This is a genomic window from Curtobacterium sp. YC1 (assembly GCF_016267665.1).
Lineage (GTDB): Bacteria > Actinomycetota > Actinomycetes > Actinomycetales > Microbacteriaceae > Curtobacterium.
Genome location: NZ_CP066341.1, coordinates 1,083,424 through 1,198,766 on the forward strand (window position 1 = coordinate 1,083,424; position 115,343 = coordinate 1,198,766).

Sequence of the window (115,343 nt, forward strand, 5' to 3'; positions counted from 1 at the left end):
GACGAGGGCGCCGCGGCCGTCGGCACCGCGATCGCGAGCGGGTACCGCCTGCTCGACACCGCGCTCAACTACGGCAACGAGGACGCCGTCGGCCGGGCCGTGCGGGAGTCCGAGGTGGCACGCGAGGACCTCGTCGTCACGTCGAAGCTGCCCGGTCGGCACCACGGCTACGACGAGGCGCACCGGTCGATCGACGAGACCCTGGGCAACCTGGGCCTCGACTCCGTCGACCTGTACCTCATCCACTGGCCGAACCCGTCGGTGGACAAGTTCGTCGACACCTGGAAGGCCTTCGTCGACCTGCGCGACAGCGGCAAGGTCCGCTCGATCGGCGTCTCGAACTTCACGCCCGAGCACCTGCGCCGCATCGTCGACGCCACCGGGGTCGCACCGGCCGTGAACCAGGTCGAGCTGCACCCGTACTTCCCCCAGGCGGAACTGCGGAAGGTGCACCAGGAGCTCGGCATCGTGACCGAGAGCTGGAGTCCGCTCGCGAAGCGGTCGGAACTGCTCACCGAACAGCCGATCGTCGACGCCGCTGCCGCGCACGGTGTGGCGCCCGGCCAGGTCGTGCTGCGCTGGCACGTCCAGCTCGGTGCCGTGCCGGTGCCGAAGTCGGGCGACGCCGCCCGCCAGAAGGAGAACCTCGACGTCTTCGGCTTCGAGCTGACCGACGACGAGGTGCAGGCGATCTCCGCGCTGGAGCGCGGTCGTCTGTGGGACGGCGACCCGGACACGCACGAAGAGATGTAGACGCTGACGCGTCTGACGGACGGGAGGCGCGGTGCCAGCTGGCACCGCGCCTCCCGTCGCGTGTCGGCGGACGTCGCCCGCGGTCGACCCGGTCCGATCTGTCCGCCCTGCGGGACTACACTGGACACCCCTCTTTCCCGAAGGGTTGTGTGTGTCCGAACCGACCGAGATCGACCGTGAACGCGGCTACGTCGACGGCCTGTTCCGTCGTCTCGACGAGCTGACCGCCGAAGCCGGACAGCGCCTCGCCGAGACCCGTCGCCAGACGGTCGGTGGCAACCACCAGAGCCGCAGCGAGCGCGACGCCTACGCGCGGCTCTACGAGGACACCGTCGCCACACTCGAGCGCGTCGGTGACCGTCTGGTGTTCGGTCGACTCGAGGTGGCCGAGCCCGAGACCCCGGACGACGCCTTCCGCTACATCGGCCGCGTGGGGCTGCGCGACGCGGAGCACCGGCCGCTGCTGCTCGACTGGCGAGTGCCCGGTGCCAGCGCGTTCTACCAGGCCACCGCCGCCCACCCGATGGGCATGCGGGCTCGTCGGCACCTGTCGCTGCAGGGCCGCACGGTCGTCGGCGTCGAGGACGAGGTGTTCGACGCCTCGCTGTACGACGACGAACGCACCCACCTGCAGGGCGAGGGAGCGCTGCTCGCCGCCGTGACCGCCGAGCGCACCGGTCGGATGACCGACATCGTCGCGACGATCCAGGGCGAGCAGGACCGCATCATCCGGTCCCCGCTCGAGGGCGTGCTCATCGTGCAGGGCGGCCCCGGCACCGGCAAGACCGCCGTCGCACTGCACCGCGCCGCCTACCTGCTGTACTCGTACCGCGAGCGGCTCCGGGGCTCCGGCGTGCTCATGGTCGGCCCGTCGTCGGCGTTCCTGACGTACATCGAGCAGGTGCTGCCGTCGCTCGGCGAGACCGGTGTCGTGATGGCCTCGCTCGGGTCGCTGTACCCGGGCGTGCACGCCACGACCCACGACTCTCGTGACGTCGCCGCCGTGAAGGGCGCGGCGCAGACCGCGTCGCTCCTGCGCCGGGCCGTGCGCTCGCGGCAGGTCGTGCCCACCGAGTCCGTGACGCTCGACGTCGAGGGCGAGCGGCTCGTGGTCCCGCCGCAGCTCGTCGCCGACGCCATGAAGCGGGCGCAGGACCGCGGCAAGCCGCACAACGTCGCCCGCGTCACGTTCAACAAGATCGCCCTCGACGCGATGACCCGCCTGCTCGCCGACCAGCTGCGGGAGCGCGGCACCACGGTGGACGAGGCCGACGAGAAGGTCCTGCGCGAGGACATCCGCAGCTCGTACGACGCCCGGGTCCTGCTCAACACGGCCTGGCTGCCGTTGCCGCCGGAGAAGTTCCTCGAGGACCTCTACGCCCGGCCGAACTGGCTCGCATCGCTGACCCCCGACTGGACCCCGGAGCGCCGCGCACTGCTGCACCGTGCGCGCGGTGCCGGGTGGACCGTCGAGGACGTCCCGCTGCTCGACGAGGCCGCCGAACTGCTCGGCCCGTTCGACCCGACCGGCGGTGCCGCCAAGCGCGCGGCCAAGGCCAGCCGCAACCGCGACATCGAGAACGCCCGCCAGGCCATCGAGAACATGGGCGTCGAGGGCATCGTCAGTGCCGAACAGGTCGCCGGCTCGTTCGCCGAGGGCGGCGACCCCCGCTCGACCGCGGAGCGTGCCGCCGACGACCGCGAGTGGACCTACGGCCACATCGTGGTGGACGAGGCCCAGGAGCTCTCGCCGATGCAGTGGCGCGTGCTCGCGCGACGGAACCCGCTGCGGTCCTTCACGATCGTCGGCGACATGGCGCAGGGCTCCTCGCCCGGTGCCGCCCGCACCTGGGACGACGTGCTCGGGGCACTGGCCCGTCGCCGGCGGGGTCGCGCACCCCAGGTCCCGCTCGACCACCGCATCGAGCAGCTCACCGTCAACTACCGCACGCCGCGCTCCATCGTGCTCGCCGCGGGGGAGTACGCCGACGCCGCCGGACTGACGGTCACCCGCAACGAGGCCGTTCGTGACGGCGACCCCGTCGAACGCGTCCGGGTGTCCCGCGCCGACCTGCTCGACACCGTCGCGCGCGTGGCCGACGCCGAACGCGCACGGATCGGCGCCGGGACGATCGGTGTGATCGTCCCCGAGTCGGACGTCGACGCCGTGCGCCGGCGGCTCGCCCGCACCGAGGCCGACGTCCGCGGGCTGGCGTCGCCGCAGGCCGGGTCGCTCACGGTGCTCACCGGTGCGGACGCCAAGGGGCTCGAGTTCGACGGCGTGCTGCTCGTCGACCCCGACGGCGTCGGTGCGGATGCCGCCCGACCTGCCGCCGCGGTCTACGTCGCGATGACCCGTCCGACGCGCCGCCTGACGGTCATCGACGTGGCCTGAGCGGGGTCGCGCCCGGCGCCGCTCGTCACGTCCGCACGGGGCGGACGGGAGGCGCGGTGCGGGCCCGCCCCGCGCCTCCCGTCCGGTGTCAGTCGCGCGCGCGACGCTCGACCAGGGCCAGGGCGTAGGACTCCCACCACTGGCCGGCGGCCGGACCGCCGTTGCACGTGCCGTCGCTCAGCCCGGGTGTCTTGACCCAGAGCAGGGCGTCCATCCGGGTCGTCCCGCCCGTGACGCGCGGGTCCTGCCCGAGCCCGGCACCCTCGGGGTTGCACCAGGTGCCGCGCCAGCCCTGCCCGTTGCGGGACACGTCGATCACGAAGTGCGGGTCGCCGCCGATGGCGTCCGCGAGCTCGTCGGCGTACGCGCGCTCCTGGTCGACGCGGTAGAAGTTCGAGACGTTCGTGAAGAAGCCCTGCACCTCGTCGACGCCCGCCTGGCGCAACCGGTCGGCCATGGTCGCCACCGGCACCCGGTTCTCGTTCCCACCGTCCAGGTACACCGTCAGTCCGTGGCCCGTCAGCGCGTCGACGGCCTTCCGCAGCAGGGGCAGCCGACCGTCCCGCAGCCGGTCGCAGCGCTCGATCTGGGCGATCGCGTCGGGCTCGACGAGCACCACGGCGTGCGACCCCGCCATCGCCCGGACGGCGGAGCGGACCCACGGCAGGTAGGCGTCGTCCTCGGTGCCGCCCCGCGAGTAGTTGCCGCAGTCGCGGTCCGGCACGTTGTAGAGCACGAACACCGGGGTCGCGTCGTCCCGCTCGGCCGCGGCGACGACGGAGCGGATCGTGTCGCGGGTCTCGGCGTGCGAGGTGTCCGTCAGCCAGGTGGCGATCGGCTGGTCGGCGATGCGGGCGATCTGCTCCGCGGTGTCCCGGCGTCCGTCCGCCCGTGCGGCCCGCTCGCGGATGCCCGGCTGGTTCTGGGCGGAGGGCTGACGGGCGAGCCCGCCGGGGAACGCTTCGGCGGCGGTCTTGCGTTCCGCGACCGTCCGACCACTCGGGGTCCCGGAGCCGTCGGGCCGGTCCGCACCCCACGGGCCGACGACCACGAGCGTGGTGACGACCGCGGCCACGACGACGGCCGTCGCGCCGATCCACGCCCACTGCCGCAGCCCGCTCGTGCGGTCGGGGCGTGGTCTGCGGGGTCCCGCGTGCTCCGGCATCCGGCGGTCCCTCCTGGTCCGACCCGCTGGTGGGCGGTGCGGGCACCGGTGGTGTGCCCGGGTCCATGCTGGCAGGTGCGGGGGAGTCCTGACCAGGGGTGACCGCCGTCGGTGTCGGCCGCCGGCACCTGCCAGCAGTGCTCCAGCGGTCGTGCAGGACCGTGCCCCAGACTGTCGGGATGTTCCGTCGACTCCTCCTCCTCGCCGTGACCGCGGCGTACGCCTGGGTGATCTGGCGGATGACGCTGACCCCGCAGGTGTTCACCTCGGCCCAGAACTCCCTCGTGCTGCACGCGATCGCCTGGGTGCAGCAGCTGCCGCACGGCACCTGGTTCACGTACGAGCGCACCGAGTTCCTCGCCAACATCGCGATGTTCGTGCCGGTCGGCATGCTCGCCGCGCTGTGGCTGCCCCGCCGCTGGTGGATCCTCGGCGCCCTGGTCGCCGTCGCCCTGTCGACGGGGATCGAGGTCGCCCAGGCCGTCTACCTGCCCTACCGGGTCGCGGACCCGCGTGACGTGCTGTCGAACGGCCTCGGCGGCCTGCTCGGCGCGACGCTCGTCGGGCTCGTGCGGAGCCTGTTGCCGGCCCCGCGTCGGCGCCGCCTGCGCCCCAGGACCGCCTAGGAGTCTGGTAGTCTTGCGCGGTTGCCGTCGAACGGCCGCGGACAAAGAGCGCTCGTGCATCAGGTACGGGCACCGCGCAACGGACTGAAAGGGGATCGACGCATGGCACTTGATGCGAAGGTCAAGCAGGAGATCATCGAAGAGTACGCGACCCACCCGGGCGACACCGGTTCCCCCGAGGTCCAGGTCGCCGTTCTGACGCGTCGTATCAACGACCTGAACGAGCACCTCAAGGAGCACAAGCACGACCACCACTCGCGTCGTGGTCTGCTGCTCATGGTCGGTCAGCGTCGCCGTCTCCTCGGTTACCTCTCCGACGTCGACATCGCCCGCTACCGTGCGCTCATCGAGCGCCTCGGCCTGCGTCGCTAGTCGACCGGACACCCGCTTGACCGAACGCCCCGGTCCTCCTCGTGAGGACCGGGGCGTTCCTCGTCCCCGGCGCGGGAATGCTCGCGGCGCCCGGCCAGTTGCATGCTATGTTCATGCAAACGCATCGAAAGTCGGGACCTATCATGACCACCATCGCCGTCGTCTCCGCCGGACTCTCCGAGCCCAGCTCCACCCGCCTGCTCGCCGACCGCCTGGGTGAGGCGGCCGTGGCAGCGCTCGTCGCCGAGGGGACCGCCGCACACGTCGAGCACGTCGAGCTCCGACCGATCGCGCACGAGATCACCGACGCGATGCTCACCGGCTTCGCGGCCCCGGCGCTGTCCGCCGCGATGGCCACCGTGGTCGAGGCCGACGCCGTCGTGTTCGTCACGCCGATCTTCACCGCCGGCGTCAGCGGCCTGGCGAAGTCGTTCCTGGACGTGCTCGACAAGGACTCGATGAGCGACGTGCCCGTGCTGCTCGGTGCGACGGGCGGCACGTCGCGGCACTCGCTGGCGATCGACCACGCACTGCGTCCGGTCTTCGCCTACCTGCGCGCGGCCGTCGTGCCGACCGGGGTGTTCGCCGCGACCGACGACTGGGGGAGCGACGGTGACTCGGCCGCCCTGGACGGTCGCATCCGCCGGGCCGGAGCCGACCTGGCCTGGGCGGTCCGGGCCTCCCGGCGGACGCCGCAGCAGGCCGACGCGCTCCCCGCGACCCCGGACTTCGCGAGCCTGCTCGGCGGCCTCGGCCACTGAGCCCGGGGGTCGCCGACCCGCTCGCCGGAAGACGCCGTCGTCATCGTGGGACGCCGCCGGACGTGGCGGCGTCCCACGAGCTCCGAGGTGCCTCGGCGAGACGACGGCGTCTGCGCGCGCCGACCCGGGGTCAGTACCAGTGCGGGTCGACGCTCATCTCGTGACCCCACGCCCCGCAGGGTGACCCGTAGGCGCTCTTGATGTACGCGAGGCCCCAGTCGATCTGCGTGGCCGCGTTCGTCCGCCAGTCGGCCCCGGCGGCGGACATCTTCTCCGCCGGCAGTGACTGCGGGATGCCGTAGGCGCCGCTCGAGGCGTTCAGCGCGTTCGCCCGCCACCCCGACTCCTGCGTCCACAGCGACACGAGGCACGAGAACTGGTCGGCGCCCCAGCCGTACGCACCGATCGCGCTCCGGGCGTAGGCCTGCGCGGCCGCCGGGTCGACCACCACGCCGCCGGTGCTCGGGTGGGTCGTCCCGGAGCCACCGCTGGTCGGGGTGCTGCCGCCCCCGGACGCCGGTGTCGCCGCCGCTGCCTCGGCGGCGGCCGCCGCGGCCCGTTTGCGCTGCTGCTCGGCCTTCTGCGCGGCGACCCGCTGGCCGAGCTCGTACCCGGCCTGCTGCTCCGCCGTGCTGTCCTTCAGCGACGCGAGTTGGGCGTACAGCTCGTCGCTGTGCCGCTCGGTCGACTCGACCGCGGCGTCGGCGACCTGTTCCGCGGCCTTCGCCGCCGCCGAGCGCTCCTCGGCGGCCTGCGCGCGACGCGCCCGCTCCGTCTCGGCGCGCTCGGCCTGCTCGTGCAGGGACGACGCCGTCCCGGCCGCGACGGATGCCTCGTCCATCACGCCGGACCAGGTACCGGACAGCTGGTCGAGCGCACCGAGCTGGTAGAGCAGCTCGTCGGGGTCGGTCGCGGTCGCGATCCGCGTGGTCATCTGGTTCGTGCTGCCGTCGCGGTACAGGTCCGCGGCCAGCTGACCGGCCCGCTGCTGGGCACGGTCCGCCGTCTCGCTCGCGTGCCGCGCCTGGGCCTGGAGGCTCGTGGTGGCCTGGGCGGCCGACGCCAGCTCCGCCTCGGCCGCGTCCGCCTTCGCCGAGGCCACCAGGGCGGCCTGCGACGACGCGGCGGCTTGGTCCTGCACGGTCTGCAGCGCGGCCTGCACCTTCCGCACCTCGGCCCGCTTCGCGGTCTCGTCGCCCTTCGCCCGCTGGACGTCCTGCCACGTCGGGTACTCGGTCGCGTTCGCCGGGACGGCGGTGAGGGCCGGGGCGACGAGCGCGCCGACGACCACGGCGGCCGCGACGAGCAGGCCCCGCGAGGGGGTGCAACGCATGGCCGCAGGCTACCGATGTTCACCAGGAGTCCAGCGAGCCGCGCCGCCGACAGCCTGTGGACTGGTAAAGTCCACCGTGTCCGAGGACTCATTCCCCGGACGTCACACACAACACTGCGCAGGCCGGGCACGGAGCTGGTCATCGGTGGTGGCTCGCGGGCCGGAACGGTTTCCCGAGTGCTTCTACTGCTGGCCAGACATGCGTCCGGAACGATCGGCGCGCACGCACCATCGAGTGCCGTCGCCACGGCCTGCCGAACACACATCAAGGAGGCACCCTTTTGGAGGGTCCCGAGATCAAGTTCGCCGAAGCCGTCATCGACAACGGCAAGTACGGCAAGCGCGTCGTCCGGTTCGAGACCGGCCGGCTCGCACAGCAGGCCCAGGGCGCGGTCGCCGCGTACCTGGACGAGGAAACGATGCTCCTCTCGGCCACCAGCGCCGGCAAGCACCCGCGTGAAGGCTTCGACTTCTTCCCGCTGACCGTCGACGTCGAGGAGCGCTCGTACGCCGCCGGCAAGATCCCCGGTTCGTTCTTCCGCCGCGAAGGCCGCCCGTCGACCGAGGCCATCCTGGTCTGCCGTCTGATCGACCGGCCGCTGCGCCCGTCGTTCGTCGACGGTCTCCGCAACGAGGTCCAGATCGTCATCACCGTCATGAGCATCGCTCCGGACGAGTTCTACGACGCCCTGGCCATCAACGCCGCGTCGGCGTCGACGCAGATCTCCGGTCTGCCGTTCTCCGGCCCGATCGCCGGTGTGCGCCTCGCCCTGATCGGCGACCAGTGGGTCGCGTTCCCGAAGGCGTCGCAGCTGGCCGAGGCCGTGTTCGACCTCACCGTCGCCGGCCGTGTCGTCACGGACGAGGCGGGCAACGAGGACGTCGCGATCATGATGGTCGAGGCCGAGGCCACCGAGCACAGCTGGGACCTCATCCAGGGCGGTGCGACGAAGCCCGACGAGGCCGTCGTCGCCCAGGGCCTCGAGGCGGCGAAGCCGTTCCTCAAGGTCCTCGTCGAGGCACAGGCGAAGATGGCCGCGCAGTCGGCCAAGGAGATCCAGGACTACCCGGTCTTCCCGCCGTACGCGCCCGAGGTCTACTCGGCCGTGGAGTCCCTCGCACTCTCCGAGCTCGGCGACGTCTACAAGATCGCCGGCAAGGTCGAGCGTCAGGACGCCGACGACGCACTGAAGTCGCGCGTCAAGGCCGCCATCGCCGAGCAGGTCTCCGCGGGCACGCTGCCCGAGGTCGCCAACGCGCAGGTCGGCGCCGCGTACAAGTCGGTCACGAAGAAGGTCGTCCGCGGCCGCATCCTGACCGAGCAGGTCCGCATGGACGGTCGCGGCCTCGCCGACATCCGTCCGCTCGACGCCGAGGTCGCCGTGATCCCGCGCGTCCATGGTTCCGCGATCTTCCAGCGCGGCGAGACGCAGATCCTCGGCGTCACCACGCTGAACATGCTCAAGATGGAGCAGCAGATCGACTCGCTGTCGCCCGTCACGAAGAAGCGCTACCTGCACCACTACAACTTCCCGCCCTACTCGACCGGTGAGACCGGCCGCGTGGGTTCGCCGAAGCGTCGCGAGATCGGGCACGGCTTCCTGGCCGAGCGCGCCCTCGTGCCGGTGCTGCCGTCGCGCGATGAGTTCCCCTACGCGATCCGTCAGGTGTCCGAGGCCCTCGGCTCCAACGGCTCGACGTCGATGGGTTCCGTCTGCGCCTCGACCCTGTCGCTCCTCAACGCCGGTGTGCCGCTCAAGGCCCCGGTCGCGGGCATCGCGATGGGCCTGGTCTCCGACACCGTCGACGGCCAGACCCGCTACGCGGCGCTGACCGACATCCTCGGTGCCGAGGACGCCCTCGGCGACATGGACTTCAAGGTCGCCGGTACCTCGGAGTTCGTCACCGCGATCCAGCTCGACACCAAGCTCGACGGCATCCCGTCGTCGGTGCTCGACGCCGCGCTGAAGCAGGCCAAGGAGGCCCGCTCGGCCATCCTCGGCGTGCTGACCGAGGCGATCGACGCCCCCGACGAGATGGCGGACACCGCTCCCCGTGTCATCTCGGTGCAGATCCCCGTCGACAAGATCGGCGAGCTGATCGGCCCGAAGGGCAAGACGATCAACGGCATCCAGGACGAGACCGGTGCCGACATCTCGATCGAGGACAACGGCACCGTGTACATCGGCGCCGTGGACGGTCCGTCGGCCGAGGCCGCTCGTGCCCAGGTCAACGCGATCGCGAACCCGACCAACCCGGAGATCGGGGACCAGTTCCTCGGCACCGTCGTGAAGATCGCCACCTTCGGCGCCTTCGTGTCGCTGCTCCCGGGCCGCGACGGTCTGCTCCACGTCTCCGAGGTCCGCAAGCTCGCCGGTGGCAAGCGTGTGGAGAACGTCGAGGACGTCCTGGGCGTCGGCCAGAAGGTCCTGGTCGAGGTCACCAAGGTGGACGACCGCGGCAAGCTGTCGCTCGCGCCGGTCGTGTCCGACGAGGCCGAGGGTGACTCCACCACGGCCGAGACGGTCCGTGCGCACGCCGAGGACCCGGCCGAGGGCTGATCCTCCCCGCGTCCTGACGCACGAACGGCCGCCGTCCCTTCCGGGGCGGCGGCCGTTCGCCGTTGCGGGGCCGTCGGACTTCTCGCGGTCAGCGACACGTCACGGGCTCGGTGCCGCGTGGACTGTCGCTGAGCGCGAAGGACCGCGGCGCGCCGCCGGGTGTGCGCCCGGTCAGGCCGCCGGGGTCTCCTGTGTGCCCGTGAGCTGCGCGCGGCCGAGCAGGTGCTCGCGCAGCACGAACCCGACGACGGCCGGGGTGGCGTCCGCCGGGGCCTCGAGCACGGGGACGTCGAGCGCGCTCAGGGTGAAGACGTAGCGGTGCACACCGTGCCCGGCGGGCGGGGCGGCACCGAGGTACGTGTCCGTGCCGAACTCGTTGCGGCGGCGCAGGGCCTCGGCGGGCAGCAGGGCGTCGTCCGTGCCGGCACCGGCGGGCAGCGAGGTGGCCGAGGCCGGGACGTCCGTCAGGCTCCAGTGCCAGAAGCCCGAGCCGGTCGGTGCGTCGGGGTCGTACACGGTCAGGACGAAGCTCTGCGTGCCCTCGGGCGCGCCGGACCACTCGAGCGCGGGGGAGCGGTCCTCGCCACCGGCGTCGGTGCCGCGCGCGGACGTGGGCAGCTCGCCGCCGTCGGTGAAGTCGGGGCTCGTCAGGGTGAACGAGGGGACGTCGGGCAGGTTCCAGTTGGGGTCGTTTGCCATGCCCCCAGCCAACACCCGCCTGCTCGGGTGGCGCTCGGTGCGTGCGCGTGCCGTGGACGCCCCCACGCGGCGGACGGGAGGCGCGGTGCCGGGCCGCCCCGGGCCTCCCGACCGATGGCGGTCACTCGCGGGAGCGCGCACCAGCCAGGCCGATCAGCCGGGCGCACACCCGGACCGCTCGGGGTCAGACGGCGAGGACGCGGTCCACGACGCGGTGCAACGCGGCCGTGGCGGCGATCGCGTCACCGGCGTAGGCACCGGCCATGGCACCGTCGCGCGCGAGCATGAGCTCGTCGGCGCCGTCGCCGGGCAGCGGGTGTCCGGCTTCCTGCAGCAGGGTCGCGAGCCGCTCGGTGTACCAGTCGCGGTGCGTCGCGACCACCTGGCGGACCGGGTCGCGGGGGTCGTGGTACTCGGCCGCGGCGTGCAGGAACGCACAGCCGCGGAACGCGGGGTCGTTGACGTCGTCGGCGAGGGCACCGACCCAGGCGCGGACCGCACGGTCCGGGCCGCCGGCCGCGGCGATGAGCTGCTCCATCCGCGCCTGCACGCGTTCGTGCTGCGTGCGGATGTAGGCCAGGATCAGGTTGTCCTTCGACCCGTAGTGCTTGTAGAACGTCGCCTTCGTGACGCTCGCCTCGGAGATCAGGCGGTCGACGCCGACGCTGTGGATGCCCTCCTCGTAGAAGAGCCGCGTCGCGGTCTCGAGGACACGGACCTTCGCGCCGCCGGAGCGGGGAGTCGGGGGGACGCTCGACCCGTCCGGCGACGCGAGGTTCGTGCTCGGGCCGGGGAGACGCTGGACGGCCGGTTGGGGGGAATCGACCGTCACAGCGCTGCTCCTCGGACTCATCGGCTCCGCGGCCGGAGTGGGGGGACTCGAGTGGCCGCGCAGGACTGATGTCCCGAGCCGCCGGATCGGGATCTAGGGGGGCTTCCGATCCGGCAAGACCGACAGTACCACAAGGAGGACAGACAGACGAGTCGGTCTGTCCACAATTCCTGTACCCCATTTCGAGTGTCAACCGCGGGTGCTGGGGAAACTGGGCGACGCGCTCCGAGGGGTCAGTAGGCTCGTCTGCGATGAACCAGCCAGTGCCGTTGCCGCTCGGTGACCCGGACACGTCGTTCCTGACCTCCGGCGGAGCCTTCGTCCGTCGCACCGTGTTGCCGTCCGGCGTCCGTGTCCTGACCGAGGCGGTGCCCGGAGCCGCGTCGACGAGCATCGGGTTCTGGGTCGGCGTCGGTTCGCGGGACGAGCGGGACGGCCAGTACGGCTCGACGCACTTCCTCGAACACCTGCTCTTCAAGGGCACGGCGACCCGGTCGGCGCTCGACATCGCCATCGCGTTCGACTCGGTGGGCGGCGAGCACAACGCCGCGACCGCCAAGGAGTACACGTGCTACTACGCACGGGTCCGGGACACCGACGTCCCGATGGCCGTGACCGTCATCGGTGACATGGTCACCGGGTCGGTGCTCGAACCCGACGCCTTCGCCGTGGAGCGCGGGGTCATCCTCGAGGAACTCGCGATGGCCGCCGACGACCCGGCCGACGTCGCCGGCGAGGCCTTCTTCGCCGCGACCTTCGGCGGACACCCGCTCGGCCGCCCCATCGGTGGGACGCCGGAGAGCATCCGCGCGGTCCAGCGTGACGAGGTGCTCGCGCACTACCGCGAGCACTACGCCCCGAACGCCATCGTCGTCACCGCCGCCGGCGCGGTGGACCACGACCGGTTCTGCGAGCTCGTGGACGGCGTCTTCGCCGACGCGCCCGCGGCCGAGCCGCTGGCCCGTCGCGAGCCGCTGCCCGTCGCCGACCCGGTCCAGCCGAAGCTGACCGTCGTGCACCGCCCGACCGAGCAGGTCAGCATGCTGCGCGGCTCGCAGGGCCTCGACCTCCGCGACGACCGTCGTCCCTCGCTCAGCGTGCTCAACGCCGTGCTCGGCGGCGGGATGAGCTCCCGGCTCTTCCAGGAGGTCCGCGAACGGCGCGGCCTGGCGTACGCGGTGTCGTCCTTCGCGCCCGCCTACCTGGACAACGGTGCGTTCGGCGTCTACGCCGGGTGCGCCCCGGACAACGTCGCCGGTGTCGTGGACATCATCGACGCCGAGTTCCGCCGGATGGTCGACGACGGCATCACCGAGGACGAACTGCGGCGCGCCAAGGGCCAGATCGAGGGGGCGCTGACCCTGTCGCTCGAGGACTCCGACGCGCGCATGACCCGACTGGGTCGCTCCGAGCTGGGCACCGGCGAGTACACCGACCTCTCCACCGCGCTCGAACGGGTCGACCGGGTCACGACCGACGGCGTCCTGGACCTCGCGCGCGACCTGCTCACCCGTCCCGCGATCACCTCGGTGGTCGGCGCCGTGCGCCAGGACGACCTCGCCGCGTCGCTCGGGATCGGCGGGTGAGCTCCGACGTGTCGCACTACCTCTACCTCGTCCGCCACGGCGAACACCAGGACGCCGAACACGGCCTGCGGGACGGCAAGCTCTCCGAGCGCGGCAAGCGCCAGGCGACCTTGATCGCCGACCGTCTGGGCGGCGTGCCGTTCGACGGCGTCCACCACTCGCCGCTCGACGCGCCGAGCGAGACGGCCGAGTTCCTCGCGCAGCGGCTGCCCTCGATCAAGCCGGAGCCGTCCACGCTGCTCTTCGACTGCATCCCCTCGGGCCCCACTCCGGACATGCCGCACGCGTACCAGGGCTGGTACGGCGGGATCACCGAAGAGGAGATCCTCGCCGGACAGGCGCAGATGGGCGATGCCGTCTCCGAGTGGTTCACCCCGGCTCGTGAGGACCGCCACGACCTGCTCATCACCCACAACGCGGTGATCGGCTGGTTCGTCCGCGAGGCGTTCCAGGCGCCCGAGTGGCGCTGGATGGGCACGAACGTCGCGCACACGGCCCTGACGATCATCCGCATCCGGTCGGCGAAGCCGGCCGAGGTCGTCACGCTGAACGACCTCGCCCACCTGCCGGTCGAGCTGCGCACCGGACTGCCGGTGGACCAGCCCGTCTGATCCGGGAGCGGACGGGCGGGGCGCTGCGCGTCCGCCCCTGCTCCGGTGCCCGCCCTGCGTCGGCTGCGCGGCGGCGACCGCCTGGAGGCGCGGGTCGCGTCAGCGGACCGCCTTGCGGTACCAGGCGGTCGCGTTCGGGTTCGCGTTGAACGGTTCCACCCGCTGGTACCCGCGGCTGCGGTACATCGCGCCGGCTGCGACGAGCGAGTCGTTCGTGTCGAGCACGATGCCCGTCGCGCCGAGGTCGGCGCCGGCACGCTCGAGGTGGTCCATGACCGCGGTCGCGACGCCCGCTCCGCGCCCGGTCGGGGTGACGAAGACGTGCTTGACCTCGAACCGCACGTCCGTCGACCCGGACTCGTCGACGCCGTCCGCGATGCGCCGGAGGCCGCCGCACCCGACCGCGACCCCGTCGGCGTAGGCCACGGCGAACACGCCCGTCGGCGGGGTGAACTCCGCCGCCGGGGTGCGCTTGCGCGAGTAGGCGCCCTGTGCGGCGGGGAACGTCGCCTCGCGCTCGTCCAGGTACGCGTCGAGCAGGGCGTCGACCTCGGGCAGATCGGCCGGCACGGTCCTGACCTCGACTGACATGCGTCGATCCTAGGATGGACGGCATGGTCACTCCCGTCGCCGTCGTCGGCGCCACCGGTCGTCTCGGGGGCCTCGTGGCCGCCGTCGTCGAGGAACTGCCGGACCTCGAGCTCGTCGCCCGCCTGTCGTCGAAGGACGGCGCGCACGAGGCCCCGCCGTCGGTGTTCCGCGACGCGGCCGTGGTCGTCGACGTCACCGTGCCGGCCCTGAGTCCCGCGATCGTCACGAACGCGCTGTCGAGCGGCGCGAACGTGCTCGTCGGCACCTCCGGCTGGTCGTCGGACCGGCTGGCGAAGCTCCGGACCGCGCTGCAGGAACGGCCGGACCAGGGCGTGCTCGTGGTGCCGAACTTCTCGATCGGCTCCGTGCTCGGCACGCACCTCGCGACGATCGCCGCGCCGTGGTTCCCGGCGGCCGAGATCGTCGAGACCCACCACGCCGGCAAGATCGACTCGCCTTCGGGCACCGCGGTGCGCACCGCCGAGCTGATGGCCGACGCCCGGCGCGAGGTCGGTCCCGTCGACGCCCCGCACGTCGACCAGCGGGCCCGCGGGCAGCAGGTCGCCAGTGTGCCGATCCACTCGCTCCGCCTGCCCGGGGTGAAGGCCGTGCAGGACGTCGTGCTGAGCGGCCCCGGTGAGACGCTGACCATCCGGCACGACACGAACGACGACGTCGCGTACGTGGCGGGCATCCGTGCGGCGCTGTCCGCGGTCGTCTCGGCGCGCGGCCTCGCCGTGGGCCTGGGCACCGTCCTCGGCATCGGCTGACCCGGTGGACCGCAGGGCTCGGGCCGGACGCGCGATCCGCTCACCGTTCTGGGGTGCGGCGCTGATGACGGCGCTGCTGGCGCTCTACATCGTGCTCGTCGGGCAGCGCGCCGTCGCCTTCATCGCCACCGGGGTCCCGGTCGGCATCGGCATCGGGGTCGCACTGTTCGTCGTCGCGGCGATCGGCGCGCTGCTGCTCGTCCTCGAGTTCCGCTTCGGCATCCGGATCACCCGGCTGGGCTCGCGCCTGGAGGCCGAGGGCGGTGCGCCGTCGGACGTCGTGTCGGTCCGGGCGTCTGGTCGACCGACCCGGGACGCGGCCGACGAGCTGTTCCCGCGGTACCGCGAGGCCGTCGAGCAGGACCCGGCCGACTGGCGTGCCTGGTACCGGCTCGGCGTGGTCTACGACGCGGCCGGCGACCGCAAGCGTGCGCGCGCAGCGATGCGCACCGCGCTGGCCCGGGCCGCCGACCGCTGAGCGCAGATCAGAAGACGGCGTCGACCGCGTCGACCGCCCGCTCGTACCGGAAGGTGTAGCCGGACTCGAGCAGCTTGGTGGGGACCATGTGCTGGCTCGACAGGAGCAGCTCGTCGGCCGCGTCACGGAGCGCCAGGCGCAGGGCGAACTCGGGCACCGAGAACAGGTACGGGCGGTGCAGGTCCTCGGCCACGCGCTTCGTGATGCGGTCGGCGACCACGGCCTCGGGCCCGGCGAGGTTGACCGGCCCGGAGACCTCGGGCGCGGCGGTGGCCAGGTGCACGATGGCGCCGACCTCGTCGTCGAGTGCGATCCACGGCCAGTGCTGCCCACCGGTGCCGAGTCGCCCGCCGAGCCCGGCCCGGGTGAGCGGCACGAGGGGAGCGAGCGCGCCGCCGCCCTTGCCGATCACCACGCCGGTGCGCAGTGTGACGACCCGGACGCCGTCGGGTGCGGCCTGGGCGGCGGCCTCCCACGCGGTGCACACGTCGGCGAGGAACCCCGAGCCGGGGGCGGCGTCGTCCTGCAGCACGTCGGCCGGGCGGTCGCCGTAGACGCCCGAGGCCGAGCCGGACAGGAACAGCGCCGGGGGAGTGGTGGCCTGCCGCATCGCCTCGACCAGGGTGTCGGTGGCGTCGATCCGGGAGCTCCGGATCTCCCTGCGGTAGGCGTCCGTCCACGGCAGCTTGCTGATGGTCGCACCGGCGAGGTTGATCACCACGTCGGCCCCGTCGACGATCGCGGGGTCGAGCGGTCGTCGTCCCGGCGCCCAGCGGAACTCGCCCGCGCTCCGGGCCTCGCGGCGGACGAGCGTGGTGACGTCGTGTCCCGCCGTGCGCAGGGCACGGACGAGGGGGGTCCCGATGAAGCCGGAGGCTCCGGCGACGAGGATCGAGCGAGGACGTGGGGTCGTGTCGGCCATGCTCCCGACGGTACTCATGCCGACGTAGTCTTCTGTGTGTGAGCGACAGCGAGACCGTGCAGCCCGACCCCACCGTGCCGACGCCGTACGAGGACCTGCTCCGTCGGGTCCTGACCGAGGGTGCGCCGAAGGGCGACCGCACCGGTACCGGGACGCGAAGTCTGTTCGGCGCGCAGCTGCGGTACGACCTGTCCGAGGGCTTCCCGCTGGTCACGACCAAGCGCGTGCACTTCAAGTCGGTCGCCTACGAGCTGCTCTGGTTCCTGCGCGGCGAGGGCAACGCGACCTGGCTGCAGGAGCACGGCGTGCGCATCTGGAACGAGTGGGCGGACGAGGACGGCGACCTCGGCCCGGTGTACGGCGTGCAGTGGCGCTCGTGGCCGACTCCCTCGGGCGAGCACGTCGACCAGATCGCCCAGGTGATCGAGCAGATCAGGACGAACCCCGACAGCCGCCGGCTCATCGTCTCGGCGTGGAACGTCGCCGACGTGCCGGACATGGCGCTCGCCCCGTGCCACGCGTTCTTCCAGTTCTACGTCAACGACGGCAAGCTCTCGTGCCAGCTGTACCAACGCAGCGCCGACATGTTCCTCGGCGTGCCGTTCAACATCGCGTCGTACGCCCTGCTCACCCACATGATCGCCGCGCAGACCGGGCTCGAGGTCGGTGACTTCGTCTGGACCGGTGGCGACTGCCACATCTACGACAACCACGTCGAGCAGGTCGAGGAGCAGCTGTCCCGTACGGCGTACCGGTTGCCGACGCTCGAGCTCGCCCCCCGCGACTCGATCGACGACTACGAGTACGAGGACTTCACCGTCGTCGGGTACGAGCACCACCCGGCGATCAAGGGCGCGGTCGCCGTCTGATGATCGGGCTGGTCTGGGCCCGGTCGACGAACGGCGTCATCGGTGCCGACGGTGGGATGCCCTGGCACGTGCCGGAGGACCTCGCGCACTTCAAGCAGGTCACCGGCGACGCCACCGTGCTCATGGGGCGCCGGACGTGGGAGTCGCTGCCCGAGCGGTTCCGCCCGCTGCCCGGTCGCCGCAACGTCGTGCTGACCCGTGACACCGCGTGGACGGCCGACGGCGCCGAGGTCGTGCACGACCTGGCCGCAGCCCTCGACGGCACGGACGAGACGGTCTGGGTCATCGGCGGCGGGCAGGTCTACGCGGCCGCGCTCGAGCGTGCCGACCACGTCTCCGAGACCGTGATCGACGTCGACGTGCCGGGCGACACCGTCGCACCGACGCTCGACGGGGCGGCCGGGTGGTCCCTCGTCGACGACGGGCCGTGGCAGGAGTCCCGCAACGGCGGGACCCGCTACCGCTTCCTGGAGTGGAGCCGGACCTCCTGAGCAACTGCAGCTCGCGGCTCCCGCGCCGGGTCCGCATCCGTGTCGCGCCCCGGTGCGGGCATCGCGCCCCGGTGCGCCGGGGCGCGACGACCGTGGCGGGGCGCGAACCGGGCCACACCCGCGCGGACCCGAGCGCCAGCGCCTGACGTGACCCGGCCACCCGCTCGTCCGGAGGCGCGTGACGGACGCGATCCGGGCCTCCCGGCCGCGCCGCAGGCGGACCACCGTCCACCCGGACGGCCGCTCCCGCGCGCATCCCCGGTACGCTGGTGCCCGTGTCCACGCGTGAGAATCCCTTCGGCCAGGTCCTCGTCGCCCTCGTGACCCCGCTCACGGCCGACGGCGAGGTCGACTGGCCCGGCGTCGAGCAGCACATCGACGACTGCATCACCGCCGGAGCCGACGGCATCGTCGTGACCGGCACCACCGGCGAGACGAGCACGCTGACCGACCCGGAGAAGCTCCGCCTGGTCGAGGTCGGCAAGTCCGTCGCCGCCGGCCGCGCGAAGATCATCACGGGTGGCGGCTCGAACGAGACCGCGCACGCGATCCACCTGTACAAGCAGAGCGAGCGCGCCGGGGCCGACGGCGTCATGATCGTCACCCCGTACTACAACAAGCCGACGCAGTCGGGTGTGCTCACCCACTTCCGGATGATCGCGGACGCCACCGACCTGCCGGTGATCCTGTACGACATCCCCGGTCGCACGGGCATCCCGATCACCTACGACACGATCCTGCGTGCGTCGAAGCACCCGAACATCCTCGCCGTGAAGGACGCGAAGGGCGACTTCGCCGAGGTGTCGCGGGTGCTCAACAACACCGACCTCATGTACTTCTCCGGCGACGACACCAACGTGCTCCCGCACCTGTCGATCGGCGCCACGGGCCTGATCGGCGTGACGGCGAACATCACGAGCACGCCGTACCGCACCATCGTCGACGCCGTGAACCGCGGCGACCTGGCGACCGCGACCGCCGAGCACAAGCGCGTCGAGCCCCTCGTGCGCGCCGTCATGACGCACGTGCCCGGCACGGTCGCCGCGAAGTACATCCTGCACGGGCTCGGCCGCATCGGCAGTCCCCGTGTCCGACTGCCGCTCGTCGGCCCCGAGGACTCCGAGGCGTACGCCATCGAGACCTCGCTCGAAGCCGTGCGCGACGTGCCCGGCGCCGACTTCTCGAACTTCCGCCCCGACCGCAACGCAGCGGCCGGCGGCGCTCTGCCAAAGGTGCCAGGCACCACCCGCTAGCGAACACCGCGGCGCGCTCACCGTGCGTCGCCCGAATCCGTAGGACCGAATGCCCACACAAGTCTCCACACCGCAGCCGCTCGAGAACGGCACCCTCCGCGTGATCCCCATCGGGGGTCTCGGCGAGATCGGTCGCAACATGACCGTCTACGAGTACGAGGGCAAGCTACTCATCGTCGACGCCGGCGTGCTGTTCCCCGAGGAGCACCAGCCGGGCGTCGACCTGATCCTGCCCGACTTCGCGCCGATCCGGGACCGCCTGGACGACGTCCTCGGTGTCGTGCTCACGCACGGCCACGAGGACCACATCGGCGCCGTCCCGTACCTGCTCAAGCTCCGCGACGACATCCCGCTCATCGGCTCCACGCTGACCCTGGCCCTCGTCGAGGCGAAGCTCAAGGAACACCGGATCAAGCCGTACACGCTCGTCGTGGCCGAGGACCAGACCGAGCAGCTCGGTCCGTTCCACCTCGAGTTCGTCGCCGTGAACCACTCCATACCGGACGCCCTCGCCGTCGCGATCACGACCCCCGCCGGTCGTGTCCTGCACACGGGTGACTTCAAGATGGACCAGCTCCCGCTGGACGACCGCATCACCGACCTCCGCGCCTTCGCGCGGCTGGGGGAGCAGGGCGTCGACCTGTTCCTGCCGGACTCGACCAACGCCGACGTGCCGGGCTTCACCGCGCCGGAGCGCGACATCGGTCCGGTGCTCGAGAACATCATCACGCGCGCCCGCAAGAAGGTCGTCGTCGCGAGCTTCTCGTCGCATGTGCACCGCGTGCAGCAGGTGCTCGACGCCGCAGCCGCCGCGAACCGCAAGGTCGCGTTCATGGGTCGCTCGATGATCCGGAACATGACGATCGCCGCCGACCTCGGGTACCTGCGGGTGCCGGAGAACGTGCTCATCGACACGAAGAAGGCGAAGAACGTCCCCGACGACCAGATCGTCTACATGTCGACCGGGTCGCAGGGCGAGCCGATGGCGGTCCTGGCGCGCATGGCGAACATGGAGCACCAGATCGAGATCGGAGAGGGCGACACCGTCATCCTCGCCTCGTCGCTCATCCCGGGCAACGAGAACGCCGTCTACCGCGTGATCGACGGGCTGACCAAGCTCGGCGCGAAGGTCGTGCACAAGGGCAACGCGAAGGTGCACGTCTCCGGGCACGCCTCGGCCGGCGAGCTGCTGTACTGCTACAACATCCTGCGGCCGAAGAACGTGCTGCCGGTCCACGGCGAGCACCGCCACCTGTACGCGAGCGCCGACCTGGCGATCCAGACGGGTGTCCCGCCGCGCAACGTCATCCTCGGGCAGGACGGCATCGTCGTGGACCTGAAGGACGGCGAGGTCACGGTGGCCGGCCAGCTCGACATCGGGTACGTCTACGTGGACGGCTCGACCGTCGGCGAGATCACCGACGCCGACCTGAAGGACCGCCGGGTCCTGGCCGAAGAGGGCTTCATCTCGATCTTCGCCGCGGTGGACTTCACCACCGGACAGTGCGTGGTCGGGCCGGAGATCCAGTCGCGCGGCTTCGCCGAGGACGACTCGGTCTTCGACGACGTCCGTCCGCAGATCGCCAAGGCGATCGCCGAGGCGGCCGCCAACGGCACCCGCGACGCGCACGCCTTCGGTCAGGTCGTCCGTCGCACGGTCGGCCGCTGGGTGAACACGAAGCACCGCCGCCGTCCGATGATCGTCCCGGTGGTCATCGAGGCGTAGCGCCCGCTCGCGGGCGTGGGTGCGCTCGCGTCCACGTCGGTCCGGCCCGGGAGGCCCGTCCAGCGTCCGTCACGGACGTTGCGGCGGGCCTCCCTGCGTTTGTCCTGAGCGGGGATTAGGGTTCTGCCCATGGCCGGAGGCACCAAGTCGACCACGCGCTCGCGCGCGTCCACGTCGTCCCGTGGGAACGGGACGCGCGGTTCGTCGCGCACGCAGGCGACGACGAAGAAGCTGCCGCAGGCCGCACCGACGCCGGTGTTCCGCGAGCAGAACCCGCTCGTCACCGCGTGGCTCGCGATGGCCCACGGCGTCGGGGCGATGTTCCGACTGCTCGGCAAGGAGACGTTGGAGAAGGACCAGCGGCGCGACGGCTTCCCGTTCCTGCTGTTCCTGCTCGCCATCGCCGGCGCGGTCGTCGAGTGGCTCAACCCCACCAACGACGTGTCCATCGCGCTCGACGCGTACACGTTCGGCGGGCTGTTCGGCCGGCTGGCCTTCGCGCTGCCGGTGATCATGGTCGTCTTCGCGGGCTGGCTCTTCCGGCACCCCGCATCGGTGCACGACAACACCCGGATCGGCATCGGACTCGGGCTGCTGATCGTCTCGATCGCCTCGCTGTGCCACGTGTTCGGCGGACAGCCGAGCGCGGCCGACGGCATGCCTGCGCTCGCTGCCGCCGGCGGTGTGCTCGGCTGGGTCGTCATCGGCTGGCTCGTCACGATCGCCACCGCCTGGGTCGCCGTGCCCGTGGCGATCGTGCTGCTCGTGCTGTCGCTGTTCATCATCACGAAGACGCCGCCGAACAAGCTCGGCCGCCGCCTGCACGAGCTCTACGCGTACCTGTTCGGTGCGCCCGCGCCCGCCGCGGAACCCGAGGCCGAGGCGTCCGCCGTGGCCGAGCCCGCCGCTCGTGCCCGCACGCCCAAGCGCGGCAAGAAGGGCGACACCGACTTCCAGCTCTTCGACGACCTGGGGTTCGGCGACGAGCAGGCCGCTGCTGCCGAGGGCGAGGGCGGCGACAACGTCCCGTGGTGGCGGCGCAACAAGTCCGGGCGCGAGGAAGACCCGGCCTACGACAGCCCCGTGCTGCCCGCGGCGACGGCGGCCGCCCCGCCCGTCCCGGACGCCCCTGCTGCTGCGCCCGTCGCGCCGGTGACGAACCCCAATGCCGGTGCCGCCGCCGGACTGGTCGACCTGACGCCCGCCGAGCCCGCGTCGGTCAATCTGAACGACTCCGTCGAGCAGGACCTCGAGGACGCCGAACACGCGCTGCAGGCCTTCGGCACCGAGGTCCCGGCACGGCCCGAACCGGTCGCGGACATCCGCCCCGTGGTCCCGGATGCCGTCGACGACCCCGTGGTGCCGGACGAGCCGATCGACGCCGACGCCGAGGTCGGGGGCCTGGTGCCGTCCGCAGCGGCCGACGACGACCCGTCGAAGCCCTACCGGCTGCCGGCGGCCACGACGCTGAGCGCCGGCACGCCGTCGGTGGCCAGGAGCCAGGCGAACGACGACATCGTCGCCGCCATCACCGGCGTGCTCACCGAGTTCAAGGTGGACGCGAAGGTCACGGGCTTCTCGCGTGGCCCGACCGTCACGCGGTACGAGATCGAGCTCGGCCCGGGTGTGAAGGTCGAGCGCGTCACGGCGCTGTCGAAGAACCTGTCGTACGCCGTCGCCTCGAACGAGGTCCGCATCCTGTCGCCGATCCCCGGCAAGAGCGCGATCGGCGTCGAGATCCCCAACACCGACCGGGAGATCGTGTCCCTCGGCGACGTGCTGCGCTCGAACGCGGCGCGCAAGTCGAAGCACCCGATGACGATCGGTGTCGGCAAGGACGTCGAGGGCGGCTTCGTCGTCGCGAACCTGGCGAAGATGCCGCACCTGCTCGTCGCCGGTTCCACCGGGTCCGGCAAGTCGGTGTTCATCAACTCGATGATCACGTCGCTGCTCATGCGCGCGAAGCCCTCCGAGGTCCGCATGGTCCTGGTCGACCCCAAGCGCGTCGAGCTCTCGATCTACGCCGGCGTCCCGCACCTCATCACGCCCATCATCACGAACCCGAAGAAGGCGGCCGAGGCGCTGCAGTGGGTCGTGAAGGAGATGGACATGCGGTACGACGACCTGGCGTCGTTCGGGTTCCGCCACGTCGACGACTTCAACAAGGCCATCGAGAACGACGAGATCATCCTGCCGGCGGGCAGCGAGCGGAAGCTCAAGCCGTACCCGTACCTGCTCGTCGTCGTCGACGAGCTCGCCGACCTCATGCTCGTGGCGCCGCGCGACGTCGAGGAGTCGATCGTCCGCATCACCCAGCTCGCACGTGCCGCCGGCATCCACCTGGTGCTCGCGACGCAGCGCCCCTCGGTCGACGTCATCACGGGGCTGATCAAGGCCAACGTGCCGTCGCGCATCGCCTTCGCGGTGACGAGCGTCACGGACTCCCGCGTCATCCTCGACCAGCCGGGTGCGGACAAGCTCATCGGCCAGGGCGACGCGCTCTTCCTGCCGATGGGGTCGTCCAAGTCGCTGCGCGTGCAGGGTGCCTGGGTGCAGGAGGGCGAGGTCGCCGAGGTCGTCCAGCACGTCACCCGCCAGGCGCAGCCCGAGTACCGGCAGGACGTCGCCGCGGTGGTCGAGCGCAAGGAGATCGACGCCGACATCGGCGACGACCTCGAGCTGCTGCTCGCCGCCGTCGAGCAGGTCGTGTCGACGCAGTTCGGCTCGACCTCGATGCTGCAGCGCAAGCTCCGCGTCGGGTTCGCCAAGGCCGGACGACTCATGGACCTGATGGAGTCGCGCGACATCGTCGGGCCGTCCGAGGGGTCCAAGGCCCGCGACGTCCTGGTGACCGCCGACCAGCTGCCCGCCGTGCTCGCGAAGCTCCGCGGCGAGGAGCCTCCTGCCGCGGCCGCTCCGGCAGCGCCGACGCCGACACCGTCCGACGACGGCGACCGGTACGGCGCCGACCCGGTGGGCGACATGACCCGCGGCTACGATGAGGTGCACGACGAACCCGATGAGGACGCGTGGGGACTGACGGGCAGGGAGTGACGGCGATGACCGCCTCGGACGGTACGGACACACAGCACGGCGCACGGTTCCCGTGGCGCGGTCGACTGCTGCGCAAGGGCCCCGGTCCGGCGTCGACGGCGAACGTGGCGAACATCATCACCGTGGTGCGCATCCTGATGGCGCCCCTGTTCTTCGTCCTGCTGCTGGCTGACGGCGGCAGCGACGGAGCGGTCCGTGTGTGGGCTGCCGTGGTGTTCGTCGTGGCCATCGTGACCGACAGCGCCGACGGCATCATCGCCCGCCGGCAGAACCTGGTCACCGACTTCGGCAAGCTCGTGGACCCGATCGCCGACAAGGTGCTCATCGGCGGTGCCCTCGTCGCCCTGTCGATCCTGGGCGAGCTGCCCTGGTACGTCACCGTGCTCATCATGCTGCGCGAGATCGGCATCACGGTCTTCCGGTTCGCCGTGCTGTCGGACCGCGTGATCCCGGCCAGCCGTGGTGGCAAGATCAAGACGGTGCTGCAGGCCGTGGCGCTGACCGCGGCGCTGTTCCCGTGGTGGAACCTGGTGGGGGACTGGGCGCACTGGGTCAACGGCATCCTGATGACCGCCGCGTTCCTGGCGACGATCCTGAGCGGGATCGACTACCTGTGGCAGGCGTGGAAGCACAACCGGACCACCGCGTGACGGAAGCCGACGACGCGACGGGTGCCGCGCCTCCCGACGGTGGCGGCGACGTCGGCGCGATCGCGCGGCGCCTGGTCGAGGAGCTGACGAGCCGCGGTGAGACCGTCGCCGTGGCGGAGTCGCTCACCGGGGGACTCGTCGTGTCGACGCTCGTCGACGTCCCCGGCGCGAGCGCGGCGGTGCGGGGCGGGGTCGTGGCGTACGCGACGCCCCTGAAGCACTCGGTGCTGGGGGTGTCCGCGTCCCTGCTCGCCGCCGAGGGGGCCGTGCACCCGGAGGTCGCGCGGCAGATGGCGGCGGGTGTCCGCGTCGCGCTGTCGGTGGACGGGCAGCCGGCGACCTGGGGGATCAGCACGACCGGTGTCGCCGGCCCGGATCCGCAGGACGGCAAGCCCGTCGGCACGGTGTACGTGGGGATCGCCTCCGCCGCGGGGGCCCGGGCCGTCGAACTGCACCTCGACGGAGACCGCGGAGCAATCCGTCGCGCCACCGTCTCCGAACTCCTGGCACGGACGTCGTCCGAGGTCCGGGGCCGGGAATAGGCCTCGCGGCTCCCGGGTTACATCCCACGAAATCTCCAGCAGTACGGCAGCCAGGCTGGCTAGCATGCTGCAACCGGCAACGCTAGGGTTGCCGAACCCGAACTCGATCCACCGGACCGAGCGGGCGCGGAGACGACAGAGAGGAGGAGTTCTCATGGTTCTCGTTCGTCAGGAAATCGGCGATGTACTCCGGGACTTCCGCTTGCAGAAGGGCCGGACCCTCCGTCAGGTCGCGTCCAAGGCCAGTGTCGCGCTCGGGTACCTCAGTGAGGTCGAGCGCGGGCAGAAGGAAGCCAGCTCGGAGATCCTCGCGTCCGTCGCGGACGCGCTGGACACACCCATCTCGACCATCATGCGCGAAGTGGGCGACCGTCTCGCGATCGTCGAGGGGCTGACCCCGGTCCCCGACACGCTCCCGGACGACCTGGTCGCCGAGTTCGACAACGACCTCGCGGTGCGCTGACCGCACTGCTCCGAACGCCCCCGCCGGTCCTTCCCGGCGGGGGCGTTCTGCGTGCGGGGTTCCTCGGGGGTGGCGTGGCGCTTCGTGAGCAGGAATGGTCGGGTCGCGCCGGATCGCACTCGACCGTTGCTGCTCACGAAGTGCTGACGGAGGGACGCCTAGGCTGGTCGGATGCGCGTGAGTGAGTTCTGGCGAGCCGTCGACCAGGTGTTCGGGGAGGCCTACGGGTCGGTGGTCACCCGTGACGTCGTGCTCGAGCAGCTCGGTGGGCGTTCCGCGGTGGACGCCCTGTCGGCCGGCATCGATGCGCGCCGGGTCTGGGACGCGCTGTGCGACTCGCAGGACGTCCCGCTCGACCGCCGTCACGGCAAGGGGCTGGCCGAACCGCGGGACTGACAGCCCGAAACTGTGTTCGGCGTGTTGCTCGAACGCGTGTTCGATCGGTGGTAGCTTCCTGCACAGCGGCGCTGTCCGGAGTCTTCATCCACAGATCGCGCGGTCGTCGGCAGTGATGTCGGTGGCCCGCCCTAGGTTCGAAGCAACGGGAACAGCCCGAAGCCTTGTCGCAGAACCACCGGCCTTGCACCATCGGCGGGAGCGGACGCGACAGCCTACAGGCGGCCGACATCGAGCACGAAGGAGCACCCCATGCCATCACCGGCAGACCGCGAGAAGGCCCTCGAGACCGCACTCGCACAGATCGACAGGCAGTTCGGCAAGGGTGCGATCATGCGCCTCGGGTCGGACGACCGCGCACCCGTCAACGTCATCCAGACCGGTTCCGTCGCGCTGGACGTCGCGCTCGGCATCGGCGGCCTTCCCCGCGGCCGCATCGTCGAGATCTACGGCCCGGAGTCGTCGGGTAAGACGACCCTCACGATCCACGCCATCGCCAACGCGCAGCGCGCCGGCGGCATCGCGGCGTTCATCGACGCCGAGCACGCGCTCGACCCCGAGTACGCCAAGAAGCTCGGCGTCGACATCGACGCCCTGCTCGTGTCGCAGCCCGACACCGCGGAGCAGGCACTCGAGATCGCGGACATGCTGGTCCGGTCCGGCTCGATCGACCTCATCGTGGTCGACTCGGTCGCGGCGCTCGTGCCCCGCGCCGAGATCGAGGGCGAGATGGGCGACTCGCACGTCGGTCTGCAGGCCCGCCTGATGTCCCAGGCCCTCCGCAAGCTCGCGGGTGGCCTGAACCAGACGCAGACCACGATGATCTTCATCAACCAGCTGCGCGAGAAGATCGGTGTGTTCTTCGGTTCACCCGAGACGACCTCGGGCGGTAAGGCGCTGAAGTTCTACGCGTCCGTCCGACTGGACATCCGTCGCATCGAGACGCTCAAGAGCGGCACCGACGCGGTGGGGAACCGCACGCGCGTCAAGGTGGTCAAGAACAAGATGGCCCCGCCCTTCAAGCAGGCCGAGTTCGACATCCTGTACGGCGTCGGCATCTCGCGAGAGGGCTCGCTGCTCGACTTCGGTGTCGACCACGGCATCGTGAAGAAGTCGGGTGCCTGGTACACCTACGACGGCGACCAGCTCGGGCAGGGCAAGGAGAACTCGCGTTCGTTCCTGATCCAGAACCCCGAGATCGCTGCTGAGATCGAGGGCAAGATCCTCGCCAAGCTCGGCGTCGGTGGGGCCAAGGCCGAGGACGCCGCAGTCGAGTCGATCGCGCCGAAGCTCGCGGAGCGCAAGGGCGCGTGAGCACCGACCACGACGACGAGGGCCTCGCACCGGTCACCGACCTGTTCGGTGCGAGGTCCCGTCGTCGTGCGCCGGCGACGCCACCGAGCTCGACCGGCTCGGACTCCCCATCGGCGCCGGTGACGCCGCCCGCTCCCGTGACCCAGCCTGCGCCGGTGCGACCGATGCGGCCGGTCTCGCCGGTTCCGCCCGCGTCTCCGGCATCGGCGGACGAACCGCAGGGTGCGGACGGCTGGTACGTTCCCGGGTCCGAGCAGACCGATGCGCCCTTCGACGCCGACTCCCCGGTTCCCCTGCACGGCACCCGGAGCGAGGCCGCGTGGGTGTCGCCCGTCATCGGAGACGGCTCCGGTCGCGCAGCCCGTGCCGAGCAGGATGGCTACGACTCCGCGACCGCGGACGCGAAGACCGCCTCGGTGTTCTCCATCGCCGGTGGCGAGGAGATCGACCCGGCTGACGCCCCTCGTCCGCTCGACGAGCAGCGCGCCGACGCCGAACGCCTGAGCATGCGGGCGCTCGGACGCAAGGGCGTGAGCGAGTCGGAGATGCGCACGCTGCTCCTGCAGCAGGACCTGGACCCCGACGTCGTCGAGCACGAGATCGCACGACTGACCCGCGTCGGGCTCCTCGACGACGTGGCCCTGGCCACCGACCTGGTCGACCGCCTGCACGCCCGCAAGGGCCTCGGGCGACAGGGCGTCGTCACGGAGCTCCGCCGACGGGGCATCGACCAGGCCGCGATCGACACGGCGCTCGACGAGGCCGCCGACGACGAGGACGACGAGTTCCTCCGCGCGCAGGAGCTCGCCGACAAGCGTGCGCAGCAGATGCGCGGGCTGGACCGTGCGACCGCGGAACGGCGACTGTCCGGCTTCCTGATGCGCAAGGGCTACAGCTCGGGCGTCGTCCGGATCGCCGTGGAGCGTGCCCTCGACGGCGGCGGGAAACGACCGCGACCCGGCGGTGGCACCGTCCGGTTCGAGTAGCCGCTCCGACCTACACTGGGACGACCATGGCCACCGTCGCAGCGCGCCCCCGCACCTACGAAGTCCGCACCTACGGGTGCCAGATGAACGTGCACGACTCCGAGCGGCTGAGCGGCTCGCTGCAGGCCGCGGGCTACGCCGCTGCCGACGGCGAGCAGGCCGACGTGGTCGTCATCAACACGTGTGCGGTGCGCGAGAACGCCGACAACCGGCTCTACGGCAACCTCGGGCAGCTCGCCGGCATCAAGCGCGAGCACCCGGGCATGCAGATCGCCGTCGGCGGGTGCCTGGCGCAGAAGGACAAGAACGTCATCCTCGAGAAGGCGCCGTGGGTCGACGTCGTCTTCGGCACGCACAACATGGGGTCGTTGCCGACGCTGCTCGAGCGGGCCCGACACAACGACGAGGCGCAGATCGAGATCCTCGAGGCCCTCGACGTGTTCCCGTCGACACTGCCGACCAAGCGTGAGTCCACGCACAGCGGCTGGGTGTCGATCTCGGTCGGGTGCAACAACACGTGCACGTTCTGCATCGTCCCCTCGCTGCGCGGCAAGGAGAAGGACCGCCGTCCCGGGGACGTCCTGGCCGAGGTGCAGGCGCTCGTCGACGACGGTGCGATCGAGGTCACGCTGCTCGGGCAGAACGTCAACTCCTACGGCGTCGAGTTCGGCGACCGACAGGCCTTCAGCAAGCTGCTGCGGGCCACGGGGACGATCGAGGGGCTCGAGCGCGTCCGGTTCACGAGCCCGCACCCCGCGGCGTTCACCGACGACGTCATCGACGCCATGGCCGAGACGCCGAACGTCATGCCGCAGCTGCACATGCCGCTGCAGTCCGGCTCGGACCGCGTGCTCAAGGCGATGCGTCGCAGCTACCGCAGCGAGCGGTTCCTCGGGATCCTCGACCGCGTCCGCGCGAAGATCCCGCACGCGGCCATCTCGACGGACATCATCGTGGGCTTCCCCGGCGAGACCGAGGCCGACTTCGCCGACACCCTGCGGGTCGTCGAGCAGGCGCGGTTCGCCTCCGCCTTCACGTTCCAGTACTCCATCCGACCTGGCACCCCGGCCGCCACGATGGACGACCAGCTGCCGAAGCAGGTCGTGCAGGAACGGTACGAGCGGCTGGTCGCGCTGCAGGAGCGGATCACCGCAGAGGAGAACGCCCGGCAGGTCGGCCGGAGCGTCGAGGTGCTGGTCGCCACGGGCGAGGGCAAGAAGGACGACGCCACGCGCCGGCTGTCCGGCCGCGCAGAGGACTCCCGGCTCGTGCACTTCGCGGTGCCGGCCGGGTCCGCGGTCCCGCGCCCAGGCGACGTCGTCACGGTGGAGGTCACCCGTGCCGCTCCGCACTTCCTGATCGCCGACAACGACGGTCCGCTGCGCATCCGCCGCACGCGTGCCGGCGACGCCTGGGACCGTGCCGAGGCGGAGAGCTGTGGCGTCCCGACACCCGCGACGGCCGGCGACGGCCCGCGCCCGGTCTCGCTCGGGCTGCCCACGCTCCGTGTCGGCCGCTGATCCGACGCCGGCCGCAGGGAGCTCCGCCGACCTGATCGCGGTCGTCGGGGCGACGGGCACCGGCAAGTCCGACCTCGGCATCGCGATCGCCGAGCGCCTGCGCGCCGCGGGTCGCAGCGCAGCCATCGTCAACGCCGACGCCATGCAGCTGTACCGCGGCATGGACATCGGGACGGCCAAGCTGCCGCTCGAGGAACGACGGGGCATCCCGCACCACCAGCTCGACGTGCTCGACGTCACCGACGAGGCGAGCGTTGCCGCGTACCAGGTCGCCGCTAGGGCCGACGTCGAACGGATCCAGGCGGACGGGGGCGTGGCGGTGCTCGTCGGGGGCAGCGGCCTGTACGTCTCCGCGGTGCTGTTCGACCTGGCGTTCCCCGGTACGGACCCGGTGCTCCGGGCGCGGCTCGAGCAGGAGCACGACGAGCTCGGCCCGGGCATCCTGCTCGAACGGCTGCGCGCCCTCGACCCGGCGGCCGCCGCGACGATCGACGCACGCAACCCACGGCGGTTGATCCGGGCACTCGAGATCGCGAGTCGATCCGAGGTGGTGACCCCGAGCCTCCCGGGCGCGCCCCGCGCATGGCGACCGTCCCGCATCCTGCACCTGCGTCGCGACCGCGACCAGCTGGTGCCGGCCCTGCACGAGCGGGCCGCGCGGATGTTCGCGGCCGGGCTGGTCGACGAGGTCGCGGCCCTCCGCGACCGCGGACTGGAGCAGGGGCGCACCGCCCGCGGTGCGATCGGCTACTCGCAGGCGCTCGAGGTGCTCGCCGGCACGTCGACGGTCGACCAAGCCGTCGAGGCGACGGGCGTGGCCACGCGCAAGTACGCGCGTCGGCAGGTGTCGTGGTTCCGGCGCTACGCCGACGCCGAGACGCTCGACGTCACGGGGGCGGACCCCGGCGACCTGTCGGAGCTGGCCCGTAGGATCGTGCCGTGACCGAGCTGCACTTCACCAAGGGCCAGGGGACCGGCAACGACTTCGTCCTGTTCGCCGACCCCGACGCCGTCGTCGACCTGACCCCGGAGCGGATCCGCGCGATCGCCGACCGCCGGTTCGGCGTCGGTGGTGACGGCGTGATCCGCGCGGTGCGCTCCGAGGCGATCCCCGAGGGGCGCGCGCTCGTGTCCGTCGAGCCCGAGGCGACCTGGTTCATGGACTACCACAACGCCGACGGCACGGTCGCGGAGATGTGCGGCAACGGCATCCGTGTGTTCGCGCGGTACCTGACCGAATCGGGGCTGGTCGACCTGGCGCCCGGCGAGACGCTCACCGTCGGCAGCCGCAAGGGCCTGGTCGACATCCGGCGCACCACGAACGGGTTCGCCGCCGACCTCGGCCGCTGGAGCCTGGGCATCGAGGGCGGCGGATCGGACGACGTGCTCGTGCGGGCGAAGAACCTCGACGGCGCGCGACCGGGCATCGGCATCGACGTCGGCAACCCGCACGTGGTCGTCGCGGTCGAGACCGAGGACGAGCTCGCCGACCTCGACCTGACGTTCCTGCCGGTGCTCGACCCGGCGCCGGCGCACGGTGCCAACGTGGAGTTCGTGCTTCCGGGGGACCCGCTGATCGAGGACGGCGTCGGCGTGATCACGATGCGCGTGCACGAGCGGGGCAGCGGGGAGACCCTGTCGTGCGGGACCGGCGCGGTGGCCGCGGCCCTCGCCACGCGGTACTGGGTGGGCGCGGGGGCGCCGGACACCTGGCGGGTGCGTGTGCCGGGCGGGCTGCTGACCGTGCGGATGACGGCGACCGAGGACGGCGAGCACGTGTCGCTGTCCGGGCCGGCCGAGCTGGTGTTCTCGGGCGACCTGACGGTCTGACGCGGGCGGGCGGGCTGCTCGTTCGTGGGTCGTTCACGCACTTCGTGAGCAGCAATGGTCGGGTGCGCCGTGGCGACTCGACCATTCGTGCTCACGAAGCACAACGACCGCGGCGTCGCGCGAGCGGCCGTCGCGCGAGCGACCGCGGCGCGAGCGGGCGCCGCGCAGCGCCGGCGCCTACGCCGAGCGCACCACCCGGATCACGCGGAACCCCTTGGCGGTCGACACCCGGTCGACCGCGAACCCCTCGCCGAGCGCCCCGACGAGCCACTTCTGCAGCGAGTCGCCACCCAGGTCCTTCGACACCACGAGCCAGGCCTCGCCCCCGACCTCGAGCCGCGGCAGCCAGGTGAGCAGGATCTCGTGGAGCTCGTCCTTGCCGACACGGATCGGGGGGTTCGACCAGATCGTCCGGAAGCGAAGGTCGGCGGGGACGTCCGACGGCAGGGCGACGGTGACGTTGGCGGCCCCGGCGGCGGCGGCGTTCGCGCGCGCGAGCCCGAGCACCCGCTCGTTGACGTCGACGCCCCACACCCGGGCGTCGGGGGACTGCAGGGCCATGGTGATCGCGATCGGACCCCAGCCGCAGCCGATGTCGAGCAGCGCACCGTTGCTCGCCGGGGCCGGCACGGACCCGAGCAGGACCTTCGTGCCGCGGTCGATGCCGTCCGGGCTGAACACCCCCGCGGCGGTGGTGAGCGTGAGGGGGCGATCGGCGAGGGTGACCGTGATCTCGCGTTCGCGTGTCTCGGACGACGGGTTCGCGGAGAAGTAGTGGTCGTTCGCCATGGAAGAACCGTACCGTCACCCCCGTGTGTCCGAGGGGCCGCGGCGGTACCCTGAGCACAGCATGACGGATACCCATCAGGAGAACCACCAGTCCACCGACGACAGCGCAGAAGGTGTCGTCGAACGGGTGCTGCGCAACGCGGACCAGCGCGCAGCATCGTCCATCTTCGCGCCCGCCCAGGCCATCCAGACCCGCTCGGTCGACGACCGCGGCTGGGACGGCGACGGCGACCAGTACGACCGTGAGGACCGAGCGGCACTGCGTCGTGTCACGGGCCTCTCCACCGAGCTCGAGGACGTCACCGAGGTCGAGTACCGCCAGCTGCGGCTCGAGCAGGTCGTCCTCATCGGCGTGTACCCCCAGGGCGATGCCTCGGACGCCGAGAACTCCCTCCGCGAGCTGGCGGCACTGGCCGAGACCGCGGGCGCCGTGGTGCTCGACGGGCTCCTGCAGCGCCGACCGAACCCCGACCCGGCCACCTACCTCGGCAAGGGCAAGGCCCAGGAACTCGCGATGGTCGTCAAGGCCACCGGCGCCGACACGGTCATCGCCGACACCGAACTCGCCCCCTCGCAGCGTCGTGCGCTGGAGGACGTCGTGAAGGTGAAGGTGATCGACCGCACCGCCGTGATCCTCGACATCTTCAGCCAGCACGCGAAGACCCGCGAGGGCAAGGCCCAGGTCGAGCTCGCCCAGCTCCAGTACCTGCTGCCGCGACTGCGCGGTTGGGGTGAGTCGATGTCCCGACAGGCCGGTGGTCAGGTCTCCGGCGGTGCGGGCATGGGGTCGCGCGGTCCCGGTGAGACGAAGATGGAGCTCGACCGCCGCAAGATCCACACGCGCATGGCCAAGCTCCGTCGGCAGATCGCCGGGTTCGCCCCTGCGCGCGAGGCCAAGCGCGCCGAGCGCAACCGCAACGAGGTGCCGAGCGTCGCCATCGCGGGCTACACGAACGCGGGCAAGTCCTCGTTGCTCAACCGCCTGACGAGCGCCGGCGTGCTCGTGCAGAACCAGCTGTTCGCGACGCTGGACGCCACCGTCCGCCGGACCGAGAGCGCCAAGGGGCGGGAGTTCACGTTCGTCGACACCGTCGGGTTCGTGCGCAACCTGCCGCACCAGCTGGTCGAGGCGTTCCGCTCCACCCTCGAGGAGGTCGGCGACGCCGACGTCATCGTCCACGTCGTGGACGGCTCGCACCCCGACCCCGGCGCACAGCTCTCGACGGTGCGCGAGGTCATCGGCGACGTCGGTGCGGGGGACCTGCCGGAGATCGTCGTCTTCAACAAGGCCGACCTGATCGACGACGCCCAGCGGCTGGTGCTCATCGGGCTCGTGCCGGACGCGGTGTTCGTCTCGGCGCGCACCGGCGAGGGCATCCCGGAGCTCCTCCGCGTCATCGAGGACCGCCTGCCGGAGCCCGACGTCGACCTGACCATCGTGGTGCCCTACGACCGCGGTGACCTGGTGTCGTCGCTGCACGACGCCGGTTCGGTGGAGTCCGTCGACTACGTCGAGGACGGCACGCGCCTGCACGTCCGGGTCTTCCAGCGGCAGGTCGCCGAGCTCGAGCCGTTCCTGGTCACGCCGGTCCCGTCCGTCTGACCCGCGGCTCCGGCAGACGCTGCCGCGCGGCCTGGAGGCCCGTCACCGGTCCGCAGGACACCGTCGGCTTCCCGAGACGCCCCCGAACACACGAAACGCCGCCGGATCCGGCGGCGTTTCGTCGTGCAGGCGGTGTCTCGCGGGGACGCCGGCGTCTCGCCCGGCAGGCCCAGAGCACCGGGAGACCCGTGTGACTGGTCAGAGGGAGCGCAGGACCGCGACGACCTTGCCGAGCACCGAGGCCGCGTCACCGAGGATCGGCTCGAACGCGGTGTTGCGCGGCAGCAGCCACGTGTGCCCGTCGCGCTGACGGAACACCTTCACGGTTGCCTCTTCGTCGAGCATGGCCGCGACGATGTCCCCGTTCTCGGCTGTCTGCTGTGACCGCACGACCACCCAGTCGCCGTCGCAGATCGCCGCGTCGATCATCGACTCACCGACGACCTTGAGCATGAAGAGGTCACCCGTGCCGACGAGCTGGCGGGGGAGCGGCACGATCTCGTCCACGTGCTGCTCGGCGGTGATCGGGACACCGGCGGCGATCCGGCCGACCAGCGGTACGAGCGTGGTGGCGTCGACGTCCGGTGCGTCGGCGTCCGACGAGGGCTCGTCGACCAGCACCTCGAGGGCGCGGGGGCGGTTCGGGTCGCGTCGGATCCACCCGCCGAGCTCGAGCTGTCCGAGCTGGTGCGAGACGCTCGACAGCGACGACAGTCCGGCGGCGTCACCGATCTCCCGCATGCTCGGCGGGTAGCCCCGCGATGCGATCGACGCTCGGATCGCGTCGAGGATCGCCTGCTGCTTCGCCGTCAGCGGCTTCTGGCCCCGCAGTTCGTCCACCACGTCGTCTCGCTTTCGTCGGTGCTGGAGCGGTCGTGGCGGGAATGTCGGTGGTCCCCGTTTGACTTGTCCCAGTCGATCGAAACAGTATCCGACCGGGCAACCGCGGACAAACACCTGTTCGAGCGTGTCGCAAGAAATCCCCGCACAAATCCTTCCCTGGGACTTGTGCGCCGCCTGATTCGAAACTATGTTCGGTACGCGACTTCGGTTCACCGAACGGGAAGGCAAGAACGACATGAGCACCATCGCCCTCGCTGACATCCAGCGCCCCGCGGCGCCCGCCGTGCGTACCCGCCTGCGTCTCACGCGTCGCGGCCGCATCGTCTTCACGACGCTCGCCGCGATCCCCCTGCTCATCGTCGTCGCCCTCGGCGTCCTGAACGGCGGGCAGGCGTCCGCCGGCGACGCCAGCGCCGGTGGGTCCCGCACCACCTTCGAGACCGTGACGATCCAGCCCGGCGAGACGCTGTGGCAGCTCGCGGAAGAGACCGCACCGAACGCTGACCCGCGCGACTTCGTGCAGGACGTCGTGAGCCTGAACGCGCTGGACAGCTCCGCGCTGCAGGCCGGCGAGCAGATCGCCATCCCGGCGCAGTACTCGGCAGGCGAGTAGCCACGACGGGCACTCCCGTCCAGACGGCTGGTCGTCGCCGGAGTGCAGCGGCCTACGATGGTTCGGTGGCATTCACGCTCGAAGACCTCCCGATCCGAGACGACCTGCGCGGTCAGAGCCCGTACGGCGCTCCGCAGAAGCACGTGCGCGTCCAGCTGAACGTCAACGAGAACACGCATCCCGTCCCGGCGGACGTGGCCGATGACATCGTCGAGTCCATCCGGCACGCGCTGCTGACCGTGAACCGCTACCCGGACCGCGAGTTCACGGAGCTGCGCCAGTCCCTGGCCGACTACCTCGGGCACGGGCTCGGTGCGGATCAGCTCTGGGCCGCGAACGGGTCGAACGAGGTCCTGCAGCAGCTGTTGCAGGCCTTCGGTGGCCCGGGGCGGTCCGTGCTCGGGTTCCCGCCCACGTACTCGATGCACTCGATCCTGGCGTCCGGCACCGGCACCACGTGGATCCCTGCACAGCGCGACGACGCCTTCCGCATCTCGCCCGAGACCGTGGTGGCCGCGGTCCGTGAGCACCAGCCGGACATCGTGTTCCTGTGCGGGCCGAACAACCCGACGGGTACCCCGCTCGAGCTCGAGACCATCGCGGCCGCGTACGACGCCACCGAGGGCATCGTCATGGTCGACGAGGCATACGCCGAGTTCATGCCGAGCGACGCCCCCAGTGCGATCTCCCTGCTGCCCGGGCGTGAGCGGCTCGTCGTCTCCCGGACGATGAGCAAGGCGTTCGCCTTCGCCGGTGCCCGCGTCGGGTACATGGCCGCTCACCCTGCCGTCATCGACGCGGTCCGACTCGTGCGCCTGCCCTACCACCTGTCCGCCCTCACCCAGGCCGCCGCGATCGCCGCGCTGCGCCACGCCCCCGAGATGCTCGCGATGGTCGACGACATCAAGGGGCAGCGCGACCGCATGGTCGTCGAGCTGCGGGCGATGGGGTACCGCACCTACGAGACGTGGTCGAACTTCGTGCTGTTCGGCGGCGTCGCCGACCCGAACGCCGCGTTCGAGGCGCTGCTCGAGCACGACGTCATCGTCCGCGACCTCGGCATCCCCAACCACCTGCGCGTGAGCGCGGGCACCGAGGAGGAGACCACCGCGTTCCTCGACGCCATGCGGCAGGTCGCCGCCGTCCAGCCGCCGGTTAGGGTTGAGGCATGACCGCCCGCACCGCCTCGATCAGCCGCCGGACGAGCGAATCGAGCGTCGAGCTCGAGCTCGACCTGGACGGCACCGGGACGTCGTCGATCTCGACCTCCGTCCCGTTCTTCGACCACATGCTGACGGCGTTCAGCAAGCACTCGCTGATCGACCTGCGGGTGCACTCGACGGGTGACACCGACATCGACGTGCACCACACGGTCGAGGACACCGGGATCGTGCTCGGCCAGGCGATCAAGCAGGCCCTCGGTGACCGCTCCGGCATCGGCCGGTACGGCGACGCGCTCGTGCCTCTCGACGAGGCGCTGGCCCAGGCGGTCGTCGACGTCTCCGGACGGCCGTTCCTGGTGCACTCCGGCGAGCCCGCCGGCTTCGAGTTCCACCGCATCGGCGGACACTTCACCGGGTCGATGGTCCGCCACGTGTTCGAGGCGATGACGTTCAACGCTGGCATCACCGTGCACGTCCGCGTGCTCGAGGGTCGCGACCCCCACCACATCGCCGAGGCCGAGTTCAAGGCGTTCGCACGTGCCATGCGCAGGGCGGTCGAGCTGGACCCGCGCGTCGACGGCATCCCCTCCACGAAGGGCGCACTGTGACCGCCGCCAAGCCGAACGTCGTCGTCCTCGACTACGGGTCGGGCAACGTCCACTCCGCGGCCAAGGCACTGGAGCGCGCCGGCGCCGAGGTCACCCTGACCTCGGACAAGCAGGCGGCGCTCAAGGCTGACGGCCTGCTCGTCCCCGGTGTCGGCGCGTTCGCCGCGGTGATCGACCAGCTCGAAGGGGTGCAGGGCGGCGAGATCGTCGACCACCGACTCGCAGGCGGTCGGCCCGTGCTCGGCATCTGCGTCGGGATGCAGGTGCTGTTCTCCCGCGGCATCGAGCGTGGTGCCGACGTCGAGGGGCTCGGACAGTGGCCGGGCACCGTCCAGGAGATCCAGGCCGACGTCCTGCCGCACATGGGCTGGAACACCGTGCAGGCCCCCGAGGACTCCGTGCTGTTCGAGGGGCTGCGCGACGAGCGCTTCTACTTCGTGCACTCGTACGGGGTGACCGAGTTCCCGCTCGAGGCGTACGGGCCGTTCCGCGCGCCCCGCCTGACCTGGGCCGAGCACGGTCAGCCGTTCCTCGCGGCGGTCGAGAACGGGCCGCTCACCGCCACCCAGTTCCACCCCGAGAAGTCCGGCGAGCCGGGCATCCGCCTGCTCGCCAACTGGGTGCGCTCGCTCTGAACCCGGCCGGCGACGCACGCGACGACCGCGCCGGACGCACGCCGCGCCTCCAGGCCGACAGCAGAGCACCGCAGGCCGACAGCCGACAACCGCACCGACAGCCGCAAGCCGGCAGCCGAGCACCGCAAGCCGACCGTCGACAGCCCCACAGCACCAGGCCGACCGGCCGCAACGAAACCGACAGGACCATGAACGACCTCACCGACACCGCGCCCCTCGTCCTGCTGCCCGCCGTCGACGTCGTCGACGGCCAGGCCGTGCGCCTCACCCAGGGCGAGGCCGGCAGCGAGACCGGCTACGGCGACCCCGTCGCCGCTGCCCGCACCTGGCGCGACCAGGGTGCCGAGTGGATCCACCTCGTCGACCTCGACGCAGCGTTCGGCCGCGGCGACAACCGCAAGGTGATCGCGCACGCGATCCGCGAGGTCGAGGGCGTCTCCGTCGAGCTGTCCGGCGGCATCCGCGACGACGCCTCGCTCGAGGCGGCGCTGGCGACCGGTGCCGCACGCGTCAACCTGGGCACCGCGGCCCTCGAGAACCCGGGCTGGGCGGCGCGGGTGATCGGTGAGTACGGCGAGCAGATCGCCGTCGGGCTGGACGTCCGCGGGACCACCCTCGCGAGCCGCGGCTGGACCGAGGACGCCGGTGACCTGTGGGAGGTCCTCGACCGGCTGGAAGCCGCCGGGTGCGCCCGGTACGTGGTGACCGACGTCACGAAGGACGGGACGCTGCAGGGGCCGAACGTCGAGCTGCTCCGCCAGGTGTGCGACCGGACCGACCAGCCCGTGGTGGCGTCCGGCGGGATCTCCACCCTCGACGACCTCCGTGCCCTGCGCGAGCTCGTGCCGTTCGGGCTCGAGGGCGCGATCATCGGCAAGGCGCTGTACTCCGGAGCGTTCACGCTGCCGGCCGCGCTCGACGTCGCGTCGGACTAGCGCCGTGTCGGGCATCTCGAACGGCCGCGGCGCCGGGCCGGAGCCCGACGACGCCCACACCCCGGGCGGCGCTGCCGACTCGGCGGGCTTCGCGTGGGAGGGTCGCACCTTCGACCACCACGACACCGCGTTCGCCGACGACGACGGGCTCGCCGACCCCGACGTCGTCGCCGCGATCCAGGGGCTGTCGGGCGGAGCGTCCCAGGCGGCGGTCGTCGCGGCCCTCCGCAGCGCCCGGCTGCTCATCCCGCTCATCGCCGAGGCCGGCGACCTGGGGGAGACCGACGCGGGCAAGCTCGTCGACAAGACGCAGGAGCTGTCGATCGTGACGGTCGCGGGTCCGGACGGGCGCAGCGTCATGCCGGCGTTCACCTCGGTCGACGCCATGCACGCGTGGGACGCGGACGCCCGGCCCGTGCCGGTGGAGTCCCGCCGGGTGGCGATGGCCGCGGCGAGCGAGGACACGCAGCTCGTCGTGCTCGACCCGAAGTCGCCCACCGAGTTCGTGCTGCGCCGACCGGCGGTGTGGGCGCTCGGGCAGGACCTGCCGTGGACCCCGTGCTTCGAGGACCCCGAGGTCGCGCAGGCCTTCGCCGCCTCGGTCGAGGGGGAGCCCAGCGTCGCCCGGGTCGAACTCGCCGCGGGAGACCCGGTCGGCCGGTTCGCCGGGCCGGAGCTCACCGTCGGGCTCGCCCTGCTGCCGGGACTCGACCAGGCGGACGTGCAGGCTCTGGTCGGACGACTGCAGGCACGGTGGACGACGGACGCCGTCGTCGCGGACCGGGTGGACAGCATGCGGGTCGCGCTGCGCCCCGCCTGACGGTCTGGAGGCACCGCCGGCGTCCCCGAGACCGGCTGCGGTCGGTGCGGCGGTGCGACCAGGGCCGGCGGGGCGTCGCCGGTACGATGGCCGGGTGAGCACGAACCCGACGACCAACCCCACCGGCGCGACCACCCACGGTCCGACGGGGCGTCCCGTCCGGGTGTTCCCCGTGCCCGAGGAACTCGACAGCACCGGACCCGCCCGCATCATCGCGCTCTGCAACCAGAAGGGCGGCGTCGGCAAGACCACGACGGCGATCAACCTGGGTGCGGCGCTCGCGGAGTACGGCCGGAAGGTCCTGGCCGTCGACTTCGACCCGCAGGGCGCCCTGTCCGCCGGCCTCGGTGTCCGCACGCACGACATCCACACCGTCTACGACCTGCTGATGGGCTCCGTGAAGGACCCGAACCAGGTCATCCAGCCGACGAACACCCCGGGGCTCGACGTCATCCCGGCGAACATCGACCTGTCCGCGGCCGAGGTGCACCTGGTCAACGAGGTCGCCCGCGAGCAGATCCTGGCGAGCGTGCTCCGCAAGGTCGCGAACGACTACGACGTGATCCTGGTCGACTGCCAGCCGTCGCTCGGCCTGCTCACCGTGAACGCCCTGACCGCGGCGCACGGCGTGCTCATCCCGCTCGAGTGCGAGTTCTTCGCGCTGCGCGGTGTCGCCCTGCTCATCGAGACGATCGACAAGGTGCGCGACCGGCTCAACCCCGCCCTCAAGCTCGACGGCATCCTGGCGACCATGTACGACTCGCGCACGCTGCACTCCCGCGAGGTCATGGAGCGCGTCGTCGACACCTTCGACGACCGCGTGCTCGACACCGTCATCGGCCGGACCGTCAAGTTCCCGGACGCCACCGTGTCCGCGCGGCCGATCACGCAGACCGCGCCGGAACACCCTGCCGCCCACGCCTACCGGCAGCTCGCACGAGAGCTCGTCCAGCGTGGCGCCGTCGCCTGACGCGGGGTTCCGGGTCCGGCTCGCCAACTTCGACGGGCCGTTCGACCTGCTGCTGTCGCTCATCACGAAGCACGAGCTCGACATCACCGAGGTCTCGCTCGGCGCCGTGACGGGGGAGTTCATCCAGTACGTGCGCCAGGCGGAGTCCGCCGACGAACTCGACGAGGCGAGCGAGTTCCTGGTCGTGGCCGCGACCCTGCTCGACCTGAAGATCGTCGGCCTGCTGCCCCAGGGCGAGCTCGTCGACGCCGAGGACGTCGCCCTGCTCGAGGCACGCGACCTGCTGTTCGCCCGGCTGCTGCAGTACCGGGCGTTCAAGCAGGCGGCCGAGTGGTTCGGGGAGCGGTGGGGCGTCGAGTCCCGCCGCCACAGTCGCAGGGTCCGGCTCGAGGAGCGGTTCCGTGCCCGGACCCCGGAGCTCGTCTGGACCCTGTCGGTGCAGGACTTCGCCGCGCTGGCGACGCTGGCGTTCGCTCCGCGGGAGATCCCCACGGTCGGGCTCGACCACCTGCACGCGCCGCTCATCAGCATCCGCGAGCAGGCCGCGATCGTCGTGTCGATCCTGCGCACACGCCAGGGCGAGGGGGTCTCGTTCCGGGAACTGGTGGCGGGTGTCGACCAGACGGGTATCGTTGTGGCTCGCTTCCTCGCGATCCTCGAGCTGTACCGGAACGCGTCGATCTCGTTCGAGCAGCTCGAGCCGCTCGGGGAGCTGACACTGCGGTGGACCGCCGAGGACTGGTCCGACGAGAGCCTCGCGAACCTGGGAGCCGACTATGACGGATGACGTGCACGACGTCTCCAGCGCCGAACCCGGCGGTGCCGACGAGATGGCCGACGCCCGCGCGATCGAGCAAGAGATCCACGACCGCGCCGTGCACGAACCGACCGCGATCCCGATCGACCGTCAGCTCGAGGCCATCCTGATGATCGCCGACGAGCCGCAGTCGCTCGTCGCCCTCGGTGCCGCCGTCGGCGCGCCCGTCCCCGCCGTCCGCCAGGCGGTCGAGCGCCTGGTCGCCGACTTCGACGGTGTCGACGGCACGGTCCGCCGTGGCTTCGAACTGCGCGAGGTCGGCGGTGGCTGGCGCTTCTACGTCCGCCAGGACCTCGACCCGGTGGTCGAGCAGTTCGTCGAGGCGGAGCGTCCATCGCGCCTGTCGCAGGCCGCCCTCGAGACCCTCGCGGTCGTCGCCTACAAGCAGCCGATCACCCGATCACAGATCGCCTCGATCCGCGCCGTCAACGTCGACGGTGTCGTCCGAACCCTGGTCGCGCGCGGTCTGATCGAGGAGTCGTTCACCGACGCCGAGACCGGCGCCATCAACTACGTCACGTCCGATCTGCTCCTGCAGCAGCTCGGCATCAACTCGCTCGACGAGCTGCCGCTCATCTCGCCCCTGCTGGACGACGGTGCGGACGGCTTCGAGCAGAAGGAAGGGATCCCCGATGGCCGGGTTTGACGACCGGGGGCGCACGCCCCGAGACCGAGACGACCGCAACGGACGATCGGGAGGCCCGGATCGCTCCGGCCGCCCGGCCGGCGGACGCGGCGGGGCCGGCTCCGGTGCCGGTGGCCGCTCCGGCGGGACCGGTCGCGACGACCGTGGGTACGGTCGCGACGACCGCGGGGGCGCACGCCCACCGCGTGACGACGACCGCCGGGGCGGGTACCCGTCGCGGGACGACCGCGCCGGTGGTGGCGACCGTGGTGGCTACCGGGGTCGTGACGACCGTGGGGGCTCAGCGCCCCGTGACGATCGTGGCGGGTACCGGGGTCGTGACGACCGTGCCGGTGGTGGCGACCGTGGTGGGTACCGGGGCAGCTCCGCGCCGCGTGACGACCGTGGTGGCTACCGGGGTCGCGACGACCGCGGGAGCGCGGCGCCGCGTGACGACCGTGGCGGCTACCGGGGCAACTCCGCCCCGCGCGACGACCGTGGCGGGTACCGGGGTCGCGACGACCGCGGCAGCTCCGCGCCCCGCGACGACCGTGGTGGGTACCGCGGCCGTGACGACCGCGCTGGTGGCGGCGACCGTGGCGGATACCGCGGCAACGCGGCTCCGCGTGACGACCGCGGTGGGTACCGCGGTCGCGACGACCGCTCCTCGGCCCCGCGCGACGACCGCGGCGACAGCCGTGGCCGCTTCGTCGGGCGTGACGACGACCGGCGCCGCGACGACCGCGGCGGGTACGTCCGCCGCGACGACGACCGCCGTGCCGACCGCGGGCGCGACGACCGCCGCGACGCCCGGAGCCGTGACGACCGCGGCCCCGACGGGCAGCAGAGCCGCGTCTGGCACAACGGCCGTCGCTACGTCGGCGGCACCACGAGCGTGCGCAACAGCGACCGCACGACGCCGAAGCCGAGCGGCCAGCGCGACGACCGCGGCCGCCCGGCCGAGGGCACGCCCGAACGGCCGATCATCGAGGACTGGGACGCGACCGACGGAAGCCCGTCCGCCGGGGGCGATCCGGGCCTCCAGGCCGATGGCGAGCGCCTGCAGAAGGTGATCGCCGCTGCGGGCGTGGCATCCCGTCGCGTCGCGGAGAACCTGATCGTCGAGGGCCGCGTGACGGTCAACGGCGAGGTCGTCGACGCCCTCGGGCGTCGCGTCGACCCCGAGACCGACGCGATCGCCGTCGACGGCGTGCCGGTGCAGATCGACTCGTCGCGGCGGTACATCGTGCTCAACAAGCCGACGGGTGTCGTCTCGAGCCTGCAGGACGAGCGCGGTCGCCGCGACCTGACCGAGTTCGTGGACCGCTACGAGGAGCGCCTGTTCAACGTCGGCCGGCTCGACACCGAGACGTCCGGGCTGCTCGTCCTGACGAACGACGGCGACCTGGCGCACGTGCTGGCGCACCCGTCGTTCGGCGTGCAGAAGACGTACATCGCGAAGGTGCACGGCAACGTGAACCCGGCCGTGGTGCAGCGCCTGACCGAGGGCGTCGAGCTCGAGGACGGGCCGATCAAGGCCGACAAGGTGCGGCTGCTCGAGTCCTCGCGGGGGGAGTCGCTCGTCGAGATCACGCTGCACTCCGGGCGCAACCGCATCGTCCGCCGCATGCTCGAGGCCGTCGACCACCCGGTCCTCGAACTCGTCCGCCGGTCGTTCGGGCCGCTGCACCTGGGCAGCCTGCCGCCAGGCAAGATGCGCGAGCTGGGGACGGTCGAGGTCGGCAAGCTGCTCAGCACCGTCCGTGACGCGAAGCCGTCCGCGCGTGACGACCGCGACGTCGCCCTCGACCAGGACGACGAGTACGAGGACGAGTCGGCGGACTGACCGACCCCGAGGCCCGGGCATCGACCGACGCCCGGGCCTCGCTCGGTAGGCTTGCCCGGTGACCGACCTGACCACGACCGACATCAACCGCCGTCTGCGCGGTCCGGTCCGGGTCGTGGGTGCCGGGCTCCTCGGTGCCTCGATCGGGCTGGCCCTGCGCGAGAAGGGCGTGGACGTCGTCCTCGACGACGTCTCACCCGCAGCGTTGGCGCTCGCCGTCGACTACGGCGCCGGGCGTCGACCCGCTGCCGGCGACCAGCCGGAGCTCGTCGTCGTCGCGGTGCCGCCGGACGTCGTCGCGACCGTCGTCGAGCGCGAGCTCGCCGCCCACCCGGACGCCGTCGTGACGGACGTCGCGAGCGTGAAGTCCGGGCCGCTCGCTGCCCTGGTGGCTGCGGGAGCGGACGTCACCCGCTACATCGGGTCACACCCCATGGCGGGGCGGGAGCGCAGCGGCCCGACCGCCGCCCGCGCCGACCTGTTCGTCGGACGCCCGTGGGTGATCGCCGGGCACGACGCCATCACGTACCAGCGAGCCGCCGTGGTCGAGGACCTGGCGCTCGACGTCGGCGCCACCGTGGTGCCGATGGAGCCGGAGTCGCACGACCTGGCGGTCGCCTACGTCTCGCACGCGCCGCAGATCGTGTCGACGCTCATGGCGTCCCGGCTGCGCGACGCCCCGGACGGCTCCCTCGGTCTGGCCGGCGGCGGTGTCCGTGACGTGACCCGCATCGCCGCGAGCGACCCTGGGCTGTGGGTGCAGATCATCGGCGCCAACGCCGGGCACATCCGTCCGGTGCTCACCGACCTGCGCGACGACCTGTCCCGGGTGATCGACGCACTGGGGGATCCCGAGGCTGCGGGCGCCCCGCGCACCATCGCGGAGACCATCGCCGACGGCAACCGCGGCGTCGAACGGCTGCCGGGCAAGCACGGCACCACCAAGCGCTTCGCCCAGGTGGTCGTCCTCGTCGACGACACCCCCGGGCAGATCGCCGCGCTCCTGACGTTCATCGGGGAGATCGGGATCAACCTCGAGGACATGCGCCTCGAGCACTCACCGGGCGCGCAGATCGGCATCGTCGAGGTGTCGGTGCTGCCCGAGCAGGAACAGCGACTCGTCGAGGAACTCGAGGGGCGCGGATGGAGGATCGCAGCAGCATGGGCCTGAACGACGACACGAACGCAGCGACGCACGACTCGGGTGTGACCGGGGGACCCGACGGTCCCGACTCCGGCCTGCCGACGCCCGGTACCGGTGCCGGCGGTCCGCTCGGCGGCCCGGGTGACGGCTCCGGCGGCGACGGCGGCCCGCTCGGCGGTCCCGCCGGTGGTCTCGGTGAACCGGGCGGCGAGCCGGGCTCGACCAGCGCCCCCGTGCCGTCCGGCCTGGCCGACGGCGCCTACGTGGCGAAGATCGTCATCGCGGTCGACGGTCCCGCCGGCAGCGGCAAGTCGAGCGTGTCCCGTGCCGCCGCCCGTGTCCTGGGCTACGGCTACCAGGACACCGGCGCCGCCTACCGTGCCCTCGCCTGGCACGCCCTGCAGCAGCGGGTCGACCTCGACGACGCCGCGGCGGTCCTGGCGAGCTGGGACACCTTCGACTACGCGATCGGCACCGACCCCGACGACTACTACGTGACGGTGGGGGAGACCGACGTCACCGAAGCGATCCGCACCCCCGACGTCACCGGCGCGGTGGCCCACATCGCGAAGCTCCCGGACGTGCGGAAGCGCCTGGTGCAGCTGTTCCGGAACGTGATGCGGAAGACCGACGCCCCCGGGATCATCACCGAGGGACGGGACATCACCACGGTGGTCGCCCCGGACGCCGAGGTGCGGATCCTGCTGACGGCCGACGAGTCCGTTAGAATGGCCCGACGCTCGGCAGAGGTCACGACCCAGTCGGCCGCCGAGACCTCCGCAGCACTCGCTCGTCGCGACGCGGCGGACGCGAAGGTCGTCGACTTCATGAACGCTGCTGACGGCGTCACGACGCTCGACTCCACCGACCTCGACTTCGACCAGACCGTGCAGGCGGTCGTCGACCTGGCCCGCGCGGCCACGCACTGACGCAGACCGGACGGCCTCGGCCATCCGGTGACGCACTGACGCAGACCGGACGGCCTCGGCCATCCGGTCACCACGGCCGGACTCCGGCCCGGCCGGGAACGGCCACCGACACCGCGGCCCCGGCCGCTCGCGAGGAACCCAAGATGGCTCAGCAGGACAACCCCGACAACGACGACTTCCCCGAGTACGACGACGCCCTGGGCGCACGGCTCGCCGGGCTCGACGAGGACGAGGCCGAGCAGCGCGCCACCGCGCTCCGCGCCGGGCTCGAGGAGTACGACCTCGAGGACGAGGACCTCGCCCTGCTCGAAGCAGGCCAGGTCGGCGAGGACGGCCTGCACTACCTGCCGGCCTACCCGGTGCTCGCGATCGTCGGCCGCCCGAACGTCGGCAAGTCCGCTCTGGTCAACCGCATCCTCGGCCGCCGTGAGGCCGTCGTGCAGGACGTCCCCGGCGTCACCCGCGACCGTGTCAGCTACAAGGCGGAGTGGAACGACAAGCGCTTCACCCTGGTCGACACCGGCGGGTGGGAGCCCGGCGCCGAGGGCATCAACGCCTCCGTCGCCGCGCAGGCCGAGGTCGCGATCGACCTGGCCGACGCCGTGCTCTTCGTCGTCGACGTCACGGTGGGCATCACCGCCACGGACGAGCACGTCGTGAAGATGCTCCGCGGCACCGACCGCCCGGTCATCGTCGTCGCGAACAAGTCCGACGACGACCGCCGCGACCTCGACGCCTACGAGCTCTGGAACCTGGGCCTCGGCGAGCCGCACCCGGTCTCCGCGCTGCACGGCCGCGGCGTCGCGGACCTGCTCGACCTCATCATCACGACGCTGCCCGACACCTCGGCCGTCGCCAAGCAGGAGGTCGGCGGTCCCCGTCGCGTGGCCATCCTGGGGCGCCCGAACGTCGGCAAGAGCTCGCTGCTCAACAAGGCCGCCGGTGAGGAGCGCGTCGTCGTGAACGACCTCGCCGGCACCACCCGCGACCCGGTGGACGAGCAGATCGAGCTCGGCGGCAAGGTGTGGCGCTTCGTCGACACCGCCGGCATCCGCAAGCGCGTGCACCTGCAGCAGGGCGCGGACTTCTACGCGTCGCTCCGCACCACCGCCGCGCTCGAGAAGGCCGAGGTCGCCGTCGTCGTCCTCGACGTCACCGAGCCGGTGTCCGTGCAGGACCTGCGCATCATCGACCTCGTGCTCGAGTCGGGCCGTGCGCTCGTGCTGGCGTACAACAAGTGGGACCTGCTGGACGACGACCGTCGCCGCTACCTGGAGCGCGAGATCGAGCAGGACCTGGCGCACGTCGCCTGGGCCCCGCGCGTGAACATCTCGGCCCGCACCGGTCGTCACCTCGAGAAGCTGGTGCCGGCGCTCGAGACCGCCCTCGAATCGTGGGACACCCGCATCCCGACCGGCAAGGTCAACGCCTTCATCGCCGAGCTCGTGCAGGAGCACCCGCACCCCGTGCGCGGTGGCAAGCAGCCCCGCATCCTGTTCGGGACCCAGGCGTCGAGCCAGCCGCCGACGTTCGTGCTCTTCACGTCGGCGTTCCTCGACCCGCAGTACCGACGGTTCATCACCCGTCGTCTCCGCGAGGTCTGGGGCTTCTCCGGCACCCCGATCAACGTCAACATGCGGGTGCGCGAGCGCCGGAAGCGCTGAGCCCACCCCTGTCACACAGAACGCGCCCCGATCCGTCGGGGCGCGTTCTGCGTCTCTGCGCGGGGCGCGGTGCACGTCGCTCTCCGGTCCGTGCGCGGTCTGGAGGCCCGCAGCCGGTCCGGCGCATCGGTGCGGCATCATGAGGGCGTGCGGATCGGGCGGTGGGCAGCGGAGCGACGTCGGCTCGCCCTGGTGAGCGGCCTCGTCGCCGTGGTCGTCGTGGGTTCGGTGTCCCTCTGGACGGTCTCGCACGAGCCCGTCCACGACGACACGGTCACCCGCGCCGACCCGATCGACTCCGAGCCGGCGCGGTCGCCGGGTGTCGGGCTGCGACCCGCCAACGGCCTCGGGGACCCGGTCGAGCCGGAGCCAGTCCGTCCCGTCGACGACTCGCCGATCGACCCGTGGTGGCTCCGCGTCCCGCCGGTCGCCGGTGACATCGTCGGCATCGGAGCGGATTCGTCGGGACACGTCCGGATCGCCGGGAGCACCGACGACGAGACGCTGGCCGTGCAGATCGACCACCTGGAGACCGGAGTGGGCGGGCCGGTCGACGTGGTGCTCTCCGCGGGGACGGTCCGCGGTGGGACGAAGCCGATGTGGACCCCGGCCGGGGAGTCGTTCGCGCTGTTCCAGGCCGACGGGGTCGAACAGGGACTGACCGTCGTGCTCGCTGACCCGTGGGAGCTGCCCGACGAGGTCCGCTCCCTCGTCCTGCTCGACGCCGGGACCGGCACCGTGCTGGGCGGCGCGGCACTCCTCCCGGCCGGCTGAGCGGCGTGCGCTGGCCGACCCCGGACGACATCGTCGTGGTCGTACGACGTCGACGCTGTCGTTCGGCGTCGGTGGGGGTGCCCGCCGCGTCCGCCACCGCCCTCGGGATGCGGCACCATGGACTCGTGACGCAGCAGAACGACGGACTCGGTGTGCTCGCCGACCGCATCTGGTGCCGACTGCGCCTGGACCGGCTTGCCGGCGGGCGACAGGGCGGGTACGTCATCCGCGAGGACATGCTCGACCACCCCGACACCGTGCGCTCCTTCCGGTGGATCCGGTGGCTGCTCGTCGCCGAGACCGTCGTCGGGGCCGCCGCCGTGGTGATCGCGGTCCTGCTCACACACGCCGGTCAGACCGTGCCGTGGGCCGTCTGGTTCCGCGCCACGGTCGTGCTGCTCATCACCTTGACGCTCTACGTCTTCGCCTGGCGTGCGCAGGTCGGGTACTACTGGGCCTACCAGCGCATGCGGTTGTTCAGCCGCATCTTCCCGATCGTGACGCTCGTCGTCGCCGCGATCCCCGGGCTCTACCCGTTCTGGATGGTCCTGGAGCAGATCGTGTTCTCGGTGCTCATGGTCGGCATCGGTGACGTGCTCACGTCGGACCACATGCGCGCCACCTTCCCCAAGCCCGTGCGGCGGTAGCCGACCCGTCCACGGGGTTGCATCGAGAGCACCCGTGTCGCCCCGGCCTCGCTACGATCGAGGCCACGGGGGTGGACTGTGAAACTCAAGGTGACCATCGCGGACGCGGGGATCGAGCGTGACGTCGTCGTCACCGCGGACGTCACGGCGACGATCGGCAGCGTCGCGGAGCGGCTGGCCGGTGGACGGGGCACGCAGACCGGCGTGCCGCTGACGCTGCGGGTGTGGCTGCCCGACCGTCCGCAAGCGCGACTGCTCAACCCGTCTGCGAGCGTGCACGAGTCCTCGCTCCGGTCCGGTTGCCGAGTGCAGGTCGTCCCCGCCACCGACCGCCGTCGTGGGGACGACGTCGAGGACGCCCCCGCCGCGGTCGTGCAAGTCCTCTCCGGGCCCGAGGCGGGCAACGAGTACACGCTGTCCCAGGGCGTCAACCTGATCGGGCGCGACGCGATGGCGCAGGTCTACCTGGCCGACGACGACCAAGTGTCCCGTCGCCACGCGTCGGTCACGGTGGGCGAGACGATCGAGGTCGTCGACCTCAACTCCGCGAACGGCGTCGCCGTCGACGGCCGGTTGATCGCACGTTCCTTCGTCGGACCGGACGCCGTCGTCCAGGTCGGCGGCTCCACCCTGCGGATCCTCCCGCTGTCCACGTCACCCCTGGCGGTCGCGCCTGGTGCCGTCGGGGCCGACCACACCGAGTTCTCCCGTTCGCCGCGCGTCGATCCCGCTCACCGCGGCAAGGACTTCACCCTGCCGGAGATCCCGGTGCCCGGCGAGAGGCCGCGGCTGCCGGTCATCGCGATCCTCGCACCGGTCATCCTCGGCGGTGTGCTGTTCCTCGTGACGAAGCAGCCCTACACGCTCATCTTCATCGCGCTCTCCCCGGTCATCATGATCGGCACCTGGATCGACCAGCGCGTGCAAGACCGACGGCGCAAGCGCGACGAACGGCAGCGGTTCGAGGAGTCCCTCGAGGACACCGGTGCCCGGCTCGCGACTGCCCGTGCTCACGAGGTCGAGGCGCGCGTTGCCGAGTCTCCGGCGCCCGCGGTCGTCACCGCCGCCATGCGTGGCCGTTCCGAGCTCCTCTGGACCCGGAAGCCCGAGCACACCACGTTCCTCGAAGTGCGCTTCGGTGCGGGGGAGCAGCCGTCCCGATCGACCGTCGTGATGCCGTCGAAGAACTCCGGCAGCGTCGACGACTGGAACCGAGCCGAGGCGCTCGCCGACGAGTACGCGACCGTCGGCCCCGTCCCCGTCGTCGAGACCTTCGAGCGAGCCGGCGCCATCGGCGTCGCCGGCACCGGTCTGGTCGCCGACGACGTCGCCCGGTCGCTCGTCGTCCAGCTCGTCGGTCTCCACAGCCCGGCGGACCTCGTCGTCACCGCCTTCGCCGGCGGCACCACGACGGACCAGTGGGCGTGGCTGAAGTGGCTGCCCCACGTGGACTCGCCGTACAGCCCGTTGCGCTCCGCCGGGCTGGTCCGCGACTTCGCGGGCGCGTCGACCCTGCTCGCCGAACTCGAGGGCCTCGTCGCCACCCGCCGCGCGGCCGGCGTGGGCCGCGGCGAGCACGTGCGTTCACGCATCGACGAGAGCCGTGCGCTCGACGAGGAACACGGCGAGTCCGTCGACCGGCTGCCGGCAACGCCCGCCGTCGTCGTCCTGGTCACCGCCGAGGCACCCGCGGACCGCGCTCGACTCGTCGCCCTGGCCGAGGAGGGCCCCGACTACGGCGTCCACCTGCTCTGGTTGGCCTCGACCCTCAGCGCGCTGCCCGTGGTCTGCCGCACGTACGTCTCCCTCGACCGGGCGTCGGGCACGGCGACCGTCGGCTTCGTCCGGTCCGGGCAGTCCGTCGTGCTCGACGAGCTCGACCGGGTCGACAGCATCGAGGCCGCGACCGTCGCCCGGTCGATCGCGCCGGTGCAGGACTCGGGCGCGCGGGTGCTCGACGAGACCGATCTGCCGCACAGCGTCGCGTTCGTCGACCTGTACGAGGGCGACGTCGCCGGTGACGCCGGAGCCGTCGTGAGCCGGTGGTCGAAGAACGACAGCCTGACTGCCGACTGGGTGCCGGGTGCCGGTCGCGAGTCGGGCGGCATCCGCGCGGTGGTCGGGCAGGGTCCGAGCGAGCCGCTCGCCCTCGACCTCCGCGCCCACGGCCCGCACGCACTCGTCGGCGGCACAACCGGTTCGGGCAAGAGCGAGTTCCTGCAGACCTGGATCATGGGCATGGCGGCGGAGTACTCGCCGGACCGGGTCACGTTCCTGCTCGTCGACTACAAGGGCGGCGCCGCCTTCGCGGAGTGCGTCGGCCTGCCGCACACCGTCGGGCTGGTCACCGACCTCAACCAGCACCTGGTCCGACGAGCGCTGACCTCGCTCCGGGCAGAGCTCCGGTACCGCGAGCACCTGCTCAACGAACGCGGTGCGAAGGACCTCGTGACGCTCGAGCAACGGGGCGACCAGGCGGCTCCGCCCGCGCTCGTCATCGTCATCGACGAGTTCGCCGCGCTCGCGTCGGAGATCCCCGAGTTCATCGACGGGGTCATCGACGTCGCCCAGCGCGGACGCTCCCTCGGGTTGCACCTGGTCATGGCGACGCAGCGTCCGAGCGGCGTGATCAAGGACTCCCTCCGGGCGAACACCAACCTGCGCATCGCGCTCCGCGTGGCCGACCCCGTCGACAGCGAGGACGTCCTCGGCGTCTCGGACGCTGCCTTCTTCGACCCGGGCACCCCGGGCCGCGCCGCGGCGAAGATGGGGCCTGGGCGCGTGCTCGACTTCCAGACGGCATACCTGGGCGGCCGGTCGGACGACGTCGTACACGAGCCCGACGTCGAGGTGCAGGAGTTCCCGTTCGGCCCCGGCACCGTGTGGCCCAGCGCGCCGAGGGCTCCGCGCGACACGAGCCGCGCGAAGGACATCGAGCGGCTCGCCGCGACGATCGCCCGGGCCGCTGACGAACGGGCACTCGCCGTGCCCCGCAAGCCGTGGCTCGACCAGCTGCCGGACACCATCGACCTCGGGGCGCTGCCCGCGTCGACCGGTTCGACCCTCGTCGTCGGCACCGTCGACGTCCCCGAGTCACAGCAGCAGACGCCCTTCGGCCTCGACCTGGACCTGATCGGCAACCTGGCGGTCCTCGGTGCGGGCGGCGCGGGCAAGTCGGCGACACTCCGGGCGGTCGCCGTCGCAGCCTCGGCGGTGGCCGACCGTTTCCCCGTACAGATCACCGGGCTCGACTTCGGCGGCGGAGGACTCAGCATGCTCGAGGCCCTGCCCACGGTGGGGACCGTCATCAGCGGGCCGGACGACGAGCGCATCACGCGCCTCCTGGGCGACCTCGAGGTGACCATCTCGGATCGGTCCGCGCGGTTCGCGGCCGCGCGTGCCGCGAACATCAGCGAGTACCGGGCGGTCACCGGCTTTGCGGAACCGCGCATCCTCGTGCTCATCGACGGCATGGGGGCGTTCCGCAACGAGTACGAGTTCCGACCCGGCTCGCAGCAGGTCTTCGACCAGGTCGTCGCCATCGCGGCCACCGGGCGCGCGCTCGGCGTGCACCTGGTGATGTCCGCGGACCGGATGGGAGCGTTCCCCTCGAACCTGCAGGCCGCGATCGGCGAGCGGATCGTCCTGCGCCTGGCGAGCGAACTCGAGTACATCGCGGCGGACGTGGCCGCCGACGTGCTCGAGGACGCCGTCGCGGGGCGTGGCCTCGTCGACGACCACGAGGTCCAGCTCGCCGTGCCCGCCGGCACTGCCGACCTGGTCGTGCAGGACGCCGCCGTGTCGTCGCTCGCCACCGCGCTCGTCGCCCGAGGTGTCGCCGTCGCGCCGCCCATCCGGCGCCTGCCGGCCGTGGTGGACCGAGCGTCCCTGCCGGCGTCGGTCGGCGGTCGGCCGACGATCGGTCTGGCCGACGACACCCTCGCGCCCATCGGGATCCCGGGCGACGGCCTCTTCGTCGTGACCGGTCCCTTCGGCTCCGGGCGCTCCACCACCATGCAGACCCTCATCCGGTCCGTCCGCCAGACGTGGCCCGAGCGGCCCGCGCACCTCATCGTCGGTCGCCGGTCGGTCCTGCGGGACGCCACGGCGTGGACGTCGGCCTCGACGGACGGCTCCTCGGCGGAGACCCTGGCGTCCGAGCTCGCGACACGGCTCGAGAGCGCCACGCCCTTCGACGACGCCGAGCCGATCATCGTGATCGAGAACGTCGGCGACTTCGAGGGCCTGCCGGCCGAGGGCCAGGTGGCTCGGCTCATCAAGGCCGCGCGCCGTGCCGGCATCTTCGTGCTCGCCGAAGCGGACACGGTGACGGCGCCGAGCGCCTGGCAGCTGTTCGGAGAACTGAAGACCGCCCGTGCCGGCATCGCTCTGCAACCCGAGGAGACCGACGGGCTGACGCTCTTCCGCACCGCGTTCCCACGGGTGACGCGCTCGGACTTCCCGGTCGGTCGCGGGATCATGGTCGAGTCCGGGCGGATCACCCGGGTACAGGTCGCTCACACCCTCGAGGCGAAGGTGACCCACTAACAGGGGGTAGACATCGCGTGCGCGAGGTTTTGTCACGTGGTGGTACGTTGAACGGAGCCGCCGGAGGGGCTGGCGACACCGACCACAGTGAAAGGGTGCAACCGTGGCGAACATCAACGTCTCGTACCAGGAGCTCAACAGCAACGCCGACCGGCTCGTCGCCGGCCGTGACGAGATCAACGCGACCCTGTCGAAGCTCCAGGCGCAGATCGCCTCGCTGACCCAGGCCGGGTTCCAGACGGACCGCTCCTCGGGCGCGTACAACGAGGCCTACCAGCGCTTCACCACCGGCGCGCAGAACACCATCGGCGGCCTCAACGACCTGGCCCAGTTCCTTCGCACGACCGCCCACACGCTGGGCGACGTCGACCAGCAGCTCGCGTCGAAGCTCGGTCGCTGAGCGGAGAGATCTGACATCGGAAGGCCGATGCTGCAGCAGTGCGGCGTCGGCCGTCCGTGTCATGGGGGTGACGTGTGAGCGGCAAGCTCAGGGTCTCGTACGACGCGCTGGACGCGCTGTCGACGAAGGTGACGGCAGCAGGGGACGACATCGAGATCGGATCGAAGATCGAGGGCGGTCAGGGGAACGCCGAACTCGGATCCGACGTGGTGTCGGGGGCTCTCCGCGACGCCACGGTGCAGCAGGTCCAGCGGTCGAAGATCGCTGCCGACAGCATCCGTGACGCCGGCGCGTTCCCGACATCGGTGAAGCGGTCGTACGCGGATGCCGATGCTGCACAAGCACAGGCGGCCGGCAAGTGAGCTGGTCGGAGGCGGACCCCGGTCAGGGCAGTCCGGCCGGCATCCAGGGTGTGGCAGCGATGCGGACCGCGCGCGCCGCGAAGGTCCGTGACGCCCAGCGCACCATCCAGTCCGTTGCTTCGCAGTCCGGCGTCGACTGGGAGGCTGCGAGCCAACGGTCCTTCGCAGCAGAGCTGTCGAAGAAGGCGGCCGACATCGAGCTCGTGGCGACCGGCCTCGAGAAGCAGGCGACGGCGCTCACGACCTACTCCGGGGCACTCACCCAGATTAAGGACCGGCAGGTCGTGCTCGAGACCCGTCGTGCCACGGCGGAGCAGGACCTGTCGTCGGCGCGCGCGAAGATGCCGTTCCCTGCGGTGTTCCCACAGACCACCTCGCCGCTGCTGACCGGCAAACCCGTCCCTGACGACGAAGCCGCGAAGGCTGATCTCGCCAGGCAGAAGGCCAAGGCGCAGGGCCTGATCGACGATGCACAGAGCGATCTCCGCGCGATCGACGCCGAGTGGGACGTCCTCGTCTCCGACCGGCGCCGTATCGACGCGACCTGCGCGGCCGCGTTGCAGAACCAGGACGTGCTCGGCGGACTGAGCAGTTTCTCCGGGGCCGACGTAGCCAGCAAGTCCCCGGACGATCTGCTGTCGCTCCTCGTCGGGTTGTCCGCGACCGATCGAGAGATGCTCCTCGCCGACAACCCCGACCTGGCGAAGAAGATCGCAGCGGCATCGCCCGAGGCAGTGGCTTCCTGGTGGGATGCGATCGGGGATCCGTCCGACCCGGCTCCGTTCAGTGAACAGCAGCAGTGGTTCCTCGCCACCATGCCGGTGACGATGGGGGCGCTCGACGGTCTGGCGCCCCAGGCACGTGTCGCGGCGAACAAGACGAACGCGCAGACCCGACTCGATGCCGACCAGAACGAGCTGTACTCGGTGATGTTGAGCATCTCCGCGCTCGAAGGTCACGTGAGCACCCGAGCCCTCGAGAAGCGTCGGGCCGAACTGGAAGCCGAGATCGCGTACCTCAAGGGCGCCGTGGGCGACGACGCGACGGTACAGCTCTACCTGTACGAGCCGGACCGGTCCCGCATCATCGAGATGGAGGGGACGATCACCGACGAGACGAAGCACGTCATCACGTACACGCCGGGAACGTTCGCCGACCTCGCGAAGTTCTACGACGGGTCGACTCAGGCCGTGGCATCCTTCTTCGTCCAGAAGCACCCCGACACTGTCGCGTTCGTCTACAAGGACGGTCGCTACCCGGGGGAGTACGGACAGAAGAGCGACATGGACCTCACGAAGATCTTCGAGGCCAACGACGAAGAACTCGCCTTGCAATCGGGGAGGCAGCTCGCTTCCTTCGAGCGGGGACTGGACGCCAGCAGCCCGGTCGTCCGCGGCGCAGGTTCGACGGCGATCGCGCACAGTTGGGGGCTCGCGAACGTGACCTCCGCTGAGGTCGCCGGAGCGCACTGGGACAACGTCATCTCGCTCGCGGGCGCCGGTATGCCGGAGCAGTGGTCCGCGGACCCCACGACGAACTACGTGCACGAGAGCTATCCCGACCTGCTGTGGGAGGCTCAGCTGACCGGGCAGGTGTGGGATGAACGGAACCCCGGTACCTCGGACGCATTCGACCGACACTTCTACGCCGGGCCCGAGCCCTTCATCCAGACGGGGTCGGTGATGGGAGTGGACTACGCCTACCCCGACCAGGGTGTGCTGCTGGACAACCACAACCTGATCGCCTCCATCGCGCGAGAGAATCGAGCCGTGCTGGATCACATCGACAAAGTCATCTACGGGGTGCGATGAACCGCTCGTACAAGCTCATCGCACCGATCGTGTTCCTGACTCTCCTGACGGGATGTTCGACCATGGACAACAACCGACCCGAATCTTCCGAACCGGCGTCGCCGAGCGCCTCGCCCGAGGTCGAGATCCGTGCCGCGAAGGCGCGGACGCAGCGCGTCGAGCTCGAGATCGCCGAGGCCATACCCGAGCGAACGAGCGTTCGCCAGCAAGAAAAGGGCACGCTCTTCCCCTGCGGCGATCACCAGCGTCAATGGGTCGGTGGCACAGACGTCGTCACGGCCGGCGAGCCGGACATGGATGCTGTCGTCGCGGCGGTCGAGCAGGCGTGGGACGGTAAATCGGAGTGGGCTGTCGAGAAGCGACAGGACGCCGATGGGATCCCGACCATCGACATCTCGACCAGTGACGGTCAGGGGTACCTGATCTCGCGCGGAACCGAAGCGAAGACCGTGCAGATCTTGTCGTCGTCATCGTGTTTTGCGGTACCCGAGGTGTTCTTCGGGGGCGGTGCCTGGTGATTGCGACCTGCATGATGCGCCTCGGTCGACGAGATCGGTTCGATCAGGCTGGCCGCACTTGACGAAGGGATGATCAAGGGCGGCGGTCTTGCTCGGCTCCCGAGACCCGGATGGCGAAGAACGCTGACGTTTGATGGCACCAACCATCCCCGTGGTGGGACAGGGAATCGGAGGCCGCGCGAAGGATGAGGCATCTGCGCCGCTGGAAACTCATGACTTCCTCGAGCGCTCGCGAGGAGTCGACGATGCGATGGCCCTACAGGGCGACCTGTCCGGTTGCCTGGAGAGTGGTTCGCTTCGTCACCGACCGCGTCACGGCCGCTCCCTGAAAGCGGTGTCCGCACTCGATCGGGTCGCCGTGAACAAGCGCGGCGCAGGAGAAGGGACGAGAATCGACATGCGCTCCATCCCGATCAAGCCTGGTTGGAAGACGGGACCCAAGCTCATCGCACCGATGGTCCTCATCACCTTGCTGACGGGGTGCTCCTCGGGCAACGATCGACTCGAAGTGCGCGAGCCAGCCGGTCCGACTGCTTCGCCCGAAGTCGTGATCGGCCATGCCAAAGGGCGGACCCAGCGAACGGAGCGGGAGATCGCAGAGGTCGTTCCCGAACGATCGCGTATCCGCCAGCAGGAGAAGGGAACGCTCTTCCCCTGCGGCGAGCACCAACGTCAGTGGGCGGGAGGGACGGACGTGGTGGTGACCGGCGAGCCCGACATGGACGCAGTCGTCGCGGTCGTCGAGCAGGAGTGGGCCGGGCGGTCCGGTTGGGCGATCGACAAGCGTCAGGACACGGTGGGCCTCGCCACGATCGACATCTCGACCGATGACGGTGAGGGATACCTGGTCTCACGAGGGACCGAGGTGAGGACCGTGCACATCAGGTCGTCGTCGTCGTGCTTCGCGGTGCCCGAGGTGTTCTTCGGGGGAGGCGCCTGGTAGCCAGGCGTCTTCGAACGCCCCTGACGGTTCCGGTTCACGAATGCCCGGGAACGTGAACCGGAACCGTCAGACCATCGAGCGAACGTGACCGCTCCGCAGCGCAACGAAGGCGGCGCCCGCGCGCGCCAGGGCGCGCCCGGCAACGACCCGGCTCAGGCCACCGTCGCCAGCGCGAACGGCAGCACGGCCGCCGCGCCGGCCCGTCGGAGTTCCCGCCCCGCAACGGTCATGGTCCACCGGCTGTCCACCAGGTCGTCCACGAGCAGCACCGGCCCCTCGTGCGCCTGCAGGGCGGCGGCGAGCGACGGATCGACCGTGAAGGTGTCCCACACGCCGGACAGTCGGTACGCGCTGTTCGTCGCACCGTCTCCGCGGGGAGTCCCGCCGTTCCGCCCGAGGGTGCCGAGGAACTGCAGCCGGCCGATCGTGGACAGCGCCTGCGCGAGCGACCCGACGAGTTCGGGCCGAGACCGCGAGGACATCGCCACGACGCCCGTCGGCCGGGTCTCCCACGGCCAGTCCTTGAGCGCTCGGACGCACCCGTCGACGAGTTCCCGCGACACGGGCGCATCCGGCACACCCGACCCGAACAGTGCTCGCAGGGGCCCACCCCAGCCGAGGTCGGTCAGCCGCGCCACCGCTCGGCCGGGTTGGACGAGCTCGTCGGGGCCGATCTTGCCGCGGACCGGGACGCCGAGCGATGACATCCCCGAGGGCCACTGGGCACGCGGGGCGATCTCGACGCCGACCTTGTCGAGCGCGGCTGCAGCCCCGGACGAGTCGGAGTCGGAGACCGAGGTCGGGAACCAGGCACCGGCGCAGTTGTCGCACCGGCCGCAGGGCTCGGCGGAGGGGTCGTCGAGGTCCTGCTGCAGCAGCTGCATGCGGCAAGACGAGGTGGCTTCGTAGTCGAGCATCGACGCGGCCTCGGCAGCACGGGCCGCGGCGACGCGCTCGTACCGGGGCGCGTCGTACTGCCACGGCTGCCCGGTCGAGACCCAGCCGCCGGTGACCCGGCGGACGGCGCCGTCGACGTCGAGCACCTTGAGCAGGAGTTCGAGGGTGGAGCGCTTGATGTCGACCAGGCCCTCGAGGGCGACGGTCGACATCGCGGTGTCGGTGGACAGGGCGTCGAGCACGGCGGCGGCACGGGCCTCGGTCGGCATGGAGGCGCTGGCGAAGTACTGCCAGATCTCGCGGTCCTCGCGCCCGGGCAGGAGCAGGACGTCGGCGTTGTCGGTCGCACGACCCGCACGACCGATCTGCTGGTAGTACGCCACGGGGGACGAGGGCGCGCCGACGTGCACGACGAACCCGAGGTCGGGCTTGTCGAACCCCATGCCGAGCGCACTCGTCGCGACCAGGGCCTTCAACTCGTTCCCCTTGAGCTGCTGCTCGAGCTGTTCGCGTTCCTCGGTGTCGGTGCGGCCCGTGTAGGCACGGACGGCGTACCCGTTGTCGCGGAGCAGTCGGGCGATGTCCTCGGCCGCCGAGACGGTGAGCGTGTAGATGATGCCGCTGCCGGGCAGGTCGCCGAGGTGCGCGAGCAGCCAGCCGAGTCGCTGCCGGGCGTCGGGCAGGGTCAGCACACCGAGGCGCAGCGACGCCCGGGCCAGGGATCCGCGGATCGTGAACACCGGGTCGGCCGGGTCGGCGGTGAGCTGCTCGGCGACGTCCTCGACCACGCGCTCGTTCGCCGTCGCGGTGGTGGCCAGGACGGGGACGCCGTGGGGGAGCGACCGGATGAGCTCGGCCAACCGGCGGTAGTCCGGCCGGAAGTCGTGGCCCCAGTCCGAGATGCAGTGCGCCTCGTCGACCACGAGCATGCCCATCCGCGCGATCAGCGTCGGCATCTGCTCGTCGCGGAACTTCGGGTTGTTCAGGCGCTCGGGGGAGACGAGGAGCACGTCGACCTCGTCACGGGCGAGCGCGGCCTGGGTCTCGCCCCACTCGTGTGCGTTCGCGGAGTTGATCGATACGGCACGGACCCCGGCCCGCGCGGCAGCGGCGACCTGGTCGCGCATCAGGGCGAGCAGCGGCGACACCAGGACGGTCGGACCGCCACCCCGGCGGCGGAGCAGGAGGGTCGCCAGGAAGTACACCGCCGACTTGCCCCACCCGGTGCGCTGCACGACGAGGGCGCGCTGCCGGTGCTCGACCAGGGCCGAGATCGCCTCGAGCTGGCCGGGGTGGAACACCGCGTCAGGGCGCCCCGTGAGCGCAGCGAGCGCCTGCTGTGCCTCGGCGGCGATGTCCGCAGACGGCACGACGGAGGACGACGGGGCGGAACCGACACCAAGACCAGACATGCCCCCATGCTGTCAGCACCGACCGACGAAACCCGACCCGCGCCTCCAGTCTGTGGACTACTGGTACGTGACCAGAGCAGGCGTCGGCGTCACTTCGGACATGGTCTGCGACGGCGTCAGCATCGGCGTGTCCTCGTCATAGAAGTTCTTCCAGCCCCAGTGCAGGCCCTCCGGCGCGCCCTGGTGCAGTGCGTTCCACGTGGCCTGCTTGTCCGGCTGCGCCCCCTGCCCGTCGACGTGCACGAGCACGTCGAGCTCCGGGTGGCTCTCGAGCGCATCACGGTCCTGGATCATCGACAGCCGGAACTGGTGCAGCACGAGTGCCTTCGGCGGCAGCCCCTCCTCGCGGACGAGCGACGCGAGCCACGACGACACCTCGTTCACCTCGGCGGCCGACACGCTGCCGATCTGCTCCAGGGGCACCTGGTCCTCCGTCAGACGCCACTCCGGGTCGAGCGCCAGCCAGACGCCCGGCTTCTTCAGCAGCGACTCGTACTTCTTCGCCTGCGACAGGAAGTCCGACCGGCCGGGCTGCAGGTCGATGATCACGGGCATGTCGGCGTCGTGCGCGGCCTCGACGTAGGGCTCGAGCGTCGACACCGGCAGTTCCGTCGAGTAGTCGCCGTCGGCTCCGGCGTCCCCGGCGGCGACGGTCGCGATGACCTCCATCGCCGGCGTCACGAGCTCGTCGGACTCCGCCCGGTACGGCTTCGCGACCTGCTCGGCGCGCTGCACGGTCGCCTCCGGTCCCTGCTCGCCGAGCACGCCGAGCGCCGGCGTCCCGGGAGCGCCGTACAGTGCGACGTAGCGGTGCCCGTCGAAGGGTCGCTGGCCGCCGTTCCGCAGCTGGAACCCGCCCTCGGCCGCCCGCACCGTCCACTCCGGGTCGGACAGGGCGTCGAACGCCGCGCCGACCAGGACCGTCGGGTGCTCCCGTCGGTCGTGCAGCGCCGTCACCACGTCGGGTGCGGCAGCCGGGTCGGTCACGCCCTTCGGCATCGTCACCACCCGGGCACCGGCGGCCTTCGCGGTCGCCACGGCAGCGGCGTCGGCGCGCGCGTCCTCCACCACCACGGTCGCCTGCCGGGAGGCTCGGCTCGACTCCGGCGCCTCGCCACCGTCCGGCGCCTGCCGCTGTTCGACGTCCGTGTCGACCGACACGTCGCCCTCGGCCTGGTACCAGTCGGCCCCGAGCCGGTCGAGTTCGCGGGCGACGGCGGCGCCGCCCTCCGCGCCCTTCGCCGTCAGCAGCACCGGGACGTGGGCGCTCGCCGCGGCCTCGCTCGCCGCGCGGATGCCGTCGGCGTCGCCGGACCGAGCCACGACCGCGCCGGGAGCACTCGCGAACAGCGCCGTGCTGACCCGGACGGACCGGGCCGCGGCGTCCGCAGCGTCGGCCACCGTGACGGTGTCGGCCGACGCCTTCGCCAGGGTCGGGCGGCTCGCGTCCGGGCCGCTCGACGTGCACCCGGCGGCTCCGAGCAGCAGCCCGGAGACCGTGATCGCGACCAACAGACGAGGGGTGGGACGAGAACGCATCGAGCCACCATACGAGCCACACGGAGAGGTCCCTGGGAATCCGACGGGTGTCGTCTCGTAGAAGGGAGGCATGCCCCACCACCCAGACGACCGCCCGCTCATCGGACCGGTCCGGTCGCCCGAGGTGCACTGCACGACCCTCAACGTCCGGCGCCGCGTGCCGCGCCCGTCCACCCACCCGGACGCGTGGGAGCGTCGCCGGGACGCCGTGCTCGCGCTCGTCACGTCCGAAGCGCCCACCGTCCTCGCCGTCCAGGAGGCCCTGCCCGAGCAGGCAGACGACCTCACCGCCGGCCTCGGGTCGGGTTGGGAACCCGTCCTGGCGGGTCGGGGAGCGCACGGCGGTGGCGAACAGGTCGGCCTGTTCCTCGACCGCTCGCGCCTGGACGTCGTCGAGCGCCGCACCTGGGCGCTCTCCCGCACGCCGCACCGCCCCGGCTCGCGGTCGTGGGCCACGTCTTTCCCCCGGCACGCCGTCGGAGCCGTCGTCGACGACCGGGCGACCGGCGTCCGGTTCCTGGCCGTCGCCACGCACCTGGACGTCGCCTCGCCGTGGGCCCGACTGCGGTCCGCCGAACTGCTCGGGCGCATCGTCCGGCAGCGCGGCCTGCCCGCCGTGGTGATGGCCGACTGGAACAGCCCCGCCGGTTCCGCACCGTGGCGAGCCCTGGCGGAGGCGGGGGTCGAGGACAGCTGGGGGCGGGCCTCCAGGCTGGTGGGGGAGCCGTACGGGACGTACCCGCACTACGGGAGTCCGCGTGTCGGGGGCCGGCGCATCGACGGGGTGCTGGTGACCGCCGAGGCGGACGTGGACCGCGCCGCGGTGTCGGTGCGTCGGCCGGGCGGCGTCTGGCCGTCCGACCACGCCGCCGTGCACGCGGTCGTGCGGTGGGCATCGTGATCGCCACCCTCGGGACGACGTTCCTGCGACCCCGGTTCATGCCGGCCGACGTCGTCCGCGCGCTGACGCTCGTCAGCCTGGTCGTCGCGACCATCGGGTGGGGCGGCACCGCGTTCCCGGTGATGGCACTGTGCCTGCTCGGCGTCGTGGTGCCGCGGATGCTCGGCCTGCGACCGACGTTCGACATGGCCGTCTGCCTGCTCGTGCTGCTGTCGGGGTGGTCGAGCGTGCTCGAGTGGTACACGAGCGTGTTCCTGTGGGACAAGTTCATGCACGTCGTGCTCACCGGGCTGCTCGCGGCGGTGCTGTACGTGATCGGCTCGGAGCTGCGGGCCGTGCCGGCGCCGGACAGCGAGCGGCGGGTGGTCGTCGCGGTCCTCGCGCTCGCCGCGGGACTGGCGATCGGGGCGGTCTGGGAGATGGGGGAGTGGCTCGGGCACAACTTCGTCGACTCGCGGATCTTCGTCGGTTACGACGACACGATCGGGGACCTGGCGGCGGACGGGGCCGGTGGGTTGCTCGTCGGGCTGGGGCTGCCGTGGTTGGCGGCGCGGCGCGAGCTGGTGCGGCCGGGGTGAGCCTGCGTGCTCGCGTTCTCTGCGTGTTCGACGCGACTCGCCGTGGCACGGAGGGGGTCTGACGTCCGCTATGCTGGACCGGTCGCTCGCGCTCCGGTCGGACGCGGGCGAGGGTCCTCCGGGGCTCTGAGTCCCTCGGGGCTCGCGGGCTGTGGCGCAGCTTGGTAGCGCACTTGACTGGGGGTCAAGGGGTCGCAGGTTCAAATCCTGTCAGCCCGACCGAAGGGGCGAGTTAGTAATCGTCTTCTAAGAACTGTCGACAACGAAGAAGCCCACCGAGAATCTCGGTGGGCTTCTTCGTCTTGTTTGGGCTTGTGCTGGTGTACGCGGCACCTGTTGTTGCTCGTTCCAGTCCGCGCGGAGCGCGCTCCCGGTTTCAGGCGCGACAAGGATCGCCACGCGTGTGTGGCGAGGGCGACGTCGGCGCTTTGGCATTGCCGTTGCCTAGGCGACGCGTCTCGTGTGCCGTCAGGGTGCTCGTAAATCCGCCGTGAACGTGTCGCCTGGCTGCTTCGAGCTGAACAACCCACTGTCGAAACAACTCGAAGTTGTGCGTGAGCAAGAAGACCTGACTGGCCTACGCGTTCTCCACGAGGGAAGACCAGAGGAACGAAGAGATTCCGAAGAGGATGCCCTCGTCCATGCTCGAGACCGGATCGTCGATCACGACGATGGGCGCGTCGCCCTGAAGACGCCTTCACGAATGCTCGCGAGAAAGTGCAGGAGCGCGATCGCAGTCCGCTCTCCTTCGCTCAAATTGGTGGCGGGCAGACCCGACCGCTCGATCTTGTAGTGTTTTCCGTCGTCGCTCGGGGTGAAAGCCAGCTCCGAACGCCCGAGCAGGCCAGTTGAGCAACGACACGTTCCCGACCGCGATGCACATCTCCGCACTGCTGGAACTCGACAACCACCTCATCCCCCCCCCCCCCCCCCCGTCGCCGAGTCCATCGAACACAAGGCTGCCGAGTGGATGGACGTGGTCAAGTTCGGGCGCACCCACCTCGAGGACGCCGTCCCGCTGACCGTCGGGCAGGAATGGTCCGGCTGGGCGGGTCAGCTCCGCAACGCGTTGAAGGCCGTCGACTTCAGCCGCGAAGGGCTCCTCGAACTCGCCGTCGGCGGGACCGCCGTCGGAACCGGGCTGACGCACCGCCGAACTCGGTTCCGCGGACTGTGCTGCCCGCCTCCTAAACGGGGGGTAGTCCGTTCGGTCTGCTTATCGATAGCGTCCTGAGAGTGAGCCAGGACGGCTCGGAACGGGGGGGGCTCGGGATGAAAAAAGTCAGGAATGTTCGTACCGGGGTGCTGGGATGCGCGGCCATCGCGGCAATCTTTGTCAGCACTATTACGCCGGCGTATGCCGAGACAGGCGCTGCGGAGGTGGACGGCGCGGAGCAGGTCGCTCCCGGAGATCCGAGCGACGAGGCAACGACTCCCGACCAGTGGCTCGAGCAGCAAACCGACGAACTTGACGTGACCGCCCCCGCCATCGTGCACGAGACCATCGACGACGACGGCATCAGCCTATGCGCGGACGATCCGAGCATCGTGTGCACCACCGCTACAACCACCGGCGATCCCGCTGACACGACGCTGCCTGGCCCGGCGGCCACTGACCGAGCGGCGGCGAGCCGAGCCGCTGGTACCGCGGACGTCGACGTTCCCCTCGATCTGACCATCTCAACAGGATGCTTAGGGCAGCTCCGATCGGCGCGATGGAACATCGCACGCTGGGCGGCTTGCTCTCACCGGGGAGGCCGCCTGACCCTCGTCACCAAAGAGGGTAAGCGCGTTGGAACCGTGCGCTACGAGACCTACCACGAGGTCACAGGCAACCCGACGAAGGGCGAATGGAGCAACGCGTTCCTGATCCGTGTCACGGGTGCCACCGGCATCGGAGCAGCAACCGAGGTCGTCGGTCAGGGCAACTGCATCGGCAAGTGCACCTTCACCGGCGGTACCGACATCGTCGGAGCGATGGCCCCAGGCGCAGTCCTGCAGGGAGAAGCGCACTTCAAGTGGCGCGGAACGGCAGGCGCCCGCGTGACCCCGAGGCCCTGGTGGGACTTCAACTACAGCCACCCCGACGGCATCACCATCGATAGCGCCGGGTACAAGGCCCCCAAGATCCGCTGCGACCGCGACTACCCCGGCCGTCCGAATTCTGTCGGATGTGTCTTCCCGCAGCAGTCCGCGTCGCTCGATCTCAATGACTATTACAACGCCTGGGCGACCCACGTCATCTGGGCGCAGGCGAACGGGCTCCCCACTGTCCTGCATCGCGCAACCCTCGCGGAGAAGAACGCGAACCGAGCAATCGCGTGTGCCTCCGCTCCGAAACCCCGCCCTACTGGATATCAGTGCGACGAGTACCCATTCGCGTCCGCCAAGGAGGGGGCCGCTGCAGGAACCGGCGGGGTTCGAGTTCCCGACATCTTCTACTCAACGCCCGGAGATTTCTGCGGTATGCCGCCTGCACCGGCCACCGGACCCGGCGGATGGAGCATCTGCTTGATCCCCGCCGCGGACAACCAGGAAGGCGGTCAGGTCCTCAACAACATCTACAAGGCCTTCCGTGTCATCCCTGGCGACGCGTACTCCTTGAACTACTCCACCGCTTCCTGACCCTAGGGAGGATCAGTGCGCTACGACACCGACATCGACAACGGCACGCTGCAGATCGAGGGCGGCGCACTTCGAGCGGTCACAAGCATCGACCTCGCGAAGATCGGCTTCCTCACACAGGCGAAAACCGTCGTCGTTTCGGTGCCGCAGATCGATCTGCAACTTCCCGTCGCGCTGTCGACGATCGCGGAGTATGGTGCTGTCCCGATCGAGGCGCAAACACACTCATCTGCGCCGGACCTGCCCGAGGCATCGTGGACCGACGTTGTCGACGTCACTTTCGACGTCGGCAACATCGACGACGGAGGGTTGGTCGTTGTCGGCTTCGACGGGCCTGACTTCACTGAGCCGCCGCTCACTCCATCTCCGGGACGTTACCGGCTCCGCATCAGCGCCGCGCATCGGGACCTACCATGGACCGACGAAGTCACCGAGCGCTACCGATTTGACGCTTGGCCCATCATTGACGCCCTTGGCCCCATCATCCACCGCGGAACTCAGGGCCTGACACGGGGCTAGTGCTCCTCCTGAGCGAGCTCCCACCGCCCGGCAAGTACCTGACCGAGGCCGCCGCGGAACAACGCTAGTCCTAGCGTGGCGGCCGCGGCGCCGATGCCGGCCCCGAACTGGGGTGCAGACCGACGCCGATCCTGGCAATACGGTGTGAGCGCCCCTGCGCGACCCGAGCGCAGCACGAGACCAGGATTCCCGATGCGTCGCTCCCGTACTGCCCTGCCCGGAACCCCGCCCGTCGACCGACCCGGTCGCGTCGCCCGAATCGGCAGGCAACTGCTAGCCGTGGTCGGCATCGTGACGCTCCTGAGCACCGTGACTCCGGAGGCAGCCCTCGCGTGGGAGCAGTGCACCGACTACAACGAGTGCGGTGGTGGTGGCGGCTCGTCGTACGGAGCCGTCACCAACACGGCGTGGGCCGAGTCGGCGACGGTGGGTGTCCCGTTCTCGTTCCAGTACCGGCTCGAACCCTCGGGTTCCTCGGTCGCCGTGACCTCGGGTTCGCTTCCCCCGGGGCTCTCGATGAGTCCGGCGGGGCTGGTCGCCGGCACGCCGACCGCTGCCGGGCAGTCCGTCTACTCCATGACCATCACCCCGCCTCAGGGGTACCCGGGGGAGCCGGGGCAGTACTCGGACTCCATCACCGTCAAGCCCGCTCCCGTCCCGAGCGCCCCGACGAACGTGACCGCCACGGCGACGTCGTCGACCGCCGCGCACCTGACCTGGGCGGCGCCGTCGGAGTCCGGCGCGTCCCCGGTGACCTCGTACGCGATCTCCTGGTCCGGCGGCTCGACCTCGGCCACCGGGACCGCGGCCGACATCACGGGTCTGACGCCGGGCACCGCCTACACGTTCACGGTCAGCGCCGTCTCGCAGGCGGGTACCGGACCCGGGGCGACCTCGAACTCCGTGGTGCCCGCAGGCGTTCCGGGCAGCGTGCCGGTCACCGGCGTGACGGCAGGGGACCGCAAGGCCGTCGTGACCTGGGGGAAGACCACGCCGTCGAACGGTTCCGAGATCACCGCGTACCGCGCGGAGGCCAGCTCCGACGGGTTCGTGACGCGCCGCACCGCGATGGTCGGCTCCTCGTCCTTCGCCGTGCCGATCGAGGGTCTGACGAACGGCACCACCTACGCCTTCCGGGTGGTCGCCATCAACGGGAAGGGCGAGGGGCCCGCATCAGAGGTCCGGTCCGCCACGCCGAGTGGCGCCCCGGGCGCTCCGGCGGCCAGCGTGACGGCGGGCGACCAGCAGCTCAGCACGACGTGGGCGGCGCCGTCGGCGAACGGGTCGACGATCACCGGCTACACCGTGACGCTCCGCTCCGGTGGTGCGGTCGTCGCGACCCAGGACGTCCCGTCGCGCACCACGGTGACGTTCCCGGACCTGCGGAACGGCACGTCGTACTCCGTCGAGGTCGCGGCGACGAACGCCAACGGCACGACGACCGGTGCGGCCGTCACGGCGACCCCGCGCGGCGTGCCGGGGGCCGTCACCTCGTTGACCGCCACCGACGGCGACGGCAGCGCGGTGCTCTCGTGGACCGCTGCGTCGCCGAACGGGCAGACGCCCCAGTACCGGGTGCAGGTGAGCGGCGACGGCGGCACGAGCTGGACGACGCTCGGCACCACCGCGGCGACCACGTGGTCCGCGGCTGCGCTCACGAACGGCGAGACGTACACGTTCCGCGTCACGGCCGTCAACGATGCCGGTGCCGGACCCGCGGCGACGACGACGGCGAAGCCCTACGGCACCCCCTCGGCGCCGACCGCGCTCCGGGTCGTCCCCGGAGACCGGGAGGCGACGGCGTCGTGGTCCGCCCCTGACTCCGACGGCGGCCGATCGATCTCGCGCTACATCGTGCAGACGAGCACGAACGGCACGGACTGGGCCACCGCGGGGACGACGAGCGCGTCGTCGTTGCGGCTCACGGAGCTCTCGAACGGCGCGACGACGTCCGTCCGGGTCCGCGCGGAGAACGCTCGCGGCGCCGGCGCGCCGAGCGCCGTGCAGACGACGATGACGAGCGGGCTGCCCGGCGCGACGAGGATCACCGACGCTGTCGCCCAGGACCGGGCCGTGACGCTGACCTGGACGGCACCGGACGCGAACGGTTCCGCCGTGGACGGCTACCTCGTGGAGCAGTCCACCGACGGTGAGACCTGGCGTGACGCGACACCCCGCGGGGCGCGCGACGGCGGGTCCACGGCATCCGTCTCGGGCCTGGACAACGGGACCGAGTACCGGTTCCGCGTGACGGCGCACAACGCCAACGGGTACGGCGCTCCCGGTGCGGTCGTCGCCGTGACGCCGTTCTCGGTACCCGACGCGCCCGATGCGCCGACGGTGACGCCCGGCAACGGCTCGGCGGCCGTGTGGTGGACCGCGCCGTTCGACGGCGGGCGGACGATCACGTCGTACCGCGTCGAGCGGCGGGTGGTCGGCGGCGACTGGACCGAGGTCGGTTCGACCGGCGGGACCGGCCGGTCGCTGGCCGACCGCGGGCTCGACAACGGGACCGTCTACGCGTACCGCGTCATCGCCGGCAACGCGGGTGGAGCCTCCCATCCGAGCGCCGCGACCACCGTGACCCCGCGCACCGTTCCCGGGACGCCCAGTGCGGTCGTCGCGACCCCGCGTGACCGCAGTGTGCAGCTCAACTGGTCCGCGCCGACCGACGACGGCGGCGACGCGGTCTCCGGCTACCGCGTCGAGCAGCACGTCGACGGCGACTGGGTCCGCGTCGACACGCTCGGCGGCACGACCACGACGATCCACGACCTGACGAACGGCACGTGGACCTCGTTCCGTGTCCGGGCCGTCAACGCCGCCGGTGCGGGTGCGGTCAGCGACCCGGTGTCGGCGATGCCGCGCACGGTCCCCGACGCTCCGACCGCGCTCGGTGCCACCGCGGGTGACGGCTCCGTCGACCTCGCGTGGACGGCCCCGGAGGACGACGGCGGGGCGGCCGTGACCGGCTACACGGTCGAGCAGCTGGACGCCGACGGGGACTGGGCCGTCAGGACCACCACCACGAGCCCGCGAGCGACGCTCGCACCAGAACGCAACGGTGCCACCCTGACCTTCCGTGTCCGTGCGACGAACGACGCCGGGACCGGCGCGGCCTCCGGGCAGGTCGTCGTGGTCCCGCGGACCGTGCCCGACGCGCCCACCGAGCTCGAGGCCACCCCGGGTGACCGCCGCGCGACGCTCACCTGGACGGCACCGAGCTGGGACGGTGGCGCGCCGGTTAACGGCTACGTCGTCGAGCGGGCCATCGGTGACGGCCCCTGGGACGCCGTCGGCACGGTCTCCGGCGCGACGACCACGACCGTGACGGGCCAGACGAACGGCACCGCTACGCGGTTCCGCGTCCGCGCCGTGAACGTCGCCGGAGCGGGGCACGCGTCCGACGCCGCGACGACGACCCCGCGCACCGTGGCGGACGCCCCGGGAGACCTCGCTGCGACGCCTGGCGACCAGCAGGCCGACCTGACGTGGTCCGCCCCGACCGCGGACGGCGGCTCCGCCGTGACGGGCTACGTCGTGCAGACGAGCACCGACCGCGGTGACTCGTGGAGTGACGCCGGCACGGTGAGCGACCCCGCGTTCACGGTCGTCGGGCTGCAGAACGGTGCCGTGGCGTCGTTCCGCGTGCTCGCGGTGAACGCCGCCGGCCGGAGCGTCGCGTCCGAGCCGGTCTCGGCGACGCCGCGCCGGTCACCCGACGAGCCCCGTGCGCTCACCGCGGTGCCGGGTGACCGCTCGGTCGCGCTCCGCTGGACCGCGCCGGAGTCCGACGGCGGAGCCTCCGTCGACACCTACCTCGTGCAGGCCACCGCCGCCGACGGCTCGTGGGGCGAACCGGTCCGCGTGACCGGGACGAGCACCGAGGTCGACGGACTGGTCAACGGGACGGCACACGGGTTCCGGGTCGCCGCGGAGAACGTCGGCGGTGTCGGAGCGTGGAGCTCCGTCGCGACCGCCACCCCGTTCGTGTTCGCGCCGACGTTCACCGACGAGGACGGCGTGTCCGTCGTCGGGACGACCCTGACCGTCGGGGACACGGTCGTGTTCGCTGCGGACCACCTGCCGGTCGGCGCGTCGGTGGCGCTCGAGCTGCACTCCGACGTCCGGGTCCTCGCATCGGGCACGGTCGGCGACGGCGGAGCGATCCAGCTCCGCGCGACGATCCCGGCCCTGACCGAGTCGGGCATGCACCACCTGGTCGCGACCATCGACGGGGTCGGCACGACCGTCGCACCCGTGGAGGTCGCGATCCGCGTGGCCCCGGCAGCCGTTCCCGCTCCCGTGCCGGCACCCGCTCCCGCACCGGCGCCCCCGGCGACCGGCGGTGGCACGACTCCGACCCCCGCCCCGAGCGGACCGGCACCGTCGGTGGGCGCACGGACGGACGCCCCGTCCACGCGCACCGGAACGGGCCCGGCCGCGCTCGCCTTCACCGGCTCGGCGGACACCGCTCCGCTCACCGTGGTCGGCCTGGTGCTGTTGCTGGCCGGCCTGGCCCTCGCCTCGGGCGTGCGCGCGCGGCGACGCCGCGTCTGACGGTCGGTGCGCCGGCCGACCGGCTGGCGCACCGTCGACCGTCGCCGTTCCGGGCCGGTCACGTGTCGGCCGGGAGGCGCGGTGCCGGACGCGCGCCGTGCCTCCAGGCCGGTGGGTGGTCGCGTCGTCGGCCTCGGGTCCTGCTGGGTCGACGTCGGCCCGTCAGCCCGTTCGCTCAGGCCGCGACTCGAGCACGCCGCTGCGCGAGCGCGAGTGCAGCGAGGGCGAGCAGCCCGCCGATGACGGCTCCGATGGAGTTCGTCACCCAGTCGCCGGTGTCGCAGGCGCGCCCGATGCCGACGACGAGGGCCTGGACCGCCTCGATCACCGCCGAGAGCGCGACACCGGCGATGATCGCGAGCAGCGGTCGCGCCCAGCGGATCCCGACCAGGAAGCTGACGGGCACGAAGAGCAGCACGTTCGCGATCGACTCCACCGCGGTCGGCGCGAGGGACGGCAGCCCTGCGGTGCAGCCCACTGCGGAGGACGGTGCGGCTTCCGGGTAGAGCGTGAGGCCGAGGACCGCGACGAGTGCCAGCACGGTGAGCACCAGGGTGACCTTCGGGGCGCGCGTGAGCAGGACACCGAGGAACGGTGCGACGACGACCACCGCGACGAGGGCCCCGAACGGCAGCCACGGCACCTGGACGAGCAGGGTGGTGAGCACGGGCGGGGCCTCTCTGGAGTGGGCAGGCCCCGACGGGTCGCCCTCGGATCGCGGCAGTCGACAGTACCGGACGGGGGCGACGCGTCAGCGCCGGCAGAGTGGCGGAAGGGGTCTGCTCACGCTCCCGCTCGATCCGGCCCGTAGGCACGGACGAACGCCTCCACGCCGTCGACGAAGAGTTCGTCGACGGCTTCTGCATCGAGGTCGGGTGTGCCGAGGGCGAGCAGGAAGGTGAGCGCGGTGAAGTGCTCCGCAGCACGACGGGGCTTCGTCGTGCGGATCGCGCCGGCCGCGGCGAGGTCGGCGAATCGCGCAGCGAGCACCAGCTCGGGGCCGTGCGCCAGGTCGGACTCGAGCGCAGCGATCGACCGGCCCGAGTCGAGGAGCAGCCTGACCACCGCGTAGTCGGACGACTGCAGCGTCTGGGTGGCGATGCGCCTGGTGAAGGCCAGGAGTGCGGCTCCCAGATCGCGGTCGGCTCGGAGCTCCTGCTCGACGGCTTCCTGCACGGCGTCCAGCAGTGCCGCGGAGGCTCGCTCGACCACAGCGCTGAACAGTCCGTCCTTGTCCACGAAGTGGTCGTAGAGGGTGCGCTTGGACACCCCGGCCTGGGCGGCGACGGCGTCCACGGAAGTGCGGTCGTAGCCGTCCTCGAGGAAGCGGTTCCGGGCCGCGTCGAGCATCGCACTGCGCTTCCGCTCGGAGCTCGGGCGCAGAGGGCGCTGTGCATCGGGCATCCAACGACTGTACCGGTGCAGTGTTCACACTGCACGGTGTAGTGTGGAATCTCCGAACTGTTCCGACATCGAGAGAAGAGCACCATGACCGTGAGCGACCCCACCCCCACTCCGACGACCTCGGCGAGCACGACACCGGCGCGCACGACGCCGACGGACGTCCTCGTCATCGGCGCCGGCCCGACCGGACTCACGCTCGCCTGCGACCTCGCCCGGCGAGGAGTGCGCGTCCGGGTGATCGAGCGCTTCGCCGCTCCCAGCGTCGCCTCGCGGGGGAAGGGCCTGCAGCCGCGGAGCCTCGAGGTGCTGGACGACCTCGGCGTGGCTGACACGGTCCTGACCCGCGGCGCGATCAGACTCCCGGTCCGGATGATCACCGACGACGGCACCGTGATCGATCGCGAACCCATCACCGTCCCGGTCTCCGACCCGACCACGACCGCGTACCCGGAGACGCTGTGGATCGGCGAGTTCGACGTCGAGGGTCCTCTCCGCGATCGCCTGGCCCTCGACGGTGTCGAGGTCGAGTTCGGCACCACCGCGAGCGCGCTCGAGCAGCATGCGGACTCCGTGGAGGCGACCGTCGAGACCCCGCAGGGCCCGGACACGATCCGCGCCCGGTGGGTCGTCGGCGCCGACGGGGGCAGGAGCACCGTGCGGCATGCGCTCGGGGTGCAGTTCCCGGGGTTCACGATGCGGGATCGCTGGTACCTCGGCGACGTCCGCCTCGAGGGCCTGGACCACGGTCGGCAGTACATCTTCCCGACGGACCTCGGCATGATCGGGCTCACCCCGCTGCCCACCACGGACCTGTGGCAGTGGCAGTCGACGACCGAAGCCGGGGACGATGCGGCGCAGCCGTCGCTGGAGCTCTACCAGCAGATGCTCGACGACCACCTCGGGAAGGACCGGGTGACCCTGCAGGAGGCGACCTGGTTGTCGCTCTACCGCGCCAACGTCCGCCTCGCCGACCGGTACCGCGTGGGCCGCGTGCTGCTGGCCGGCGACGCGGCGCACGCGCACTCGCCGGCGGGCGGGCAGGGCATGAACACCGGGATCCAGGACAGCTGGAACCTCGGGTGGAAGCTCGCGGCCGTGGTCGACGGTGCCGACGCGGCCCTCCTCGACACCTACGAGGACGAGCGCCGCCCGATCGCCGCGTCCGTCCTCGAGATGAGCACGGAGAAGATGCACCGGTTCCGCGCCGGGGCCACCGACGGTGCGGAAGGAGTGGACCGCGGGCTCGACGGGATGGGTGGCGACGACACGACCGGGCTGTCACTGCGCTACCTCCCGAACACGTTGGCCTTCGACAGGCAGCCCATCGCCCGCGCGCCGTACGCCACCGGGCTCCGCGGTCGCGGCTTCGCCGGGTCGACGTTCGACCTCATCCGAGGACCCCACTGGACGGTGTTCGTGTTCTCCGACGATGCTTCGGACGCGCACGCCTTCGACGGCACGCCCGAGAACGTCCATGTCCACCGCATCGGGGCCGGCGCGATCGAGGACTCCCAGGGCCACGCCGTGGCGAGGTACGCCGCGCAGCAGGGCATGGTCGTGCTCATCCGCCCGGACGGCTACATCGCCGCGCGACAGACCGTGTCGTCGGCTGCTGACCTCCTCTCCTTCGTCCGCGGTGTCGAGGGCGGCGGTGCTCACCGGCAGGACGACACGGCGGACCGAGCGGACTCGTCGCGGCCGCGTTGAGCGCGCGTGGGTGGGGCAGCGTTCGACCGGATCTTCCAGCGCTGGCAGCAGCAGACCGGAGCGGACTCCGCCGTGGTCGTCGCGGCCCTCACGCTCCTGACGGACGCTCGTCCGGACGGCCGAAGCGCGGCTGCGATCGACCGGTAGCCGATCGACCGTCGCGACGAGACAGAGCGCGCCTCGGTCTGTCAGACCTCGGGACGCAGTCCTGGCTTCATGTCGTACGTCACCCACGGCGTCGCCGTTGCGACGTCGTCGTAGACGTGACGAGCTGCTTCGTTGTCGGGCGCCGTGATCCACCGGACGACGCTGGCGCCCTCGTTCGCCGCGATGGACGACGCCTCCCGCAGGAGCGCGTTAGCCACGCCGCTCCCGCGTGCTGCTGGTGCGGTGAAGAGGTCGTCGAGGTAGAGCCCGAGCGTCGCGGTGGACGGTCGCGCGAAGCGCCGGAGGTTCGCGATGCCGAGCAGGTTGCCGTCGTCATCGGTCGCGACGAGACCGGTGAGGCCGTGTGCACCTCGTACGATCCACTCCCACGTGGCACCGACCGCTCGTCGATCCTCCGGCAGCTCGTAGAACGAGCGGTACCCGGCGAACAGGGCGGTCCACTGAGACTCGTCCTGCGGGACAACGGTGCGTACGCGGATCGTCACCTCGCGAGCCTAGGGGAGTCGCGGCATCACCGGGACGGAGGGTTCCCTGCCGATGCCCGTCCGCTTCGGCGAACGCTCCCGTGGTGCGGTGACAAGATGACCGCGTGCAGATCGAGCAAGTGGACGAGCGGGCGTACATCTACGAAGGCGAGCACGACACGTTCGTCGTGCACTTCTTCGAAGCGAGCGGTCCCTGGTCGGAGGACGGTCCAGACGACCGCCCGGTTGCTCCCGTCTGGGACGCCACGAGTTGCCCGGTCAGCGTGATCCGCATCACCGACGCGACGTACCGCGCGACCTTCGCGGAAGCCCGACGTCTTGCCGCTCGAGAGGCGACGCCGACGCTGTTCTCCGTGTCCCTCGAGATCCAGGGTCCGAGTGGTTCCGGGATCCTGCGACTGTTCGGGACCGACCTCAACATGGAGGGGCTCGAGCTCGACCACGACACGTACGCCGCGAAACGGGAGATGTTCGCCGAGTTCTTCAGCCGCGGGAGCAGCGCGACCGATGCCGAGGATCCGGGACGCAGCCACTGACGGACGGGAGGCCCGGTGCCAGCTGGCACCGGGCCTCCCGTCCGTCGGTCAGATCCGCCCAGGGCGGCGGATCAGCCGTCCTCAGCCACGCGCCCGGCGTCGCCGGTTCCGCAGCGTCAGTGCGATCCCGCCGGCCGCGAGCAGCGCCGCTGCCAACAGCCCGAGGGGGAGCAGGTTCGCTCCCGTCCAGGCCAGGGCGCCGTCCGGGTCACCGGCGGACGCCCCGCCGGTGTCGCCGGGTGCGGCCGCACCGGGTGCGCCGCCTCCGCCCGTTCCGGGTGCCGGCGTGCCACCACCCGGTGTCCCCGGCGTCGGTGAGGCGGACGGTGCGGGAGCGGCGGCGGCCCGGACGGTGAAGGCCGTCCTGGCCAGGACGTCACCGCCGACCGATGCCGTGACCGCGACGCGGCCGGATGCCGTGCCCGGCACCCGCAGGTCGACCGAGAACGCACCGTCGGCGTCGGTGTGCGCGGCGGCCCCACCGATGCGCGGCGTGGTCGCCACTGCCACGTCGGTGTCCGCCGGGAACCCGGCGCCCGTGACGGTCTGCGTGGCACCGGCATCGATCGTCGGCGACTCGGCCCGGAGGACCGGGGTCGCCACGGCCTCGCTGCTGAACGCCACGACCGTGCGCTCCGTCACGGACCGTTCGTCGACCGGCACGCTGATGGTGCGGGTGTCGGCGTCGTAGGTCCAGGCGCTCGTCGCGATCGGACGGCCATCGATGGTGACGGTGCGCGGCCGGTCGGCGTTCGTGAACGTCGCCGTCCACGAGCGGTCCTGCACCTGGCCGGCGAACGAACCGTCGGCGGGGGCGATGTCGAGCGAACCGCCGGTCGGCTGCTGGGTGTAGCGGACGGCGGTCGAGGCGCTCCCCGCCGCGGCTTTCGCGGTCGCCTTCGTCGTTGCCGAGGCACTGTCCCCGCCAGCGTCTTCGTGCAGGTCGAACGAGCCGTCCGCGCCGGTCGCCACCGTCAGGGTGACGGCGTCGAGCGGTGCGGCGTCGTTCCGCACCTGCTCGGACCGGGTGGGGACGATGCCGCCGCTCTTCACGAACACCGGCATGGCGTTCAGGTCGGTCGTCACGTCGGCGGTGGTGCCGCCGGCGTACGTCTTGCCGGTGAACCAGTCGGTCCACGAGCTGCCCTCCGGGAACCAGACGGAGCGGGTGGCCGTGCCGGTCTTGTCGTTCGCGGTGGTGACCGGTGCGACGAGCACGTCCGGGCCGTACAGGTACTCGGAGCCGGCCTGGGCGTAGGACTCCTGCGCCTCGGGGTACTGCAGGTAGAGCGGCTGCAGGATCGGGGTGCCCGTTTCGGTGGCCTGCGCGGCGAGCGTGTAGGTCAGGGGGACGAGGGCCTCGCGGAGGTTGAGGAACTGCTTCGCCGAGGCTTCCGCTGCCGCCGGGTACTGCCAGGGCAGGCGGTCGCTGTGGTTGCTGTGCAGGCGGTCGATCGGCTGGAAGGTGCCGAGCTGCACCCAGCGGGCGTAGAGGTCCTCGGGCAGCTGGGTCGTGCCCTCCTCGGCGCCGGCGATGCCGTACTGCGCACCGTTGTGGCCGCCGATGTCGTGGCTGACCGACGCCAGGCCGGTCGCTGCGGACTCACCGGGGGTGTAGCCGACCTCGGCGAGCAGCATGTCCCACGACGACGTGGTGTCGCCGGTGAAGTGCACGGTCGTGCGCTTGTCCGCCCACGGCCCGGTCGGGACGGCCTGCGGGTTGCCGTAGCCACCCGCGGTCAGCGAGCCGTACGCCCGCGAGAACGCCAGGCCGCGGCCGCCGAGCTGCTCGTCGGTGTACTTCGCGTACTGCTTGTTGATGAACGCGTCGGGGGTGACACCGTTCGCCGAGTACTTCGAGTTCTCGCTGCAGCACCAGTCGAGCCACCACATGTCGACGCCCTCCGGCTGCATCGAGGTGTGCAGGTCGAAGTAGGCCTCGAGCTGGTCGGGGTCCGACCAGTCGAACAGGTAGCGGTCGCCGTCACCCTTGGTGAGCCCGCCCTTCGCAGTGGCCTGCGCCTGCGCGAACCGTGGGTCCTGGCTCGAGATCGTCGGGTGGATGTTGAGCGTGTTGTGGATGCCCTGCTCGTGCCAGTCGGCGAGCAGCCCGGTCATGTCCGGGATCCGACCCGGGTCGACCGACCAGCCGTTCCACTTGCTGTCGCCCTGGTTGGTGGGGCTGCCGATCTTGTAGTCGGTGTCGATCGCCATCACGTCCACGGGCACCTGCTCGTCGTGGAACTGCTTCGCGATCGCCAGGTAGTCGGCCTGCGAGCGGTCGTAGTACTCGGAGTACCAGACGCCGTAGGCCCAGCGGGGCAGCAGCTTCGTCGGCCCGGTCAGGACGGCGAGTTCCTGCAGGGCGTGACGGTGGTCGCTGCCGTACCCGAAGACGTAGCCGTCCTGGTAGCGCTCGCCGCCGTGGTCGCCGGCGGGGGTGACGGTGTCGGTCGCCGGGTCGTACAGTGCCGAGGCGCTGTCGTCGAGGAGCGACCAGCCGTCCTGGTAGAGCAGACCCGGGTTCGTCTTGACCGAGCCGTTGGCGGTGTCGAGGTCGCGCCGGTACCCGCCGAGCGGGGCGTGCGCGGCGAGGACCGGCGACGCGGTGTCGACCACCGCGACGGTGTCGAAGTTCACGTTGCAGTTGTTCGTCGTGGTCGGGCAGCCGATCACGACGTCGTTCGCGCCCGCAGCCAGGTGCACCGGCACGCTGACGGTGTTCCAGTAGTCCCAGCCGCTGGTGCGGGGGAGCGGTGCGGTGGTGGCCTGCTGGCCGGTCGGTGCCGCGGTGAGCGTCGGCGTGCCGGCGGAGCCGTTGGCGTAGCGGACCTGCAGGGCGTAGTCGCCCGCGGCCGGCACCCCGGTCACGTGGGCCGTCAGCTGTGCGCCGGCACGCTCGAACCCGGCGACGAAGCCGTCCCCGGCGAAGCCGTTGTGGTTCGTGGCGGTCGTCGCCGGAGCGGTGCGTGCCGAGTCCTCGGCCTGGCACACGGTGCCGAACGCGCAGTCCTCGCCGGTGACCGTGGTCGACGGAGCCGGGTAGGCGGCACCGGCCCGGACGAGCGCCAGGCTGTCGACGTTCACCCGGCCGGAGTCGCTCGCGGTCCGTTCGATGCGCACGCGGTGCTCGCCCGCGGGCAGGTCGAGCGTCGTGGCGGCGGTGGTCTTCCAGTCGTCCCAGTTCGCCCCGGGCGCCAGGCGGATCGTCTTCGCGGTGCCGCCGTCCACCGTCACGCTGAGGGTGCGGGTGGCGACCTGGCCGTCACCGCCCTGCGAGTTCGCGTAGCGCAGGGCGAGGTCGTACGAGCCGGCCTGTTCCGCCGTTGTCGTGAAGGTCATGGCGTTGCCGACCGACTCGAAGCCCGCGGCGAACCCGGCGTCGGTGAAGCCCGTGTGGTCCGAGGCGAGTGACAGACCGGTGAGCCCGAGCGTCTCGGCCTCGCACAGGGTGCCGATCGTGCAGGACGGGGTGGGCGTGGACACCCACGGTGTGCCGGTGACCTGCTGGCCGGACGCCGTGGTCAGGCTGGTCTGCAGGGTGTCCTGCGTGAACGGACCGGAGCCCTGCTTGTACCGGACGGTCATCGCGCCGGTGTCGAGGGTGAGCCAGCCGTCCCGCTCGGTCGTCGTGAAGGTCGTCGGTGCGAAGTCGTCGCGGCCGATGACGTTGAAGGTGCTGCCGTCGGTGAACGTGGAGTCACCGGCGTACTCGGTGCGGATCAGCGTCGGGGACAGCACCTGGAACCGGGCCTGACCCGACACGACGGTGCGGTCGGCCGCCGGGTCCGCGGAGGCCGGGATCGCTGCGATGCCCAGCATGCCGAGGGCGGTCGCTGCGACGATGCCCGACGACAGCGCGCGGCGCAGCCCTCGGGAGCGGAGTGGATTGGGGCGCAAGTGGGTGCTCCTCGTGGACGTCGTCGTCCATCGGGCCGTGCGTCGGCCGTGATCGTCGGGCCGTCCCTGCGGCGGCCCGTTTACAACGCTGTAAACCATACGACCCGGATGGCCCCCGAGGAAGGGGCAGACAGGAGCGGCTCGTTTCGCGGCTTGCGCGCCGCTGTGGACGGCCGCCAATGACGGACTGGAGGCCCGGTGCCAGCTGGCGCCGTCCCTCCACGCACGGCCGTCGCCCCGCTGGCGCGGTGCGCCGGCCTCAGAGGATGGCGGTGGCTTCGACCTCGACGAGCACGTCCGGTTCGAACAGGTACTCGACGCCGATGAGCGATGCAGGCGGCATCGGCGCGGGCAGCCCCAACTCCTCGGCCACCGCCTCGACGCCCGCCATGAACGCTCCGATCTTGTCGGGCGTCCAACCGGTGACGTAGAACGTGAGCCGCACCACGTCGGGGAAACCTGCACCCGCCTCGACCAGCCCGGCGTGCGTGTTCCCCAGCGCCGCGGCGACCTGGCCGGCGAGGTCGCCGGTCGCGATGGCGCTGCCGTCGGCGGCGCGAGCGATCTGTCCGGAGACGTGGACGTGCTTCGTCCCGGTCGCGACGGAGACGTGGTGGTACGGCGTGTGCTGCATCAGGCCGCTCGGCGAGGAAAGGCGGACGGGCATGAGGTGCTCCTTCGATTCGGTATCTCATGGATACCTGGTGCCGAGAGCCCACTTCAACGAAACTGGGTTTCGTGCCGGATACCACTCCTGACCCCCACGGCCTCTTCGCCATCGACCATCCACACCGGGAACTCCTCGATCAAGTCCTCGACAAGTGGTCGCTCGAGGTGTTGAACGAGTTGTGTGAGCAGCCAGCCCGCTTCAGTGCGCTGCGCCGCGCGATCCCGTCGGTGACCCAGAAGTCCCTGACCGCGACGCTGCGCCGCCTCGAGCGCAACGGGATCGTCGAGCGTGTCACGTTGAGCACGCGCCCGTTCGCCGTCGAGTACCGCATCACGCCGCTCGGGAAGACCCTTCGGCCTCCGGTCGACGTCGTGCTGGCCTGGGCCGCTCAGCACATGCCAGCCATCACCGCCGCGCGGCTCCGCTTCGACACCGCAGCAGACGACTCGACGCTCGCCGGGCGTCGGTGAGGCGTCCGTTCGGGCAACACCTCGACTCGTCGGCCGATCCGTCGTGAGACTGCTCCGAGCATCGCGTCCGGCCAACTGCTGAGTGCACGGGCGACACCCCACGAACCGCGGGAGTCGTCCTCATCACCGCGCGCGTCGTCTCCGCAGAACCGAGCGTCGCTCGTGGGGAGTTGGATGTGAGCATGCTCTCCAGTGTCCCGCCCCGTGTGTTCGGCCTTGCGTTCGGAGTGGGAGCCATGGTCGCAGGGCTCGTGATGGCGCTCCTCGGCGCGGGCGTTGACTACGTCGGGCTCGTGGCCGGAGGACTCGTCCTGGCGGCGATGGGACTGCTGGTCGCGATCGTCGGTGCGATCGGTTTCGCGCTCCACGGGTCCGTCCGACCCGAGCGTCGTCGAACGAAGTGAACCGAGGTCGCTGACGGGCGCGTCTCTGAGCCGATCGGCTGTCGAGCGACGTTCGACCTGAGCGGCGAGCACATCGCAACGATGACGGCGCCAGCGGACACGAGGGTCACCGTGAGCAGCGCGACGACCTGCCTACCGCGGTTGCCTGCTGAGGGCGGGTGCGTCGGTGAGTCGTTCGTCTGATCCTCGGATGACCCACCAGACAGCGACGAGGGCGAACACCCCGACGAGGAGCTCCAGTCCACCCGTACCGGTGAACGAGGCGGGGTGCCCCTTCCCGGTGGCGAAGACGGCGAAGTCCCAGAGCGCGTGCAGCACCATCGCCCAGACCAGGGTCCCCGTGGTGCGGCGGAGGATGTACAGGACGGTGCCGAACAGGAACGCGGAGAGCACCTGGAAGCTCGTCCGGCCGAAGTCCTGGCCGCTGAGGACGTTGACGTAGTGCATGAGGCCGAACACGAGGGAGGAGAGGAACCAGACCCAACCTTCGCCGAGCTTGGAGCGGAGTGCGGTGACGAGCAGGCCTCGCGTGGCGATCTCCTCGGTGAAACCGACGAGCAGCAGCACGAGTGACGCGGCGAAGAAGCCGAGGTCGTAGGCACCCCAGTCGGTGCCGATCAGGTTGAGCAGCATGAGGACGGTCATGAGCACCGGCGCGATGACGGGCCAGCGGGACCGTGCGCGATGCTGATCCCGCATCGCCGGCCGCCACCAGCCGAGCAGCGTCGTGACGACGGTGAGGGCGATGGCGCCGAGGACCAGCGAGATCCCGACGCCGCGGAACAGGGTTCTGCCGTCGTCGCCGAGGTCCGGGTAGGGAACGCCGGACAGGTGTTGCGTGACCGACACGAGCGTGACGTAGCCGATGACGACGACGATGCCGATCCAGATCTGTGGTCGGACGCGGAGCTGCATGAGGACCTCGATCCCGACGTGCTGTGTGCGGGCGGTGTCGTCGCGCCAGAGGTGGTGGCGACGAGATGGTGGTGCGCGGCGTCCACGGCCGGCGTGCGTCCTCTGCGGCGCACGTCCGGCGTGATCGGAATCATAGGGAGGACCGTCGAGCAGGGGAATCGACCGTGACTCGCGCCATCGACGGCGGGCGCTCGCGACGGAGCGACCCTGGACGTGCGCCGGTGTCGGACTGGAGGCCCGGAACCAGCTGGCACCGTGCCTCCAGCCCGTCCTGGGGTCACGCCCAGGGCGTGTCAGGACTCCGACAGGAATCCGGCACGCAGCGTGAGGGCTCCGTCAGGAGACCGCACACGCCGACGGCGCACCGGCATGATCGGCAGGTTGACCGCGTGCGCCGCGGCTACGATCGCCCCGGCCCGCTCCGGGCCGCACCGCCCCACGGAACCAGGAGGACACCGGTGGCCCTCATCGACAACGGCATCTACGTCAACGGAACCCGGACGGACTCGCCGGACGACCTCGGGCGCACGTACGAAGCCCTCGACGCCGCCGGCGCGGGCGCGATGGCGTGGATCGGGCTGTTCCGGCCGACAGCCACCGAACTGGCGTCCGTCGCCGACGAGTTCGGGCTGCACCCGCTCGCCGTCGAGGACGCGCACAAGGGACACCAGCGGGCGAAGCTCGAGCGGTACGGCGACACGCTGTTCGTGGTGCTGCGACCCGCCTGGTACGACGAGGACGCCGAGACGGTCGAGTTCGGCGAGGTGCACCTGTTCACCGGGCGCGACTTCGTCGTCACCGTGCGCCAGGCGGAGCGTCCGAACCTCGCCGACGTGCGGAAGCGGCTCGAAGCGGACCCGGACGCCCTCGGGCGCGGGTCCGAGGCGGTGCTCTGCGCGGTCCTCGACGAGGTGATCGACAGCTACGCCCCGGTGGTCGCCGGGCTGCAGGACGACATCGACGACATCGAGGACGACCTGTTCGACGGCGACGTCGACCCGGCGTCGTCACGGCGGATCTACCAGCTGCTCAGCGAGGTCATCGGGTTCCAGCGTGCGATCGGCCCGCTGCCCGAGATGCTCAACGCCTTGCTGCGGGGTTCCCAGAAGTACGGCACGGACACCGAGGTGCAGAACCAGCTGCGGAACGTCCTGGACCACGCGATCCGCGTCACCGAGCGAGTGGACACGTTCCGGACCCTGCTCGAGAACGCGCTCACGCTGCACTCGACCCTGGTGACGCAGGAGCAGAACGACGCGATGCGCCGGATGACCAGTGCGAGCCTGGCGCAGGGGGAGGAGAGCCGGCGGCTGGCGCGGGCATCGATGGAGCAGGGTGAAGAGGTGAAGAAGATCTCGTCGTGGGCGGCGATCCTGTTCGCGCCGACGCTGGTGGCGTCGATCTACGGCATGAACTTCGAGCACATGCCCGAGCTGCGGTGGACGTGGGGGTACCCGGCGGCGATCGTCGCGATGGTCCTGTTGGCGGTCGTGCTGTGGGCGGTGTTCAAACGGAAGCACTGGCTCTGAACGTGCGTGACGACGGACTGGAGGCGCGGTGCCAGCTGGCACCGCGCCTCCAGTCCGGTGCCCTGGTCGCGTCCACCGCGTTGCGGCGCTGCGGCAGTCCTGCTGCCGCGTTCACGCGACGGGAACCGTCGCAGGCGACCACCCCAGCTCCGGGCCGAGCCGCTCCGCGATGTCGGTGATGATCTGTGCGTAGTCGTCCGGCTCGAACGAGAACGGGAGCGCGAAGGCGACCTCGGTCACCGCCTGGTAGCCGACGTCCGCTCGCAGGCGGTCGGCGATCTCGGCGGACGTGCCAACGAGGTCGGCGGCGAAGAGCATGCCGGCGGGACCCGTCGGGACGCCGACGCGACCGGAGCGGCTGTCGACGTAGGCGCGGTACCGCTCCTGTTGCTCGCGCGTTGCGGTGTCGGTCGGGATGACCACCAGGCCCTGTGAGACACGTGCCGCCGCGCGGTCGGGGTGCGCGTCGAGGTAGGCGTCGATCTGCGCGCGCTGGTTCGTGGCGAAGTCCGTGCCGAGCTCGCTCCGCGTGACGCTCGAGGTCAGCAGGTGGAAGCCGTTCTCGCCCGCCCAGACGGCCGACTTCGTGCTGCCGGTGCCGTACCAGAGGCGGTCGACCAGCCCCGGGCTGTGCGGCTGGACGGTGCGGGCGAACTCCTCGATCCCGCGACGCTCGACGGGGTCGGTCACGGCGTCGCCGCGGACGAGGTTGCGGAAGCGCAGGAGCCGTTCGTTGCCGAGGTCCTCGTGCTCCGCGGTGTCGGGGTAGATCGCGTCGCGGTACAGGTCGAAGTGCATCGGGGTGCCGACCGAGAAGCCGGGGTGCAGGCGGCCGCCCAGGAGCACGTCGACCGTGCTGAGGTCCTCGGCGAGGCGGAACGGGTTCTCCGCCCCGATCGGCGTGACGGCGGTGCCGAGCTCGATGCGGGTCGTGCGCTGCGAGGCCGCGGCCATCACGGCCACGGGGGACGAGATGCCGTGCTGTAGGTGCCGGTGGCGCAGCCAGGCGCTGTCGAAGCCGAGGGCCTCGGCGCGCTCGATCACCCGCAGCGTGTCCTCGTGGCCCTCGGACGGTCGCGCGGGGTCGAACGACCCGATCGTCAGGAAACCGAGGCGTTGCAGGGGCGTTCCGTCGAGGGGCATGCGTCGATCGTGCCAGATGCGTGGCTCAGGGCCGGGGCTCCTTGACCAGCGCCTCCACGTTGTTGCCGTCCGGGTCGGACACGAACGCGGCGTAGGCGCCGTACTCCGGCCAGTACCGCGGCTCGTGACGCGACACCCCTCCGGCGGCGACGGCTTCGCGGTGGAAGGCGTCGACCTCGCTCCGCGAGCCGGCCTCGAACGCCAGGTGGAGTCCGCGCGTCACCGCCTCCTGGGTCCGGGCGGTCTCGAGCGAGACGCTCGGGGTGTCGTCCCCGTGCTGCCAGAACTCGGCGACGGAGTCGGTGCGGTGGCCGGCTCCGATGCCGAGGGGTGCGAGGGCGGCGGTGTAGAACGCGGCGCTCGCGGCGAAGTCGCCGGCGAAGACGCCCAGGTGGTGGATGAGGTGACGACCGGGCATGCGACGACCCTAGGCCGCCGCCACCGCATCCGTCCGGGCAGCGGCACGGTCCCGCTGGCAGGCTGGGTCCGTGCACATCACCCTGGACTCCGCGACCGACATCGTCATCTCCGGCATCCGCTTCCCGGAGGGCAACCGCTGGCACGACGGGCGGCTCTGGTACTCGGACATGCACACCGGCGAGGTGTTCTCGATCGACCCCGCCGCGACCGACGGCCCGCGGCTCGAGGCCACCATCGACGGGCAGTCGTCCGGCCTCGGGTGGCTCGCCGACGGGCGTCTGATCGTCAGTTCGATGGAGTCCCGCACGGTCGTCGCCGTCGATGCGGACGGCCGTTCCTCGGTGTTCGCCGACCTGTCCACCGTCGAGTCGTCCCTCGTGAACGACCTGCTCGTGGACGAGGCGACCGGTCGCACGTACATCGGGGCCTTCGGTTACGACCTGTACGCGGGCGAGGAGCTGCGACCCGGACCGCTCTGGGTGATCGACCCGGACGGCTCCGTCCGCTTGGCCGCCGAGGGCCTGGTGTTCCCGAACAGCGCCAACATCCTGCCCGGCACCCGGACCCTGGTGGTCAGTGAGACCTGGGGCGGTCGGCTCACGGCGTTCGACATCGAGGACGACGGCTCGCTGACGGGCCGACGTGAGTGGGCGGCGCTGCCCGGCGGTGTGACCCCGGACGGCAGCACGGTCGACCGAGACGGCGGGATCTGGGTCTGCTCCGTCGACACGGGGGAGTTCCTCCGGGTCCTCGAGGGTGGCGAGGTGACGGACCGCATCGACGCACCCGGCGACTGCGCGATCGACTGCGCGCTCGGCGGCGAGGACGGGCGGACGCTCTACCTGGCGACCGCCGACAGCTACGACCCGCCCGTCACGGCGACGACGCGTGCAGGACGGATCAGCTCGGTCCGGGTCGAGGTGCCGGGGTGGTGAACCCGGGCGCGGCCTGACTCCACTCTGAGACGCCGTCGTGTTGCTGAGACGCCGCCAAATTCAGCGGCGCCGTGCGCACATGGCGGCGTCGGGGGAACACGATGGCGTCTTCCGGATTCGAGACGCAAGCCGAGACGGACGGGAGGCCCGGTGCCAGCTGGCACCGGGCCTCCCGTCCGTCGGCGTGGCGGGGTCCAGGGCCCCGCTCAGGCCGCGCCGTGACTGGCGCGGCTGCGACGTGAGAGCGAGTCGATGATGACCGCGAGCAGCAGGACCGCACCGGTGATCATGTAGCGGATCGACGAGTCCAGGCTGAGCAGGGTGAGCCCGTTCGAGATCGACTGGATCACGATGATGCCCAGCAGCGCCGACCACGCGCTGCCGCGTCCGCCGAACAGGCTGGTCCCGCCGATGACGGCGGCGGCGATGGCGTTGAGGTTCGTGTCGCCGGCGCCGGAGGACAGGCTCGCCGAGTTGAGGCGGGCGGCGGCGAGGATGCCGCCCACGGTGGCGAACAGCGAGGTCAGCATGAACACCGAGATGTAAATGCGGTTGACCCGGATGCCGGATCGGCGCGCGGCCTCGACGTTGCCGCCGACCGCGAACACCGAGCGACCCCACCGGGTGCGCTTGAGCACGAAGTTCATGAGCACCACGAGCACGATGAAGAACACGAACGACGAGCCGGTGCCGAAGTCGCGGGACAGGTACCAGACCATCAGGGCGAGCCCGAGGAACAGGGCGACGGACTTCACGATGGTCAGGGACATCGCACCGGTCGACAGTCCGGCGCGTCGGCGGCGGGCGGCGCGACGGACCTCGGTGAAGAACAGTCCGCCGGCGGCCAGCGCGGCGAGCAGGTACGCGAGCCACGGCGGCAGGTACGAAGCCGATGCGAACTGCACGATCGGCGAGTCGTACGGCAGGTTGATGGAGCCGTTCGGTCCGAGGATGAGCAGCTGCAGGCCGAGGAACCCGAGCAGTCCGGCGAGCGTGATGACGAAGCTCGGCACACCGAAGCGCGTGAACAGCAGCCCGTAGAGCAGCCCGGCCGCGGCACCGACGGCCAGGGCGACGACGAGGACGAGCCAGAGCGGCCAGCCGAGCGTGGTGAGTCCCTGGCCGAGGATCGCGGCGGAGAGCCCGCTGACGCTGCCGACGGACAGGTCGATCTCGCCGAGCAGCAGGACGAGCACGATGCCGATCGCGATGGTGCCGACCGCGGCGCACTGCAGGGCCAGGTTGACCAGGTTGCCCGGGGACAGGAAGTCGGGGGAGAGCGCCTGGAACACCGCCCAGATGACGACGAGCCCGACGACCACCGGCAGCGAACCGATGTCGCCGCCGCGGACCCGTCGGACGAAGGCCTTCGCGGCGCCGCCGAGTCCTTGGTCACGCAGCAGCCGCTCGTCCTGCAGGTCCGCCGCCGAGGGGGTCGGGGTCGCCGCGGTGAGGGTCTCGTCGGTCTTGCTCATGCGCTGGTCTCCTGCTCGGTGCGGGCGGCGGCGCGACGGGTGACGGCGTTGTCGGTGGCGCCGGTGATCGCCGCGATGATCTCCTCGTAGGAGACGTCGTCGATGCGGAACGTGCCGTTGTTGCGTCCGAGTCGCAGCACCGCGACCCGGTCGGCGACGGCCTGCACGTCCGCGAGGTTGTGGCTGATGAGCACGACGCCCAGGCCCCGCTCGCGCAGCCGTTCGACGAGGTTGAGGACCTCGGCGGTCTGGGCGACCCCGAGTGCGGCGGTGGGCTCGTCGAGGATGACCACCTGCGGGTCGCCGATCAGTGACCGGGCGATCGCGACGGTCTGCCGCTGGCCGCCGGAGAGCGATGCGATGGGGATCCGCACGGACGGGATCCGGGCGGCGAGCTGCTGCAGGAGCTCCCACGAGCGGCGCTCCATCTCCTCTTCGTCGAGGAAGGGGTGCGCGATCTCGCGACCGAGGTACAGGTTCGAGACCACGTCGAGGTTGTCGGCGAGGGCGAGGTCCTGGAAGACCGTGGCGATGCCGAGGGACTGGGCTGCCGCGGGGTTCGGGACGGTGACCTCGTCGCCACCGAAGGTGATCGTGCCACCGTCGGGCGTGTAGACCCCGGCGAGGATCTTGACGAACGTCGACTTGCCCGCGCCGTTGTCGCCGACGATGGCGACCACCTCACCCGGGTACACGTCGAAGTCGATGTCGGTCAGGGCCTGGACGGCGCCGAAGCGCTTGGTGATCCCGCGCAGGGACATCACCGGGTCGGCGGAGGGGTGTGCTGCTGGTGACGCGTTGCTCACGGGTGTCGTGCTCACGGTGTCGTCCTCGATCGGTGAGGCCCGCCCGGTCCGCGCTCGGACCGGGCGGGCAGGGGTCGGACCTACTTGATGCCGGCGCTGTCGCAGGCTGCCTTGTACTGCGTGGTGCAGATCTTCGACACCTCGTACAGGCCGTCCGCGACCACGGTCGACTGCACGTTGTCGGTGGTGACGGCGACCGGGTCGAGCAACGTCGACTGGACGCTGGCGCCGCCGGCGGTGTCGACGGTGGTGTCGCCCTTCGGCGTCTCGCCCTTCGCGAACTGGATCGCGAGGTCGGCGGCCTGCTCGGCCTCCGGCTTGAACGCCTTGTAGACGGTCATGTACTGCTCGCCGGCGAGGATCCGCTGGATGCCCGCGAGGGAGGCGTCCTGTCCGGTGACGGGCGGGAGGTCGGTGACGCCGGCCGACTTCAGGGCCGCGATGACACCGCCACCCGTGTCGTCGTTCGCCGCGTAGACGCCGGCGATCTTCTCCTTGCCGAGCTTGCTGATCTGGCCGGCCGCCCAGTCCTGGGCCTTGGCGGGGTCCCAGCCGGGGGTGTCGTACTCGGCGAGCACCTCGTACCCGCTGTCGTCGATGACCGAGTGGGCGCCCTTCTTGAACTGCGAGGCGTTGTTGTCGGTCGGGGAGCCGTTCACCATGATGATGCCCGAGCCCTCCGGCACCTTCTCGGCCTTGAGGGCGTCGACCAGCGCCTGCCCCTGCAGCTCACCGACCTTCTCGTTGTCGAACGAGATGTAGTAGCTCAGGTCCGGGCTGTTGATGAGCCGGTCGTACGAGATCACCGGCACCTTCTTGGCCTTCGCCTGCTGCACGATGGACGCGGCGGCCTCGCCGTCGAACGGGTCGAGGACCAGGACCTTGACGCCCTGCGTGAGCATCGACTGGGCCTGCTGCAGCTGCTTCGAGGCGTCGCCGTCGGCGTTCGCGTAGATGACGGAGCAGCCGCTGCACTGCTTCTTCACCTCGGCGGTGAAGAGCGGGCGGTCGGCGCTGGCGTAGCGGGCGGTGACGGAGTCGGGCAGGAGCAGGCCGATCTTGGCCTTCGACGCGTCTCCGCCGCCGCCGGAGCCGGAGTCGGTGCCGGCATCGGCACCGTTGGAACAGCCCGCCAGGGTGGTGATCGCGAGCAGCAGGGCGCTGACGCCCAGCATCGCTCGTGTGGTGGATTTCTTCATTGAAACGTCCTCCAACAGTGGACCGCCCCCATCGGCGGTGCCCTGAGTGTGCCAGCGTGCGTTCTTGGCTGCAAGAGTTGAACACAAGGACCGCGCGACGTGACGAAAACGTTATCTGTCCGCGCACTGCACGAAGGGATCGGCGCGACTGCCGGTCAGCGCGCGCGCATGACGTCGACCGCCTCGATCGCCACGGCGAGTGCGCCCGTGACCGACGCCTTCTCGCCGAGCTGTCCCTGCACCACGTCGGGCGTGCGGTCGACGTCGACGATGAGTGACGACTCCAGCGCGTGCCGCATCGGCCCGAGCAGCAGCTCGCCGGCCCGCGCGAACTCGCCCGTCACGACGACGCGTTCCGGGTCGAGGACGTTGCAGAGTCCGACCGCGGCCGTCCCGATCGCCCGTCCGGCGTCGGCGACGGCCCGCATGCACGCCTGGTCGCCGCCCATCGCGCGGAGGATCAGGTCCGCCAGCTTCAGGGTGCCGACCTGGTCGCGGACCCCCTCGAGCACGGCCGGGGCTCCGGCCACCGCCTCGAGGCACCCGCGGTTGCCGCACCGGCACAGCGGCCCGTTCGGCAGCACCGGCGTGTGGCCGAACTCGCCGGCGGTGCCGTGGTGGCCCCGGAAGAGCCGTCCGTCCAGCACGAGCCCCGCGCCGATGCCGTTGCCGACGTCCAGCGTGACCACGGTGTCCCGGCCGCGCGCGGCTCCGCTGCGGTGCTCGGCGAGCGCGGCGAGGTTGGCGGAGTTGTCGACCTGCACGGGCTTGTCGAGTCGGCGGGAGAGCGACTGCCCGAGGGCGATGCCGTCCCAGCCGCGCAGGATCCCGCCCCGGGCGGTCATCCCGGTGCGCGCGTCGATCGGTGCGGCGACGGCGAGGCCGACCGAGAGCACCTCGTCCATCGACGACTCGATCGACTCGGCCATGTCCAGCACGAGCAGCGCGGTCTTGTCGAGCTCGGCGTCCGCGCGGTGGTCGCGTGCCAGGGGCATGTGGCGTTCGGCCAGCACCGACCCGTTCAGGTCGGACAGCGCCAGCCGCAGGTGGCGGGGTGAGACGTGCACGCCGGCGACGAGTCCGAGGCCGTGCGGCAGGGTCACGCGGAGTGCTCGGCGCCCGCTCGAGGTGCTCGGTGTGGCGTGCAGGGCCCCGGTGGCGACGAGTTCCTTGACGATGTTCGACACCGTGGCGGGGGACAGGCCGGTCACGCCCGCCAACTCGACCTGCGTCAGCCCGCCGTGTCGCTTGACCGCGCTGACGACCCGGCCCCGGTTGGCTTCACGGAGTGAAGTCTGGTTCCCCGGACTGCGGCGCTGCTCTGACACGGGGACAGCGTAACGGGCGGCTGCGGGACGCTCCCCGTGACGGACGGGAGGCGCGCGCCGGCTGGCACCGCACCTCCCGTCCGACACGGGGTCGCGACCACGGCGTCAGCGGACCGCGCGGAACGTGGCCCGGATGTCGGCCACCAGCAGGTCCGGCTGCTCGAGCACGGCGAAGTGCCCGCCGCGCGCCACCTCGTTGAAGAACACCAGGTCGGCGTAGCGCCGCTCGGCCCAGCGGCGTGAGCGACGGACGTACTCGCCCGGCATGATGCTCAGGCCGACCGGCACGGTGAGCGGTTCCTCGACGGTTCCGGGGTTGGCCCAGCCGGTGCGGCTCGCCTCCCAGTACATCCGCGCTGCGGACGCCGCGGTGTTCGGCAGCCAGTAGAGCATGACGTCGTCGATGACGTCGTCGAGCGAGAAGAGCCGCTCCACGTCGCCGTGCTCGTCGTGCGATCCGCCGACGTCCTGGAACATGGCGTAGATCCACGACGCCAACCCGACGGGGGAGTCCGCCAGCGAGTACCCGATGGTCTGCGGGCGGGTCGCCATCTGCTGCGAGTAGGCGGACAGCTGCTGCCAGTAGTAGCCGGTCTCCTGCAGCATGACCTGCTCGTCGGGCGAGGCGTTCCGGGCCTCGTCGTCGGTCGGCATGAAGAGCGCCATGGTGAGGTGGATACCGGCCAGGCCGATGTCCTCGGTGGCCTGGCGCGCGGCGAGCTCCGCGGTGACGGTGGCACCGAGGTCGCCGCCCTGGGCGAACCAGCGCGTGTACCCGAGTCGCGCCATCAGCACGGACCAGGCCGCCGCGGTGCGGGACAGGTTCCACCCGGTCGTCCTGGGCTTGCCGGAGAACCCGAAGCCGGGCAGGCTCGGGATCACGAGGTGGAAGGCGTCCGCCGGGTCGCCGCCGTGCGCCTCCGGGTCGGTCAGCGGATCGATCACGTGTCGGAACTCCAGCACGGAGCCGGGCCACCCGTGGGTGAGCAGCAGGGGACGGGCTCCGGGGACGGCGGACCGGACGTGCAGGAAGTGGACGTCGAGCCCGTCGATCTCGGTCGTGTACTGGCCCCAGTCGTTCAGCAGCGCCTCGGTCCGGCGCCAGTCGTGGTCCGTCGCCCAGTGCTCGACGAGCGCCCGGACCTTCTCGAGCCGCGGGCCCTGCGACGTGTCGTCGACGGTCTCGGCATCGGGCCAGCGGGTCGCCAGCAGTCGGCGTCGGAGGTCGTCGAGTTCCCGCTGCGGGACGTCGAGGGTGAACGGTGTGATGGGTGCGCTGTCCGGCATGGTGTCCTCGTGGTCGTCATCGTCTGTGGTCGAGATGATCTTTGCACAAGACGATCTTGTTCCGGTACCGTCTCCGTCATGGACAGTTCCACGCCGGCCGACGCGCTCCCCGAGATCGACTGGGGCGCGCAGGGCATCGAGACCGAACTGGGATGGGCGCTGCCCCTGGCGTTCCAGGGCTTCACCCGACTGGGGAGCGTGGCGGTCGCGAGCGTGCCGGGCGGTCCTCGCGGCTACCAGGTGCTCGTCGCGGTCACCACCGAGCAACCGTCGTCACAGCTCGAGCTCGCGCGGCGACTGGGGATCGACAAGACCCAGATGACCTACGTCGTCGACGCACTCGAGGCCGGCGGTCTCGTGGAGCGCCGACCGGCCCCGACCGACCGCCGCGTGCGGCAGGTGCACCCGACCCGGTCCGGGCGGAGCCTGCTCGACCAGGCCCGGACGGCTCTGCGCGACGCCGAGGGCGAGCTCATGCGACACCTCGACGACGACGAGCAGGCGACCCTGCGCCACCTGCTGGCCCGGGTCGCCCTGACCGCCGGGCTCACCGCCCCCGGAGCGGATGCGTCCGACCCCGCGTTCCCCCACCCCCTCGCCGTCCCGGAGCGATCCCGACGGCGCACCGCGACGACCACGTCGACCACCACAGAGTGAGGCTCAGCCCATGACCACCACCATCCTCGTCGCCGGCGCCACCGGTGACCTCGGACACCGCATCGTCCGCGAGCTCACCCACCACGACGTCACGGTCCGGGTCCTCACCCGACCGGGCAGCACGACCGCCGCCGAGCGCTTCGGCGCCGACCCCCGGGTCCAGGTCGTCACGGCCGCCTACGACGACCACGACGGGCTGACCAGGGCCGTCGCCGGGTCCGACGTCGTCGTCTCCGCCGTCAGCGGGACCCGCCCGGTCATCGTCGACGCGCAGCGTGCCCTGCTCGCGGCGACGGTCGCAGCGGGCGTGCGACGGTTCATCCCGTCCGACTACTCGGCGGACTACCGGCGGATCGCGCCCGGGACCAACCGCAACTTCGAACTCCGCCGCGAGTTCGCGGCCGACGTCGACGCCGCCCCCGTGCAGGCGACGTCGATCCTGACCGGCATGTTCACGGACCTGCTCACCGGTGACGCCCCGATGATCCTGTTCGGCCGCCGGCTCGTGCTCTTCTGGTCGTCGGCGGACCAGGTGCTCGACTTCACCACCAAGGACGACGTCGCCCGGGTCACGGCGCTCGCCGCCCTGGACGACGATGCCCCGCGGGTCGTCGAGATGGCGGGCGACCAGCTGTCCGCGCGGGACGTCGCCCGGACCGTGAGCGAGCTGACGGGGGAGCGGTTCCGGCTGCAGTGGGCCGGGACGACGGGGACGCTGTCGGCGATGAGCGCGGTCGGCAGACGGCTGGCACGCGACGGCGACGAGCCCTTCCCGGCGTGGCAGGGGATGCAGTACTTCGTGAGCATGTTCAGCGGGCAGGCGCAGCTGCGCCACGTCGACAACGACCGGTACGGCGTGCAGCAGTGGACCAGTGTCCGTGACGTGCTCCGGGCGCACCTCAGCGGGCAGGGCCACCCGGCGACGGACTGACGGTCGCGGTGTGCGGTCGTCGGCGGCCGAGCAGGAACGCGAGACCGACGACGACCACCGGCACCAGCACGAGTGCGACGAGCCAGACGAGCACGTCCCACTCGGGCCACAGCGGCACGCCGAGGGCGCTCGTCGAGGTCCGCCACACCTGGTCGCCGGGTCCCTCGTGCTCCTCGGACCACGCCACCGGGAACAGCAGCGCGGTCACGAACGCCCACGCGACGAGCACGACGACGGCGATCATCGTCCAGGGGCGCCGTCCCCGTGCGGTCTCGGTCCCGGTCACCGACGGTGCTCCGGCGTCCGGACGATCCGCCAGACGCACAGGGCGACCACGAGCGCACCGATGACCACGGCGATCCACGTGCCCGCGACACCGAGCATCGGCTCAGTGGTGCAGGAACTCGTCCCCAGCCCGGGGACGGCGTCGACGCAGGTGGTCGTCTGCAGCAGGCTGAGCATCCCCACCACCACGATCACGACGACGGCGAGCGTGCCCCACCCGATCACCCGATCCACCGCGCGCTCCCTCCCGTTGCGCTCCAGGATGGCGCACGTCACGCGCTCCCGGGGTCTCGATCCTGCAACGACGCAGCGTCCGGCCCGCACCGCGACGGACGGGAGGCCCGGTGCCAGCTGGCACCGGGCCTCCCGTCCGTCGTCGCGTGCGGCGACCGCAGCGCCGTCGCTACCGGATCTCGAGGTCGTGGACCGAGTACCCGTAGGGGGTCGCGCGGTCGACACCGTGCAACCGGACGTACCGCCACGACCCGTCGAGGGCGAGCGTGTCGGTCCCGCCGTCGCCGTCGGTCTCGGTGGCGAGCGTCGTCCACCCGTCGTCGCCCGCGTTCCGCCCCTCGATCCGGTAGGCACGTCCGAAGGCGTCCTCCCACCGGACGACCGCGCCGTGCAGGCGGTGCGGAGCGCCCAGGTCGACGGCGAGCCACTGGTCGTCGGTGTGCCCGCTCGCCCACCGCGAGCCCGGGTCGCCGTCGACGGCGTTGCGCGCCGGGACGCTCGCGGACTCGTCCGCGGAGGACGACACCGTCGCACGGCGGGCCAGGTCCGGCGTCGGAGCGCCCTGCATCGAGAAGACGCGCAGGTCCCACAGCGACGAGCCGAAGCCCGTGTGCCGCCGGTCGGCCACCAGCCGGACGTACCGACCGGTGACGTCGTCCAGGCGGTGGGACACCTCGCCACCGGTGCCGTGCTGCTCCTCGGCCACCGTGCGCCAGGGGTCGTCCGCGTCGGCACGGACCTGGATCCGGTACGCCTCGGCGAAGGCCGCCTCCCAGTCGACCTGCACCTGGTCGACCGGCACGACCTGCCCGAGGTCGACGGCCAGCCACTCGCCGTCACGCGCGGCGCTCGACCACCGGGTCCCGCCGTCCCCGTCCACCGCGTTACCGCCGGACAGGTCGCCGCGTTCGTCGGACGACGTGGTGACGGGCTTGCCGGCCGCCACGTCGCGGGACGGGCCGGGGGCGGCGGGGGCGTCGGTCGGCTCGTCGAGCGTGGTGACGGTGGCCCGGCCCGAGGCCGCGCCCACGGTGGCGGTGACCGTGGCGGTCGCCCCGCCGTCGGCCGGCGCGGTGACCAGGCCGTCGTCGACACTGCCGCCACCCGTGACGGACCACGCGACGCGAGCCGGGTCGAGGCGGCCGCCGTACCCGTCGTCGTCGAACCCGTACGCCGTCAACCGCAGGTCGTCGGACGGACGGACGGTCGCGGTGCGGGGCCCGACGAGCACGTCGGACACGTCGACGGACGACGCCGCGGGCGTGCCCGACACGTGGACCTCCCAGATCGAGTAGCCGTAGCCGGTGAGCCGCTCGGTCATGTGCAGGCGCACGAACCGCGCACTCGTGCCGACGGGCACCGTGTCGGCGTCGGCCGTCGTCTTGTCGACGGTGCGGACGTCACGCCACGGCTCGTCCGCCGTGTCCCGGACCTGCAGCACCCAGCGCGCCGCGGCCGCGTTCTCCCAGTCGACCTGCACGGTGTCGACGTCGGTCTGCCGGCCGAGGTCGATCGTGTAGTCGACGTCGTCGACGCCGTGCGCGCTCTCCCAGCGCGTGCTGCGGTCGCCGTCCACGGCCTTCGCGGCGGTGTTGCCGCCGTCCGTGGAGGTCGCGACGACGTCGGCGCCGGACGCCGCGTCGGGCAGTGCGGTCACGGACGCCACGACCGCCGAGCCCTCGACGTCGCCGCCGGTGACGACGACGTGGCCGGAGCCGGAGGCGGTGGTCGTCACGGTGCCGTCCGCTGCGGCGGTCCCGTCGCCCGTGTACGACCAGGTCAGGTCGGCGGGCAGGGCCGCCGGGTCGCCGTACTGGTCGTGGCCGGCGGCACGGAACCGCTGCGGCGTCCCGACCACGAGCCGGTCGAAGCCCGGCGCGACGTCGATGCCGGTCAGGACCGGTGCCGGCGCGACCCGGAAGGCGTACGTGCCCCGGACGTCGCCGACGGTCGCGGTGACCGTCGCGCGCTCGGCCCGGGCCGACGCTCGGTGCACGCCGGTGTCGCTGATCGTGCCGGTGTCGGTCGACCACGTGACGTCGTGCAGGTCGACGGTCGCGCCGTACTGGTCGAAGCCGGTCGCGGTGAACGTCGTCGTGGCGCCCGGGACGATCGTCTTCGGGTCGCCGTCGGTGCTGACCACGACCTCGGTGAGCCGGGCGTCGAGGTGCGACGTGATCTGGCTCTGGGCGGGGACCGCGATCTGCCCGATCACCTCGTCGCCCTCGTAGACGTCGTAGGTGTGCTGGACGGTGTCGGGGTTGGCGACGACGTAGCTGACCGTGCCGTCGGCGGCCTCGAACACCTGGCTGAGCGGGGCGGAGGTGTGCCGGTCCGTGACCTCGGTGCCGACGGTCCGGTTCGACATCGCCTGGTGGTACACGATTCCGGCCATCGACTGCCCGGTCACGGCCGGGTCGTCCGCTGCCCACAGCGCCGCGTGCACGTCGGCGTAGGTGTCGGGGTCGTACTGGCCGAGGAACCCGAGGACGACGTTGCCGAGGGCGTCGCCCATGCCGCTGAACACCGCCGCCGCGTGCTCGGTGTCCTCACCGGGGGTGTGGTCGGTCAGGTCGACGCCGTACAGCCGGTCGATCGTGTCGGTGTCGGCGCGGAAGTCGTCCACCAGGAACGGCATCAGCGGCGACGGGGTCGGCCAGTCCTGGGGCCTCCGGTCGGCGGTGGGGCCGTCGAGCTCGGCGGGCACCAGGGCGGCGGGCAGGGTGTCGGGCGACCAGTACCGGTCCGGGAACTCCACCCGGCCGTCGTCGGACACGCGCACGAACAGGGTGTCGGTCGCCCGGTCGTACAGGGGGTTGTCCGCCGTGCGTCGGGTGACGTAGCCGGGGTGGTTCGTCTCGACCGCCCGGATCGCGTCCTGCAGCTCGCGGATCGCCGCCGGACGGTCGCGGGTGATCGCGGTGTCGCCGTAGGTCCCGACGCCCCACCACTTCTTCGTGAGCATCTGGATGCGTGCCACGTTGCCGTCGGTGACGCCCGCCTGCCCCAGGACCTGTGGGCGGGCGGCCATCATCTCGCGCATCAGCGCCTCGGAGAACCCGGGGTCCCAGCCGAAGTAGTCGAACCACGGCGCGATCGGCATCCACTGGATGCCGAAGATCCACGCGGGGTCGCCCGAGAAGTACGTGGCGTGGGCCTGCCCGGAGTCGAACAGGATCCCCGCCTGCCCGTGCTCGTACTGCTCCGGGAACGCGCCGGTGCCGTCGTAGGACGCCGACGCGGGGTTGCCGCGCACGTTCTGCCAGTAGTCGCGGACGGCGGCACGCTCGGTGACGTACTGCACCGCTCCGGCCGCCTGCATCGCGTCGTCGCCGAGGACGGTGCCGAGCAGGAACAGGCCGGCCTCGGACTGGATCGCCTCGGACGACGACTCCTGGTTGTTGCCACCGGGCGAGGACACCCCGCCGGCGTTCGACCGGCCCTCCCACACCCCGAAGGTGCGCATGTGCGGGAAGCGGTCGTCGTCGCGGTCCCAGTTCGCGTACTGCTTCGCGACCATGGTCGCCATGCCCTGGTACCGGTCGGCCCAGTCGTGGTCGACCTGCCCGAGCAGGGCCGTCGCGACCGCGAAGTAGCCGTAGTGGAAGTGGTTGTCGTTGAACTGCGCCGACCCGTACGAGTCCGCGAAGCCGATGAGCGCCTTCCACGTCGGGTACATCGCGAAGAAGTGCTCGGACTCGCCGGCGCTGTAGGTGTACCAGTCGGTCAGGGCCCGTTCGAGCGTGTCCTGCAGCGTCCGAGCGTCCTCGTCGGCACCGATCTCGCGCGCGATGGTCATGTACTCGGCGAGCTGCAGGACGTCCTTGCCGCCCCAGTAGGTGTCGCCGCCGTACGTCGTCTTCGCGGCGTAGTCGTGCAGGTACTCGCGCATGACGTCGTCGGAGTACGGGGAGTCGCCGACCGCCTCGGGTGTGGCGCCGATCGGGGTGATGCCGGTGAACCGGTAGTCGAGCGTCCAGCCGCCGTGCCCGACGGTGGTCCGCATGGTGCCGCGCGGGGTGGCGTACGTGGCGCCGGTGAAGCGCAGGTTCGTCGTGGCGTCGGCGTACTGGTGCTGCAGCCAGCCCTGCACGGTGTCGTGGTCGTCGCCCTGCAGTGGGTCGGTGCGGATCGACCACTGCTGGCGGACGTTGGCCGCGGCCGGGTCGTACGAGTACGTCATGGTGGTGTCGCGGGGGACGGCGAAGGCCGTGCGGTGCAGGTCGTCGAGCGTCAGCCCGTCCTCGGGCACGGCGCTCAGCACCAGGTACGGGGTGCCCGCGGACGCCTCGAGCACGTTCCCGACCCGGGTGAAGGTGGTCCGGTCCGGCGCGTGGACGCCGAACACGTGGCCGTCCTGGCGGATCTCGAACCGGTCCGTCGTCGCCGGCAGGTCGATCGCCCGCCCGTCGCCGTCGGTGATCTCGGCGCCGTCCTGGAGGGTCAGGCGCGGGGTCATGCCGTGGAACTCGAACCACTCGTAGGGCGAACCCTGCACGCTCGTCACGTCCATGTACTGGCCGCCGGGACCGTCCTGCGGCATCCGCCAGCTGACGTTCCAGTCGCCCCAGCGCAGCGCGTCGGCCTGCTCCGCCGAGAACGTCGTCGAGAAGCGCGCGGCCACGCCGTCCGGCGCGTCGGTCAGCAGCACCTGGTCGACCAGCACGTGCGCCCACCCGGCGCGCAGGTCGTCGACGATCCGCAGCTGCGCGGCCCGGCCCTGGTACGCGGAGACGTCCCAGCTGTCCCAGCGCAGCTGTTCGCCGTCGCGCCCGGTGCTGCTGGCGACGACCTCGCCGTCGACCACGAGCTGCACGGCCTCGTGGTCGGGGTGCCGACCGCCGCCCACCAGGAACGCCAGGGTGGACCGGTCGATGGTGAAGGTCGGCGAGGTGAGCGTGCCGGTCGCGCCGTCGCCGTCCTCGTCGGTGAACGAGTTGAGGAAGTGTCCGCCGAGCCACCCGGACACCGCGCTCTGTCCGGACGCCGTGCCGGTCGCGGTGGTCGTGAAGGCGTCGCCGGTCGCGGTCCAGCCGTCGGGCAGGCCGTCCTCGAAGTCGGCGAGGACCCGGTCGCTCGCGTCCGGGGTCGGCTCGACGGTCCCGCCCACCGTCACCGGCGCTTCGAGCCGCATGGCGGTGCCGTCGTCGTTCCAGCGCGTGGGGATCGAGACCTTCGTGCCGGCCGCGCTGTTCGACGACACGAACGGGTACGCCCACATGTCGCCGGAGTACCTGCTGACGAGCAGGTCGGTCCACCACTGGTTCGTCGGGACGGGCTCGCCGGCCCGCGAGGGGTCGATGTACAGCTTCTGGTCGAGTGTCTTCCGCACGTCCGCGATGTCGGTGATCTCGTCAGGCGGTGTCGGTGCGTACGAGCCGTCACCCACCCGTACGCCGTCGGCAGCGGGGCGGGCGCGGGACGTGCCTCCCGGCTGCTCGGCGGCGGCAGCGGAACCGGCGGCAGCGGAACCGGCGGCGGCGGAACCGGCGGCAGCGGAACCGACAGCGGCCGGCACATCGGCCGGCGAACGCGGGGCGTCGTCGGTCGCGGCGGTCGCCGGCGTGACGGCGACGGCCAGCAGCGTGGCGGCGGTCAGTGCGCCGGCGGTGGCGGCGAGGGCCGCTGCGCGGAACGATCGGCTTCGGACGGCGGGACGCGGTGCGGTCACCGGGGACTCCTTGTCGGAGGGGTTCGGCCGGACGCGACGAGGTCGGCCGCGGTCGGCTGGGTCAGGTGGTGCGGGGCCTGCACTCGGACTGATCGGCAGCGTCGCGCGCGCCGTCAGCAGTCGGGCTCACCGCGTTGGCGTGCCGCCCCGCTGGGTCCTACGGTGGTGGCCGTGCCGACGATCGGACTGCGCCGGATGGTGCCACGCGACCCCGACCAGCGGCACCGTGCCGCCAGCCCCCTGGAGCTGCTGTTCGACCTGGTGTTCGTGGTGGCGGTGGGCTTCGCCGCGACGAACCTGCACGAGATCGAGGTCGAGGGACACGTCACCTCCGCCGTCCTGTCCTACGGGCTGGTGTTCTTCTCGATCTGGTGGGCGTGGATGAACTTCACGTGGTTCGCCACGTCGTTCGACACCGACGACTGGCTCTACCGCGTGATGACGTTCGTGCAGATGGCCGGGGTGCTCGTGCTGGCCGCCGGGGTGCACGCGGCCATGGTCGAGAACGACTTCACCATCGGCATCACCGGCTACGTCGTCATGCGGCTGGCGCTCGTCGGGCAGTGGGTCCGCGCTGCGGCCTCGTCGAGCCGCCACCGGCGCACCGCCCTCCGGCACGCCGTCGGCATCACCGTGGTCCAGGTGCTCTGGGTGGTCTCGCTCGCCCTGCCCGACGACGTCTGGGCGTACTCCGCGCCGTTCCTCGTGCTCGGTGAGCTGCTCGTGCCGGTCTGGGCGCAGACCACGACGGGCACCGTGCCGTGGCACACCCGGCACCTGGCCGAGCGGTTCTCGCTGTTCACCCTCATCGTCCTGGGCGAGGGACTGGTGGCCTCGGCCGGCGCGGTGATCGACGCCCTCGCCGACACCGAGCACCTCGGGGCACTGCTGGCACTCGCGGGCTGCGGACTCGTCATCACCGTCGGGATGTGGTGGATCTACTTCTCCCGCGAGCAGCACGCGCACATCCGCTCGCTGCCCACCGCGCTCGTCTTCGGCTACGGGCACTCCGTCGTGTTCGCGGCCGCCGGTGCCCTGCCGGCCGGCATCGAGGTCGCGGTCAGCGCCGACGCCGGACACGTCGCGCTGTCGTCCGCCTCGGTCGCCGCGACCGTCGCGGTGCCGGTCGCCGTGTTCGTGCTGTCGATCTGGGCACTCGCGATCCGGCCGTCGCTGTCGGGCCGGGCCAACACCGTCGTGGTGGTCCTGACGATCGTGGTCCTCGCCTCGATCGCGGTGCCGGCGGTGTCGCTGCCGGTCACGGCGCTCGCCGTGGCGGCGGTGGTCGTGACCCTCGAGGTCGCGTCCGCCCGGACCGGGACCTGACGGACGACGGACGGGAGGCAGGGTGCCAGCCGGCACCGTGCCTCCCGTCCGTCATCGGTCACGTCGACGGCCGGCACCGGTCCGCGGGGACCGGCCGCCGGTCGCCGCCGTCGTCAGCGCTCCGGGCGCTCCGGCGTGCCGCCGTCCGCTGCCGGACGTGCGTCCAGGCTGCTGTCCATCGCGGGGTCGGGCGAGACCGCCTCGGTCCGGACCGGGAAGTCGTCGATCGCCGACGCCTGCACGGTCTGCGCGGTCGTCTGCCGGCCGCCCCGCACCCGGTTGCGCACGGCCGACCAGGGCCGGGCGAAGCCGCTGCGCGGTCCACGCTCGGTCGGTGCCTCGACCTCGAGCCCGTAGTAGGCGCCGACGTGCTCGAGCAGGACCTCGCGCTCGGCCTTGTCGTACGCACGCCGTTCCCGGGTGAAGGCGATGATCGTCGACCAGCACGTCAACAGCAGCACGACGCTGAACGGCAGCGCGGTGGTGATCGCCGCCGTCTTCAGCGCGTTCAGGCCACCGCTGACGAGCAGCGCGACCGCGAGCAGCGCCGCGACCCCGGCGAAGAAGACCCGCAGCCAGTTCTTCGGCTCGATGTCGCCACCCGACGCGATCATCGCCATCACGAGCGCACCGGAGTCCGACGAGGTCACGAAGAACACGCCGATGAGCAGGATCGCGCCGTAGGTCAGCACCATGCCGGCGGGCAGGTCGCCGAGCAGGCCGAACAGCGACCCCTCGATGTCGACCGTGCCGTCGGCACCGACCAGCCCGCCGGCGCCGTCGGTCTCGCGGTGGATGGCCGCACCGCCGAGGACGGCGAACCACAGGAACGTGAGCGCGGTCGGCACGAGCAGCACGCCGAACACGAACTGCCGGACCGTGCGGCCCTTGGAGATGCGGGCGATGAAGACACCGACGAACGGCGCCCACGACATCCACCAGCCCCAGTAGAACGTGGTCCAGGCGCCCTGCCAGGCCTCGCCCTCGGCGCCCTGCTGGGCGGTGACGTTGAACGACAGGCCGACGACGTTCTGCAGGTAGGAGCCGATGGACTGCACGAAGTCGCGCAGCAGGAACTGGGTCGGGCCGACGATGAGCACGAACAGCAGCAGCGCCGCGGCGAGCAGCAGGTTGAAGTTCGACAGGATCTTCATGCCCTTGGCGACGCCGGTCACGAGCGAGACGATCGTGACCGCCGTGATGACCGCGATGATGGCGATCTGGCTGACGATCCCGCTGTCGGCGATGCCGGCGCTCTCGAGCCCGGCGCCGATCTGGATCACACCGAGGCCGAGGGAGGTCGCGACACCGAACAGCGTGCCGACCAGGGCGATGACGTCGATCAGGTTGCCCCAACCGCCGCGCACGCGGTTGCCGAGCAGGGGCTCGAGCGCCCAGCGGATGGAGACCGGGCGACCACGACGGTGGATCGCGTACGCCAGGGCGAGCCCGAGCACCACGTAGATGGCCCAGGCGTGCAGACCCCAGTGCAGGAACGTCTGGGTCAGGGCCTGCTGCGCGAGCTCCTTCTCGGTGCCGGTCACGCCGGGCCGCGGTGAGGCGAAGTGGCTGAGCGGCTCGGACACCCCGTAGAAGACGAGGCCGATACCCATGCCGGCGGCGAAGAGCAGCGAGAACCACGAGCCGGTCGAGAACTCGGGCTCGTCCTGGTCCTTGCCGAGCTTGATGTCACCGAACCGGCTGAAGCCGACGAACAGCGAGAAGCCGACGAAGAACGCGGCGATGAGCACGTAGTACCAGCTGAAGTTCCGGACGATGCCGTCCTGCAGCCCGAGGAACAGTGCCTCGGCGGTGGCGGGGGAGACGAGGGTGAACGCCACGAACCCGAGCACGAGCACGGCGGCGGGCCAGAACACCCACCGCCGCAGCTGCGAGGTCGTCGGGACGGGCGCGGGCAGGGGTGGAGTGGTGCTTGCCATGTCCTCCATGGTGCCCGCGGTCGAACCTGTGTGTCCGGACAGGTGCGCGCGGGAGGGGATCCGACGGCATCGCGCGGGCGCGTCGCCGACCGCACGACGGACGGGAGGCGCGGGTCGGCGCCGCCCCGCGCCTCCCGTCCGCCCTGCGCACCCGATCACCACCAGGTGCGATTACAACGTTGACTCTCGCTTTACAGCGCTGTAAACAAGAACCTGCGCGACGACGCGCGACGAGGGAGAGACCCGATGGTGGGAAGCAGGACCGCAACACTCCAGGCCGCGCTGAGCCGGCGGGGGTTCCTCGCGGGCGCGGCCGGTGGCATCGCACTCGGCACCATGGCGCTCGCCGGGTGCGCGACCCCGGGCCGGGCCGCCGGTGGCACCACGACGCTCCGCTTCTACGAGCAGAAGCAGGAGGTCATCGCGTACTTCGACGAGCTGCTGCGACGGTTCGAGGGCGAGCACGTCGGCATGTCGGTCGTGCACGACAGCACGGCGGCGATCGCCCCGCAGTTCGTGCGCGGCGAACCGGCCGACGTCGGGTGCTTCAACGACAACCTCGAGCTCGCGCGGTACATCTCGCGCGGCGTGCTCAGCGACCTGAGCGACCTGCCGTCGGCAGCGCGGGTCCGACCGGACATCGACACCCTGACCAACCAGTACGCCACGTTCGAGGGCCGCACGAGCGTGCTGCCGTACTCGCTCGCCGCGGCCGGCGTGATCTACAACAAGGCGATCTTCGCCGACCACGACCTGCCGGTGCCGACCACGTGGGACGACTTCGTCGAGGTCTGCCGCACCCTGCAGAAGGCCGGCATCACCCCGATCTACGCGACCGACCGCGACACGTGGACCCTCTGGCAGGGCCTGTTCGACTACTCGGTGGGCAGCCTCGTCGACACCGGGTCGTTCTTCCGCAAGATGAAGGCGCTCGGCACCGACGTCGGCCCCGACTCCGAGGTGTCGTTCGAGCAGGACTTCGCCGTGCCGATGGAGCGCGCGAAGACCATCTCGTCGTTCTTCAACCCGGACCACGCCACCCGCGCCTACGCCGACGGCAACCTGGCGTTCGGCAAGGGCGAGGCCGCGATGTACCTGCAGGGCCCGTGGGCGCTCGGCCAGATCGCCCTCGTCGACGAGGAGCTGCCCGTCGGCACGTTCGCGCTGCCGGTGTCGAACGACCCGGCCGACCGCAAGGCCCGGGTCAACATCGACCTCGGCCTCTGGATCCCGACGGCGTCCGAGCACCCGGACGAGGCGAAGGAGCTCGTCGAGTTCCTCATGCAGCCCGAGGTCATCGACGCCTACAACCGCGACAACCTGGCGTACTCGCCCACCAAGGACGCACCCCCGCAGCAGGACGAGCGCCTCGCCGGACTGCAGCAGTACGTCGACGACGCCGCGTTCTACCAGGGCGCCGGCACGTTCATCCCGACCTCGATCCCGCTCGGCAACTACCTGCAGTCGGCGATCCGGAGCGGGGACTTCACCTCGATGCTGCGGCGGCTCGACGCGGACTGGCGTCGGCTCGCCGGCCGGTCGGCCACGGTCTGAGCCGGACCAGGACAGGAGCACTCCCCATGACCATGCAGACCCCGCTCTCCCGCGACACCGACCCGCAGCGTTCCGGGCCGGCGACCGCGGCCGCCCGCACGCACCGCCGTGCCGGGTCCCTCCGGCGCACGGAGGGCATGTACTACCTGTTCCTCGTGCCGGCCCTCGTGCTGTTCACGGCCTTCGTCGTCGCGCCCGCCTGCGTCGGCGTCTTCTACAGCTTCACCGACTACCTCGGGTTCGGGCAGTGGAACTTCCTCGGCATCGAGAACTACACGGCGCTCGTGTCCGACCCGGCGATCGTGGCGTCCTACGGGTTCACGCTCGGGTTCGCCGTCGTCACCGTCATCGTGACGCAGGTGATCGCGCTGACCCTGGCGATCGCGCTCGCCAAGCGCATCCGGTTCGCCGCCGGCCTGCGGTCGGTGTTCGTCATCCCGATGGTGATCTCCGGGATCATCGTCGCCTACGTGTTCAACTTCCTGTTCTCGAACACCGTGCCGGCCCTGGCGACGAGCGTCGGCTTCGGCCCCCTCGAGCAGAGCATCCTCGGCGACCCGAACCTCGCCTGGCTCGCGATCGTCATCGTGTCCGCCTGGCAGACGGTGCCCGGCGCGTTGCTCATCTACACCGCGGGACTCACCTCGATCCCCGAGGAGCTGTACGAGGCCAGTTCGCTCGACGGCGCGACGGGCTGGAAGCAGCTGCGCGCGATCACGCTGCCGCTGCTCGGCGGCTTCATCGTGATCAACACCGTGCTCGGCGTGAAGGGCTACCTCGGCGCCTACGACGTCATCGTCGGTCTGACGAACGGCGGACCGGGCAGTGCGACCAGCAGCGTCGCGATGACGATCTTCGGCGGCTTCACCGGTGGCGACTACGCCTACCAGATGGCCAACGCGACCGTCTTCTTCATCATCACCGTCCTCATCTCCGTGCTGCAGCTCGCGGCGACCCGCGGAAGGAACCTGCGACTCGCATGACCGCCATCGACTCCCGCCCACCCACCGACACCCGTGCGGTGACCACCGGCGGCGCCGGACGCTCCGGCCGTGGCCACCGTCGTCGCCTCGGCGGCACCAACTGGACCCTGACCGTCCTGCTCGGCCTCGCGTCGCTGACCGTGCTGATCCCGCTGTACGTCACGCTCTCGATGGCGTTCAAGACGAGCGAGCAGTCCGTCGACGGCAACGCGCTGTCGCTGCCGTTCCCGTTCAACCCCGGCTCGTTCGCCGAGGCCTGGCAGCTCACGCGCTTCCCGGTGTCGTTCTCGGTGTCGCTCGGCGTCGCGGCGCTCACCGTGGTCGCGACGCTGCTGCTCAGTTCGTTCGCCTCGTACGCGATCGTCCGGAACTGGCACAAGCGGTTCTTCCGGTGGTCGTTCGTGTACCTGCTCGCGGCGATGTTCCTGCCGTTCCCCGTGGTGGCGCTGCCGCAGATCAAGCTGACCGCCGAGATCGGGCTCGACAACCCGGTCGGTGTCGGGATCCTGCACGCCATGTTCCAACTGTCGTTCAGCGTGCTGCTCTACTCGGCGTACCTCCGGTCGATCCCGGTCGAGCTCGAGGAGAGCGCCCGCATCGACGGGGCCTCGACGTGGCAGATCTTCTGGCGGATCATCCTGCCGCTGCTCGGCCCGATGAACGCCACGGTGGGCATCTTCGCGTTCCTGGCGTCGTGGAACGACTTCATGATGCCGTCGCTCATCACCGCGGACCCGGGCCTGCAGACACTGCCCGTCGTGCAGAACATCTTCCAGAGCCAGTTCGGCACGAACTACAACGTCGCCTTCGCCTCGTACCTCATGGCGATGGCGCCGACGATCATCGTCTACCTGTTCGCGCAGCGCTGGGTCATCAGCGGCGTGACGCAGGGCGCGGTCAAGAGCTGAGAGGCACCACGTGAGCAGCACCACCGACACCAGCCTTCCCACCATCCGGCCGTTCCCGGGATCCGACCCGGTCGCCGACCCCGCGGCCGTCGTCACCGGCGAGCACTGGCGCATCACCGTGCTCGACGCCGGCGCCTTCCGGGTCGAGTGGAGCGACGACGGCGGGTTCGAGGACCGCGCGTCGACCTTCGCGATGCGCCGCCGACTGCCCGTGCCGGCGTTCACCGTCGAGCCGGTCGGCACCGGCGTTCTGGTCACCACCGAGCGGGCCCGACTGCGCTACGACGGCCGTCCGTTCAGCCCGAGCGGCCTGGTGGTCGAGACGATCGGCCCCGACGCGAACCGCTGGCGCTGGGGGCAGGAGCCGCGCGACCTCGGTGGCACCGGCCGCACCCTCGACGACGTCGACGGCCGGATGCCGCTCGAACCGGGGATCCTGGCCCGCGACGGCATCACCGCGCTCGACGACAGCGAGTCGTTCCTGTTCGCCGACGACGGCTGGATCGGCACCCGCGTGCCCGGTCGCCGTGACGTGACGGTGTTCGCCTACGGCCGCGACTACGACGACGCGCTCCGGGCCTACCACGCGGTCTCCGGGGCACCGTCGCGCATGCCGCGGTGGGCGCTCGGCAACTGGTGGAGCCGGTACCACCCGTACAGCGACACCTCGTACCTCGAGCTGCTGGACCGCTTCGCCGACGAACACCTGCCGTTCTCGGTGGCCGTGATCGACATGGACTGGCACCGGGTCGACTCGGTCCCTCCGCGCTTCGGCAACGGCTGGACCGGCTACTCGTGGGAGCCGTCGCTGTTCCCGGACCCGTCGGCGTTCCTGGGCGAGCTGCACCGCCGGGGCATGCGCACGACGCTGAACCTGCACCCGGCCGACGGCGTGCGGGCGTTCGAGGACGCCTACCCGGCCGTGGCGCGGGCGATGGGCGTCGACCCGGAGACCGAGCAGCCGATCCCGTTCGACCCGACGGACCGCCGGTTCCTGCAGGCCTACTTCGAACAGCTGCACCGCCCGCTCGAGGAGCAGGGCGTCGACTTCTGGTGGATCGACTGGCAGCAGGGCCGCGAGACCGGGCTGCCCGGGGTCGACCCGCTCTGGCTGCTCAACCACTTCCACCTGCTCGACTCGGCGCGGGACACGGCGTCCGGCGACGCAGCCTCGGACGCGCCCGCCGACGCAGCCTCGGACGCAGCCGCCGACGCGACCGCAGCCCCCGCCCCCGTCGACGGCATGACCTTCTCGCGCTACGCCGGCCCCGGCAGCCACCGGTACGCCGTCGGGTTCTCCGGCGACGCCGTCGTCTCGTGGGCGTCGCTGGCGTTCCAGCCCGAGTTCACCGCCACCGCCGCGAACATCGGCTACCCCTGGTGGAGCCACGACATCGGCGGTCACACCCGAGGGGTCCGCGACGACGAGCTCGCCACGCGCTGGGTGCAGTTCGGGGTGTTCTCGCCGATCATGCGCCTGCACTCGGCGAACAACCCGTTCATCCGCAAGGAACCGTGGGTGTTCCCGGCCGAGGCCCGCGCCGCGATGGGGGAGGCGCTCCGTTTCCGTCACCGCCTGGTGCCGTACCTGCACACGATGAACCACGGCACGGCCGACGGGACCGCCCTGGTGCGTCCGCTGTACCACCTGGAACCCCGCCGCGACGAGGCCTACCGCGCCCCGAACACCTACGCGTTCGGCTCCGAGCTGCTCGTCGCCCCGATCGTCGCACCGCGCGACCCCGCATCCCGGCACGGCGTCGCCCGGGCCTGGCTGCCGCCGGGCACCTGGACCGACGTCTTCACCGGCACCGTGTACGCCGGCGACCGCTTCGTCGACCTGCACCGGACGCTCGACACCGTCCCGGTCCTGCTCCGCGCCGGCGGGATCCTGCCGCTCGCCGCCGAGGACCAGCTCGACGCCACCGCGAACCCGACCGCGTTCGAGGTCCTCGTCGCCCCGGACGCGCCGGGCGACTTCACCCTGGTCGAGGACCGTGAGGGCGAGGGCAGCCGGACCGCCCGGACCCGCCTGAGCTGGGATCCCGAGCTCGCCGAGTTCCGGGTGCACGCGACCACCGGTGCCCTCGACGTCGTGCCCGCACGTCGCGAGTGGCGGGTCACGTTCCTCGCCGCGCCGGCGGACGGACAGCAGACGTCGACCCGGACCGCCGACCGGTTCTCGGTCGACCTGTCGGTCGACACGGCCGACGGGGCGGTCCTCGCGCTCGCCGGGCCGCCGGTCGTGGGCGTGGACGCTCGGGACGCCGTCCGGCGGGCGCTCGAGGGCGCGCAGGCCGGCAACCCGGAGAAGCTCGAGGCGTGGGAGATCGTGGCGAAGGACCTGCCGCGCGCCGACCGCATCGTCGAGCTCGGCACGGTCGGTCTGCCCGACGCCGTGCGGGACGTCGTCGTCGAACTGCTCGGCAGCGTGCACCCGGGGGAGTCGACGCCCTCGGGCCGCTGACGTCCGCAGTCGGGTCTGCGGACGTCGGTCCGTGACCGGGCCCGCCCTGACCCGGGCCCGGTCACACAGCGGACGGGAGGACCGTGGCGGCATCGCCACGGGCCTCCTGTCCGTCGTCAGGCGCCCTGGTGCGCCGCCCGGTCGGACGTGCCGTCCGCGTACGGCGCGCTCTCGCCGACGACCAGGCGGTGCCCGACCGTGACCAGACGGCCGGGCACGTCGGAGCCGTCCATCCGCTCCACCAGCAGGTCGAGCGCCGTCCCGGCCAGGGCGACCGTGTCCGGCGCGACCGAGGTCAGGCTCGGCACCAGACTCGCACCGAGACCCATGGCGTCCCACCCGACGATCGCGACGTCCCGCGGTGCGTCGAGTCCGCGGAGTCGCATGGCGCGCAGGGCACCGAGAGCGGCGAGGTCGTCACGGCAGAGCAGGCCGTCGACCCGCAGCCCGGCGTCGAGCGCCGCACCGAAGGCGGTCTCGGCACCCGCGGCGTCACCGACCGCGCGCGGGACGAGCAGGTCGTCGTCGATGGGCAGCCCGGCGGCGGCGAGCCCGGCGCGGTACCCGTCCAGCCGGAGTCCGGACGTGCGCGACGACGGCCCGGTCTCGTGGCCGAAGAAGCCGATGCGGCGACGACCGAGCGCCACCAGGTGCGCGACCGCTCCGGCCGCGGCCGCCGCGTTGTCGATGACCACCTGGTCGGCGTGCGCGGGCCGCTGGTCCTCGCCCAGGAACACCACGGCGGTGTCGCCACGGATGCGGTCGATGGCCTCGGGGGTGAGCACCTGGGGGTGGATCACCACGCCGTCGACCACGCCGGCCTCGCGTCCCCGCACCGCGGAGCGCTCACCGTCCGGGTCGCCGCCGGTCTCCTCGAGCAGCAGCTGGTAGCCGCGGTCCGAGCAGACCCGTGAGAACACGTGGGCGAGCTCGGCGAAGTAGGGCCGTCGCAGGTCCGGGAACGCGAAGGCGAGCATGTTCGACCGGCCCGTCGCGAGTGATCGGCCGGAGACGTTGGGGCGGTACCCGAGCTCGTCGACCGCCGTCTGCACCCGCAGGCGCATGGCGTCGCTGACGTGTCGGTAGCCGCGCACGACGTTGGACACGGTCTTCATCGACACGCCGGCGTGTGCAGCGACGTCCTGCAGCGTGACCTTGCCCATCCGCTCACCGTAGCCGGAAGGCCGAGCGCGAGCGCACGCGCGCGATCATCGGGGTTCCCCGGAGTGGAGTCAACCCCTGTCGCGGGGGCCGCCACGTGCGCATACTGAGCGCGTCAGCCGCCGCCGTCGACCGGTGCGCGGGACCGGAAGCCGCGTGACCGGGAGGACCAGGGGACCCGATGGAAGCTCCGACCTCCTCGCGCCCGGACCGGCACACGCGCCCCGCCGGACCATCGTGCTGACCGCCGTCCACGGCCCCGACACGGCGCGGACCGTCTTCGTCCGCATCGACCGCATGCGGGGTCGCACAGAACGCTCCGGTACCGACCGGGCCTTCGCGGAACGGGTGCTCGCCCGTGCCGGACACGGCAGCGACGTCGTCGTCGATGCGTCGCGCCGACCGTTCCGGTTCCGCTACCGCACGCGCCGCGACGGCCCCGTGAGCCTGGTCACGGTGTCGGTGTCGACCGGCTTCTCCGGGCTGTTCCGGCCGGCTGGCCGAGTCGTGGTGGCCTGGTCCACCGCGGGCGGAGTGCGGGTGGAGGCCGACGACGGCACGGTGCTGGAGACCCGACCGGGGACTCCCGCCCTGCTGCCGACCGTGGGGCCGTTCACCGTTCAGGTCCCACCCGGCACCCTGCAACTCCTCAGCATCGACCGCGCGCTCGTCGAGCGGGTCCTACGCGACGGCTCCTCCGGCGGCCGCACCGTGCTCCCGGAGAGCGGAGCGGGACCCGACGAGTCCGGGACGCCGGCGTTGCGCCGCGCCGTCGAGGCGGTCGCCGTGGCCTCGGGCAGCGACACGACGACCGTCGAGACCCGGGCCACGGTCCAGTGGGCCCTGGTCGAGGCGGTGGTCGGGACCTTCGGTGTCCGCCGACCCGGGACGGTCGGCCGGTCGACCCGGCCCTCCACGGTCGAGCTGGCCGAGGCCTACCTCGAGGAGCACTGCGCGCTCGCCCTGACCCTCGCCGACGTCTGCGACGCCGTCGGCGTGAGCCCCCGCACGCTGCAGACGGCGTTCGTCCGGACACGCGGCACGTCACCGATGGCGTACCTGCAGCAGGTCCGGCTCGATCGGGTGCACGCGGCGCTGCTCGCCGCCGACCGACGCGAGGCGAGCGTGAGCGAGATCGCGGTCCGGTGGGGGTTCCGCCACCTCGGCCGCTTCTCGGGCACGTACCTGCAGCGGTTCGGGGAGTACCCGGCGCAGACGCTGCGCGCCACGAGGGAAGAGGACGGGGACGAGGACGGAGACGGGGCCGGAGCCGGGGCGCGGCAGGACGTCGGCTGACCGGGCGGCTCACGACGTGTTCCGGACAGCACGGTCAACACGCATGTTCGGCACCTAGGGTCGCCCCAAGCGCAATCGCGTGAACTCTCTCGAACCGGCTGAAGGGTCGGTCCGTCAAGAAGGTCGGTCCTCATGACCACCACCACTCCGCTCGCAGCGGGTTTCACCCGCACCCGCCCCGCCACGGGGCCCCGCAAGGGCACCTCGACCTACTCCGCGCTCCTGGCGCAGGTGAAGGAGAACGGCCTGCTGCGCCGTCGCACCGGGTTCTACTGGGCGCTGTTCAGCGCGCTCGTCGGCAGCCTCGCCCTCGCCTGGGTCGCGTTCGCCTTCCTGGGTGACTCGTGGTTCCAACTCATCGTCGCCGGCGTCCTCGGCGTGCTGTTCACCCAGTTCGCGTTCCTGTCCCACGAAGCGGCGCACCGCCAGGTCTTCGAGTCGCAGAAGTGGAACGACCACGCCGGGCGCTGGCTCGGCACGTTCCTCGTCGGCCTCAGCTACTCGTGGTGGATGAACAAGCACACTCGCCACCACGGCAACCCGAACACCGTCGGCAAGGACCCGGACATCTCGCCGGACGGCATCCGGTTCCTGCCGGAGGACGCCGCCGCGGTCCGTGGCCCCCTGATGCGCACGTTCATGCGGTTCCAGGGCTGGCTGTTCTTCCCGCTCCTGACCCTCGAGGGCATCAACCTGCACCGCTACGCCGTGGTCTCCGTGATCACCGGCAACGGCACCAAGGCCGACGTCAAGCACCGCTGGATCGAGGGCGGCCTGCTCGTGGCCCGCTTCGCCATCTACCTGACCGTCGTGTTCTGGTTCCTGCCCTTCGGCATGGCCTGCGCGTTCCTCGGCGTGCAACTCGCCGTGTTCGGCGTGATGATGGGCGCCTCGTTCGCCCCGAACCACAAGGGCATGCCGACCATCGCGCACGACGCCAAGGTCGACTTCTTCTCGCGCCAGGTGCGCACCTCGCGCAACATCCGCGGTGGCTGGTGGGTCTCGTTCCTGATGGGCGGTCTGAACTACCAGGTCGAGCACCACCTGTTCCCGTCGATGCCGCGGCCGGCGCTCAAGCAGGCCCGCCTGCTCGTCCGCGACCACTGCGACACGCTCGACGTGCCCTACACCGAGACCACGCTGCTCCGTTCCTACGGCATCGTCGTCCGGTACCTCAACCGGGTGGGGCTCGCCGCCCGCGACCCGTTCGCCTGCCCGATGGTCGCGCAGCTGCGCATCCACTGACGTCGTGTTGGCGATCTTGCCCACCGGCACCGTGAAGTGGTTCGACCACGCCAAGGGCTACGGGTTCATCCACCCCGATGACGGGTCTGCGGACCTGTTCGCGCACTTCTCGAGCATCGTCGAGACGACCGATGCCCGGCCGCTCGCCCGGGACGACCACGTGCAGTACGAGGTCGGCCCCGGCAAGAAGGGGCCCCAGGCCAACACCATCTCGGTCATCGGCTGACGCGGACGACGAACGACGCCCCGACCGCATCGGTCGGGGCGTCGTTCGTCGCGGTCCGGCGCCCACACATGACGGACGGGAGGCGCGGTGCCAGCTGGCACCGCGCCTCCCGTCCGTCGCGTTCCCTGCGTCGAGACCGAGACCGAGACTCGCGCCCGCGGACAGAATCCGCGCGCCTGCGGGCGAACGGTGTCCGTCGAGCCGAGACCCGGGCGCGTGGAACGGGCTCAGTCGTCGTTCAACGATCCGGGGAAGCACTGCGAGAACGACGACAACCGGATCTTCTTCGTGTCGTTGTAGATCGTGACGAGGTACTGGTCGTCGTCCACCCCGGTGACCGTCAGCCGCTTCGCGCCCTTGCGGGTCGTGTCCGTCGCCGCCGTGTACCCGTCGTCCTGGACCGCGGCCGTGATGGCCTCGTAGGTCGCATCGACGTCGATCTCACGGGCGAGCGTGATCGCGACACCGCCCGCGGCCGACACCTCGGTCTCCGAGCAGGCGAGCAACGTCCAGTCGATCGTGCGCTCGTCGGCGACCGCACCGTCGGGCAGAGCGGCGACGACGCGGTCCTGGATCTCGGTCGTGCGCTGCTCGGCAGCGGCCCGGGACGCCGTCCTGCTCGCGGCCGGTTCCGATGGTTCCGTCATGGATGGTCCTCCAGCGCATGCAGTGATGGACAGTGTGAGCGTCGTCACGAGGGCCGCGACGGTCCAGGTGGAGCGTGTGGTCACTCGAAGATCTCCTCGGCGAGTTGGTCGAGCACGGCACGGTTGCCAGCCCGTCGTGCTGCCGAGATCGTACGGGGTGGCGGACGACGGGAGGAGGAGGGGTCGGTTCGGCTGCGGTTCGCACAAGCAAAATCGGCCCGAACCACGTCTTCACGTGGTTCGGGCCGACTTTGCTCATGCTGATGGCAGATGCGCCCGTCGATCCGAGCGGTGGTCTGGAGGCGCGGTGCGGGCTGGCACCGCGCCTCCCGTCCGTCGCGTTCCGCCGGGCGACAGTGCACGCCCGTTCGTGCCCGTGCGCTGTCGGCCACCCCGTGATGACGCGGCCGCGGTGTCGGGACGACGTGAGTCGGCCCGGGCCACGTGGTCGCGTGGTCCGGGCCGACTCGGGTGGTGCGGGGGTGTTACTTGATCTGCGCGGTGATGGTGGCGGTGCCGACGAGGAGGCCGCGCTTGACGGCGTCGGTCTTGAAGGTCTGGTTCAGCAGGCCGGCGGCGTCTTCGGAGATGTGGACGGTGGTGCCGGTCAGGATGGCGTTGTCGCCCTCGAGCTGGAGGGGCTTGAGGGTGCCGCCGTGCAGCTCGAACAGGAACGCGTTCGGGGCTGCGACCTTGCCGTTGACGAGGACGTCGCCGTAGAGCTTCGAGGAGCCGGGGTTGACGACGAAGTTCTCGAGGGTGACGGTGGTGTCGCCGGCCTTGAGGGTCAGGCCGGAGTCGTCGTGGTTGAGCAGGCCCTGCACGTAGGGGCGGTAGTCGCCGTCCGGGGACCAGTAGGTGACCGAGCCGGAGGTGATCGGGAACGACACGGAGCCGTCCTCGAGGGTCGCATCTCCCGAGACGCCCGGGGTGAGCTTGAGGGCGGTGAGGGCGTCGGTGAAGCCGGAGTCGAGCTTGACGGCGGTGGAGCCGCCGAGGACCTCGGGGACGGAGGCGACGGGGGCGGGGATCTTCGACTCGGACGAGGACACCGTCTGCACGTTCGGGGTCGAGGCCTGGGCGGAGGAGATCCCGAACGCGGCGCCGCCGAGGACGAGGGCGCCGGTGGTGGCGAGGGTGATGGATGTCTTGAGGCTCTTACGCATCGTGATCAGTCCTTTACGGTTGTCGCGCTCGGCGCGGCTGCTGGGTGCGCGCCGAACACACCCTGGTGCAGGGTGGAGAACCAGCGATGTGCGGCTGGTGAGCGCTCCGGGTGTTTCCCGGTCGTTGCAGGTGATTCGGCACCCTCCGCCAGATGGATTGGAACGGATCGCGAGAAGTTCTGGACCCCCTAGGCTCGGACGATGCGGGGACTGATGATCCGACCGACCACGGCGGACGACTGGGCAGCGGTGCGGGCGCTCCGGCTCGAGATGCTCCGGGACACACCGATCGCCTACGCCGAGCACCTGGCCGACGCCGAGACCCTCGACGAGCACGAGTGGCGGGCGCGGGGCCGACGCGGGCAGGGCACCGCGGGCACGTCGCTCGCAGCGGTCGACGCCGAGGGTCGGTGGGTGGCCACGATGGGCGCCTACGTGCCGGACGCCCGCACCGGCCCGGTCCTCGTCGGGGTGTACGTCGCGCCGTCGCATCGCGGTCGGGCGGCCGGGGTCGCGGACGCCCTGCTCGACGCCGTCGAGGCGTGGGCAGCGGAGCGGGCGTCGTCGCTGCGGTTGCACGTGCACGAGGACAACCAGCGCGCGCAGGCCTTCTACGCCCGCCGTGGCTACCAGCCGACGGGGACGACCGAGCCGTACGTGCTCGACCCCGCGCAGCGCGAGATCGAGATGATCCGGCAGCTCAGTTGAACGGCGGCGGCCGGAGCGGCGGCGACCGCAAAGAGGTCGCTCAGCCCCGCGCCGGTGCGTCCGTCGTGACCCGCCGGACGCTCCGTGTGCACGCCGCGGCCGCCGTCGCGACCACGATCACGACGGCGCAGCCGACCAGCGTCGTCGGGGTCCCGACCGCGTGGGACACCGGCCCGACCACGGCCTCGCCGAGGGGGACCGCGACGAAGGACCCCACCATGTCGTACGAGTAGACCCGCGACAGCACCGATCGGGGCACGTTCGACTGCAGGGCGTGGTCCCACGCCACGGCGAAGAGCTCGATCGCGACCCCGCCGAACGCGAACGCCACCAGGAGCGTCGGCAGTGCCGGTGCGATCCCGAGCGCGAGGACGGGGAGCGCCGCGACCGCCATCCCGGCGACGCCGATCCCGAGCGCGTGCCGGGGCCGCCACCGCAGCGCGACCAGGGCACCGAGGGCGAGGCCGACCGTCTGTGCGGCGACGACCAGCCCCCAGGCCGCCCGCCCGAACGAGTCGTCGGCCACGACCGGACCCAGCACCGTCGTCGCGCCGACGAAGGCGGCGTTGA

The 115,343-nt window shown here is 71.5% G+C and carries 101 protein-coding genes and 1 tRNA gene (2 of these 102 only partly in view); 70 read left to right on the forward strand and 32 right to left on the reverse strand.

Annotated elements, in window-relative coordinates:
* Together I8920_RS05200 and I8920_RS05205 are read left to right on the forward strand one after the other, a co-directional pair.
* On the forward strand, positions 1 to 753 hold the 3' portion of the coding sequence (locus I8920_RS05200) for an aldo/keto reductase (RefSeq protein WP_198658091.1). It extends 84 nt beyond the left edge of the window; 753 of the gene's 837 nt are visible here — the last part of the coding sequence; the start codon falls outside the window, past its left edge; it ends in the stop codon at positions 751 to 753.
* A gap of 151 nt (positions 754 to 904) precedes the next feature.
* On the forward strand, positions 905 to 3,148 hold the full coding sequence (locus tag I8920_RS05205; RefSeq protein WP_198658092.1) for a HelD family protein: 2,244 nt from the start codon (positions 905 to 907) through the stop codon (positions 3,146 to 3,148).
* An 88-nt stretch (positions 3,149 to 3,236) separates the two neighbouring features.
* Here I8920_RS05205 and I8920_RS05210 read toward each other — a convergent pair whose 3' ends face one another.
* Positions 3,237 to 4,313 carry a glycoside hydrolase family 6 protein gene (locus tag I8920_RS05210; RefSeq protein ID WP_198658093.1) on the reverse strand — a complete coding sequence of 359 codons (1,077 nt, stop codon included), beginning with the start codon at positions 4,311 to 4,313 and terminating at the stop codon, positions 3,237 to 3,239.
* A gap of 179 nt (positions 4,314 to 4,492) precedes the next feature.
* Here I8920_RS05210 and I8920_RS05215 point away from each other — a divergent pair, with 179 nt between their 5' ends.
* From I8920_RS05215 to I8920_RS05225, 3 genes are all read left to right on the forward strand, one after another.
* Positions 4,493 to 4,939 (forward strand): VanZ family protein, encoded by a 447-nt coding sequence (locus tag I8920_RS05215; protein ID WP_198658094.1) that lies wholly within the window; start codon positions 4,493 to 4,495, stop codon positions 4,937 to 4,939.
* Between the two features lie 102 nt (positions 4,940 to 5,041).
* A complete protein-coding gene (rpsO, locus tag I8920_RS05220; protein ID WP_070416523.1) occupies positions 5,042 to 5,311 on the forward strand; it encodes a 30S ribosomal protein S15 in 270 nt (89 codons plus the stop codon).
* A gap of 143 nt (positions 5,312 to 5,454) precedes the next feature.
* Entirely contained in the window at positions 5,455 to 6,072 is a 618-nt protein-coding gene (locus tag I8920_RS05225; RefSeq protein ID WP_198658095.1) for a CE1759 family FMN reductase, read from the forward strand.
* Between the two features lie 130 nt (positions 6,073 to 6,202).
* Here the strand turns inward: I8920_RS05225 and I8920_RS05230 are convergent, their stop codons facing one another.
* A complete protein-coding gene (locus tag I8920_RS05230) occupies positions 6,203 to 7,405 on the reverse strand; it encodes a hypothetical protein (protein WP_198658096.1) in 1,203 nt (400 codons plus the stop codon).
* A gap of 281 nt (positions 7,406 to 7,686) precedes the next feature.
* On the opposite strand from I8920_RS05230, the gene I8920_RS05235 reads away from it, so the two are divergent.
* On the forward strand, positions 7,687 to 9,966 hold the full coding sequence (locus tag I8920_RS05235) for a polyribonucleotide nucleotidyltransferase (protein ID WP_198658097.1): 2,280 nt from the start codon (positions 7,687 to 7,689) through the stop codon (positions 9,964 to 9,966).
* 171 nt (positions 9,967 to 10,137) lie between these two features.
* On the opposite strand, the gene I8920_RS05240 is transcribed toward I8920_RS05235, so the two are convergent.
* Entirely contained in the window at positions 10,138 to 10,665 is a 528-nt protein-coding gene (locus tag I8920_RS05240) for a YbhB/YbcL family Raf kinase inhibitor-like protein (protein WP_198658098.1), read from the reverse strand.
* A gap of 184 nt (positions 10,666 to 10,849) precedes the next feature.
* Positions 10,850 to 11,497: a TetR/AcrR family transcriptional regulator gene (locus I8920_RS05245; RefSeq protein WP_198658099.1), complete on the reverse strand. Its 648-nt coding sequence runs from the start codon at positions 11,495 to 11,497 to the stop codon at positions 10,850 to 10,852.
* Between the two features lie 251 nt (positions 11,498 to 11,748).
* On the opposite strand from I8920_RS05245, the gene I8920_RS05250 reads away from it, so the two are divergent.
* Entirely contained in the window at positions 11,749 to 13,083 is a 1,335-nt protein-coding gene (locus tag I8920_RS05250) for a M16 family metallopeptidase (protein ID WP_198658100.1), read from the forward strand.
* Between the two features lie 8 nt (positions 13,084 to 13,091).
* Positions 13,092 to 13,694 (forward strand): histidine phosphatase family protein, encoded by a 603-nt coding sequence (locus I8920_RS05255; protein WP_198658632.1) that lies wholly within the window; start codon positions 13,092 to 13,094, stop codon positions 13,692 to 13,694.
* Positions 13,695 to 13,793: 99 nt separating this feature from the next.
* On the opposite strand, the gene I8920_RS05260 is transcribed toward I8920_RS05255, so the two are convergent.
* Positions 13,794 to 14,285, reverse strand: coding sequence for a GNAT family N-acetyltransferase (locus I8920_RS05260; RefSeq protein ID WP_198658101.1), 492 nt, complete (start codon positions 14,283 to 14,285; stop codon positions 13,794 to 13,796).
* A gap of 23 nt (positions 14,286 to 14,308) precedes the next feature.
* On the opposite strand from I8920_RS05260, the gene I8920_RS05265 reads away from it, so the two are divergent.
* Together I8920_RS05265 and I8920_RS05270 are read left to right on the forward strand one after the other, a co-directional pair.
* Positions 14,309 to 15,055, forward strand: coding sequence for a 4-hydroxy-tetrahydrodipicolinate reductase (locus I8920_RS05265; RefSeq protein WP_232832831.1), 747 nt, complete (start codon positions 14,309 to 14,311; stop codon positions 15,053 to 15,055).
* Positions 15,056 to 15,119: 64 nt separating this feature from the next.
* Positions 15,120 to 15,533, forward strand: a complete 414-nt coding sequence (locus I8920_RS05270) for a tetratricopeptide repeat protein (RefSeq protein WP_198658633.1) — start codon at positions 15,120 to 15,122, stop codon at positions 15,531 to 15,533.
* A gap of 7 nt (positions 15,534 to 15,540) precedes the next feature.
* Here I8920_RS05270 and I8920_RS05275 read toward each other — a convergent pair whose 3' ends face one another.
* Positions 15,541 to 16,455, reverse strand: a complete 915-nt coding sequence (locus I8920_RS05275; protein WP_198658103.1) for a TIGR01777 family oxidoreductase — start codon at positions 16,453 to 16,455, stop codon at positions 15,541 to 15,543.
* A 38-nt stretch (positions 16,456 to 16,493) separates the two neighbouring features.
* Here I8920_RS05275 and I8920_RS05280 point away from each other — a divergent pair, with 38 nt between their 5' ends.
* From I8920_RS05280 to dapF, 14 genes are all read left to right on the forward strand, one after another.
* On the forward strand, positions 16,494 to 17,324 hold the full coding sequence (locus tag I8920_RS05280) for a thymidylate synthase (protein ID WP_232832832.1): 831 nt from the start codon (positions 16,494 to 16,496) through the stop codon (positions 17,322 to 17,324).
* The gene (locus I8920_RS05285; protein WP_198658104.1) at positions 17,324 to 17,815 is read left to right on the forward strand and encodes a dihydrofolate reductase; all 492 of its coding nucleotides are present in this window, start codon (positions 17,324 to 17,326) and stop codon (positions 17,813 to 17,815) included. Before I8920_RS05280 ends, I8920_RS05285 begins: the two co-directional genes overlap by 1 nt.
* A 275-nt stretch (positions 17,816 to 18,090) precedes the next feature.
* Entirely contained in the window at positions 18,091 to 19,068 is a 978-nt protein-coding gene (gene dapA / locus I8920_RS05290; RefSeq protein ID WP_198658105.1) for a 4-hydroxy-tetrahydrodipicolinate synthase, read from the forward strand.
* Between the two features lie 49 nt (positions 19,069 to 19,117).
* Positions 19,118 to 20,794, forward strand: a complete 1,677-nt coding sequence (locus tag I8920_RS05295; protein WP_198658106.1) for a ribonuclease J — start codon at positions 19,118 to 19,120, stop codon at positions 20,792 to 20,794.
* 129 nt (positions 20,795 to 20,923) lie between these two features.
* A complete protein-coding gene (locus I8920_RS05300) occupies positions 20,924 to 23,848 on the forward strand; it encodes an FtsK/SpoIIIE family DNA translocase (RefSeq protein WP_198658107.1) in 2,925 nt (974 codons plus the stop codon).
* Positions 23,849 to 23,853: 5 nt separating this feature from the next.
* On the forward strand, positions 23,854 to 24,498 hold the full coding sequence (gene pgsA / locus I8920_RS05305) for a CDP-diacylglycerol--glycerol-3-phosphate 3-phosphatidyltransferase (protein ID WP_198658108.1): 645 nt from the start codon (positions 23,854 to 23,856) through the stop codon (positions 24,496 to 24,498).
* The gene (locus I8920_RS05310) at positions 24,495 to 25,040 is read left to right on the forward strand and encodes a CinA family protein (protein ID WP_442873580.1); all 546 of its coding nucleotides are present in this window, start codon (positions 24,495 to 24,497) and stop codon (positions 25,038 to 25,040) included. Before pgsA ends, I8920_RS05310 begins: the two co-directional genes overlap by 4 nt.
* Before the next feature lie 154 nt (positions 25,041 to 25,194).
* Entirely contained in the window at positions 25,195 to 25,503 is a 309-nt protein-coding gene (locus tag I8920_RS05315; RefSeq protein ID WP_027464765.1) for a helix-turn-helix domain-containing protein, read from the forward strand.
* A gap of 171 nt (positions 25,504 to 25,674) precedes the next feature.
* Positions 25,675 to 25,899, forward strand: a complete 225-nt coding sequence (locus I8920_RS05320) for a DUF3046 domain-containing protein (RefSeq protein WP_198658109.1) — start codon at positions 25,675 to 25,677, stop codon at positions 25,897 to 25,899.
* 252 nt (positions 25,900 to 26,151) lie between these two features.
* Entirely contained in the window at positions 26,152 to 27,213 is a 1,062-nt protein-coding gene (recA, locus tag I8920_RS05325; RefSeq protein ID WP_198658110.1) for a recombinase RecA, read from the forward strand.
* The gene (locus tag I8920_RS05330) at positions 27,210 to 28,199 is read left to right on the forward strand and encodes a regulatory protein RecX (protein WP_198658111.1); all 990 of its coding nucleotides are present in this window, start codon (positions 27,210 to 27,212) and stop codon (positions 28,197 to 28,199) included. The genes recA and I8920_RS05330 overlap by 4 nt, the downstream gene beginning before the upstream one ends.
* 26 nt (positions 28,200 to 28,225) lie before the next feature.
* Positions 28,226 to 29,719, forward strand: coding sequence for a tRNA (N6-isopentenyl adenosine(37)-C2)-methylthiotransferase MiaB (gene miaB / locus I8920_RS05335; protein WP_198658112.1), 1,494 nt, complete (start codon positions 28,226 to 28,228; stop codon positions 29,717 to 29,719).
* Positions 29,706 to 30,662 (forward strand): tRNA (adenosine(37)-N6)-dimethylallyltransferase MiaA, encoded by a 957-nt coding sequence (gene miaA, locus I8920_RS05340; protein WP_198658113.1) that lies wholly within the window; start codon positions 29,706 to 29,708, stop codon positions 30,660 to 30,662. The genes miaB and miaA overlap by 14 nt, the downstream gene beginning before the upstream one ends.
* On the forward strand, positions 30,659 to 31,549 hold the full coding sequence (gene dapF, locus I8920_RS05345; RefSeq protein WP_198658114.1) for a diaminopimelate epimerase: 891 nt from the start codon (positions 30,659 to 30,661) through the stop codon (positions 31,547 to 31,549). The genes miaA and dapF overlap by 4 nt, the downstream gene beginning before the upstream one ends.
* A gap of 177 nt (positions 31,550 to 31,726) precedes the next feature.
* On the opposite strand, the gene I8920_RS05350 is transcribed toward dapF, so the two are convergent.
* Positions 31,727 to 32,338: a class I SAM-dependent methyltransferase gene (locus I8920_RS05350; RefSeq protein ID WP_198658115.1), complete on the reverse strand. Its 612-nt coding sequence runs from the start codon at positions 32,336 to 32,338 to the stop codon at positions 31,727 to 31,729.
* Between the two features lie 61 nt (positions 32,339 to 32,399).
* Here I8920_RS05350 and hflX point away from each other — a divergent pair, with 61 nt between their 5' ends.
* Entirely contained in the window at positions 32,400 to 33,941 is a 1,542-nt protein-coding gene (gene hflX / locus I8920_RS05355; protein WP_198658116.1) for a GTPase HflX, read from the forward strand.
* Positions 33,942 to 34,139: 198 nt separating this feature from the next.
* Here hflX and lexA read toward each other — a convergent pair whose 3' ends face one another.
* On the reverse strand, positions 34,140 to 34,784 hold the full coding sequence (lexA, locus tag I8920_RS05360; protein ID WP_198658117.1) for a transcriptional repressor LexA: 645 nt from the start codon (positions 34,782 to 34,784) through the stop codon (positions 34,140 to 34,142).
* 235 nt (positions 34,785 to 35,019) lie between these two features.
* Here lexA and I8920_RS05365 point away from each other — a divergent pair, with 235 nt between their 5' ends.
* The 21 genes from I8920_RS05365 to I8920_RS05465 all read left to right on the forward strand — a co-directional run bounded on the left by I8920_RS05365 (position 35,020) and on the right by I8920_RS05465 (position 57,556).
* Entirely contained in the window at positions 35,020 to 35,397 is a 378-nt protein-coding gene (locus tag I8920_RS05365) for a LysM peptidoglycan-binding domain-containing protein (RefSeq protein ID WP_198658118.1), read from the forward strand.
* A gap of 65 nt (positions 35,398 to 35,462) precedes the next feature.
* Complete coding sequence (locus tag I8920_RS05370; protein WP_198658119.1) at positions 35,463 to 36,569, forward strand: histidinol-phosphate transaminase; 1,107 nt, start codon at positions 35,463 to 35,465, stop codon at positions 36,567 to 36,569.
* Complete coding sequence (gene hisB / locus I8920_RS05375) at positions 36,566 to 37,168, forward strand: imidazoleglycerol-phosphate dehydratase HisB (RefSeq protein WP_198658120.1); 603 nt, start codon at positions 36,566 to 36,568, stop codon at positions 37,166 to 37,168. The genes I8920_RS05370 and hisB overlap by 4 nt, the downstream gene beginning before the upstream one ends.
* On the forward strand, positions 37,165 to 37,803 hold the full coding sequence (hisH, locus tag I8920_RS05380) for an imidazole glycerol phosphate synthase subunit HisH (protein WP_198658121.1): 639 nt from the start codon (positions 37,165 to 37,167) through the stop codon (positions 37,801 to 37,803). The genes hisB and hisH overlap by 4 nt, the downstream gene beginning before the upstream one ends.
* A gap of 188 nt (positions 37,804 to 37,991) precedes the next feature.
* On the forward strand, positions 37,992 to 38,738 hold the full coding sequence (priA, locus tag I8920_RS05385; protein WP_198658122.1) for a bifunctional 1-(5-phosphoribosyl)-5-((5-phosphoribosylamino)methylideneamino)imidazole-4-carboxamide isomerase/phosphoribosylanthranilate isomerase PriA: 747 nt from the start codon (positions 37,992 to 37,994) through the stop codon (positions 38,736 to 38,738).
* A gap of 4 nt (positions 38,739 to 38,742) precedes the next feature.
* Complete coding sequence (locus I8920_RS05390; protein ID WP_198658123.1) at positions 38,743 to 39,558, forward strand: SseB family protein; 816 nt, start codon at positions 38,743 to 38,745, stop codon at positions 39,556 to 39,558.
* Positions 39,559 to 39,652: 94 nt separating this feature from the next.
* Positions 39,653 to 40,528 carry a ParA family protein gene (locus tag I8920_RS05395; protein WP_198658124.1) on the forward strand — a complete coding sequence of 292 codons (876 nt, stop codon included), beginning with the start codon at positions 39,653 to 39,655 and terminating at the stop codon, positions 40,526 to 40,528.
* Complete coding sequence (locus tag I8920_RS05400; RefSeq protein ID WP_232832833.1) at positions 40,512 to 41,315, forward strand: segregation and condensation protein A; 804 nt, start codon at positions 40,512 to 40,514, stop codon at positions 41,313 to 41,315. The genes I8920_RS05395 and I8920_RS05400 overlap by 17 nt, the downstream gene beginning before the upstream one ends.
* Positions 41,305 to 41,991 (forward strand): SMC-Scp complex subunit ScpB, encoded by a 687-nt coding sequence (gene scpB / locus I8920_RS05405; RefSeq protein ID WP_232832834.1) that lies wholly within the window; start codon positions 41,305 to 41,307, stop codon positions 41,989 to 41,991. Before I8920_RS05400 ends, scpB begins: the two co-directional genes overlap by 11 nt.
* Positions 41,992 to 43,030: 1,039 nt before the next feature.
* On the forward strand, positions 43,031 to 43,816 hold the full coding sequence (locus I8920_RS16170; RefSeq protein WP_232832865.1) for a pseudouridine synthase: 786 nt from the start codon (positions 43,031 to 43,033) through the stop codon (positions 43,814 to 43,816).
* 58 nt (positions 43,817 to 43,874) lie between these two features.
* Positions 43,875 to 44,987 carry a prephenate dehydrogenase gene (locus tag I8920_RS05415; RefSeq protein WP_198658126.1) on the forward strand — a complete coding sequence of 371 codons (1,113 nt, stop codon included), beginning with the start codon at positions 43,875 to 43,877 and terminating at the stop codon, positions 44,985 to 44,987.
* A 206-nt stretch (positions 44,988 to 45,193) separates the two neighbouring features.
* Positions 45,194 to 45,889: a (d)CMP kinase gene (cmk, locus tag I8920_RS05420; RefSeq protein WP_442873582.1), complete on the forward strand. Its 696-nt coding sequence runs from the start codon at positions 45,194 to 45,196 to the stop codon at positions 45,887 to 45,889.
* 143 nt (positions 45,890 to 46,032) lie between these two features.
* Positions 46,033 to 47,553 (forward strand): ribosome biogenesis GTPase Der, encoded by a 1,521-nt coding sequence (der, locus tag I8920_RS05425; protein WP_198658128.1) that lies wholly within the window; start codon positions 46,033 to 46,035, stop codon positions 47,551 to 47,553.
* Positions 47,554 to 47,700: 147 nt separating this feature from the next.
* Entirely contained in the window at positions 47,701 to 48,327 is a 627-nt protein-coding gene (locus I8920_RS05430; RefSeq protein WP_198658129.1) for a hypothetical protein, read from the forward strand.
* A 125-nt stretch (positions 48,328 to 48,452) separates the two neighbouring features.
* The gene (locus tag I8920_RS05435; RefSeq protein WP_198658130.1) at positions 48,453 to 48,974 is read left to right on the forward strand and encodes a hypothetical protein; all 522 of its coding nucleotides are present in this window, start codon (positions 48,453 to 48,455) and stop codon (positions 48,972 to 48,974) included.
* Between the two features lie 90 nt (positions 48,975 to 49,064).
* Positions 49,065 to 53,522 carry an FtsK/SpoIIIE domain-containing protein gene (locus I8920_RS05440; RefSeq protein WP_198658131.1) on the forward strand — a complete coding sequence of 1,486 codons (4,458 nt, stop codon included), beginning with the start codon at positions 49,065 to 49,067 and terminating at the stop codon, positions 53,520 to 53,522.
* A 103-nt stretch (positions 53,523 to 53,625) separates the two neighbouring features.
* Positions 53,626 to 53,922, forward strand: a complete 297-nt coding sequence (locus tag I8920_RS05445) for a WXG100 family type VII secretion target (protein WP_071253483.1) — start codon at positions 53,626 to 53,628, stop codon at positions 53,920 to 53,922.
* Positions 53,923 to 53,996: 74 nt separating this feature from the next.
* Positions 53,997 to 54,284 carry a hypothetical protein gene (locus I8920_RS05450; protein WP_198658132.1) on the forward strand — a complete coding sequence of 96 codons (288 nt, stop codon included), beginning with the start codon at positions 53,997 to 53,999 and terminating at the stop codon, positions 54,282 to 54,284.
* Positions 54,281 to 56,095, forward strand: a complete 1,815-nt coding sequence (locus tag I8920_RS05455; RefSeq protein ID WP_198658133.1) for a hypothetical protein — start codon at positions 54,281 to 54,283, stop codon at positions 56,093 to 56,095. Before I8920_RS05450 ends, I8920_RS05455 begins: the two co-directional genes overlap by 4 nt.
* Entirely contained in the window at positions 56,092 to 56,613 is a 522-nt protein-coding gene (locus I8920_RS05460; RefSeq protein WP_198658134.1) for a hypothetical protein, read from the forward strand. The genes I8920_RS05455 and I8920_RS05460 overlap by 4 nt, the downstream gene beginning before the upstream one ends.
* A gap of 133 nt (positions 56,614 to 56,746) precedes the next feature.
* A complete protein-coding gene (locus I8920_RS05465; RefSeq protein ID WP_198658135.1) occupies positions 56,747 to 57,556 on the forward strand; it encodes a hypothetical protein in 810 nt (269 codons plus the stop codon).
* 152 nt (positions 57,557 to 57,708) lie between these two features.
* Here the strand turns inward: I8920_RS05465 and I8920_RS05470 are convergent, their stop codons facing one another.
* Together I8920_RS05470 and I8920_RS05475 are read right to left on the reverse strand one after the other, a co-directional pair.
* Complete coding sequence (locus I8920_RS05470) at positions 57,709 to 59,865, reverse strand: RecQ family ATP-dependent DNA helicase (protein WP_232832835.1); 2,157 nt, start codon at positions 59,863 to 59,865, stop codon at positions 57,709 to 57,711.
* Positions 59,866 to 59,922: 57 nt separating this feature from the next.
* A complete protein-coding gene (locus I8920_RS05475) occupies positions 59,923 to 61,404 on the reverse strand; it encodes a hypothetical protein (RefSeq protein WP_198658136.1) in 1,482 nt (493 codons plus the stop codon).
* A 70-nt stretch (positions 61,405 to 61,474) separates the two neighbouring features.
* Here I8920_RS05475 and I8920_RS05480 point away from each other — a divergent pair, with 70 nt between their 5' ends.
* The 3 genes from I8920_RS05480 to I8920_RS05490 all read left to right on the forward strand — a co-directional run bounded on the left by I8920_RS05480 (position 61,475) and on the right by I8920_RS05490 (position 63,102).
* Positions 61,475 to 62,305, forward strand: a complete 831-nt coding sequence (locus tag I8920_RS05480; protein ID WP_198658137.1) for an endonuclease/exonuclease/phosphatase family protein — start codon at positions 61,475 to 61,477, stop codon at positions 62,303 to 62,305.
* A complete protein-coding gene (locus I8920_RS05485) occupies positions 62,302 to 62,883 on the forward strand; it encodes a hypothetical protein (protein WP_198658138.1) in 582 nt (193 codons plus the stop codon). The genes I8920_RS05480 and I8920_RS05485 overlap by 4 nt, the downstream gene beginning before the upstream one ends.
* Before the next feature lie 145 nt (positions 62,884 to 63,028).
* Positions 63,029 to 63,102 (forward strand) — tRNA-Pro (locus tag I8920_RS05490).
* 444 nt (positions 63,103 to 63,546) lie between these two features.
* Here the strand turns inward: I8920_RS05490 and I8920_RS16355 are convergent.
* Positions 63,547 to 63,774: an AAA family ATPase gene (locus I8920_RS16355; RefSeq protein ID WP_198658140.1), complete on the reverse strand. Its 228-nt coding sequence runs from the start codon at positions 63,772 to 63,774 to the stop codon at positions 63,547 to 63,549.
* Between I8920_RS16355 and I8920_RS16360 the strand changes: the two genes are divergently transcribed.
* The 4 genes from I8920_RS16360 (at position 63,698) to I8920_RS05520 (ending at position 70,587) form a co-directional block, all read left to right on the forward strand.
* Positions 63,698 to 64,117, forward strand: coding sequence for a lyase family protein (locus tag I8920_RS16360; RefSeq protein WP_442873581.1), 420 nt, complete (start codon positions 63,698 to 63,700; stop codon positions 64,115 to 64,117). The two genes, I8920_RS16355 and I8920_RS16360, sit on opposite strands and share 77 nt — an antisense overlap.
* Positions 64,118 to 64,119: 2 nt before the next feature.
* Positions 64,120 to 65,508, forward strand: coding sequence for a NucA/NucB deoxyribonuclease domain-containing protein (locus I8920_RS05510; protein ID WP_198658142.1), 1,389 nt, complete (start codon positions 64,120 to 64,122; stop codon positions 65,506 to 65,508).
* Positions 65,509 to 65,523: 15 nt separating this feature from the next.
* On the forward strand, positions 65,524 to 66,027 hold the full coding sequence (locus I8920_RS05515; RefSeq protein WP_198658143.1) for a hypothetical protein: 504 nt from the start codon (positions 65,524 to 65,526) through the stop codon (positions 66,025 to 66,027).
* Between the two features lie 279 nt (positions 66,028 to 66,306).
* Positions 66,307 to 70,587 carry a fibronectin type III domain-containing protein gene (locus tag I8920_RS05520; protein WP_198658144.1) on the forward strand — a complete coding sequence of 1,427 codons (4,281 nt, stop codon included), beginning with the start codon at positions 66,307 to 66,309 and terminating at the stop codon, positions 70,585 to 70,587.
* Positions 70,588 to 70,762: 175 nt separating this feature from the next.
* Here the strand turns inward: I8920_RS05520 and I8920_RS05525 are convergent, their stop codons facing one another.
* Positions 70,763 to 71,254 (reverse strand): VanZ family protein, encoded by a 492-nt coding sequence (locus I8920_RS05525; protein WP_198658145.1) that lies wholly within the window; start codon positions 71,252 to 71,254, stop codon positions 70,763 to 70,765.
* A gap of 116 nt (positions 71,255 to 71,370) precedes the next feature.
* On the reverse strand, positions 71,371 to 71,991 hold the full coding sequence (locus I8920_RS05530; protein WP_198658146.1) for a TetR/AcrR family transcriptional regulator: 621 nt from the start codon (positions 71,989 to 71,991) through the stop codon (positions 71,371 to 71,373).
* An 84-nt stretch (positions 71,992 to 72,075) separates the two neighbouring features.
* Here I8920_RS05530 and I8920_RS05535 point away from each other — a divergent pair, with 84 nt between their 5' ends.
* On the forward strand, positions 72,076 to 73,698 hold the full coding sequence (locus I8920_RS05535; protein ID WP_198658147.1) for an FAD-dependent oxidoreductase: 1,623 nt from the start codon (positions 72,076 to 72,078) through the stop codon (positions 73,696 to 73,698).
* A 188-nt stretch (positions 73,699 to 73,886) separates the two neighbouring features.
* Here I8920_RS05535 and I8920_RS05540 read toward each other — a convergent pair whose 3' ends face one another.
* Positions 73,887 to 74,351 (reverse strand): GNAT family N-acetyltransferase, encoded by a 465-nt coding sequence (locus I8920_RS05540; RefSeq protein ID WP_198658148.1) that lies wholly within the window; start codon positions 74,349 to 74,351, stop codon positions 73,887 to 73,889.
* A 104-nt stretch (positions 74,352 to 74,455) separates the two neighbouring features.
* On the opposite strand from I8920_RS05540, the gene I8920_RS05545 reads away from it, so the two are divergent.
* On the forward strand, positions 74,456 to 74,887 hold the full coding sequence (locus tag I8920_RS05545) for a hypothetical protein (protein WP_198658149.1): 432 nt from the start codon (positions 74,456 to 74,458) through the stop codon (positions 74,885 to 74,887).
* An 81-nt stretch (positions 74,888 to 74,968) separates the two neighbouring features.
* On the opposite strand, the gene I8920_RS05550 is transcribed toward I8920_RS05545, so the two are convergent.
* Both I8920_RS05550 and I8920_RS05555 read right to left on the reverse strand, forming a co-directional pair.
* Complete coding sequence (locus I8920_RS05550; RefSeq protein WP_198658150.1) at positions 74,969 to 78,787, reverse strand: TIM-barrel domain-containing protein; 3,819 nt, start codon at positions 78,785 to 78,787, stop codon at positions 74,969 to 74,971.
* Positions 78,788 to 79,046: 259 nt separating this feature from the next.
* A complete protein-coding gene (locus I8920_RS05555) occupies positions 79,047 to 79,454 on the reverse strand; it encodes a RidA family protein (RefSeq protein WP_198658151.1) in 408 nt (135 codons plus the stop codon).
* A gap of 26 nt (positions 79,455 to 79,480) precedes the next feature.
* On the opposite strand from I8920_RS05555, the gene I8920_RS05560 reads away from it, so the two are divergent.
* Entirely contained in the window at positions 79,481 to 79,927 is a 447-nt protein-coding gene (locus I8920_RS05560) for a winged helix-turn-helix transcriptional regulator (protein ID WP_198658152.1), read from the forward strand.
* A 182-nt stretch (positions 79,928 to 80,109) separates the two neighbouring features.
* Positions 80,110 to 80,331, forward strand: coding sequence for a hypothetical protein (locus tag I8920_RS05565; protein ID WP_198658153.1), 222 nt, complete (start codon positions 80,110 to 80,112; stop codon positions 80,329 to 80,331).
* Between the two features lie 132 nt (positions 80,332 to 80,463).
* Here the strand turns inward: I8920_RS05565 and I8920_RS05570 are convergent, their stop codons facing one another.
* On the reverse strand, positions 80,464 to 81,246 hold the full coding sequence (locus tag I8920_RS05570) for a CPBP family intramembrane glutamic endopeptidase (RefSeq protein ID WP_198658154.1): 783 nt from the start codon (positions 81,244 to 81,246) through the stop codon (positions 80,464 to 80,466).
* A gap of 458 nt (positions 81,247 to 81,704) precedes the next feature.
* Here I8920_RS05570 and I8920_RS05575 point away from each other — a divergent pair, with 458 nt between their 5' ends.
* On the forward strand, positions 81,705 to 82,775 hold the full coding sequence (locus I8920_RS05575) for a magnesium and cobalt transport protein CorA (RefSeq protein ID WP_198658155.1): 1,071 nt from the start codon (positions 81,705 to 81,707) through the stop codon (positions 82,773 to 82,775).
* 111 nt (positions 82,776 to 82,886) lie between these two features.
* Here I8920_RS05575 and I8920_RS05580 read toward each other — a convergent pair whose 3' ends face one another.
* Positions 82,887 to 83,918 (reverse strand): LLM class flavin-dependent oxidoreductase, encoded by a 1,032-nt coding sequence (locus tag I8920_RS05580; protein ID WP_198658156.1) that lies wholly within the window; start codon positions 83,916 to 83,918, stop codon positions 82,887 to 82,889.
* A 25-nt stretch (positions 83,919 to 83,943) separates the two neighbouring features.
* A complete protein-coding gene (locus tag I8920_RS05585; RefSeq protein WP_198658157.1) occupies positions 83,944 to 84,336 on the reverse strand; it encodes a VOC family protein in 393 nt (130 codons plus the stop codon).
* A gap of 70 nt (positions 84,337 to 84,406) precedes the next feature.
* On the opposite strand from I8920_RS05585, the gene I8920_RS05590 reads away from it, so the two are divergent.
* On the forward strand, positions 84,407 to 85,273 hold the full coding sequence (locus tag I8920_RS05590) for an SMP-30/gluconolactonase/LRE family protein (protein ID WP_198658158.1): 867 nt from the start codon (positions 84,407 to 84,409) through the stop codon (positions 85,271 to 85,273).
* A gap of 206 nt (positions 85,274 to 85,479) precedes the next feature.
* Here the strand turns inward: I8920_RS05590 and I8920_RS05595 are convergent, their stop codons facing one another.
* The 5 genes from I8920_RS05595 to I8920_RS05615 all read right to left on the reverse strand — a co-directional run bounded on the left by I8920_RS05595 (position 85,480) and on the right by I8920_RS05615 (position 91,368).
* Complete coding sequence (locus I8920_RS05595; RefSeq protein WP_198658159.1) at positions 85,480 to 86,748, reverse strand: sugar ABC transporter permease; 1,269 nt, start codon at positions 86,746 to 86,748, stop codon at positions 85,480 to 85,482.
* A complete protein-coding gene (locus I8920_RS05600; RefSeq protein ID WP_198658639.1) occupies positions 86,745 to 87,509 on the reverse strand; it encodes an ATP-binding cassette domain-containing protein in 765 nt (254 codons plus the stop codon). The genes I8920_RS05595 and I8920_RS05600 overlap by 4 nt, the downstream gene beginning before the upstream one ends.
* Before the next feature lie 125 nt (positions 87,510 to 87,634).
* The gene (locus I8920_RS05605) at positions 87,635 to 88,753 is read right to left on the reverse strand and encodes a sugar ABC transporter substrate-binding protein (RefSeq protein ID WP_198658160.1); all 1,119 of its coding nucleotides are present in this window, start codon (positions 88,751 to 88,753) and stop codon (positions 87,635 to 87,637) included.
* A gap of 155 nt (positions 88,754 to 88,908) precedes the next feature.
* Positions 88,909 to 90,081, reverse strand: coding sequence for an ROK family transcriptional regulator (locus I8920_RS05610; RefSeq protein WP_198658161.1), 1,173 nt, complete (start codon positions 90,079 to 90,081; stop codon positions 88,909 to 88,911).
* Positions 90,082 to 90,186: 105 nt separating this feature from the next.
* Entirely contained in the window at positions 90,187 to 91,368 is a 1,182-nt protein-coding gene (locus tag I8920_RS05615; protein ID WP_198658162.1) for an epoxide hydrolase family protein, read from the reverse strand.
* Positions 91,369 to 91,446: 78 nt separating this feature from the next.
* Here I8920_RS05615 and I8920_RS05620 point away from each other — a divergent pair, with 78 nt between their 5' ends.
* Both I8920_RS05620 and I8920_RS05625 read left to right on the forward strand, forming a co-directional pair.
* On the forward strand, positions 91,447 to 92,025 hold the full coding sequence (locus I8920_RS05620; protein ID WP_198658163.1) for a MarR family winged helix-turn-helix transcriptional regulator: 579 nt from the start codon (positions 91,447 to 91,449) through the stop codon (positions 92,023 to 92,025).
* Between the two features lie 10 nt (positions 92,026 to 92,035).
* Positions 92,036 to 92,956 carry an NmrA family NAD(P)-binding protein gene (locus tag I8920_RS05625; RefSeq protein ID WP_198658164.1) on the forward strand — a complete coding sequence of 307 codons (921 nt, stop codon included), beginning with the start codon at positions 92,036 to 92,038 and terminating at the stop codon, positions 92,954 to 92,956.
* Here I8920_RS05625 and I8920_RS05630 read toward each other — a convergent pair.
* The 3 genes from I8920_RS05630 to I8920_RS05640 form a co-directional block, all read right to left on the reverse strand.
* Positions 92,925 to 93,242, reverse strand: a complete 318-nt coding sequence (locus I8920_RS05630) for a hypothetical protein (RefSeq protein ID WP_198658165.1) — start codon at positions 93,240 to 93,242, stop codon at positions 92,925 to 92,927. The genes I8920_RS05625 and I8920_RS05630 overlap by 32 nt on opposite strands.
* Positions 93,239 to 93,475, reverse strand: coding sequence for a hypothetical protein (locus tag I8920_RS05635; protein WP_198658166.1), 237 nt, complete (start codon positions 93,473 to 93,475; stop codon positions 93,239 to 93,241). The genes I8920_RS05630 and I8920_RS05635 overlap by 4 nt, the downstream gene beginning before the upstream one ends.
* A 169-nt stretch (positions 93,476 to 93,644) precedes the next feature.
* Entirely contained in the window at positions 93,645 to 99,146 is a 5,502-nt protein-coding gene (locus I8920_RS05640) for a discoidin domain-containing protein (RefSeq protein WP_198658167.1), read from the reverse strand.
* A gap of 171 nt (positions 99,147 to 99,317) precedes the next feature.
* On the opposite strand from I8920_RS05640, the gene I8920_RS05645 reads away from it, so the two are divergent.
* The gene (locus I8920_RS05645; protein ID WP_198658168.1) at positions 99,318 to 100,472 is read left to right on the forward strand and encodes a low temperature requirement protein A; all 1,155 of its coding nucleotides are present in this window, start codon (positions 99,318 to 99,320) and stop codon (positions 100,470 to 100,472) included.
* Between the two features lie 113 nt (positions 100,473 to 100,585).
* On the opposite strand, the gene I8920_RS05650 is transcribed toward I8920_RS05645, so the two are convergent.
* Positions 100,586 to 102,412: a BCCT family transporter gene (locus I8920_RS05650; RefSeq protein ID WP_232832836.1), complete on the reverse strand. Its 1,827-nt coding sequence runs from the start codon at positions 102,410 to 102,412 to the stop codon at positions 100,586 to 100,588.
* A gap of 246 nt (positions 102,413 to 102,658) precedes the next feature.
* On the opposite strand from I8920_RS05650, the gene I8920_RS05655 reads away from it, so the two are divergent.
* From I8920_RS05655 to I8920_RS05670, 4 genes are read left to right on the forward strand one after another with little or no spacing between them, the layout of a single operon-like run.
* A complete protein-coding gene (locus tag I8920_RS05655) occupies positions 102,659 to 103,966 on the forward strand; it encodes an ABC transporter substrate-binding protein (protein WP_232832837.1) in 1,308 nt (435 codons plus the stop codon).
* 26 nt (positions 103,967 to 103,992) lie between these two features.
* Entirely contained in the window at positions 103,993 to 104,949 is a 957-nt protein-coding gene (locus tag I8920_RS05660) for a carbohydrate ABC transporter permease (protein WP_198658169.1), read from the forward strand.
* The gene (locus I8920_RS05665) at positions 104,946 to 105,857 is read left to right on the forward strand and encodes a carbohydrate ABC transporter permease (protein WP_225557692.1); all 912 of its coding nucleotides are present in this window, start codon (positions 104,946 to 104,948) and stop codon (positions 105,855 to 105,857) included. Before I8920_RS05660 ends, I8920_RS05665 begins: the two co-directional genes overlap by 4 nt.
* A 10-nt stretch (positions 105,858 to 105,867) precedes the next feature.
* Positions 105,868 to 108,324, forward strand: coding sequence for a glycoside hydrolase family 31 protein (locus tag I8920_RS05670; RefSeq protein WP_198658170.1), 2,457 nt, complete (start codon positions 105,868 to 105,870; stop codon positions 108,322 to 108,324).
* A gap of 116 nt (positions 108,325 to 108,440) precedes the next feature.
* On the opposite strand, the gene I8920_RS05675 is transcribed toward I8920_RS05670, so the two are convergent.
* Positions 108,441 to 109,487 (reverse strand): LacI family DNA-binding transcriptional regulator, encoded by a 1,047-nt coding sequence (locus tag I8920_RS05675; RefSeq protein ID WP_198658171.1) that lies wholly within the window; start codon positions 109,485 to 109,487, stop codon positions 108,441 to 108,443.
* Positions 109,488 to 109,722: 235 nt separating this feature from the next.
* Between I8920_RS05675 and I8920_RS05680 the strand changes: the two genes are divergently transcribed.
* The 3 genes from I8920_RS05680 (at position 109,723) to I8920_RS05690 (ending at position 112,252) form a co-directional block, all read left to right on the forward strand.
* Positions 109,723 to 110,781, forward strand: a complete 1,059-nt coding sequence (locus I8920_RS05680; RefSeq protein ID WP_198658172.1) for an AraC family transcriptional regulator — start codon at positions 109,723 to 109,725, stop codon at positions 110,779 to 110,781.
* 132 nt (positions 110,782 to 110,913) lie between these two features.
* A complete protein-coding gene (locus I8920_RS05685) occupies positions 110,914 to 112,026 on the forward strand; it encodes a fatty acid desaturase family protein (protein ID WP_198658173.1) in 1,113 nt (370 codons plus the stop codon).
* Positions 112,027 to 112,030: 4 nt separating this feature from the next.
* On the forward strand, positions 112,031 to 112,252 hold the full coding sequence (locus I8920_RS05690) for a cold-shock protein (protein ID WP_332873172.1): 222 nt from the start codon (positions 112,031 to 112,033) through the stop codon (positions 112,250 to 112,252).
* Positions 112,253 to 112,479: 227 nt separating this feature from the next.
* Here I8920_RS05690 and I8920_RS05695 read toward each other — a convergent pair whose 3' ends face one another.
* Complete coding sequence (locus tag I8920_RS05695; RefSeq protein ID WP_198658174.1) at positions 112,480 to 112,899, reverse strand: hypothetical protein; 420 nt, start codon at positions 112,897 to 112,899, stop codon at positions 112,480 to 112,482.
* 485 nt (positions 112,900 to 113,384) lie between these two features.
* On the reverse strand, positions 113,385 to 114,065 hold the full coding sequence (locus tag I8920_RS05700) for a hypothetical protein (protein WP_198657756.1): 681 nt from the start codon (positions 114,063 to 114,065) through the stop codon (positions 113,385 to 113,387).
* A gap of 213 nt (positions 114,066 to 114,278) precedes the next feature.
* Between I8920_RS05700 and I8920_RS05705 the strand changes: the two genes are divergently transcribed.
* Positions 114,279 to 114,773, forward strand: coding sequence for a GNAT family N-acetyltransferase (locus I8920_RS05705; protein ID WP_232832838.1), 495 nt, complete (start codon positions 114,279 to 114,281; stop codon positions 114,771 to 114,773).
* Positions 114,774 to 114,813: 40 nt separating this feature from the next.
* Here the strand turns inward: I8920_RS05705 and I8920_RS05710 are convergent, their stop codons facing one another.
* Positions 114,814 to 115,343, reverse strand: partial view of an MFS transporter gene (locus tag I8920_RS05710; RefSeq protein WP_198658176.1) — the final stretch only. It continues 700 nt past the right edge of the window; only the last 530 of its 1,230 coding nucleotides appear in the window; the start codon falls outside the window, past its right edge; it ends in the stop codon at positions 114,814 to 114,816.

Coding starts and splice junctions, on each gene's coding strand:
- I8920_RS05210 (WP_198658093.1), bottom strand. CDS start 4,313: ATGCCGGAGCACGCGGGACCCCGCAGACCACGCCCCGACCGCACGAGC.
- I8920_RS05215 (WP_198658094.1), top strand. CDS start 4,493: ATGTTCCGTCGACTCCTCCTCCTCGCCGTGACCGCGGCGTACGCCTGG.
- rpsO (WP_070416523.1), top strand. CDS start 5,042: ATGGCACTTGATGCGAAGGTCAAGCAGGAGATCATCGAAGAGTACGCG.
- I8920_RS05225 (WP_198658095.1), top strand. CDS start 5,455: ATGACCACCATCGCCGTCGTCTCCGCCGGACTCTCCGAGCCCAGCTCC.
- I8920_RS05230 (WP_198658096.1), bottom strand. CDS start 7,405: ATGCGTTGCACCCCCTCGCGGGGCCTGCTCGTCGCGGCCGCCGTGGTC.
- I8920_RS05240 (WP_198658098.1), bottom strand. CDS start 10,665: ATGGCAAACGACCCCAACTGGAACCTGCCCGACGTCCCCTCGTTCACC.
- I8920_RS05250 (WP_198658100.1), top strand. CDS start 11,749: ATGAACCAGCCAGTGCCGTTGCCGCTCGGTGACCCGGACACGTCGTTC.
- I8920_RS05260 (WP_198658101.1), bottom strand. CDS start 14,285: ATGTCAGTCGAGGTCAGGACCGTGCCGGCCGATCTGCCCGAGGTCGAC.
- I8920_RS05265 (WP_232832831.1), top strand. CDS start 14,309: ATGGTCACTCCCGTCGCCGTCGTCGGCGCCACCGGTCGTCTCGGGGGC.
- I8920_RS05270 (WP_198658633.1), top strand. CDS start 15,120: ATGACGGCGCTGCTGGCGCTCTACATCGTGCTCGTCGGGCAGCGCGCC.
- I8920_RS05275 (WP_198658103.1), bottom strand. CDS start 16,455: ATGGCCGACACGACCCCACGTCCTCGCTCGATCCTCGTCGCCGGAGCC.
- I8920_RS05285 (WP_198658104.1), top strand. CDS start 17,324: ATGATCGGGCTGGTCTGGGCCCGGTCGACGAACGGCGTCATCGGTGCC.
- I8920_RS05295 (WP_198658106.1), top strand. CDS start 19,118: ATGCCCACACAAGTCTCCACACCGCAGCCGCTCGAGAACGGCACCCTC.
- I8920_RS05300 (WP_198658107.1), top strand. CDS start 20,924: ATGGCCGGAGGCACCAAGTCGACCACGCGCTCGCGCGCGTCCACGTCG.
- pgsA (WP_198658108.1), top strand. CDS start 23,854: ATGACCGCCTCGGACGGTACGGACACACAGCACGGCGCACGGTTCCCG.
- I8920_RS05315 (WP_027464765.1), top strand. CDS start 25,195: ATGGTTCTCGTTCGTCAGGAAATCGGCGATGTACTCCGGGACTTCCGC.
- I8920_RS05320 (WP_198658109.1), top strand. CDS start 25,675: ATGCGCGTGAGTGAGTTCTGGCGAGCCGTCGACCAGGTGTTCGGGGAG.
- recA (WP_198658110.1), top strand. CDS start 26,152: ATGCCATCACCGGCAGACCGCGAGAAGGCCCTCGAGACCGCACTCGCA.
- miaB (WP_198658112.1), top strand. CDS start 28,226: ATGGCCACCGTCGCAGCGCGCCCCCGCACCTACGAAGTCCGCACCTAC.
- I8920_RS05350 (WP_198658115.1), bottom strand. CDS start 32,338: ATGGCGAACGACCACTACTTCTCCGCGAACCCGTCGTCCGAGACACGC.
- hflX (WP_198658116.1), top strand. CDS start 32,400: ATGACGGATACCCATCAGGAGAACCACCAGTCCACCGACGACAGCGCA.
- I8920_RS05365 (WP_198658118.1), top strand. CDS start 35,020: ATGAGCACCATCGCCCTCGCTGACATCCAGCGCCCCGCGGCGCCCGCC.
- hisB (WP_198658120.1), top strand. CDS start 36,566: ATGACCGCCCGCACCGCCTCGATCAGCCGCCGGACGAGCGAATCGAGC.
- priA (WP_198658122.1), top strand. CDS start 37,992: ATGAACGACCTCACCGACACCGCGCCCCTCGTCCTGCTGCCCGCCGTC.
- scpB (WP_232832834.1), top strand. CDS start 41,305: ATGACGGATGACGTGCACGACGTCTCCAGCGCCGAACCCGGCGGTGCC.
- der (WP_198658128.1), top strand. CDS start 46,033: ATGGCTCAGCAGGACAACCCCGACAACGACGACTTCCCCGAGTACGAC.
- I8920_RS05460 (WP_198658134.1), top strand. CDS start 56,092: ATGAACCGCTCGTACAAGCTCATCGCACCGATCGTGTTCCTGACTCTC.
- I8920_RS05465 (WP_198658135.1), top strand. CDS start 56,747: ATGGCACCAACCATCCCCGTGGTGGGACAGGGAATCGGAGGCCGCGCG.
- I8920_RS05470 (WP_232832835.1), bottom strand. CDS start 59,865: ATGTCTGGTCTTGGTGTCGGTTCCGCCCCGTCGTCCTCCGTCGTGCCG.
- I8920_RS05475 (WP_198658136.1), bottom strand. CDS start 61,404: ATGCGTTCTCGTCCCACCCCTCGTCTGTTGGTCGCGATCACGGTCTCC.
- I8920_RS05480 (WP_198658137.1), top strand. CDS start 61,475: ATGCCCCACCACCCAGACGACCGCCCGCTCATCGGACCGGTCCGGTCG.
- I8920_RS05530 (WP_198658146.1), bottom strand. CDS start 71,991: ATGCCCGATGCACAGCGCCCTCTGCGCCCGAGCTCCGAGCGGAAGCGC.
- I8920_RS05535 (WP_198658147.1), top strand. CDS start 72,076: ATGACCGTGAGCGACCCCACCCCCACTCCGACGACCTCGGCGAGCACG.
- I8920_RS05555 (WP_198658151.1), bottom strand. CDS start 79,454: ATGCCCGTCCGCCTTTCCTCGCCGAGCGGCCTGATGCAGCACACGCCG.
- I8920_RS05560 (WP_198658152.1), top strand. CDS start 79,481: ATGGATACCTGGTGCCGAGAGCCCACTTCAACGAAACTGGGTTTCGTG.
- I8920_RS05565 (WP_198658153.1), top strand. CDS start 80,110: ATGCTCTCCAGTGTCCCGCCCCGTGTGTTCGGCCTTGCGTTCGGAGTG.
- I8920_RS05570 (WP_198658154.1), bottom strand. CDS start 81,246: ATGCAGCTCCGCGTCCGACCACAGATCTGGATCGGCATCGTCGTCGTC.
- I8920_RS05580 (WP_198658156.1), bottom strand. CDS start 83,918: ATGCCCCTCGACGGAACGCCCCTGCAACGCCTCGGTTTCCTGACGATC.
- I8920_RS05585 (WP_198658157.1), bottom strand. CDS start 84,336: ATGCCCGGTCGTCACCTCATCCACCACCTGGGCGTCTTCGCCGGCGAC.
- I8920_RS05595 (WP_198658159.1), bottom strand. CDS start 86,748: ATGAGCAAGACCGACGAGACCCTCACCGCGGCGACCCCGACCCCCTCG.
- I8920_RS05600 (WP_198658639.1), bottom strand. CDS start 87,509: ATGTCCCTGCGCGGGATCACCAAGCGCTTCGGCGCCGTCCAGGCCCTG.
- I8920_RS05605 (WP_198658160.1), bottom strand. CDS start 88,753: ATGAAGAAATCCACCACACGAGCGATGCTGGGCGTCAGCGCCCTGCTG.
- I8920_RS05615 (WP_198658162.1), bottom strand. CDS start 91,368: ATGCCGGACAGCGCACCCATCACACCGTTCACCCTCGACGTCCCGCAG.
- I8920_RS05620 (WP_198658163.1), top strand. CDS start 91,447: ATGGACAGTTCCACGCCGGCCGACGCGCTCCCCGAGATCGACTGGGGC.
- I8920_RS05625 (WP_198658164.1), top strand. CDS start 92,036: ATGACCACCACCATCCTCGTCGCCGGCGCCACCGGTGACCTCGGACAC.
- I8920_RS05650 (WP_232832836.1), bottom strand. CDS start 102,412: ATGGCAAGCACCACTCCACCCCTGCCCGCGCCCGTCCCGACGACCTCG.
- I8920_RS05655 (WP_232832837.1), top strand. CDS start 102,659: ATGGTGGGAAGCAGGACCGCAACACTCCAGGCCGCGCTGAGCCGGCGG.
- I8920_RS05660 (WP_198658169.1), top strand. CDS start 103,993: ATGACCATGCAGACCCCGCTCTCCCGCGACACCGACCCGCAGCGTTCC.
- I8920_RS05665 (WP_225557692.1), top strand. CDS start 104,946: ATGACCGCCATCGACTCCCGCCCACCCACCGACACCCGTGCGGTGACC.
- I8920_RS05675 (WP_198658171.1), bottom strand. CDS start 109,487: ATGGGCAAGGTCACGCTGCAGGACGTCGCTGCACACGCCGGCGTGTCG.
- I8920_RS05685 (WP_198658173.1), top strand. CDS start 110,914: ATGACCACCACCACTCCGCTCGCAGCGGGTTTCACCCGCACCCGCCCC.
- I8920_RS05695 (WP_198658174.1), bottom strand. CDS start 112,899: ATGACGGAACCATCGGAACCGGCCGCGAGCAGGACGGCGTCCCGGGCC.
- I8920_RS05700 (WP_198657756.1), bottom strand. CDS start 114,065: ATGCGTAAGAGCCTCAAGACATCCATCACCCTCGCCACCACCGGCGCC.
- I8920_RS05705 (WP_232832838.1), top strand. CDS start 114,279: ATGATCCGACCGACCACGGCGGACGACTGGGCAGCGGTGCGGGCGCTC.